This window comes from Dactylosporangium aurantiacum, assembly GCF_000716715.1.
GTDB classification, from domain to species: domain Bacteria; phylum Actinomycetota; class Actinomycetes; order Mycobacteriales; family Micromonosporaceae; genus Dactylosporangium; species Dactylosporangium aurantiacum.
This window is the reverse complement of the sequence record NZ_JNYJ01000017.1, coordinates 1-113067: the sequence shown is the minus strand read 5'-3', so window position 1 is coordinate 113067 and position 113067 is coordinate 1. Positions and strand designations below refer to the sequence as shown.

The following is a 113067-nucleotide window of genomic DNA, read 5'->3' as shown; positions in this document are numbered from 1 at the left end:
GCGATCGGGGTCGCCGGGGTCGCCCTGCTGCTGTGGTGGTGGCTGCAGACGATCGAGACGGCGATGCTCGGCACCGCGTCGTCCGGCGCGGCGAAGAAGGCGAAGGCCGTCGACGGCCGGCCCGTGCGCGCGTTCCTGACCGGCGTCGTCCGGTTCCTGCCGGTGGGGCGGTTCGCCGGCCTCGTCGGCCGCGAGGTCCGCTACTGGTTCCGCGACCCGCGCCGCCGTGCCAGCCTCATCTCGCTGCTCGCCACGTCCGTGGTCATCCCGTTCGCGTTCACGTTCGGCTTCGGCACCGGCTCCGGCGACCAGGACGCCGCCCGGCAGGCCGCCGGGCTCAGCGGCGGCGCCCTCGTCGTGTCGCTGATGTTCGCCGGCGCGTTCGTCGGGCTCGTCCTGGTCAACCAGTTCGGCAACGACGGCACCGCGTACGCGCTGCACATGCTCACCAACGTGCCCGGTCAGGTCGAGCTGGCCGCCCGCGCGGTCGGCGTCGGCATCCTCACGTTCCCGCTGCTGGCCGCCGGCACCGTCGCCGTGTCCGTGCTCAGCGACCACACCGCGCAGCTGCCGGCCGCCCTCGGGGTCGGCCTGTGCGCGTACGGCATCTCCGTCGGCGCCGCCGGGGTCACGTCGGTGCTCGCGCCGTACCCGATGCCGGACTCCTCGAACCCGTTCGCCATGAACACCGGCCAGGGCAGCGCGAAGAGCATGCTGTCGTTCGTCAGCATGATCATCACGTGGGTGCTGACGGCGCCGCTGCTGATCGGGTACCTGCTGCTGCCGGACAGCGCCGGGTGGGCACTGCTGCCGGCGGGCCTGGTGTGGGGGTCCGCCTTCGCCTGGGTCGGCACCCGCGTCGCCGGCAACCTCCTGGAGCGCCGCGCCCCGGAGGTCCTGACCGCGGTCACGCCGAAGCGGGGGTAGGCCACACGTAGGGCTCGTCCGGGTCCGCGTCCGGGAACAGGGGCCCGTAGAAGTCCGGGTCCTTGCGGACCAGCGCGCAGCGGTGGCTGCGGTGCACGTCCTCACGCCCCAGCCACGGCGGCACCGCGACGACCCGGGCCAGCTCCTCCTGCGAGCGGGCCGGCCCGTGCGCCGCGGTCAGCGTCGCCGCGACCGTGTCGGCGTGCCCGAGCGCGGTCCACGCGACGCACATCTCCAGCCCGTAGCGGACCAGCGCCTCCTCGTACCCCCTCCACATCTTCACCGCCGGGTGGTGCCGCCAGCCGTACCCGGGCACGATCAGCCCGCGGAGCACCTGCAGCGCCTCGACCCGCTGCTTGCCCAGCCGGCGCGGGTCCAGCACGAGCGCGCTGGCGGTGAAGTCCGGATACGGCAGGAAGGTTTGCACACTCCGGTCATACCCGACAATGAGCTGGTGAGTATCCACGCCACGGATCCGTTCGCCACCCCGGACGACCAGCGTTCGCCGCTGCGGCGGCTGCGCGGGCGCCTGCCCGCCCCCGTCACGCTGTGGACCGCGGGCGGTGGGGACACCCGCCCCGCCGGGCTCACCGTGTCGTCGATGCTGGTCGCCGACGGCGACCCGGGCCGCGTCGCCGGGCTCGTCGACGACGAGAGCGACCTGTGGACCGCCCTGGAAACGACCGGCCGGTTCGCCGTCGTCCCCCTCGCCGAGGGCGACAACCAGCTCGCCGAGCGGTTCGCCGGCCTGATGCCCGCACCCGGCGGGCTGTTCGCGACCGGCGACTGGGCGCACACCCCCTTCGGGCCCGTCCCCCGCGGCTACCCGTGGGCCGGCTGCCGCCTCGACCGGGCCGCGGCGTTCGGCTGGTCGCTGCTCGTCGAGGCCACCGTCGAGGTCGTCGAGCCGGCCGAGCCGGCGGCGAAGCCCCTGCTGCACCACAGGGGTCGGTACACCTCGATATAAACGCCGGTAAACGGTGTGACCGCTGTCACTCGGCGCACCGAACCTGCCGTTCAGCGCACCGGCCCGCCGGGCCCTTCCGGGGATCTTCACGCCCCGCCCGGCCGCTTCCTACCGTGCGCCGTACCCACACCCCAAACGGCAGGTGGTGATCCCCCATGAGCACCGAGACACCGGTGCCGACCGGCACGGGCGACAACCGTTACGTCTCCGTCGCCAACACCCCGGAGTTCGCCGCGTTGCGCCGCGCCCTGCGACGCTTCGTCTTCCCGGTCTCCGCCGCGTTCCTCGTCTGGTACGCGCTGTACGTCCTGCTCTCCGCATACGCCCGCGACTTCATGAGCACGAAGGTCGTCGGCCACGTCAATATCGCGTTGATCTTCGGGCTGCTGCAGTTCGTGTCGACGTTCCTCATCGCCTGGCTGTACACCCGCTACGCCGACCGCCGCGTCGACCCGCTCGCCGACGAGCTGCGCGCCAAGATCGAGGGGAGCCCCGAATGAACGACGTCACCCTCGCGGTGTCGGCGTCCACCACCCGGACGCTGACGCTCACGCTGTTCGTCGTGCTGGTCGCGGCCACCCTCGCCATCACCATCTGGGCCAGCCGGCAGACCAAGAGCGCCGCCGACTTCTACGCCGGCGGCCGCTCCTTCACCGGCTTCCAGAACGGCATGGCGATCGGCGGCGACTACATGTCGGCGGCGAGCTTCCTCGGCATCGCCGGCATCATCGCCCTCAACGGCTACGACGGCTTCCTGTACTCCATCGGCTTCCTCGTCGCGTGGCTCGTCGCGCTGCTGCTCGTCGCCGAGCTCATGCGCAACTCCGGCCGCTACACGATGGCCGACGTCCTCGCGTTCCGGATGCGGCAGGCGCCGGTGCGCACCGCCGGCTCCATCTCCACGATCATCGTGTCGATCTTCTACCTGCTCGCCCAGATGGTCGGCGCCGGCGCCCTCGTCGCGCTGCTGCTGGGCATCAAGGCCGGCGACACGTTCCTCGGCATGAGCGCGGAAACCGCGAAGATCGTCACCATCGCCCTCATCGGCGTGCTGATGATCGTGTACGTGACGGTCGGCGGCATGAAGGGCACCACCTACGTCCAGATCGTCAAGGCGTTCATGCTCATGCTCGGCGCCCTGCTGCTGACGCTGATGGTGTTCGCCGCGTTCAAGTTCAACCTGTCGTCGCTGCTCGGCGAGGCCGCCGCCAAGTCCGGCCGCACCCCGCCCGAGTCGTTCCTGCAGCCCGGCCTGCGCTACGGCCGCGACATCGCCGGCAACGCCACCGCCACCCTCGCCAGCAAGCTCGACCTGATCTCGCTCGGCCTGGCCCTGGTCCTCGGCACCGCCGGCCTGCCGCACATCCTGATCCGCTTCTACACCGTCCCGAACTCCAAGGCGGCCCGCAAGAGCGTCGTCTGGGCGATCGGCATCATCGGCGTCTTCTACCTGATGACCCTCGCCCTCGGCTTCGGCGCCGCGGCACTCGTCGGACGGCAGGCCATCCTCGCCCAGGACCCGGGCGGCAACACCGCCGCGCCACAGCTCGCCGAGGCACTCGGCAAGCGCTACCTCGGCGGTGACTTCGGCGGCTCACTGCTGCTCGCCGTCATCGCGGCCGTCGCGTTCGCCACCATCCTCGCCGTCGTCGCCGGGCTCACCCTGGCCTCGTCGTCGTCGCTGGCGCACGACCTGTACGCCAACGTCATCAAGCGCGGCCAGACCACCGAACGGCAGGAGGTCGTCGTCGCCCGGTACTCCGCGTTCATCATCGGCGCCGTCGCCATCGTCCTGGGCATCTTCGCCCGCAACCTCAACGTCGCCTTCCTGGTGGCGCTCGCGTTCGCGATCGCGGCGTCGGCGAACCTGCCGGCGATCCTCTTCTCGCTGTTCTGGAAGCGGTTCAACACCCGCGGCGCGACCTGGGGCATCTACGCCGGCCTGCTCTCCGCCGTCGGCATCGTGCTGCTCAGCCCGATCGCGTGGGGCGGCGTCAGCGACGCCCGCACCCCGGCGACCCTCAACGCCGCCCAGGCGAAGACCTGCGGCGTGGACCAGAAGTCCAAGGAGGTCTCCAACGCCACCGCACTGTTCAGCTGCACGACCCCGGCACCGATCCCGCTGGAGAACCCGGGCCTGATCTCGATCCCGATCGGGTTCATCTTCGCCGCCATCGGCGCGATCACCAGCAAGGAACGCGACCAGGACAAGTTCGCCGAGCTGGAGGCCCGCGCCCTCACCGGCGCCGGCGCCCACTGAGAAGTAGTGCGCCGGGGCCGGGGCACCGCCGATCCCCGTCCCCGGCGCACTGCCGCTAGGCTGGTCCCATGGTCGTTGTTGCGCAGCGTTACGGCGAGGGACACCGGATCCTGCTCACCGGTGGTGCCGGATTCGTCGGGTCCCACCTTGCCGACGCCCTGATCGCCCGGGGTGCGCAGGTTGTCGTGATCGACAACTTCGTCACGGGCAGTAAGGACAACGTCGCACACCTCGTCGACCACCCTCGATTCACCCTCGTCGAGGCCGACGTCAGCGAGCCGTTGCCGGCCGTCGAGGCCCTCGCCGCCCGGTTCGACGCGATCATGCACTTCGCGTCCCCGGCCAGCCCCACCGACTTCGCGCTGCTGCCCGTCGAGATCCTCCGCGTCGGCTCCCTCGCCACCCTCCAGCTGCTGGAGCGGGCCGTCGCCGACGGCGCCCGCTTCATCATGGCCTCCACCTCCGAGGCCTACGGCGACCCGCTCGTGCACCCGCAACCCGAGACCTACTGGGGCAACGTCAACCCCATCGGCATCCGCAGCGTCTACGACGAGGCGAAACGCTTCTCCGAAGCGGCCACCATGGGCTACCACCGCGGCCGCGGCGCCGACGTCGGCATCGTGCGGATCTTCAACACCTACGGCGAGCGGATGCGCCCCGACGACGGCCGCGCCATCCCCACCTTCATCTCCCAGGCGCTGCGCGGCGAGCCGATCACCGTGCACGGCTCCGGCACCCAGACCCGGTCCATCTGCCACGTGTCGGACCTCGTCCGCGGCATCCTGCTGCTGCTCGACTCCGGCGAGACCGGCCCGATCAACTGCGGCACCGAGCACGAGATGACCATGCTCGAGCTCGCCGACACGATCGTGCGGCTATCCGACAGCACCTCCACGGTGTCGCTGCTGCCCCGCACCGCCGACGACCCCGAACGCCGCCGCCCCGACCTCGGCAAGGCCCGTGAGCTGCTCGGATACGAGCCGACCGTCGGACCCGAGGAAGGGCTGCGCCGGACCCTGGAGTACTTCCGCTCCCGGTGACTCTCCCGGCTTCGTGCCGCGCCCGACCGGGTTACGTGGCGTAGCGGCGATGGGTTCGTATCGTGGGTTTCATGTCCACCACGCCAGCATCCAACGGCTCTTCGGGTCGCGCTTCGGTGCCCAACGCCCTCCCGCCCAGCGCGGGAGCTCGCGCGCGCGTCTCCGGCGCAGCCACTCCGACCAGCCCGGCGACGCCTGGCGTCTACGGTAAGGCCACCGTCGCCTCCGGTGGTGGCGGTGGCGGCGGCGTCGTGCCGCCCCGCCGGCCCGGCGGCAACGAATACCCCGGCCGCAGGAAGATCCGCCCCCGCTGGGGCCGCATCGCCCTCGTCGCCGGCGCCGCGATCGTCGTGCTGGCCCTGCTGGCCGGCGTCGGCGCCTACAGCTACTACCGGTACGTCGACGCCGGCCTGCAGCGCGACGACCCGTTCGGCGAGATCACCGGAGGCCGGCCCGCGAAGGTCGCCGACGGCGCCCTCAACATGCTCCTGCTCGGCAGCGACTCCCGCGACCCCGACAACAAGGGCAAGGCCGGCGAGTGGCGCACCGACACCATGATCATGCTGCACATCCCGTCCAGCCACGACAAGGCGTACCTCGTCTCCATGCCCCGTGACCTGTACGTGTACATCCCCAAGAGCAAGACGACGCAGTACGGCGACACCAAGGCCAAGCTCAACGCGTCGTTCTCGTGGGGCGGCACCCCGCTGACCGTGCAGACGATCGAGAAGTACACCAACGTGCGCATGGACCACGTGCTGCTCATCGACTTCGGCGGCTTCAAGCAGGTCATCGACGCCCTCGGCGGCATCGACATGAACATCGAGGCCGACATCACCTCCATCCACCCGCCGAAGCGCAAGTTCAAGAAGGGCATGAACCACCTCAACGGTGACGAGGCCCTCGACTACGCCCGGCAGCGGTACCAGTTCCCCGACGGCGACTTCGCCCGGATGCGCCACCAGCAGCAGATGATGAAGGCGATCCTCGACAAGGCCGTCAGCTCCGGCACCGTCAGCAACCCGGCCAAGCTCAACTCGTTCCTCAAGGCGATCACCAAGGCGATGACCGTCGACAAGGACTTCTCGCTCGCCGACATGGCGCTGCAGTTCCGCAACCTGCGCAGCGACGACCTGACCTTCCTGGTCAGCCCCAACGACGGCAGCAAGAAGATCAACGGCGAGGACGTCGTCGTGCCGAACACGACCAAGGCCGAGGCGCTGCACACCGCCATCCGCACCGACAAGATGGCCGACTGGGCCGCGGCGAACGCCCCCAAGCCGGCGGCGAGCGGTTCACCCCAACCGTCGACGAAAACCACGACGAAGAAGTGATCATTCCGGCATCCCGGGCATGTCTCCCCAGCGGTGGGGTTGCATGCCCGGGCTGTCGTATAGATCTCATTGCCGAAGTCGCTGTGCACCGAGTAGAAAACGCCTGATTGGTGGCATCTCTTCGGATCTTGTGCAGTGACGCTGGTCGGCACGATCCCCGCCGCGAACGTAGACTCGGATAAATCCCCGCCGGAGTGTGGGGCGCGCAGTCGGGGGCGACATGCAGCAGGACCAGGACCCGTCGGGGCAGCAGCCGGCGGGGCGCCCTGAACAGGACTCACCGGCACAGGTCGACGCGGCCGCGGCTGCCGAAGTGCCGCCGAACACGGGCGCCGCTGGGTCGGACATTTCGGATTTGTCCGCCGGCTCGTCGGCGGCGCAGCCCGCCTCTGCCGCTGCCTCCGACGCTGCCCCCGATGCCGCAACCGAGGACGGCGCTGCCGGCGGTCCGGCCGCCGGCGGTCCGGCCGCCGGCGGTCCGGCCGCCGGCGGTCCGGCCGCTGCCGACGCCGCTCCGGACAGCGCGGCTGCCGGCGCTGTGGCCGCCGGCGGCACGGCTTCCGATGACGCTGCCTCCGATGACGCCGCCGCGGACGGTACGGCCGCCGATGACGCCGCCGCCGATGACGCCGCCGCGGACGGTACGGCCGCCGATGACGCCGCCGCGGACGGCGTGGCCGCCGACGGCACTGCCGCCGATGACGCGGCCGACGACGGCGCGGCCTCCGGCGGCACCGACGTGGCCGCCCCGGCGAAGCCGCTCACCCGCCGGCAGAAGCGCAAGGCCCGCAAGGCCGCCCTCCCCGGCCGTGACCCCGTCTGGGCGAAGCTGCTCGTCGTCGTCGGCGCCGTCCTCCTCGTCGTCTCCGCCACCGTCGTCACCGGCTCGCAGGTCCTCGCCAGCCGGTACAGCAACAGCGTCCACCAGGAGAACCTCCTCGGCGCCAACGCCCGCGCCGGCAACGACGACAAGAAGGAAGAGCGCCGCAGCAGCGTCAGCGGCCCCCTCAACTTCCTCCTCCTCGGCTCCGACCTGCGCGCCAAGGACCCCGAGGACGGCCAGCGCTCCGACTCGATCATCATCGTGCACATCCCGGTCAGCCTCGACCGGGCGTACCTGCTGTCGATCCCCCGCGACCTGCGGGTCAAGATCCCGGCGTTCGAGCCCACCGGCTTCCGCGGCGTCAACCACGAGAAGATCAACGGCGCGTTCCAGCACGGTGGCGGCGGCGCCGGCGGCGTCCAGCTCCTCGCCGAAACGCTCACCGAACTGCTCGGCATCCACTTCGACGGCGCCGCGATCGTCAACTTCGACGGCTTCAAGGCCGCCGTCGACCTCCTCGGCGGCGTCGACATGTGCATCGACCAGAAGGTCACGTCGATCCACCTCGGCTACGACGCCAACGGCAACTACCTGTCACCCGAGCACGGCGGCCGGCCCGCCGTGTACGAGGTCGGCTGCCACCACCTCGAGTCCTGGCAGGCGCTCGACCTCGTCCGGCAGCGCAAGAGCCTCGCCAACGGCGACTACGACCGGCAGAAGAACCAGCAGAAGTTCATCCGCGCCATCCTCACCAAGGCCCAGCAGCAGAACCTGACCACCAACCCGATCGCGCTCGACAAGCTCATCCGCGCCCTCGGCAGCGCCTTCACCGTCGACACCAACGGCGTCGCCCTCGAGGAGCTCATGTTCGGCCTGCGCAACGTGCGGCCCAGCAGCCTCGTCGGGCTGACCGTGCCGTCCGAGACCCAGGACATCGGCGGCATCTCGTACGTCATCGGACTCGACGAAGCACAGGCCCTGTACACCGCCATGCGCGACGACACGCTCGACGCGTGGGCGGTCGAGAACCCCACCTGGGTCAACCCGATCTGAGCCTCTTATAGGCTGGTGCCCGTGTTCAGGGGATCCGCTGTGCCGACCGTCACGGTCGACGACGTCGCTGCCGACGCCTACATCCTCGACGTCCGCGAGGACGACGAATGGGCCGCCGGCCACGCACCCGACGCCACCCACCTGCCGATGATGCAGATCCCGGCCCGGATCGACGAGATCCCCACCGACCGGGACGTCGTCGTCGTGTGCCGCGTCGGAGGCCGCTCCGCGCAGGTCGTCGCCTACCTGCAACAGCAGGGCCTCGACCGCACCATCAACCTCGACGGCGGCATGTCGGACTGGGCGGCCGCGGGCCGGCCCATGGTGAGCGAGGACGGCGGTGCACCAAGGGTCGCCTGAGCGGCCGTGGGTGTTCGCGCACAGGGGCTCGTCGTACCGGCACGCCGAGCACACCCTCGACGCGTACCTCCTCGCCATCGAGGAAGGCGCCGACGGCCTCGAGTGTGACGTCCGGCTGACCCGCGACGGGCACCTCGTCTGCCTCCACGACTCCCGCATCGACCGCACCAGCGACGGCCGCGGCCGGGTCAGCGTGCAGACCCTCGCCGAGCTCGACCGCTTCGACTTCGGCTCGTGGCGCACCGACCTGCCCGAATCACCCGACGGCCTCATCACCGACCGCAAGCTCGCCGACGACCGGTGGCGCGGCCGGGTCCTCACCCTCGACCGGCTCCTCAGCCTCGCCGTCGACGCCGGCCGCCCCATGCGCCTGCTCATCGAGACCAAACACCCGACCCGCTACGGCGCCGCCGTCGAGACCGCACTGATCACGCTGCTGCGCCGGTACGGGCTGCACCGCCCCGACGCCGACCAGCCCGTCCACGTCACGATGATGTCGTTCTCCGCCACCGCCGTGCGCCGCGTGCGCCAACTCGCACCGGGCCTGCCCACGGTCATGCTCATCGACGTGTGGTCCGTGCCCAGCCGGATCGGCTGGCTCCCACCCGGCAGCAGCATCGGCGGACCCGGCGTCTCGCTCCTGCGCGCCTCCCCGGAGATCGTCGAACGCCTCCACCGGCGCGGCTTCCCCGTGTACGTGTGGACGGTCAACGAACCCGACGAAATCGACCTCGTCGTCAAGCTGAAAGTCAACGGCATCATCTCCGACCGGCCCGCGTTCGTCATCGAACGCCTCCGGGAGCGGGGCCTGCGAGATTGACCATCATCTTGCTACCGCATTGCTACCACGGAATCCACCGGGCCAGGTGAGCCCGACGACGGATTCCCGAGCAGAGAAGTTTCGGCAATAGCCTTTCAAAGCGAAGCGTGGGGAGGCAGACTCGCACCATGGTCGATGCTCGGGATCCGGTCGACGCCACCGCCGTGTTCGGCGGGCTGGCCGAGATCGCCGAGCAGCTCGCGACCGGCGCCGGCGGCCTGCCCGCCCTGCAGCGCACCGTCGACGTCACCGCCCAGGCCACCTCGGCCGCCGGTGCGTCGTTCATCGAATACGGTCACGACAGCGGCCGGGTCGTCGCCGCCACCGGAGCCCTCGACTGGTCCCTCGGCCGGCCCGTCGACCTGATCCACCCCACGCTGCGCGGGCTGCTCCAGTACGGCTCCCGAGTCCGCGAATTCCCGGTCAGCCTCCTCGGCACCGTCGGCGGCGAGCACCTGCGCGGCCGCGGGCTGGCCCGCTTCATCGCCGCCGAGGTCAACGCCGGCAACACGCCCGTCGGCGTCCTCGCCGCCGGCTACCGTGACGCCGAAGGCACCGCCGGCACCGCCGAACGCGCCGCCCTCGCCTTCCTCGCCAACCTCGTCGGGCTGCAGTACACGCTGGGCCGTGGCCTGCCCATCCACACCGACGCCCCGGCCATCGACCCAGTCGACGAACCCTTCGCCCTGCTCGACGCGGACCACGTCGTGCGCACCTGGAACCCGGCCGCGGCGCTGCTCACCGCCCGGTCACCCGACGCCGCGATCGGCGAACCCTGGCCGTTCCCGCTGCCGACCGGCGCCGAAACCGTCGAGCACCAGATGGCGTGCGGCACCTGGATCCAGATCAGAGCCGCCACCAAGCCCGACACCACCGACATCAGCGTGTCGTTCCGCGCCCGCGCCGAACAGCCCGCCGACGGACGGGACCTGTTCATCGCCCTCACCGGTCACGAGCTGCGGACCCCGATCACCGTCATCCGCGGGTACGCCGACACGCTCGTCGAACACTGGGACTCCCTCGACGAGGGCTCCCGGCGCGACGCGATCTACGTCGTCGGCCAGCGCGCCCGCGAGCTCAGCCGGCTGGTCGACCGGCTGCTCAACGCCGTCGGCGACGAGTCCAACCCGGCCGACGCGTCGGCGCTGCTGCCGTTCGACCTGATCGAGACCTTGACCGCCGCCGTCGACGACCTCAGCCCCGAGCAGCGCCGCACCCTGACCGTCGCCCTGCCGCAGAGCCTGCCGAAAGCCCTCGGGGAGCGCGCCACCCTCGCCACCATCCTGGCGGAATTTGTTACGAATGCGGGTAAATACTCCCTGAACTGGGTAGAAGCCGTCCTGACCGCAGGGGCGGACGCGCAGACCGTCTGGTTCAGGGTCGCCGACCGGGGCATCGGCATCCGTCCAGAGCACGTTGAGCGGGCGTTCGAACGCTTCTGGCAACTCGAAACCGGCGACCAGCGCACCCGCGGCGGCGTCGGCCTGGGACTCTATCTCGTGCGTAGGATCGTTGAGCGTCAACATGGATGGGTATCGTTGCGTCCACGCCAAGGAGGCGGGACCGTCGCGGAAGTGCGACTGCCCCGCGCCGACGCAGATACCCATGGGGAGGCTTGAGAGGGTGTCCACAACCGTCGCTGAGCGCGCCTGGTGCGTCGTCGTCCCGCATCACGCCCGTGGCGCGCACCTCGCCCGCCACCGCCTCGCCCACGAGCTCGACGCCCTCGTCACCGAGGACCGCCTCGACGACGCGGTCGCCATCGCCGCCGAACTGGTCGGCAACGCCGTCCGCCACGCCGCCCCCCTCCCGGGCGACGTCATCCGCGTGGCGTGGCGCCTGCTCGACGACGACACCCTGGAGATCAGGGTGACCGACGGCGGCTCCCCGGCCGGCCCCGAGCTGCGCGTGGCCGCCCCCGACGCCATCGACGGCCGCGGCCTGACCATCGTCGCCGCCCTGGCGAAGGGCTGGGGCGTCGAACGCGACGGCCTGGGCCAGTGCGTCTGGGCCAAGCTGTAGGGCTGTACTGCCGCCCCACTGCTTCGCAGCGGGTCCCGGCGGGGGGTTCCCACCCCGCACCCCCCATGCTCGCTGCGCTCGCACTGCCTGCGCTGCGCGCGGCAGCTTGTGGCGCTGGCGCGCGGCATCCCCGTGGTTGCTGCCCCGTTGTGTCCTCCGTGAGCGCCTGGCCGTTTCCGTGGGGGCCGGCTGTCCTTCGTGGGGCGCTCGGCTGTCCTCTGTGGGAGCGCCTGGCCGTTTCCGTGGGGGCGCCCGGCTGTTCTCCGTGGGGGCGGCTCGGCCTGGAGTCGTGCGGACGCGCCGGCACCTAGCCGTGCGGGCGGTTGGCCCCTAGTCCTACGGGTGCACCGGCCCGGAGTCGTGCGGGCGGCTGGCCCCGAATCGCCGGCGTGACGGGGGGCAGGGTCTCTGCGAGATCGGCGTGCCCACGGTCCGTCGACATCTGCTTGCCTACGGTCCGTCGAGGTGGAGCGATCAACCTGCGTGGGTCCGATCGAGAGCCTGAGCACGCAGATCTTGGCTGTCCAACCTCGCGGGCGGCCCGGTCGCCGGCCTGTGGGCCTGCCTCGCTCGCCGTCTTGCGGTTGCGAGCGCGAGCGAGCGGTCAGTGGTCGCCAGGCTGCTGAAGCTGACCCGGGCCGACCGGACCGTACGTACAGCTCGACAACGCGGGTGACTCGTCGCCGTGCTGACCGCCTATGGGCACGATACTCCACCACAGGAAATTGATCTTCGGAGTGGACACCGTCCGTAGTCATGCCGGCGGCCAGTGCCACCATCGTAAGGGGCCGCGCGCAACTGTCCCACGTGGATATTTCCGTATTGCTCCGAAATGGGAGCGCTGGCGGGTGAGAGACGCGCCCAGGGTGGTGGGTGTTTGCCCACGGCGCGGCGGGACCGCCTAGGCTGGGTCGCCGTGAGCAAGCGAGCGAAAACCCCCCGTGGCCGGTCCACCGACGGTGAGAAGCGCCAGAAGATTCGTGACGTCTACGTGGGCCGCCCGTTCGAAGGGCTGGCCGACGAGCCGGAGTGGATCGCGCTGCGTGAGCTGGTGCCGGCGGCCTCGGCGCCGTTGAAGTTGGCGCCTGACCTGGTCGAGCGGTACGGCGACCGGCCGGTCATCCTCGCGACGGTGCTGCCGATGGCGTGGCCGGCGATGACGAAGCCCGACGGCCGGGTCTTCATCGGGCTGCAGCGGCACGTGCAGTCGGGGGACGTGTCGCGGGATCTCGCGGTGGCGTTGCAGTGCGCGCTGGACACGCCGGTGGGCAAGACGGTGAACATCCCCGCGTTGCCGGGGGTGGGGCCGCGGCTGCAGGACGTGATCGTGAACGCGCCGCTGGACATCACGGTGCACACGGGGTTCGAGTTCTGGCTCGAGGACAACGCGACCGACGACCCGAACGTGCGGGCGTCGCTGGAGCGGGCCAACGCGAGCATCTTCCCGACGGTGCGGCTGTCCGCGGCGCCGGCGACGTACTGGTGCCGCGTCACCGACCGGTCCCACGTACGGCTCGTCCTCGGCGACGACGAGGACCGGGCGCTGGACGCGCTGTCGCGGCTGTCGGCGGGTGGCGGGCTGCTGCTCGGTGACAACACCAAGTTCGCCGGCATGTTCCGCGCGCACGGGCTCCTCGCGCCCGTCTGGGACCTGCCGCTCGAGGTGGAGGCGGAGGAGTGGGAGGCACCGGTCGCCGAGTTCTCGAAGCGGTACGCCGAAGCCCTCGCCGTCACCGAACCGCTGACCGCCGCGGAACGCCGCAGCAAGCAGGGCCTCCTCGGCCGCCTCCAGCCGCTGCGCTGACGAAGCCAAGCCGCGAAGCCGAGCCGCGAAGCCGAGCCGCGAAGCCGAGCCGCGAAGCCGAGCCGCGAAGCCGAGCCGCGAAGCCCGAAACGCGAAGCCCAGAAACGCGAGAACTACCCAGCGGCCCGCAGGATCGGGGCGGACATGCACCGTGGTCCGCCCCGGCCCGAGCCCAGCTCCGACCCCGGGATCCGGATCACCTCGATCCCGTTGCGCTCCAGCTGGGCGTTGGTCTCCACGTTGCGCTCGTACGCGACGCACAGCCGGGGCGCGATCGCCAGGGTGTTGTTGCCGTCGTCCCACTGCTCACGCTCCGCGGTCACCGGGTCGAGGCCGGTGTCGATGATCCGCAGCGTGTCGATCCGCATCGCCTTGGCCGCGCCCACGATGAACGGCTCCGGGCCGGAGACGGCCGGCTCGCCCGACGGGCCGGCGGTGACCGTCCACGACTGCAGGCTGCTCGCCACGTTCGGGTACATGACGACCGCGTCCACGTCGACCATCGTGCAGACCGTGTCCAGGTGCATCGTCGCCCGCTGCTGCGCGATCGGCACCACCAGCACCGTGTGTGCCAGCCCTCGCTCGAAGCAGCGCCGGGCGAGCCGCTCCGCGCCGGCCGGCCGGGTCCGCTCGCCCACGCCGACCGCGACCACCCCCGGCGCGAGCAGCAGCACGTCGCCGCCCTCCAGGTGCTCCAGGCCCGGCTCGTACACCAGCGACGTCCCGGCGAACCGGGGATGGTGCCGGTAGATCGCGTGGGTGAGGGTGGTCTCGCGGCGCCGGGCGTGCATCGCCAGGCTCGTCACGGCCACCTGGTCGCCGATCCAGACGGATGAGTCGCGCGTGAACAGCAGGTTGGGCAGCGGGTCGATGACGAAGTCGGACCGGTCCATCAGCGCGTGCACGATGCCGCCGCCGGCGCGCAGCTCGGCGCGGGACAACCCGGCGATGAGCGTGGTGGCCAGCGCCGCCGGGTCGAGCGCGGCGAGGTGGTTCGCCACGTGGCGGCGCAGCGTGTCGCCGAGGCGGACGTCGTCGAGCACCGCCCTGGTCACTTCGTCCCGCGCCGTCGGTACGGCCACCGTCTCGGCCAACAGGTCCGACACGTACACGACCTCGACGCCGTGCCCTCGCAGGGCTTGCGCGAACGTGTCATGCTCTTCCTGAGCACGCCCGACCCACGGGATCCCGTCGAACAGCAGCGAGTCGTTGTTGCGCGGGGTCAGCCGGGCCAGCTCCGCGCCCGGGCGGTGCAGCAGCACCGTGCCGAGCCGGCCGACCTCGCTGTCGACGTGATGATGGCTCACCAACTCAGCCTAACGGCTGACCCGATATCCACCGGTTCGGCGCCATCTGCAAATTCACGAGACATCGTGAATGTGGCATTCATCCCAGTCATTCCAAGTCTTTCACCTGTCGAGTCATGCCGGTAGCCTGTTTGAACACGTACGGTGTTTGAACACACACGCAACCGAGCGGCGACTTGGAGGTGTGCGAGATGACCGAACTGCTGCACCGCGGCGGGACGGATTCGCAGCCCGAAGGGTTTGACGATCGCATCATTGTTGATGCCGGCCGGCCTTCCCCCATTGACTGGATGCGTGAGCGGCGCGCCGAGCGCGGAGCTCGCAGGGAAGAGGCGGGGCACAACCGTCTGTACCGCAGGATGGGCAGCCTCATCGGCCGTCTCGGCGACGAGTGGCACGTCCTGGACCTGCGGGAGCTGACCGGCGCCGAACGCCGCTCGTTCCTCGCCGTCGGCCCCGGTGGGGTGTTCGCGGTGACGGTCAAGGACCACGGGCGCAGCCGCGTCTCGTTCGCCGGCGACATCGTGCAGATCGACGGCAAGCGCCCCAAGTACGTCGAGGAGACCCGCGCCGAGGCCAAGGCCGCCGCCGAGGCGCTGTCGCGCAGCGCCGGGGTGTCGATCCCGGTCATGCCGATCCTCGCGTTCGCCGGCACCGGCAAGATCAGCTTCTACGGGGTGCCGAAGGGCTGCCTGGTCACCGCGTACCACGAGCTGCCCCGCGTCCTGAACGCCCGCGGTCACCGGCTCGCCGGGGAGACCGTCGACAAGGTGTTCTCGCTGGCGCTGCATCCGGCCACGTGGTCGTCGCAGTCCTATGCCGCGTTCGCCGAGAGCTACCGGTGGTACAAGGATGGCGATCGCGTGGGCACTGACAAGCGGAGTGACGCGGAGTAGCCTCTGCGGCGTGGAGCCGCTCGACACGAAGCGCCGGATTGAGCAATCGCTGGGGACCGATCACACGCTTGCGGATGCGATGATGAGTTCGCTGCGCGGACGCGTCCGCAGCACCGGTGCCTGAGGAGGCGCTGTGGCGCATGTCGAGCTGTCCATCTCCGACCCACACCTCGTCCGCTCGCCCGACCCGGCCGAGTCGTCACTCGACCGCTGGGCGGCGACGGTCGCCGACGCGGCTGAGCCGAGCCTGGTGATCGACGACAAGGCGGTCATCGTCGCGGTGTCCGCCTCGTTCGAGGACCTGCTCGGGCTCACCGAGTCCGCCATCGACCGCCCGCTCGTCGACGGTGTCCTGCAGCTGCTCGACTTCGGCGACGGCGGCGCCCTCGACGCGTCCGAGATCAACAAGACGCCGCCGCTGCTCGCCCTGTCCTCGGGGCGGCTCGCCCGCGGCCTGGTCCGGGTGCGCTGCGCGACGGGACCGCGCACGTTCGACGCGATCGCCACCCCGCTGCTGCAGGACGGACAGGTCGTCGGCTCGCTGACCTTCTTCAGCACGGTCTGAGCGCGAGCACGGTCTGAGCGCGAGCACGGTCTGAGCGCGCGCACGGTCTGAGCGCGAGCACGGTCTGAGCGCGCGCCGGAAGGACGGGCACGCTGCCGTCGCCGGCGCCCGGTGACGCGCGCCCCGGCCACACGCCCCGACCACGCTCACGACCGTGCTCCCCGACCGCGCTCCCCGGCCGCGCGCCGTAGCCCGGTCGTGGCCGGCGATCACACCACAGTGCGCCGCGCACGTGGCCTGGCTCACGTGCTACCGACACGCACCGCGTTCGCACCGTACGCTCCTTGTCATGTTGGACCTCCAGGTGCTGCCAGGCGACTACGCGATCTGCCGCCTGCCGGCCGGATCGCCCGTCCCGCCGGGACTCGTCGAGGCGGTGGCGGCCGGCACCGACGTCATCTCGGTGACCTGGACCCCCGACGAGGTGTCGATCCTGTGCCCCGCCGACCGGGCGCCCGCCGGCGCCTCCGTCGAGACGCCGTGGCGCTGCCTGCGCGTCGCCGGGCCCGTCCAGCTCGCCCTCACCGGCATCCTCGCGTCGATCGTCTCCCCGCTCGCCGACGCCAGGGTCAACATCTTCGCGTTCTCCACCTTCGACACCGACTACGTGCTGGTGCCGGCCGTGCGGCTCGGCGAGGCCCTCGCCGCGCTCAACGCCGCCGGCCACCGCGTGACGACGTCCGGGGCCGTCTGAACCCCGCCGCAACCGCCGGACCGGGCAACGGACTGACGTCCTACGATGTGCTCCATGCGCACCGCGGCCGCCGTGCTCGGCATCGTCACCCTTGGATGCCTGCTGTCCGGCTGCACCCGCTCCGGCGACTCCGGACCCCTCCTGCCGCCCGTGTCGGCCCCCGCGGCGAGGTCGGTGAGCCCGACCCCGGTCCGCACCCCCAACGTCCCGCCGGCGCGCACCAGCACCCCCGCCCGCTCGGCGAGCACCGGCGCCAGCCCGAGCCAGCTGCCGTTCTCCGAGGCGTACGTCTCCCAGTGCAACGGCCGCCCGACCGGCGAGCAGGTCGTCGCGGCGGTCCGCCGGGCCCGGCCCAGCCTGCCCGGCGGCAACGGGCTCACCGTGAAGTCGGGGCCGCTGTGTGCCGGCGTGTGGCAGTACACCGTGCTCACGGTCACCGGCAGTGAGCCGCTGCAGGTCATGTCCAAGGGCGCACCGACGGCGCTGACCGTCGTCACGGTCGGCACCGACCCGTGCACGGTCGAGGTGAAGGCGACCGCCCCGCCGGCGCTGCTCAACGCCGCCAGCTGCTGAGCCGCCCGCGGCAGCGTCTAGGCTTGGAAACATGCCTGGTGTACCGCCGACGCGGTTCGTGTACCTGGGGCCGGAAGGCACGTTCTCCGAGCAGGCGCTCAGGACTGTCCCGGCCGCCGACCGCGGGGTGCTGACCCCGGCCCGCAGCGTCCCGGAGGCCCTGGACGCGTTGCGCGCCGGTGAGGCCGACGCCGCGCTCGTCCCGCTGGAGAACTCGATCGGTGGCCAGGTCGGCGTCACCCTCGACGAGCTGGCCAACGGCGAGCCGCTGATCATCACCCGCGAGGTGGTGCTGCCGGTGCAGTTCGTGCTCGCCGCCGCCGACGACCGGTCGCTGGACTCGATCCGGTCCGTCGCCGCGCACCCGCAGGCGTCCGCCCAGTGCCGCAGGTGGCTGCGTGAGCACGTGCCGCAGGCGACCGTCGTCGACGTGCTGTCCAACGCGACCGCCGCGATCGGCGCCGGCACCGGCGAGTTCGACGCCGCGGTCTGCGCCGCCATCGGCGCCACCCGCTACAAGCTGCACGTGCTGGCCAAGGACATCGCCGACAACCCCGACGCGGTGACCCGCTTCGCGCTCGTGTCGCGCCCCGGGCCGCCCCCGCCGCCGACCGGCGACGACCTCACCACGCTCGCGGTGTACATCGCCCACGACCGGGTCGGCGCGCTGCTGGCGGTACTGACGGAGCTGTCGGTCCGCGGGGTCAACCTGACCAGGATCGAGTCCCGGCCGACCGGCGAGCGCCTCGGCCGCTACGTGTTCTTCCTCGACTGCGGCGGCCACGTCGCCGAGGCCCAGATGGGCGAGGCGTTGCAGGGGCTGCGCCGCATCTGCGCCGACGTGCGGTTCCTCGGCTCATACCCGCGGGCGTCGAACGGTGACCCGCCGCCGCGCCGCGCCCCCGGCCTGTCCGACGACGACTTCACCGACGCCGCAAGGTGGCTCGCCCAGCTGCGCACCGGCACCTGAGCCGGCGGGTCGAAGGTCGAAGGATGGGCGGGGGTGGTCCCAGGGCCCATCCTTCGACCTGGGGAATGATGATCAGCCGCCGAGGCTGCCGAGGAGGCCGCCGCTGCTGGACTGGGCCGCCGCCGGCTTGCCCTCGCTGGGCTGGACGATGACGAAACCCTGCCCCTGCAGCACCAGCTGGAAGAGCTCGCCCGAGCCGCCGCGCAGCATCGACTTGAGGCTCTGGTTCTTCTGGATGCTGGTCTGCAGGCTGCTCGACCACCCGACGACCGCGTCGGTGTCGACCAGGACCGGTGCCTGCGGGCTCACCGGGATGATGATCGGCGCGCCCTCGGTCACGATGGCGAGCTTGCCCTGACCGGTGAACACGCTGTTGAACAGGCCGCCGCCGAACATGCCGGCGCCCTTCACCATCTGGATGTCGTACCGCAGCGAGGGGTCGAAGCAGAGGACGTTCTTGCCGTTGATCGACAGGGCGTCGTTCGGCTCGATGTCGAGGATGTGGCAGTCGGACGCGGCGTCGGCGAACCACACCTCGCCCTGTCCGCGCACGGCCATGAGGGACAGGCCCTCACCGGTGACCGCACGCTTGAGGAAGTTGCCGACGCCCTGGCTTTTCACCTCGAACTGGAGGTTGCCGCGGAACGCGACCATGGCGCCCTGGCGGGCCAGGACCTCGCCGTTCACGGCGTACTTGACGCACTTGGAGTGCTGCAGGCTCATGCCTGCCTGAGTTGGGGGCTGGGCCATGTTTTCGGCCTTGAAGATGTCACCGCGCACGCTGCGCAGCGTAACGGGTCCTCCGCGGGCGCGCGGAAGACCCGTTGCCAATCCTGAGAGACCCGTTACAAAAGGGCCGGCCTCAGCTGCCGAGCAGGTTGCCCAGCACGCCGCCGCCCTGCTGCTGCCCCTGACCGCCGGCGAGCCCCTGCGGCGGCTCCTCCGACGGCTGGACCACGACGAAACCCTGCCCGGCGAAGCTCATCGTGAAAGCCTCACCGGTGCTGCGGCCGAGCAGCGTGCCGATGCCGAGCTGGTCGGCGCGGTGGTAGCCGGTCTGCAGGCTCGCCGACCAGCAGATCGCCGCCTGCGGATCGACGTAGGTGGGCGCGTCGACGGTCAGCACCACCGGGGTGCCCTTCGTCGTGATCGCGAGCCGGCCCTGGCCGGTGAACACGCAGTTGAACAGGCCCGCCGACGACATCATGCCGACGCCCTGGACCATCTTGATGTCGTACTGCAGCGACGCGTCGAACGCGAGCACGTTCGCGCCGTTGATCGAGATCGCGTCACCGGGCTCGAGGTCGATGAGGTGCACGTCGGAGGAGCGGTCGGCGAAGAAGACGTCGCCGCGGCCGGAGACCTTCATCAGCGGCACGCCCTCGCCGGTCAGCTTCGACTTGAGCCACTTGCCGACGCCGCCCGAGCCGAGCGCCTGGAACTGCACCTGCCCCTGGTAGGCGACCATCGTGCCGGTCCGGGCCATGATCTCGCCGTTGAGCTCGGCCTTGAGCATCTTGGAGTTCTGCAGCCGCAGTCCGGGCTGCTGCGACTCCTTCTCCATGTTTTCGGCGGCGAACAGCGCACTGCGCATAGGGCGTCCCTTCGATGACGTTCATGACCCGCACCCGCGACGGTAGGTGCCGGTGGCAAGTCTCAGCCCCAGCCCAGCGCGTGCAGGCGCCGGTCGTCGATGCCGAAGTGGTGGGCGATCTCGTGCACGACGGTGATCGCGACCTCCTCGACGACGTCATCCTCATCGTCACAGATCGCGAGGATCGGGTTGCGGTAAATCGAGATCCGGTCGGGCAGCACGCCGGAGTAGTCCCAGCCGCGCTCCGTCAGCGAGAACCCCTCGTACAGGCCCAGAAGATCCGGTTCGTCCGGCGGTGGGTCGTCCACCACCAGGATGACCACATTGTCCATGAGGTCGAGCAACTCCTCCGGGACCTCGTCCAGGGCCTCGCCCACGAGCTCCTCGAAGCGTTCCTTGCTCATCGTCACCGGCATGCCAAAGAGGGTCCCCCACGACGGGGGACCCTCTCAAGTGCGAAGACGGCTCAGACGAGCTTGGCGTCCAGGGTGATCTCGACGGCCGCGAGGGCCTTGGAGATCGGGCAGCCGGCCTTGGCGTCGGCGGCGTGCTTCTCGAACTCGCTCGCGTCGATGCCCGGGACGTCACCGCGGGTGGTCAGGTCGATGCGGGTGATGGCGAAGCCGCCGTCCACCGGGCCGAACTGCACCGCGGCGGACGTCTCCACCGACGTGGGCGTGAACCCGGCCTTGGCCAGGCCGTTGGACAGCGCCATCGAGTAGCAGGCCGCGTGCGCCGCCGCGATCAGCTCCTCCGGGTTGGTCCCCTGGCCGCTCTCGAAGCGGGAGGGGAAGGAATACGAGCCCTGGAAGGTGCCCGAGCCGGTCGAGACGGTGCCGGCGCCGGACTTGAGGTCGCCCTCCCAGCGGGCGGATGAAGTGCGAGTAGGCATGAACCAGACGCTAGCCCATTGCGTGTGTTCCCACCGACGAGCTCGGCAGTCTTGGGAGGGATCAAGTTGATGCAGCGCAAACTGGTGCAGATCGGCGGCTGGCTCGGCGTGTCCGGCCTGCTCACCGGCATTGCCTCCATCTTCGTGCCGTGGGTGCAGCAGCTGGTGGTGACCGGGTCCGGGCGCCGGGCCCAGCAGCGCCTCGACAGCATCACCGTCCTCAATCTCGAAAAGGGACTCTGGTACGTGATCCTGCTGCTCACTCTGGTCGCGATCCTCGGCGCGGCGGCGCTCGGCACCAACCAGGGCCGCAAGCTCGCGGGCCTCGCCGGGCCGATCCTGTCGCTGGTGACCGCGTCGCTCGTAGTGGGCCTCATCACTACCTTCGACGGGCAGCTCACCGGACCCGGCCGGATCGCGGATGTGGGCACGTCAGCGGGTAGCTGGCTGGCCCTGGCGGCCATGCCGCTGCTCGGGTTCGCGTGCGGGCTGCTCGCGATCGGCCGCGCCGGGCGGCATGTTTCCGCGCCGGCCGGTGTTGCCGCTGGACATGACTGATCTCAATGTGGGCGTCCTCGGCACGGGCATGGTCGGGGAGGCGATCGCCACCCGCCTGGTGGAGGTCGGGTACGACGTCGTCATGGGTTCCCGCGACGCGGCCAACCCCAAGGCCGTCGCCTGGGCGGAGCGGACCGGCGGGCGGGCCGGCACGTTCGCCGACGCGGCCGCGCACGGTCCGCTGCTGTTCAACGCCACCCCCGGCGGCGCGTCGCTCGACGTGCTGCGCGCCGCGGGTGACCTGGCCGGCAAGGTCCTCGCCGACATCTCCAACGACCTGACGTCCGCGGCGGTCAAGCCCGTCGCCGCCGGCCTGCAGGCCGCGTTCCCCGAGCTGAAGGTCGTCAAGACGCTCAACACCGTCAACTGCGAGATCATGGTCCGGCCGGACCTGCTGTCCCAGCCGCACACCATGTTCGTCGCCGGCGACGACACCGACGCCAAAGCACTGGTCAAGGGGGTGCTGGCGAAGTTCGGCTGGCCCGAGCGCGACGTGCTGGACCTCGGCGGGATCGACAAGGCGTTCGCGATGGAGCAGTACCTGCCGCTGTGGCTGGCGCTGTGGGGCGTCAAGGGCGATCTGCGGTTCAACCTGAGCGTCGTTTCCTGAGCTACCCTGCCCGGTATGACTGAGCCGGTCGTCACCGGAGCATCGACCACCGACACCTCCCAGACCGCCCTGACCGCCTGGCCCGCCGACGCTCCGCCGCCCGCCGGCACCACGCCGGACGCGGCGGAGCGCGGCGCCGGCCCGGTCGCCGTGGCCGTGCTCGCCGTCGGCTTCTGCCTGGCGGCCGCCGCCCAGTACCTGCCGTGGAGCTCCGTCAACCTGCGCGAGGCCGCGGTGGCCGACCCGGACGTGTCCGCGAGCACCGTGCCGGAGAGCATCGACGTCGACCTGGCCAGCCTGAACAGCGGCCCCTTCGTCGTCTACCTGGGCACCCTGACGCTCGCGCTGGTCGGCATCGGGATCCTCCTTACGACCCGCGGCGCTGTCCGGCGGGGCGCCGCCGCCGGTGCGCTGGCCATGCTCGCCGGCAACGCCCTCGTCCTGGTCGGGTTCAAGCAGATCATCGACCGGCTCGGGTACAGCCCGCTCGCGTCGTACCGGCTGCCACAGGACGCGGTGCACGTCGGCACCGGCTACCCCCTCGCCGCCGCCGCGACCGCACTGCTGGCCGTCGGTGTCGTCATCGCCGTGCGCGGGCTCGGCCGCCCCGGACGGCGTGCACGCCGGGACGACCCGCATGACGGCTCGGAGCCGCTCGAGCTCACCGTCACCCCGCTGCACTGAGCGGGAAACGCCGCCGTCATCAGGACGTCGTACGTTCGGTTGAGATTCACTCGCATGGTGTGACCCTGGCGGATACCAGAGGTACGGTTGCTGCCCCGCTGACGCGGAAGGAGCACCGAATGCGGAGTTTGCCCAAGCTCGTCGCGACCGACCTCGACGGCACGCTCGTACACAGCGACGACACCGTGAGCGACTACACCCGTGCCGTCCTGGAGCGGGTCAAGGCCGCCGGCATCCACATCGTGGGCGCCACCGGCCGCGGCCCCAGGCTGACCGGGCTCATCCGGTCCGACATCCCCGCCGCGGACTTCCTCGTCATGGGCGGGGGCAGCCGGGTCGTGGACGTCCGCGACCCCGAGCACCCGGTCGTCCTGCGCGACGAGCGCCTCGACGGCGCCGCCCTCGCCGAGGTCCTCGCTCGTCTCGAGCAGGAGCTGGGCACCCTGTCCGTGCTGGTCGAGGCCGGTGACCACCACGAGGCGCCGCTGTGGGGCGACGCCGACCCGCACTGGCGCTACCCCGACGTCGTCGAGGCCCGGGTCCGCGCCGAGTGCCTCACCGGCCCCGTCCTCAAGGGCTTCGCCAGGCACCCCACCTGCGACGTCGACGACGTCCTCGCCGTCGCCGAACGGGTCGTCCCGCCGGACCTCGCCACGATCACCCAGGCCGGCCTCGGCTACATCGAGATCTGCCCGCCCGGCGTCGACAAGGCCACCGGCCTGCGGTTCGTCGCGACCGCCCTCGGCATCGACCCCGGTGACGTGCTCGTCTTCGGCGACATGCCCAACGACGTGCCGATGTTCCGGTGGGCCGGGTTCGGCCGGGTCGCCGTCGGCAACGCCCACCCGGCGTTGAAGGCCGTCGCCGACGAGACGACGCTCACCAACGACGAGGACGGGGTCGCGACCTATCTCGAAGCTATGTTGACGTTGTGACGCAGACCCCGCGACTGGTGGCAACGGACCTCGACGGCACCCTCGTCGGCCAGGACCGCACGGTCAGCCGCCGCACCGCCGAGGTGCTGCGCCGCCTCGACGCCGCGGGCGTGCTGATCGTGCTCGTCACCGGCCGTCCGATCCGTTGGCTGCATCCCGTGTACGACCAGCTGCCCGTCGCCCCGATCGCCATCTGCGCGAACGGGGCGGCGACCTATGACCCCGGCACCGACAGCATCGTGCACAGCACCCCCATCGAGCCCGGCACCCTCGCCGAGGTCTGCGAGCGGCTGCGGGCCAAAATCCCCGGCGTCGTCTTCGCCGTCGAGCGCGACGGCGGCCGCCAGATGCGCCACGAGGCCGAGTTCCCCGTCGGGCCGTGGGAGGTCAACCACCATTCCGTCGGCCCCGTCTCCTACGCCGAGCTGCTGACCCGGCCCGCCGCGAAGCTCCTCGTCCGCGCCGGTGTCCAGCAGTCCGACGAGTTCACCGCCCTGGTCGGCGAGTGCCTCGAAGGCCTCGCCGAGGCGACCCACTCCTCCTCCAGCGGCATGGTCGAGGTCTCCGCCGCCGGCGTCACGAAGGCGTCCGCGCTGGCCAGGGTGGCCCGCGAGCAGGCCGTCACCGCCCACGAGGTGATCGCCTTCGGCGACATGCCCAACGACCTGCCCATGCTCGCCTGGGCCGGCCGCGGCATCGCCATGGCCAACGGCCACCCCGCCGTCCTCGCCGCCGCCCACGACATCACCGCCGAAACGAACGACGGCGACGGCGTGGCCGTCTACCTGGAGCAGCTCTACCGCTACTGAACCGCGCCGCCCCCCGACCTCACACCCACGTCCGTGCGCGGCCCGGACGCCGGTGCCGCCCACCCGCGAACCATCGGCGCGGCGCGGGCGGGGCGGAGTCAGCGCGACGCGGGCGGGGCGGGCGGCGCGGGCAGGGACGGAGTCAGCGCGTTGCGGGCGGCGCGGGCGGCGCGGCGCAGGCGGGGCGGGACGGCGCAGGCGGGGCGGGACGGCGCGGGCGGGGGCGGAGTCAGCGCGGCGCGGGCGACGCAGGGCGGGCGGGGCGGCGCGAGCGGGGCGGCGCGGGCAGGGCGGCGCAGGCGGAGACGGAGTCAGCGCGGCGCGGGCGGGACAGCGCGGGTGGGACGGAGTCAGCGCGGCGCGGGTGGGACAGCGCAGGCGGAGACGGAGTCAGCGCGGCGCGGGCGGGACAGCGCGGGTGGGACGGAGTCAGCGCGGCGCGGCCCGAGGCGGGCGCGAGCCGCTGTGGGCCGACCCTCGAAACCATGGCGCCGACCCCGACCCTCATCGGGGCGGTCCGCGACCTGGCCGTGGAGGTGCAGGCCGCACTGCCCTGCGGGCCCGCCCGCGGGACTCCGGCGCGAACCCGGAACCGTCGCAGGACCACCGACAGCGGCGCCAGACGTGAACCCCCGACGCCGGGGCGCCGCGCGGGACCCCGGCGGGCCGCCATCGCAGGCCGACCCCACGGCGACGCCGGGCGGCCACCGGTCATCGACGGCAGCGACCCGGCGTCATCACCCGCCACGACGGCGGGTCGACCCAGGAGCCGGGAAGGTGCGCGGCTCCCGGGTCGACCACTGCTACAGGTACTGACCGGTGCCCGTCGGCGTCGGCTGGGCCGGGTGGCCCGGCATCCCGCCCGGCCCGCCGGTCAGCGCGGGCCGGCCGCGCATCTGCTCGAGCTGGACCCGGGCCGCCATCTGCTGGGCGACGAGGGCCGCCTGGATGCCGTGGAACAGGCCCTCCAGCCACCCGACCAGCTGTGCCTGGGCGATGCGCAGCTCCGCCTCGCTCGGCGTCGAGCCGTCCTCGAACGGCAACGACAGCCGCTCCAGCTCCTCGCGCAGCTCAGTGGCGAGCCCGTCCTCCAGCTCCACGATCGAGCGGCGGTGGATCTCCTTCAACCGGCTGCGGCCGGCCTCGTCGAGCGGGGCGGCGCGAACCTCCTCGAGCAGCTGCTTGATCATGCTGCCGATCCGCATGACCTTGGCGGGTTGCTCGATCAGCTTGCTCGGGTCCTCCGCACCACCCTCCTCATCGGTGGACATGGTGCCCAGCGGACGTCCGTCGGGCCCGACCACCAGCACGGTGCGCGACTCGTCCTGCGCCTCATCTGCCATGGTCTCTAGTCTTGCCTACCCGTCGTTCGTACGACCACCAAGGGCCCCTGTTGCCACGCTTCGTGACGCGCTAACGTCGCCCCGTGACGAGTGATCCCCGCGAGGTGCTGAGCCGGCCCGCCCGACCCGCCGACTTCACCCTGCGGTACGGCGAACACCCTGATCAGTTGGCCGACGTCCGGCTGCCGGCGGTGGCGGGTGCGCCGCTCGTGCTGTTCATCCACGGCGGGTTCTGGCGCAGCGAGTGGGACCGCGCCCACACCGGCCCGCTCGCCGCCGACCTCGCCGCCCGGGGGTACGCCGTGGCGACCGTCGAGTTCCGCCGCACCGGGCAGCCCGGCGGCGGCTGGCCGGGCACGTTCTCCGACGTGGCGTCCGCCGCGGTCGCCGTGCCCGTCCTGCTCGCCAAGGAGATCGCGCACCACGGGCTGCGTCCCGTCGCGGTCGACCGGCCGATCCTCGCCGGGCACTCGGCCGGCGGGCACCTCGCACTGTGGTACGCGGCGGTCGCACCCGACGCGGTCGGCGGGGTCGTCGCCCTGGCCCCGGTCGCCGACCTGACCCGCGCGCACGAGCTCGACCTCGACGACGGCGCCGTCGCGGACCTGCTCGGCGGCCCGCCCGACCGGGTCCCCGAGGCGTACGCGGCGGCGGATCCGATGCGCAACCTCCCGTCGAAGGTCCGCACCGTCATCGTGCACGGCAGCGACGACCCGATCGTGCCCGTCGAGCTGTCCAGGGACTACTGCCGGGCGGCCCGCCGGGCCGGCGACGACACCACGCTGGTCGAGCTGGCGGGTGTGGAACACTTCGGTGTGATTGACCCGATGTCGTCCGCCTGGCCCGCCGTGCTCGCCGCGTTCGGCACGGTGACCAGGGGCGAGGCCGAGACCGCCGATTGACTGTGCGCCGCGATGGCGGTAGAACGCAGCGTGGGTGTCGAGGTCCTCTCGCCGCCGCAGGGTGCTGGGGAGGAAAAGCACGTGTCCCACCTGAACCGCCGCCAGGCGCTCCGACTCTTCGCGGCCGCGGGCGTGGCAGGCGCGGCCGCACCGCTACTCTCCGCATGCAGCAGCGGCTCCGACAGTGACTCCAGCACCGCGCTGCCGTCCGGGCCGCCGGTCAAGATCGGCATGATCGTGCCGTTGACCGGCAGCCGCAAGGATCTCGGCAACGAGATGGACAACGGCTTCCAGCTGTACCTCAAGACGCACGAGAACAAGCTCGGCAACCGCGAGGTCCAGCTGGTCAAGGTCGACGAGGGCGAGACCGCCGAGACCGGCAAGGCCGCCGCCGAGAAACTGATCAAGGAAGACCGCGTCCTGGCGCTCACCGGCGTCGCGTCCGCCGCGGCGATGATGGCGATGAAGGACACGATCGAGAGCGCCGCCGTGCCGCTCGTCGGGTCCAACGCCTCGCCGACCGCGCTGCAGGGCGTCAAGTACATCTGGCGCACCTCGTTCGTCGCCAGCGAGCCCGGCCAGGCCCTGGCCAAGTGGGCCGCGGACAACGCCGGCGGCTCCGTCGCGATCGTCGCCGCCGACTACCCGGGCGAGGACGACGAGGCCAAGGCCTTCCTTGACGCCTTCGTCAACGCCAACGGCAGCGTCAGCGGCGGCGGCATCCGCTTCACGCCGTTCCAGTCGAAGGACTACGGCCAGGTCCTCAACCAGGTGAAGAACTCCGGCGCGACCGCCATGTTCGCCTTCTACGCCGGCACGTCCGCGGTCGACTTCGTCAAGCAGTACAAGGCGGCGAAGTTCCCGGCGAGCTTCAAGCTGTTCGCGCCCGGCAGCCTCACCGAGGGCTACGTGCTCAAGCAGCAGGGCGAGGACGCCAAGGGCATCTACACCGCGATGAACTACTCGCCCGACCTGGACAACGCGGCCAACCGCCGGTTCATCGCCGACTACCAGAAGTCGTTCGGCACGATCCCGTCGACGTACGCGATGGCCTCCTACGACGCGGCCGCCGTGCTCGACAAGGCGATCGGCGACGCGAGCCGCCCCCAGCTGGACTCGTTCTCGCTCAACGCCGCCATCGGCAAGCTCGGCCAGATCGACAGCCCGCGCGGCGGCTGGCAGTTCAGCCAGAACCGGACCCCGCTGCAGCGCTGGTACCTGCGCCAGGTCCGCCTGGACGGCGCGCTGCTGTCCAACGTGCTGACCGCGGAGCTGACGACGCTGGGGTAGCCGGGGCGGGGTCGACAAGGGGCGCCGGCCTGTCGGAGGATGTGGTTCCGCTCCTCGACGTCGGCAGGCAATGTGACCATCCCCGAACCGGCCGCCGCGGCGCCCACCGCCGCCTCTTCGACCGACGCCGCACCTGCCGGCGTCACCACGCCGCCGGACGCCACGGCTGCCGTTGCCCCGGCGCCCACCGTCCCGGCGCCGGTCATTCCCGCGCAGCCCGGCCCTCCCGCGGCTGAGACCGTGCCCGGGGCTTCGCCTGAGCCGACCGCCGCCGCGGCGCAGTCCCCGGCGCCGCAGGTCGCTCCGCCGCAGGCACCCGGCGTCACACCCGTGCAGGCGCCCCCACGGGCGGTGCCGCCCGGCGCGCCGGCACAGTTCGTCCCGCAGCAGCGCATGCCGTTCCCGGGACCTGCACCGCAGGGGCTGCCGCAGCAGTACGCGCCGTCGCAGCAGTACACCCCGCCGCAGCAATACGCGCCGCAGCAGTACGCGCCGCCGCAGCAGTACGTGCCGCCGCAGGGGTATCCGGGGCAGTTCGGGGCGGTGCACGTACATCAGCAGCCGCCGCAGCAGACATTTCCCGGCTATGCCTACGGGTGGCCGCCGCAACTGCCCCCACAACCGCGGCGCAGCTTCCTGTGGCCCGTCCTCACCGCCCTGCTGGTGGTCAGCATGGTCCTCGCCCTCGGCGGCGCGGCGGCGGCCGCCTGGGCGCTGCGCGGCGGGGGCGGCGGCGAGACCGACCTGGTCTCCTCCACCTGGGTCGACATGCGCTCCGGCGTCGGCGGCAAGGCGATCGAGGAGCTGCTGGGGCGGCGCACCCAGGCGGTCAAGAACAAGGATCTCAACGTCTGGATGTCGGACGTCGAGCAGACCGACGCGGCGTTCGTGAAGCGGCAGAAGCAGCTCTTCGACAACCTGGTCAAGCTGCCGTTCTCCGACATCAGCTTCGACCGGACCCGGCTGCCCGCGCGGCAGCTGGCGAAGTTCCTGCCGACGCAGCTGTTCGACCGGTACCACGCGGCGGTGCACGTCGAAGCGGTCACCATCCGGCACCGGGTCGAGGGCGTGGACAGCAAGACCGTCGCGACGCCCTGGATGCCCGTCGTGGCGCTGGTCAACGGCAAGTGGCGCATCGTCGGCGACGCGGCCGGCAAGGACATGCCGCTCGGCGCGAACGGGCAGCCGTGGGACTCGGCCGGGCCCGTGGCGGTGCTGCGCAACGATCGCGTCATCGCCGTGGTCTCCGCCGACGACGCCGAGCGCGGCCGCAGCCTGCTGCAGCTCGCCGACACCAGCATCAGGCAGGTCATCGACGTACGCCCGGCCGGCTGGGACGGCAAGGTGCTCGTCACGGCCGTACAGGACAAGCGGATCTTCGACACGTACTTCGCCGAGTCGCAGGAGCGCGTGGCGCAGGTCGCGGCGATCGCGGTGCCGTACTACAACCAGGTCGGCGACTGGGCGACGTCGCCGGCGTACAGCTCGACCCGGGTCGTGTTCAACCCGACGCAGCTGACGGCGCAGACCGAGGAGCTGGCACACGACCTCACGCACGAGTTCGCGCACGCCGCGATGGGCCCCGTGACGACCGCCAGGACGCCACGGTGGGTGGTGGAGGGGTTCGCGGAGTACGTCGCGTACAAGAAGGAGAAGGTGTCCGCGGCGGGCATCCGCCAGGTGCTCGGCGACCTCGTGGTGTCGACCCTGCCGACCGACGCGGAGTTCTACGCCGAGCCGCGCAACTACATCGCCAGCTGGCTGGCGAACCGAATGATCGCCGAGACGTACGGGCAGGCCAAGCTCATCGCGTTCTACGAGGCGTTCCAGAACGTCGCGGAGGTCGAGTCCGCGGCCCGCGACGTGCTGGGCATCGGCGTGAGCCAGCTCGAGCAGCAGTGGCGGGACTACGTAGCGAAGCAGCGCGGCTGAGGGTCGCCCCCGGGCCGCGCTGCTTCGGTGGTCCGTATCGGTCAGACCGTCGCCGGGGGCAGCCCGCCGTCGCCGTCCACGACCTGCTCCGGCGTGCCGTCCTCATCGATGTCACTCATCGTGATGTCGACCTTGCCGTCGCCGTTGGTGTCGAACTGGAACACGTCGGCCTTGCCGTCGCCGTCCGTGTCGATCGCCCACAGGTCGGGCTTACCGTCGTTGTTCGTGTCGCCGACGAGGAGTTCGATGCGCTGGTCGCCACGCGTCTCGACGATCTCGTTCTCGCTCATGCTGCGGGTCCTCTCACGGTCGGTCGGGGGAAACCTGATCCAACGCGGGCCTTGGCGCCCCCGGCTGGACCTTCGCGGTCGCGGTTCGTTATGCCGTTGGTGCCTTTATGCCCGCGGCGACCAGAGCTTTAATCACCAGCGCCGACTCGTCGAAGCCCACCAGCAGGATCGCGGTCGCCCCGAAACTCTTGATCTGACCCGCGATCGGCGTGAACAGCTTCGTCGCGTCGGCCTTCGGGTCGTAGGTGTCCTTCGCCTCGTACTTGAGGACCAGCATGTTCGGCGGCTTGATGCCGGCGGCGGTGAGGTCGCTGCGGACCCCCTCGGACAGGCCGCTGCCGTACGAGTCGTCCCGGGCGATGATCGCGACCTTGGTGTGCCCGTCCCGCATGATGATGTCGGCGATCGCCTTGGCCTGCAGGAAGTCCGGCGGCGACGTCCGGAAGAACAGCCCCTTGTCGTCGAACTTCGTCAGCTCGTCGGACGTCGCCGACGGCGAGATCATCACCTTGCCGGCCTGCGCGACCCGCGGGATGACGGCCTTGCTCACGCCCGACGCCCCGGCGCCGATGATGACCTGGACGTTCGCGGAGATCAGCCGCTCGACGGTCGCCTTCGCGGTGTCCGGGTTGGTGCCGTCGTCACCCTCCTCGACCAGCACCTGCTGGCCGAGCACCCCGCCCGCCTCGTTGATCTCCTTGACCGCCAGCTTGGCGGCGGCGAACATCGGCGGCCCCTGGAACGCCAGCGCGCCGGTCTTCGGCAGCAGCAGGCCGAACTTCAGCGCCGGACCCTTCCCGCCGCCCTTGTTGCCGCCCGCGGCCGGCGGCGGGGCCGTCTTGTTCTCGGTCTTCTCGTCACCGGCGCCGACGAACTCGGTCTTCGCCTCGTCGATGGTGTTGTTGCGGCCGAAGTTGAGCACGCCGTACATCGCGGAGGACGGCTCACCGGCGTCGGTGAAACCACTGCGGCGCAGCGAGATCCCGCGGTACTTGAAGTCCTTGCCCGACTTGGCGGCGGTCAGGCACGCGGCGATCGTGTCGCACACGTTCTCACCGGTCGTCACGCCGATCAGCTGCTTGGCGATCGACGCGGACTCGACCGACTTGCCGGCCTCCGCGGCCAGCGCGGCCACCACGACGGCGTCATAGGCCTCGCCCGCGTAGTTGAAGTCCGTGAGGCTGGCGTCGATGGACCGGACGCGGCGCTTGAAGTCCTCGCTGAGCGGCGTCAGCGGGGTCGTGCCCTTCATGCCGGCGAGCACCGCCGGTGAGTCCTTGAGCGCCTCACCGAACGAGTTGGCCATGTTGCCATCAGAGCCATAGAAGTGAATGTCACTCTTTGTCTCAGTGTCGCCGTCACTCTGCGCGGTGGAACCGCAGCCGGACGCGGTGAGCAACAGACCAATCGCGGTGATTGCTCCCACGATGGCTTTGGCCGACCGTGCGCGCATGAGTGTTTCTCCTCCCCAAAGGTGCCGTGCGCACCATAGCGCGGTCTGGTCGCGGACTTAAGTGGGGAGGTGGCCGCCGCCCGCGTACCACCCGGTAACGTGGGGCGGCATGGAGGACACTGGCGTCACCGAGCGTGACACCCTGCCCGACGGCATGTCGATGCAGGGTTCCCTGGCTGAGCGTATGGGCATCACGTTGCTGGAGGCCTCCCCCGAGCGGGTCGTCGCCACCATGCCCGTCGCCGGCAACACCCAGCCGTACGGCCTGCTGCACGGCGGCGCCTCGGTCGTCCTCGCCGAGACGCTCGGCTCGATCGGCGCGGCCCTGCACGCCGCCCGCCTCTTCAACGGCATCGCGGTCGGCATCGAGGTCAACGCCACCCACCACAAGGCGGCCCGCGACGGCCTCGTCACCGGCGTCGCCACCCCCCTCCGGCTCGGTGGGATGATCGCCTCGTACGAGATCGCCATCACCGACGAATCGGGCGACCGCGTGTGCACAGCCCGCCTGACCTGCGCACTGCGCCGCACCTCGGCCGGGTCGTAACCGCCGGTCCGGTGCGCACGGCTTGACTGGGCCACATACGGTGTCGGCGTGGATGAGCCGGGAGACGAGACCTACCAGGACGCCGCCATGGTCCTGGAGTCCGCCCTTGCGGGCGACGGAGCGGGCGTGGTCCACACCTTCGACGCGGTCGTCGACCGCCGCGGGATGAGCGCCGCCTACGACGTGGCCTGGCGCCTCGCCGGCGAGATGGTCGGCGAGAACCTCGCCCGCGGCCCGTGGCGCCTCGAGTTCCCCGACATCGACGACGCCAACTACGACAAGCGCTGGGTCGCCCGTTTCGTCAGCGCCTACGTCAACGAGGACATCCCCAGCGGCACCGCACTGTTCACCGTCGCCCTGGTCGACGGCAAGCTCCCCGACTGCCTGATGACCCTCGCCGGCTCCGCCGTGGCTACCCTCCGCCGCCGAGGCGCCGCGTAGCGCAATCTCTGCACTTGCAGAATCGCAGTCGATGCGGCATGGTTGTGCATACGTCGTTACCGAGCGTCGCAGCGCCCGAACCCCTGACCGTGTGTCGACTGAGGGGTCCGCGCGGTCGGGTGAACGGGCGGGCGCTCGCCTAGCCAACTGGCCTTGGCGACCCCGGGCGCCCGCCCCCTTTTTCTCGTTCGCCACGAGGGGGCCTGCCGCCGATGCCGCACACCTGCCAACGACCCTGTCCCACGGACGCTGCTGCCGCACTCGGGTACCGCACCGGCGCTGACCTGACGAGCCGGGGCGCACCGGTGATGCTGCTCCCGGCTAGGCCGGCTGCCGCTCCCGCGGCGGCATCGGCACCCGTCACGGTGGCAGCGCTCATGGCGATGCCGGCAGTGGTGGCACCCGTGGTACTTCCCGCGCTGGCGAAGACGCCGCCGATGCCCACGCCGGCGCCCGCAGTGCTGCCGAGGCCCGCAATGCTGCCGGTGCCTACGGCGGTGCCCGCGCCAACAGTGCTGCCGGTGCCTACGGCGGTGCCCGCGCCAACAGCGGTGTTGGTGCCTACGGCGGTGCCCGCGCCAACAGCGGTGTTGGTGCCTACGGCGGTGCCCGTGCCTATGGCAGTGCGGATGCCCACGGCGGTGCCGGCGTCGGCGGCCTCGGCGCCCGTGGGCTTGGCGTTCATAGCCTTGGCGCCCGCGGGGTCGACGCGCGCGAGATTGGCGCCCGCAAGGTCGACGCCTGCGGGATTGGCGCCTGCGGGGTCGGCGCCTGCGGCGACGCCGGCGCAGACGGCAGCCGCTCGGCCGGCGGAATCCGCGGGTAGAAGGCACGCGGGGGCATCCGTGGCGGCGTCCGCGCCGACGAAAGTGCCGACGCCAACGCCGGTCCCAGTGCCGACGCCAACGCCGGTCCCAGTGCCGACGCCAACGCCGGTCCCAGTGCCGACGCCAACGCCGGTCCCAGTGCCGACGCCGACGCCGACGCCGACGCCAACGCCAACGCCAACGCCAACGCCGACGCAGGTGCCAACGCCGACGCCGACGCCGGTGATCGCAGCGGTGATGGTGCCCCCGGCGGTTGCGGCGTCTACGGCGATTCCGGTGCCCGCGGCAGGGGCAGCGGCACGCTCCGGATGCCTGCGCCATGCCAAGAAGCGGCCAGCCGTGCGCCCGGAGCGCCGACCAGACGTGAGCGACCTCGCTCAGATCCGCTGTCTCGTCTGCCGAGCCACACAACCACACCCGAAGGCGTGCCGTGGTCGTCCGGGCGCCGCGGGCCGGCCGCAGCGGGGGAGCCGCGCCGCATGAGCTCCGTGCACTACTCCCAGGTCGCCGCCGACCGGATCGCGGCCGCCAATCGCGCCGTCGGTATCCACGTCGAGTCGGCCACCAGCGACCGGTGCGCGGCATGCGACCAGCCGGCGCCGTGCGCGTTCCGCCGGGCCGCCGAAGGGACGCTGCGTGCCTACAACCGGCTGCCTCACCGCTTCCCAGGTCTCACCCTCCGTTCCTCAGGCGCCACCTTCCTTCCACCGCTATCGGTCCAGCCGCGTCCGCGACCCGCCGGGCCACCGGCGGTCGACGCTCAACCGGCGGCATTCCCCGGCAAGCCTCAGGCCCTGCCCGTGCCGCGAACCGGCCAGCGCGCGACCCGCGGGCGGTCGGTCGCGGCGGCGTTCGGCTGGTTCACCGCGGGAGGGTGCGGCGAACCGGTCAATGCGCCCCTCAGCCGGCCCGCCCCGGCAGGTCCCCCGGCGCATCTCCAGCCGCCGTGCCCGAGGACCCCGCCGGCGGCCCAGGATCACCACCTAGCGGCTCCGCAGCCCGGCCGTCGCCCTCCACCGCCCCGTCGTCAGTCCCCGCCGCCGATGGCCGCCCAGACCCCGCAGCGTCAGCCGCCGGACCAGGACGGGTCTCACCGAGCAGTTGCAGGCGCTGGCGAATCGCGCCGTCCGTCCGTCCCAGCTCAACGGTCAGGGTCTTGATGGTGGCGCCCTCGCGGAAGCGCCGCACCAGCAGGTCGAGGTCGGCCGGCTCCCACGGCTGACCCGACCGGGGCGCCGTCGCGGGTCGGGGACCCCGTGCGTCATACGACAGCCAGCCGCCCGCGGGCGTCGGGCCCGGTGGTGAACCGCCGCCGCGGAAGCCGGCGAGCGCCGAGGCGAGCAGCTGCCCGACGTCGGCCGCGTCGCCGGTCGGCAGCTCGGCGACGAGCTCGGTGAACACATACCCGGAGTCCCACCCGACGAGCCGCACCCCGACCACGCCGGAGCCGTCGTCGAAGGCGGTCACGTCATAGCTGCGGTGGTCGAGCATCAGGCGGCGCCGCACGTCGGTGCCCCGGGCCGGACGGTGGTCGAAATCCCAGTCGAAGTCGCTCATGCCCGGCACGCTACGACGAGGGTCCGACACTTCCCGGCCTCCGTGACGTCCCCGTCGCGAACCGTGACGACGGTCCCTGGCGAGAAGCGGCAGACCGGTCCGGAAGCTGGATGAGCGCCTACCGCAACATAACGATCTTGACGAACCCGAACCCGAACCCGAACCCGAACCCGAACCCGAACCCGAACCCGAACGGAAGCGCCGCGACCCCACGGTCCAGCCCTCCACCGGCAAGACCTTACGGTTGCCGATATGCATCGGTAACCGTAAGGTCAACGACATGGCTGCCATGCGGGAACCCACGTTCCTCATCCTGACCGCCCTCGCGCCCGGGGCGTTACACGGCTACGGGCTCATGCAGGAGGTCGGCGAGCTGTCCCACGGAGAGGTAGCGCTCGGGGCGGGGACGCTCTACGGGGCGCTCGACCGGCTCGCCGAGCAGGGGCTCATTGCCGTCGACCGGGAGGAGGCCGTGGACGGGCGGCTGCGCCGGTACTACCGGCTGACGGACGACGGCGCCGCCGCACTCGCCGCCGAGGCGGAGCGCCTGCGGCGGCACGCCTCCGCCGCGGTCACGCGGCTACGGCGGCGGGGCTACCCCAGCGCGGCGACCGCATGAGCCACGCGCTGCGCCGCCGGTACGGGCGGCTGATGCTGGCCTATCCGGGCGCCTACCGCCGCGAGTACGGGACCGAGATTGTCACCACGCTCATGGATGCCGCCGGGCCCGGGAAGGAGCGGCCGACCGCCGGGGAGGTCCGGGACCTGCTGCTGGGCGGGCTGCGGCAGCGGTTCCGGCTGCCGGTCGGGCGGCTCATGATGCTCGCCGCGGTGTTGACCGCGCTCACCGCCGGGGCGCTCGGCGCCGCCGCCGGGTCGGCGGTCGGCTGGGTCACGCGGCCGGCGCCGCCCGCCGACGCGGCCGTCGTCGAGATCGCCGGGCTGCCAGCGGGCAGGCCCACCCGGATCGACGTGTCGCGGCAGCCGGAGGCATACGGACTGCGGTACCAGATCATGACCGGACTGGTGGCGGCGAACGTCCCGTGGTCGGCCGAGCAGAGCGCGGCCCGGCTCGAGGCGGCGGGCTGGCGGGTCCACCCGGCGGTAACCGGGACGACTGAGGTCACCTACCTGGACGCGAGAGGCGACACGACCCGCACCGCTGGGACGACGGATCTGTTCGCGGAGCGTGCCGGGATCCTGATCGACGTCTCCGTCGTGGCGTCGCGGGACGGCGGCGACGAGCTCACGCTGCTCGTCGTGCCCGCCGAGCCCGCACCGGTCCTGCCGCTGACACTGCTCGGCGCGGCGCTCGGCCTGGTCGGCGGCTGGCTGCTCGTGGCCCGGCTCGGGTACCGGCTGCGCCGGATTCCGCCTTGGCAGCGGGCCGCGATCGGCAACCTGGCGGGCGTGGCCTGGCTGCTGCTCGCGCTACCGTCGATCGGCGTCTACTACCTCGCCTGGCGAGCCGTCTCCGGGCTGGCGCACAGCACCGTGCAGCCGAGCCCGGCCGCGTACAACGGCTACGTCTACGATCTCGACCTGAGCCCATTTGCCGCCGCTGGGCTGCCCCTCGCAGCGGTCGTCGTCGTGCTGGCACTCGGGGCCCGCCCGCGCCGGGCGGTGCCGGATCAGCCTGACGTGGCGAGGTAGCGCAGACCCCGCCGTTAGGACGGCGCGGAGGTTCGGGTCCAGGTCTCGGCTCAACTCGGCTGGCGCCGCGCTCGTCTGCCGCGCCCTGCCGCCCGGGGTCCCGTGTGAATCTGCCGTCACGCTCAGCGGCGCATCAGGTCCCGGGTGTCGATCTCAATGGCGAACGGCACATCGGACGAGAGGACCTCGCCGTGCTTGGCGACCGCGTGTTCGACGTAGTGGCCGCCGTCGAGCCGCAGCAGTCGGAGTGTGACCTGGACTTCCTCGTCGCGTTCGGCCAGGAGGTACCAACCGATCCGGGCAGCGGCGTAGAGATGCATCTTCACCAGCCGGTCGGCGGCGGCGTTTTTGGGGGAGACCACCTCGCCGACCAGGGTCACGTCTGACGCCTCGAACGTGGTCGGCTCGTCGGTGTCGGTGACCGCCAGATCCGGAATCACGATCCGGTCGGTCTGAAGTCGCAGGTTCACCGCCTCGAACGTCCATAGGTCAACCGCCGACGCCCCGGGCTCCAGCGCGTTGGCCAAACGCCGGGAGAGGTGCTGGTGGCGCGGGGTGGGCGCCGGGCTCATCAACAAGCTCCCATCGATCAGTTCGAAGCGATTTGTCGTCTCACCGAGCGCGAAGTAGTCATCTTCGGTCCACGGCCCGTGGTGCTGGTCGAGTGCGGCGATGCTCACGCTGGTTTCACCTCCCGGTAGCTGCCCCGCCAGTGTCCCACGCGTGGTACGTCGGCCGGCGGCCTGATCGCGTGGGTTCACGATCAGTCAAGGGTCAGGGCATGACCGTCCGCTGCCTGGCGACCTGCCACTGCCACATAACGATCTTCGGACAGGCGGTGAGATACAAAGACCCCGACCTGCATTTCCGCTGGTCGGGGTCTGTAAAGCCCGGCGAAGAGCTTTGTGGGCAGGGGCGGGGTCGAACCGCAGACCTTCCGCTTTTCAGGTGTCGGCGGCTCTGCATGGAAGACTCGAACGCCAAGCCAACGCGTGTCGCGCTATCTCCAGCAACCCGGACATGTTCGCCGCCGTTGCTACACGACTCTGCGATCAGGCAATGGCGGTGATGTCTCCGTCGTCGAAGTAGATGGCCTGGTGGAGGCGACCACCCAGAGCAACGGCGTAGCGGGCGAGAACCTCTTGACCCGAGACCTTGCCTTGCTCGATCTGGGAGACCCGGCCTTTGGTGACTCCCATGCGGTCGGCGACCTGCTGCTGAGTGAGGCCACGACCGCGGCGCGCTTCGGCGAGGCGGTGACCGGTGACCTCGGCCAGCAACTCCTGCTTTCCGGCCGCGACAGCTTCCTCGCCGCCCGCCTGCTCCACGAGTTCGCCTCGGATGTCGCTCCAGCGCACGTAGCTGCTCATTGCTGGCCCCCCTCTTCCTGTGCCCGTTCTTTCAAGTAGATCTCGTAACGCTGCTCCGCCAGCGGTATCGCCTCTCGATACCAGCCTTCCCATTGCGCTGCCTTGTCGCCGGCGACGAGCAGGATGCTGGATCGCCAAGGATCGAAGACGAAGAGGATTCGCATGGTGCCCGGTCGTAGCTCTTTGAGGTTCGCCAGCGACGAGTGGGTGATGGTGTCGACGAGGGGCCGACCGAGGCCCGGTCCACTTTCGGCGAGTGCGTCGATCGCCTGGACAACCCGCGCTTTGGCTGCCGGTTCCAGAGAGAAGATCCAGGTGCGGACCTCGTTGACGACGTAGATACCCCACTCCGATGTGGCCACGGAGAAAGTATAGCGAAAACTATACCGACTAGCGCCCTGGCGACCCGTGGCGGTTACCACCTCAACTGCTTGAATCGTCAGGTGGTGGGAGATGGGCAGCCAGCAAGGCGGCCGCCTGCTCGGGGCTTGTCGTCTCCCCGAGCAGCGTGGCATAGCCCGACGCATAGACCTGATAGGTCTCGAGTCCACAGACGAGAAACGGCAGTTGGTCGCTGTCCGGACCCCAGGAGGGCCGTCGGAGAGGAACTTCAGCGTGCCATGTGTCGGAAACGGGTAGAGCGCACGCAGCCGCGGCTGGGCAGATGCCGCCCGAACGATCAACTCATCGCCTTGCCTGGTGCCTGGCGTCCGTTCGAGCAGATACCGTCACGCGGTCTCGATGTCAGGCGCCTCAGTCACCAGCCGATCCTGCTGCGTGTGGACGTCGGCAGCAAGCGCCTGCCGACCGTCCGCCGTCAAGATAGCCGCTGTTGCTACATTTTGATCTTTGTGGTCGACCCGACAAACAAAGACCCCGACCGGCGTTTCCGCTGGTCGGGGTCTGTAAAGCCCGGCGAAGAGCTTTGTGGGCAGGGGCGGGGTCGAACCGCCGACCTTCCGCTTTTCAGGCGGACGCTCGTACCGACTGAGCTACCTGCCCAAGATGGGCCTTGCGGTCCTGACGGGACTTGAACCCGCGACCTCCGCCTTGACAGGGCGGCGAGCACTCCAACTGCTCCACAGGACCTTGCTCAAACTGCTCCGGGCGAACCCGGTCGTGCCCCCAACGGGATTCGAACCCGTGCTACCGCCTTGAAAGGGCGGCGTCCTGGGCCGCTAGACGATGAGGGCGGCCCCGCAATCATCGCATACTCTACGACTTGTGCGGTGTTGCTCCCATCCGGCCCCGCCGGAGGCTTTCAGAGCATACGTGACCCCTTCCGCGATCGCCAAATGGGTATCCGTCGTGGTCTGACGGGGCCCTCAGTTGGGCAGTGCGATCAGGGTGTACTTCTGCTTGAGCTCGGGCAGGAGGGTCTTGTAGGCGGCGAGGGTGGCGCTGCGGTCGCCGCCGCCGTCGTGGGACAGGATGACGCCGCCGGGCCTGGTGTTGTTCCGGACGGTGGCGATGATGTGCTGGGTCATCTGGTCGCCCTTCCACTTCTGGGTGTTCCAGTCCGACGGGTCGACGGTCCAGCCCAGGGAGATCATGCCCAGCTCGCGGGCGACCTGCACGGCGGTGGGGGTGAAGTTGCCGCCGGGGTGGCGGAAGTACTTGATCTGCGCGTCGGGGACGGCCTTGCGGATCTCGTCGTTGGTGCGCTGGAGGTCGGCGCGGATGGTGTCGGCGGACTTCTTGCCGAGCTTCTCGTCGTGCTTCCAGGTGTGGTTGCACAGGGTGTGACCGTCCTTGACGATCTCCTGCACGTACTGGGGGAACTCCTGCACGGCGACGCCGACCACGCAGAACGTGGCCTTGATGTTCTGCTGGCGCAGCATGGCGAGCAGCTTCGGGGTGTCGGCGCTCGGGCCGTCGTCGAAGGTGAGAGCGACCTGCGCGCCGCCGGTCTGCCGCATGATGCCGTCGGACGAGGCTGAGGCGGGCGCCGAGGCCGACGGCGACGCGGCGGCGGAGGCCGACGCGGACGGGGCGGCCGATGCGGAGGCGCTGGGCTTGCCGGCCTGCGCGGTGGAGTCGCTGATCGGGTGGGCCTGGGCGCCGCCGCCCTGGCCGCCGTCGGCGAGGCCGGACTGTGCCGCAGCCCCGTGCCACGACGCCGTGGGCGCTTCACTGACGCCGCAGCCGGCGAGGGCCAGTGCGGCGGCGCTGATCAGCGCTCCTAGGGCGAGTCGGGTGCGGGTCATCGTGGGCTCCGGTGATCGAAGGGGTGCGGCGTGCGAAGGCACACGCTAATCACCAGACGCCCCGGTAACCCTCCGGCGTTCAGCCCATGGCACGAAGCCGGGAGTACCTCGACAAGGGACTTTTACGCAGAAGGAGGCAGCATTTCTCTCAGGCGAGGGCCGCGGTCAGCATGACCAGCGCCTCGGTCAGGTTCGCGGGCGTCGACACCCCGGGGGGCAGACCGGCGACGTCCCAGCCCGGTCCGGCGGCGGCGACGACCAGCGGCCGGCGCGGCATCGTGAGGATCGGCTCCAGCTGCCCCGGGTCGCCGGTGGTCCGCAGCTGCGACCACACGAGCACCGCGAGGGGGCCGGTCCGGCGCACGGCGCCGGCCAGCGCCGACGGCGGCACCCGGGCGCCGAGCATGCGGGTCGGGACCCCGGAGGCGGCCAGCGCCGCGCCCACCGCCTCCAGGGGCAGGCTGTGCTGCTCCTCGTCGGCGCAGGCGAGCAGGATCTGGGCGGGCAGGGTCGGCTCCGGACGGGGCACCGCGCCGAAGACGGCTGAGACGCAGCCGGACAGCAGGTGCTCGACCTCCACGAGGCCGCCGGTGGCCGCGTGCCGCTGGCCGATGGCGCTCAGCACCGGTCGCAGCACGTTGTCCCAGGCGACGACGACGCCGAGGTCGTGCACGGCGGCGGCGACCCGCTGCCGGACGGCGGGCGCGTCGAGGCGCACCGCGGCCCGGTGCAGCCCGCGCGCCGCCGCGACCAGGTCCGGGCTGGACGAGGAGAACGGCGCCGGCGCGGGCGCGACCGCGGAGGAGGCGGGACCGAAGAGTCCCGGCACGCGGGCGTCCTGCAGCGCCCAGCGGGCGGCCTCACTCGGCGCGACACCCTCGACGATCAGCCGCTGCATCACCTCGAGGCGTTCGATGTCCTGTTCGGTGTACCGGCGGTGGTGCCCCGGCTCGTGCAGCGACGGGCCCATCCCGTAGCGCTGGTGCCAGGTCCGCAGGGTGGTGACGGCGACGCCGAGCCGCCGGGCCACCGCGCCCGCCGAGTACGCCGCCGCGGCCGTCATGCCGAGGAGCCCTGCCAGGCCGCGACGACCCCGGCCAGCCAGGGCGCGTACCGGTCCGGCGTCTGCGACAGCCGCGCCGCGAGACCGTCGGCGGCGACCCACTCGACCGCGGCCACCTCGGCCGGGTCAACCGCGAAAGCGCCGGTGAACGACCCGACCAGCACGTGGTCGTACTCGAACTCGACCCGCCCGGTGGCCGGGTCGGCGGCCTGGTAGACGTACACGCCGACCTCCCGCAACGGCACGGTCGTCACACCGAGCTCCTCGGCCAGCCTGCGGCGCGCCGCGTCCGTGACCGTCTCGCCCGGGGCGGGGTGCCCGCAGCAGGCGTTGGCCCAGCGCAGGGCGAACCTGGTCTTCACCGCCGCGCGCTGCTGCAGCAGCACCCGGCCGTCGTCGTCGACGAGCATGACGGAGAAGGCGCGGTGCAGCTGCCCGGGCGCGCGGTGCGCCTCGTCGACGGTGGCCGCGCCCACCGCGCCGCCGACCGTGTCGACCAGCTCCACCAGCTGCTGTTCCCGAGAACTCAGCCCATGGTTCGCGGCTCCTCCGCTGCCCTCCGGACCACTCACGACGTCACTCCCGTAATACGCTGCGCTGCCAACCGGCCAGAGATGAGGACCATCGGCACGCCGACACCCGGCTGGGTGCCCGACCCGACGAAGACCACATTGGACAGTGTGGGGTGGAGGTTGCCCGGCCGGAAGGGCCCGGTCTGGCGCAGCGTGTGCGCGGCGGCGAACGGCGTGCCCGCGGCCATGCCCTGATCGGCCCAGTCGGCCGGGGTGATGAACCGCGAGACCTCGATCGCGTCGCCGAAGCCGATGTACCCCCGCTGCTCCAGCGTCTCGATGAGCTCGCTGCGGTACGTGCCGCTCAGCGAGCCGCGCCAGTCCAGCAGCGGGGCGGTGAGGTTCGGCGTCGGCGCGAGCACGTAGTAGGTCTGGCGGCCCTCGGGCGCCAGCGACGGGTCCGTGTGCGTGGGGTTGGTGACCAGCACGGACGGGTCGCTCATCAGCCGCCCCTGGTTGATGACCTCGTCGAAGGTCTCCCGCCAGGCCCGCCCGAAGTGGATGTTGTGGTGGGCGATCGCCTGGTACGACTGCCGCGACCCGACGTGCAGCACCACGCACGACGGCGAGTACCGCAGCCGCCCCAGCAACGGGTTGCGCCACCGCGCCGGGGGCAGCAGGTCCCGGTAGGCCACCGGCAGGTCCGGGTTGAGCACGACGGTGTCGGCGGCGAACCGGCGGCCGTCGGCGCACACCACGCCGGTGGCCCGGCCGTTGGCGACGGAGACCGACTCGACCGTGGTGTCGTAGTGGATGGTCACCCCGTGCTTGGTCGCCACGTCGGCCAGGGCGCGCGACACGGCGTGGATGCCGCCCTTGGGGAAGTAGACCCCGGCGACGGAGTCGAGGTACGCGATCACCGCGTAGAGGGCGAGCGCCTGGTGCGGGGCGACACCCGCGTACATCGCCTGGAAGGAGAAGATCCGCCGGGTGCGCGGGTCCTTGAAGTAGCTGTCCACCTTCGCCTGCAGCCGGCCGAAGCCGCCGCGGCGGACCAGCCGCCACAGGTTGGCGGTCACGAGGTCCTGTGGGCGGTCGAGGTTGCGGTCGATGAAGTCGTCGCGCTCCAGCCGCCACAGCTCCCGCGCGTCCTCGACGAAGCGCAGGTAGCCGTCGGCCTCGCGGGCGCCGCAGACCCTGGCGACCTCGCCCGCCATCCGGGCGGTGTCGGCGATGACGTCCAGCGTCGAGCCGTCGGGGAAGTGCGCCCGGTACGCCGGATCGAGCCGGGTCATCGGCAGCCACCCGGCGAGATCCTCCCCGACGGTGCCGAGAAGGTCCTCCAGCAGCGACGGCATGGTCAGCACGGTCGGGCCCGTGTCGAACTCGTAGCCGGACATGGAGAGTTTCCCGGCCCGGCCACCGGGGTAGTCCTCCCGCTCGAGCACGGTGACCTCCCGCCCCGCGGCGGCGAGCCGGATCGCGGCCGACAGACCGCCGAGACCTGCGCCGACGACGACCACCCGATCGGTCGGTCCTTTCACTACCCGCATTCGGCAAGCGTAGCGTAGGCTCCGGGTTGCGTCGATTGCTGCGTCGGTTTGCGTCGAACTTGGAGGTCCACCATGGAGCCAGCGCCCCTGACCGCCGCCTACGAGCGGTGCCGCGCGCTGCACCGTCACCACGGGCGGACCTACTACCTGGCGACGAGGCTGCTGCCCGCCTGGAAGCGCCGGCACGTGCACGCGCTGTACGGGTTCACCCGCTACGCGGACGAGATCGTCGACCGCTCCGGCGCGGTCACCCCGCAGGAGCGGGCGAGCGAGCTCGAGGCGTGGGGCCGGCAGTTCGTGCGCGGCCTGGAGGGTGCGCCGACCGGCGACCCCCTGCTGCCGGCGGTCCTGCACACCATCCAGGTCTTCGACATCGACCTGGAGGACTTCCGCAAGTTCCTCGACAGCATGGCGATGGACCTCACCGTCACCGACTACGAGACCTACGACGACCTGCTCGGCTACATGGAGGGCTCGGCGGCGGTGATCGGCACGATGATGCTGCCGATCCTCGAGTCGACCGACCGCGCCGCCGCCCGCGAGCCCGCCCGGCAGCTGGGCCTGGCGTTCCAGCTCACCAACTTCATCCGCGACGTCGCCGAGGACCTGGAGCGGGGCCGGATCTACCTGCCGGCCGAGGACCTGCGCCGGTTCGGGGTCACCCGCGAGGACCTGCGGCTGGCCGCGCGCGAGCGGCGCAGCAGCGAGAAGATCAAGAGCCTCATCGTGTACGAGGTGCAGCGCGCCCGCGCCCACTACATCGCCGCGGCGAGGGGGATCCCGATGCTCGCGCCGAGCTCGCAGGCGTGCATGCGGGCGGCGTTCCGGCTGTACGGCGGCATCCTCGACGAGGTCGAGGCGCAGGATCACGACGTGTTCGTCCGGCGCGCCACCGTGCCGAAGGCCCGCCGGATCGCCGTCGCGCTGCGCTGCCTGATGACCCGCCCCGGCGCGCCGGTGCCGATCCCGGGCACGCCCGCCGACGGGTTCGACGAGGTGGCCGCCCTCGCCGGCATCGTGCCGCCGGCCGTGCCGCTGCCCCGCGAGCCCGCCGTCGAGGTGCACGTGCCGGCGGTGCTCGACCTGCGCGGCAGCGCGGCGTGAAGGTCGCCGTCGTCCTGTTCACCCGCGACCTGCGGGTGCACGACAACCCGGCCCTGGCCGCCGCGGCCCGCGCCGCGGAGCGGGTCGTGCCGCTGTTCGTGCACGATCCCGCGATCCGCGCCGGCGAGCAGCGGCGGCGCTTCCTCGACGGGTGCCTCGCCGACCTGAAGGCGTCGCTGCGCCGGCTCGGCGCCGACCTCGCCGAGCTGCGCGGCGACCCGGTGACCGAGGCGGTCCGGGTGGCCAGGGCGGTCGGCGCCGAGGGCATCGGCGTCGCCGCGGACGTCAGCGGCTACGCCCGCCACCGCGAGCACCGCCTGCGCGAGGCGTGCGAGGCCGAACGCGTCGCGCTCAAGACGTTCCCCGGCGTGACCGTGGTGCCGCCCGGCGCGGTGCGCCCCGCCGGCGGCGACCACTACCGGGTCTTCACCCCGTACTGGCGCGCCTGGCAGGCCCGGCAACACCGGGAGGTCGAGGGTGCGCCGCGCGCCCTGCGCCTGCCCGACGGGCTGCCCGCGTCGTGGTTGCGGGACCGTCCGGCCGTCGAGGACGGCGCCGGCGGCGAGTCCGCGGGGCGCCGCCGGCTGGCCGCCTGGCTGCCGCAGCTGTCCGCGTACGAGGACAACCACGACGCGATGGCGGCCGACCGGACCTCCCGGCTGAGCCCCTACCTGCACTTCGGCTGCGTGTCGCCGGGCGAGGTGGCCGCACGCGCGGCCGGGCGGCCGGGCGCCGAGCCGTTCGTGCGGCAGCTGTGCTGGCGCGACTTCTACCAGCAGGTCCTGTACGCGTTCCCCGACCTGCGGCACAAGGCGTACCGGGCCACGGCGCAGGAGGCCTGGCGCGACGAGTCCGACGCGCTGCAGGCGTGGCGGGAAGGGCACACCGGCGTGCCCGTCGTCGACGCCGGCATGCGGCAGCTGCTCGCCGAGGGCTGGATGCACAACCGGGCCCGCCTGATCACCGCCTCCTACCTGACCAAGCACCTCGGGGTGGACTGGCGCGCCGGCGGCGACCACTTCTTCGACCTGCTGCTGGACGCCGACGTCGGCAACAACTACGGCAACTGGCAGTGGGTCGCCGGCACCGGCAACGACACCAAGCCCTACCGCCGCTTCAACCCCGTCCGGCAGGGACACCGCTTCGACCCGCGGGGCGACTACGTGCGCCGTTACGTGCCCGAGCTGGCCGCCGTGGAGGGCAAGGCCGTGCACGAGCCGTGGACCCTGCCGGAGGCGCGGCGCAAGCAGCTGGACTACCCGGCCCCGCTGGTGCTGCCCTAGGTCGTCAGGCGGTGGTCAGGGCGACCCGGAACGCCGTGGTCAGCGCCTCGTCCAGGTGCTCCAGCAGGTCCTGCGGGTTGGCGTAGACCGCCGCGGCGCCGTGGTCGAGCAGCTCCGCCGCGGACACGCCGCCGCAGGTCAGGCCGATGCACGGGATCGACAGCGCGCCGGCGGCCTTGACGTCCCAGACGGAGTCGCCGACGAACACGACCTCCCCGGCGTCCAGGCGGGACCGGCGCAGCGCCACCTCCACGATGTCCGGCGCGGGCTTGCTCTCCCCGGCGTCGTCGGCACTGGTCACCGTGTCGATGACCGGGTCGGCGTCCAGGCAGTGCAGCAGCGCCTCCAGCTCCGGCTTCGACGCCGACGTGGCGAGCACGTTGCGCAGCCCCCGCTCGGCGCACGTCCGCAGCAGCCGCCGCGCCCCGGGCAGCCGGCGCAACGCCGTCCAGCTGGTCGCGTACAGGCTGGCGTGCGCCGCCCGCAGCGCGTCGTCGTCACCGGGGTCGTGGTCCTCGCCCAGCAGATGGTCCAGGATCTTGTCCGAGCCCATGCCGATCGCCCGGTGGATGCGCGCGCACTCGACGTCGTGCCCGTACTGGCGAAACGCCTGCCACCAGGCCGTCGTATGCAGGTAGACACTGTCGATGAGGGTCCCGTCGACATCAAAGAGCACACCGGTCACTGGTTTGGTCATGCGTCCGTTGTACCCACCCGCGGGGGGTTTCACTGGAAATATGACCGAGTCACAGGCACGGGTACTGGAGCCGTTCCCCGGCTTCGACGTCGACGACCTCGGCGACTTCGCGGTGGAGCACCGCAGCGTCACCCTGGCCGACCAGCTGGCCGGCGGCCCGGAGCACGCCGCCGAGCCGGAGAGTCCGAAGGGGCTGGCCGGCATGGACGATTGAGTCCGGCGATGGATGGGCATGCCTCACCGTATGGTCCGTGATGCCCTCGGCGACGTCGTCCGCTTCGTGCCGTCACTGCTGCTGTTCCTGGTCATCCTGCTGGCCGGCTGGGGCCTGGCGGTGCTGCTGCGCGCCGGGGTGCGCAAGCTGCTGGCCACGGTCGGCTTCGACCGGCTGGCCGAGCGCGGCGGCGTCGGCCGGGCGCTGGCCCGCACGAACTTCGACGCCGGCGACCTGATCGCCAAGCTGGTCTACTACGCGGTCCTGCTCTTCACGCTGCAGATCGCGTTCGGCGTGTGGGGCCCCAACCCGGTCTCCGAGCTCATCGACACCGTCGTGTCCTGGCTGCCGAGGGCGGCCGTCGCCGTGATCATCGTGGTTGTCGCCGCGGCCCTGGCCGGCGGCCTGCGCGACCTGGTGACCGAGGCGCTCGGCGGCCTGCCGTACGGCCGGCTCCTGGCCAACCTGGGCTACTGGTTCATCCTCGGGCTGGGCGTCATCGCGGCGCTGAACCAGATCGGCATCGCCACGACGGTGACCACCCCGGTGCTCATCGCGGTGCTCGCCACGGTCGCCGGCATCCTCGTCGTCGGGGTCGGCGGCGGCCTGGTCCGCCCGATGCAGCAGCGCTGGGAGACCTGGCTGACCCGGGTCGAGCAGGAGGCGCCCGCGGTGTCCGAGCGGGTCCGCCAGGCCGCGCAGACCCGCCGCGAGGAGGCCGAGGCGCGCCGCGCGGCGGAGGCCGAGGCCGCCCGCCAGGCCGAGGAGGCCCGCCAGGCCGAGGCCGCCCGGCAGGCCGAGGAGGCGCGCCAGGCGGAACGGGTCCGCCAGGAGGAGGCGTCCCGGCGGGCCATGGCGAGCCTGGTGGCCGAGCGCTCCGCCCCCGCCGACGCACCGACCATGATCGTCCCGACCGTCCCGCCGGCCGTGCCCCCGGCGCCGGGCGCACAGCAGAGCGGCCAGCTCCAGGTCCCGAGCCAGCGCCCGGTGACCCCGCCGGTGACCGACTCCGACCAGACCGTGGCGATCAACCCCCCGCGCGACGACACCTGACCGCGCCGCCCACAGCACCCCGATAGCCGACCCGCCCCGACAGGGGCGGGTTTGTCGTTTCGTGCGCAACCATCACAAAGCGCCTCCGCCGGTTATTTGCCCGCAGGCCGGATCAGTTGGACATTGCAATTCGTTGATATGCCGCAATGGCCGCCACGGCAAACCCTCGACATTGCCCTACAACCCCTGTTCGGCGCTTTTCTGCGGAGTGATTGCCCCTGTTCCGCGGTCTCGAAAACTGGCATGTTGTGACGGCGTATATCGAACATTCGAGATATGCGGCGACGGCGTGCGCGCAGACCGAGGGTGGCCGCGCCGGCGCAGCTACGCGGGGGAAGTTGTCACAACCCTTCGGACACCAGCCCGTCCATGAGAGGGGGCATGATGAGCCGACGGAGATGGGTGCACGCCGCAGTGGCGTCAGCACTCGTTCCGCCACTGCTCGTGATCGTCTCGGCAAGCCCGAGTCAGGCAGCACCGGTGCCGGGCACATTGACATCGGTGCAGGGTGCTTCGCTGGTCAAGCAGGTCGCGACCGCCAAGTCACCCACGAGTCGCATGGCAAAGACCGACCCATCCCTGCTCAACCGCTCCGACAGCACCCGGCTGGCGATTGCGGTCAAGCTCGACTACGACTCGACCGCGACGTACTCCGGCGGTATCGCCGGATATGAGGCGACGAGTCCGTCAGTCACCGGTAAGGCGCTTTCCGGAAGCACCGCGGAGCAGCGCTACGAAAGCCGTATCGCCGCAATTGAGGACAAATTCCTCGCGGATCTCAAGAAGCTGGTCCCGGACGCCAAAGTCGGCCAGAAGCTGCGCACGGTCTACGGTGGCATCGCCATGTCGGTGCCGGCCAACAAGATCGGCTCGATCCTGACGATCGACAACGTCGTGGCGGTCCAGTCCGACGCGGCGCGCGCGCCGCAGACCGACTCCAGCACCAGCTTCATCGGTGCGGACCAGGTCTACCCGTCGCTCGGCGGTAAGCCGAACGCCGGTAAGGGCGTCATCTTCGGCTCGCTCGACAGTGGGGTGTGGCCGGAGCACCCGTCGTTCGCGGACAACGGCAACCTCGGTGCCCCGCCCGCGAAGGCGGACGGCACCCCGCGGGCCTGCGACTTCGGCGACAACCCGCTCACCCCGGCGGCCGACCCGTTCGTCTGCCAGAACAAGCTCATCGGTGGCAAGGGCTTCCTGGACACCTACAACGCGCTGCAGCCGATGGAGATGTTCGGGTACACCGCCCGCGACTCCGACGGTCACGGCACCCACACCGCGTCGACCGCCGCCGGCAACCCGGTCGCCTCGGCGAACGTCCTCGGCGTCGAGCGGGGGCCGATCAACGGCGTCGCGCCCGGTGCCTGGGTCTCGGTGTACAAGGTCTGTGGCGCGACCGGCTGCTACAGCACCGACTCGGCCGCCGCGGTCGCCCAGGCGATCAAGGACGGCGTCAAGGTCATCAACTTCTCGATCTCGGGTGGCGCGAGCCCGTACACCGACATCGTGGAGCTGGCGTTCTTCGACGCGTACAAGGCCGGCGTCTTCGTGGCCGCCTCCGCCGGTAACGCCGGTCCGGGCGCGTCCACGGCCGACCACCTGTCCGGCTGGGTCACCACCGTCGCCGCGTCGACGCAGAAGCGCTCCTTCGAGTCGACCCTGACCGTCGCGTCCAGCGACGGCGCCCAGACGGTGCTCAAGGGCGTGTCGATCACCCAGGGCCTCACCCCGGCGAAGCCGGTCGTGCTGGCCTCGGCGCCGCCGTACAGCAACCCGACGTGTGAGGCCCCGGCCCCGCCCGGGATCTTCACCGGCAAGATCGTGGCGTGCCAGCGCAGCCCGGGCCGCATCATGAAGGGCTTCAACGTCAAGCAGGGCGGCGCGGCCGGCATGATCCTGTACAACAACCCGGCGGCTGACGCGCTGAGCGACAACCACTGGCTGCCGACGGTGCACCTGGCCGACGGCACGGCGTTCCTGAACTTCGTCGCGGCCCACCCGGGCATCACGGCGTCGTTCACCCAGGGTGAGAAGGTCATCGGCACCGGCGACGTGATGACGAGCTTCTCGTCGCGCGGCCCCGGCGGCCAGTTCATCAAGCCCGACATCACCGCACCCGGTGCGCAGATCCTCGCCGGCCAGACGCCGGTCCTGGACGACGCGGCCGGTGGCCCGCCCGGCCAGTACTTCATGGCCATCGCCGGCACCTCGATGTCGTCGCCGCACATCGCCGGCTCCGCCATCCTGGAGAAGGCGGCCCACCCGGACTTCACCCCGGGTCAGATCAAGTCCTCGCTGATGACCACCGCGACGACCAACGTGAAGAAGGAGAACGGGACGACTCCGGCCGACCCGTTCGATCTCGGCGCCGGTCGCGTCCAGGTCAACCTCGCCGCGAACCCCGGTCTCACCTTCGACGAGACGGCCGACCGGATGTTCTCGCTGGGCAACGACCCGGTCAACGCGGTGCAGATCAACCTGCCGTCGGTGAACGCCCCGGTCATGCCGGGCAAGCTCACCGCGGTCCGCACGGCGAAGAACGTCTCGGGCAAGACGCAGACCTACCGCGTCGAGACCACGTCGCCGGCCGGCTCGTCCATCACGGTCTCGCCGGCCATCTTCACCGTGCCGGCGGGCAAGACCGTGACCATCAACATCACCATCAAGTCCAACGCCCCCAAGGCGCAGTACTTCGGTGAGGTCCGGTTGAAGCCGCTCAGCTCGAGCGTGCCGGCGCTGCACCTGCCGGTCGCGTTCGTGCCGCAGCAGGGCGACATCAAGGTGACCCAGGCCTGCAGCCCGGCGTCGCTGACGCTGCTGCAGAACAGCACCTGCACGGTCACCGCCACCAACGGCACCTTCAACGACACCACGGCGGACTTCGCCACCACGACCACGCTCAACCTGCCGATCGTCGGCGCGAGCGGGGCCACGGTGGTCAACCCGTTCAAGGCGGAGAAGAAGGGCGCGCCGCTGGCCGGCGCGGTGCCGGGCACGCCGTCGATCGCCCCGGGCACCATCGCCGGGTACATCCCGCTCGACCTGTTCGGGGGCACGCTGGTGACCCCGATCGGCGACGAGAACCTGACGACGTTCAACGTGCCGCCGTTCAAGTTCAACGGTGTCGAGTACAGCTCGCTCACCGTCGACTCGAACGGGTACCTGTACCCGGGCAGCGACGACAGCAACGAGAACAACATCTGCTGCGACATCTCGCCGATCCCGAACCCCGCGAAGCCGAACAACGTCCTCGCGCCGTTCTGGACCGACCTCGACGGCACGGGCGCGACCGGCCTGCTGGTCAACGTGCTCACCGACGGCGTCGGCCTCTGGACGGTCGTGGAGTGGCGGGTGAACGACTTCGGCACCACCAACACCCGCCGGTTCCAGGTCTGGCTGGGCTCGGGTGGCCCGCAGGACATCGCGTTCTCGTACGACTTCGCGACCGTCGCGAGCCTGCCGGCCGGGCAGGACCTCGTGGTCGGCGCCGAGAACGAGTCGGGCACCGGTGGTCAGGGCCTGCCCCTGAACACGCTGCCGACCACGGACCTCTACGTCACCAGCACCGACCCGGTGCCGGGCGCGTCGACGTCCTACACCGTCACGGTGAAGGGTCTGCTGCCCGGTTCGGGCAGGGTCACCACGTCCGTGGTCACCCCGGCCGTGCCCGGCACGACCGTGGTCACCACCGACATCGGTGTGACGCTGAAGCTCAACCGCATCGGCACGTAAGCACCGTCATGCGTCGAAGCCGGCGGCCGGTCCCGACCCACGGGGCCGGCCGCCGGTCGTTGACGAATGTTGCACTGTGTGTGCAGGATCAGGGCATGCGGACGTTTGCGAGTGCGGGTGAGCTGCTGGCGGCAGTCGGTGAGGTCCTGGGCCACAGCGAGTGGCGGGAGATCACCCAGGAGCAGATCAACCTGTTCGCCGAGGCCACCGGCGACCACCAGTGGATCCACGTCGACGTGGAGAAGGCGGCCGCCGGGCCGTTCGGCACGACCATCGCGCACGGCTTCATGAGCCTGTCGCTGCTGCCGGTCCTGGTCTCCGGCGTGTACCGGGTGCAGGGCTCCCGGATGGGCATCAACTACGGGCTGGACAAGGTGCGGTTCCCCGCGCCGCTGCCCGTCGGGTCGAAGGTCCGCGCCACGGTGCAGCTGCTGTCCGCCGACGACCTCGGTGAGGGCTGGCTGCAGCTGAAGAACAAGGTGACCGTCGAGCGCGAGGGCCAGGAGAAGCCGGTCTGCGTCGCGGAGTCGCTGACCCGGCTTCTCCTGTGATCCTCAGGCGGGCAGCGCCACCAGGTCGGCCAACGCCGCGCGATGGGCGGAGGCCGACCCGAGGCTCGCGGCGTTGGAGCGGGCGCGCTTGAGGTACAGGTGCGCCGGGTGCTCCCAGGTGAAGCCGATCCCGCCGTGCAGCTGCACGCACTCCTCGGCGGCCTTGACCGCCACCGGGGAGCAGAAGGCCTGGGCCACCGCCGCCGCGACCGGCAGGTCCGGGTCCCCGGTGGCGAGGCAGTCCGCCGCGTAGCGGGCGACCGCGCGGGCCTCGGTGACGCTCACCCACAGGTCGGCGAGCCGGTGCTTGATCGCCTGGTACGAGCCGACCTGCCGGGCGAACTGCCGCCGGGTCTTCACGTACTCCACCGTCGTGGTCAGGCACCATTCGGCCACGCCGAGCTGCTCGGAGGCGAGCAGCGCCGCACCGGCCGTCAGCGCCCGGTCCACCGCGGCGGTCGCGTCGGCGCTGACCAGGCGGCCGGTCGCGCCCCGCAGCGTCACGTCGGTGAGGGGGCGGGTCAGGTCGAAGCTGACGACCGGCACCCGCTCGGCGTCGGCCGCCTCCACCGCGTGCAGGCCGGCGGCCGTCGGCACCAGCAGCACGTCGGCGACCCCGGCGTCCACCACGCTGGTCACCGTGCCGTCCAGCCGGTCGCCGTCCGCGGTGACGGTCCAGCCGCCCGCCGCGCGCGCGGACAGCGGCACCGCCAGGGTCGCGGTCCGGCTGCCGGCGGCGACCGCGTCCAGCACCGGGTCCCCGCTGCCGAGCAGCGCGGCCACGGCGAGCACCGAGTTGCCCAGGAACGGCACCGGCGCCACCGAGCGGCCCAGCTCCTCCAGGACCACCGCGGTCTCCCGCCAGGACGCGCCCGCCCCGCCGTCCGCCTCGGCCACCGGCAGCCCGGCTACCCCGAGGTCCACGGCGAGGGCCCGCCACAGTTTCAGGTCGACGGGCTCCGGCGACTCGACGCGGGCCAGCACCGCCTCGAACCCGGCACGCGCCGCCAGCAGGGAGCGCACGCTCGCCCGCAGCTCCTCCTCGACCTCGCTGTACAAAAGGTCGGTCATTTCGGCAGGTCCTTCCAGGCGACGTCCTTGTCGAGCCGGTGCTCCGGCGGCAGCCCCAGGACCCGTTCGGCGACGATGTTGCGCAGGATCTCCGACGTGCCGCCCTCGATCGAGTTGCCCTTGGCGCGCAGGTACCGGTAGCCGGCCGTCCGGCCGGCGAAGTCCACGACGGTCGGGCGGCGCATCGTCCACTCGTCGTGGCGCAGCCCCTCCTCGCCGAGCAGGTCCAGCTCCAGGCCGGAGATCTCCTGGTTGAGCCGGGCGAAGAGCAGCTTCGCCGCCGAGCCCTCCGGCCCGGGCTGGCCGGCCGCCAGCTGCTGGCGCAGCCGCGTCCCGGTGAGCCTGGCCGCCTCCGCCTCGACCCACAGGCGCAGCAGCGCGTCGTGCAGCGCCGGCGTGCGCAGCTCGGGGCGCTCCCGCCACAGGTCGGCGACGACCCCGATGACACCGCCCTCGCGGGGCGACGCGCCGCCGCCGATCGCGACCCGCTCGTTCATCAGCGTGGTCTGCGCGACCGCCCAGCCCTCGCCGACCGCGCCGAGCCGGTCGGTGTCGGGGACCCGCACACCGGTCAGGAACACCTCGTTGAACTCGGCCTCACCGGTGGCCTGCCGCAGCGGGCGCACCTCCACCCCGGGCGCGGTCATGTCCAGCACGAAGTAGGTGATGCCCTGGTGCTTCGGCACGGCCGGGTCGGTGCGGGCGATGAGGATCGCCCAGCGCGCCTCGTGCGCCATCGACGTCCACACCTTCTGGCCGTCGACGACCCAGCCGTCACCGTCCCGCACCGCGCGGGTGGCCAGCCCGGCCAGGTCGGAGCCGGCGCCGGGCTCGCTGAACAGCTGGCACCACACCTCCTCGCCGGTCCACAGCGGGCGCAGCCAGCGCCGGCGCTGCTCGTCGGTGCCGTGCCGCAGGATCGTCGGTGCCGCCATGCCGAGCCCGATGCCGATGCGGCGCGGGTTGTTGTCCGGCGCGCCCGCCGCGGCGAACGCCTCCTCGACGCCGGCCTGCTCCTCCCGGGGCAGGCCGAGCCCGCCGAGCCCTTCGGGGAACTGCACCCAGGCGAGCCCGGCGTCGAACCGGGCCCGGAGGAAGTCCAGCGGTTCGAGCGCGTTCGGGTCGTGTGCGGCGAGGAACTCCTTCGCCAGGTCCGCCGGCCTCAATTGAGCGGACCCCCGGCGACGTAGACCACCTGTCCGGAGACGAAGCCCGCCCCCTCGCTCACCAGGAACGAGATGGTGTGCGCGACGTCGGCGGGCTCCCCGACCCTGCGGACCGGGATCCGCTCGGCGGCCGCCGTCCGGAACGCCTCGAAGTCGACCTTCATCCGCGCCGCGGTCGCCGCGGTCATGTCGGTGGCGATGAAGCCGGGCGCCACCGCGTTGACGGTCACGCCGAAGGGCCCCAGCTCGATCGCGAGCGTCTTGGTGAAGCCCTGCAGGCCCGCCTTCGCCGCGGAGTAGTTGGCCTGGCCCCGGTTGCCGAGCGCCGAGGACGACGAGAGGTTGACGATCCGGCCGTATCTCGCCGCCGTCATGTGTACCTGTGCCGCCCGGCTCATCAGGAACGCGCCCCGCAGGTGCACGCCCATGACCGTGTCCCAGTCGTCGTCGCTCATCTTGAACAGGAGGTTGTCGCGCAGCACGCCGGCGTTGTTGACCAGCACCACCGGCGGCCCCAGCTCCTCGGCGACCCGGGCCACGGCGGCGGTCACCGCGCCGGAGTCGGCCACGTCCGCCCCGACCGCGAGGGCCGTGCCGCCGGCGCCGCGGATCTGCTCGACGGTGTCCTTGCAGGCGCCCTCGTCGAGGTCGAGCACCGCGACGGCGTGCCCGTCGGCGGCCAGTCGGACGGCGGTCGCGGCGCCGATGCCGCGGGCCGCGCCGGTCACGATCGCCACGCGGGCCTGTGTGTCTGTCATGCCTTCGATCCTCGCCCGTGAGACACGGTCCTGAAAAGGCACTGTGAGTGCAAATTGTTCACAGGGTTGTCCGATTGGCGGAATTTCTCCGAAGTTCCCGGTCGGGAACCGTTCAGGTGCGGCACGGTTGCGCCGATGGTCTCAGCGTCACACGGAAGCGACAGCACCACGGAGGCACGGATGAACGGCAACGCGATCTCGAAGGCCATCACGCTGACCGGCTTCGCCGCACTGGCGGGCCTGGGCACCATGATCGGCTCACCCGCCGCGCACGCCTCCGCCGCCGGAGCCGCCGGAGCCGCCGATGGCAGGACCGTCGCCTACGTGCGCGCCGGCGTCATCTACAGCAGCGACGGCGTCACCGAGACCCGGCTCACCGAGGACGAGGTCAACGCCCGCCCGCGGTTCAACCCGGCCGGCACGAAGCTCGCGTACCTGCACAACGGCACCGTCTGGGTGATGGACGCCGACGGCGGCGACAAGCACCAGGTCAGCGACCGCACCGCGGGTGGGCCGTCCTGGTCGCCCGACGGGCAGTGGATCGCGTACGCGGCGCTGTCGTGCACCGGCGGCCCGGGCGTCTTCCGGGTCCGCGCCGACGGCCTCGGCGCCGCCTCCGAGCCGCTCTTCCCCGCCTCCTGTCGCGACCAGGCCCTGCCCGAGGTCGGCTACGTCATGGAGCAGCCGGAGGAGAAGGCCGCCGCCGGGCCGAAGCTGGTCGACCGGCTGCGCACCGACGACGCCGTCGCCTGGTCGCCCGACGGCACGAAGATCGCCTTCCGCGGCGGCGAGTGCGAGTCGATCGCCGACAACTGCCTGAGCGTCGGCAACGTCGGCACCGGCACCGAGCGCGCCATCGACTACTACGGCGGCGGCGGCTCCGGTACCAGTGGCTTCGGCGTCGTGCCGGCCTGGCGCGCCGACGGGCAGAAGGTCACCTGGACCACGTACACCGAGGACGGCACGGCCGTGCGGGTCACCGAGGCCGACGCCGACGGTGGCAACCGCCACCAGATCGGCACCGCCGGCGACCGCGAGATGGTCTACGCCGGCACCGGCACCGGCGTGCTGACCGCCGCCCACCAGGGCCACTCCTGGATCACCGCGGTCGACCTGGCCACCGGTGCCCGGACCCCGCTGCGCCAGGGCTCGCAGCCGACCGTCGGCGCTTGATGGGCAGACCCACCGCGACCCTGCTCAGCGCCCTGGTGCTGGCGCTGAGCGCCTGTGACTCCGGTTCGACACCCGTCGAGCCGGAGTCTTCGCGTACCGGCGCCCCGGACGTCATGCTGACGGTCGCCGACCTGCCCGACGGGTATGTCACCAGCCCGCCGCAGGCCGAGCCGGAGGTCAGCGCCGCGGGCTCGGTGAGCGTCGAGGGCTGCGGCGCGCTGCTCGACCGGTTCCGCGACGGCGGCGGCGGGGTCCGGTTCGAGGCCGGCGCGGCGGGACCGTTCCTCGCCGAGGAGCTCGCCGAGGCTCCGGGCGCGGTGGGTGTACTGCGGACGCTCGCCGGACAGTGCGCCACCTTCACCGACACCGACGGCGCCGGCGACACGACCACCGTCACCGTGGCCGACGGCGGCCTGCCCGGGCTCGGCGACGAGTCCGCCGCGTTCCGGATGACCGCTTCGGGCGGTGCCGGCGACGACGCCTACACGCTCGGCGGCTACCTGCTCGCGGTCCGCGTCGGCGGCACCACCTGCACGATCGTGCACTTCGGCCAGCCCGGCGTCGACGCTGCGGAGACCGAGGCGATCGCCAGGACAGCGGTACGCAAGCTGCAACGGCGACAATGAGGCATGCGGCTGGGCACGTTCAACCTGATGCACGGACGGTCTCTCGCCGACGGCCTGGTCGACGCCGGCCGGGTGCACGCCGCGATCGCCGGGCTCGGCGCCGACGTGCTGGGCCTGCAGGAGGTCGACCGCGGCCAGGTCCGCAGCGGCCACGCCGACCTCGCCGGGATCGCGGCCGACGCGATGGGCGGGGCCGAGTTCCTGTTCGTGCCGGCGGTGGTCGGCACGCCCGGCGAGTGGTTCCGGGTGGCGACCGACGCCGACCAGCACGGCGGCGATCCGCACTACGGCGTGGCGCTGGTGAGCCGGTATCCGGTCGTCGAATGGCGGGTCACCAGGCTGCCGGCCGCCCCGCTGCGCTCGCCGATCCTGGCCGGGCAGCGGCTCATGCTGCTCGACGACGAGCCGCGGGTGTTGATCGCCGCGGTGCTCGAGACCCCCGTCGGGCGTGTGACGGTCGCCACCACCCACCTGTCGTTCGTGCCCGGCTGGAACGTGCGGCAGCTGCAGCTGGTCCGCCGGGCGCTGCGCGGCATGCCGGCGCCCCGCGTGCTGCTCGCCGACCTCAACCTGCCCGGCCGGCTGCCCCGCCTCTTCTCCGGCTGGCACCGGCTCGCGGGCCTGCCGACGTACCCGTCACCGGCGCCACGTGTGCAGTTCGACCACGTGCTCGCCGACCGGCACGGCCTCGAGCGGCTGCCGCGGGTCCTGCAGGTGGCGACCCCGGCGGTGTCCTTCTCCGATCACCGCCCACTGATCGTCACCCTACGTGATCGACCGGGCACGCTGAAGATCGATTAGGGCAGATTTAAGCGCGGGTGGAATGCCTGCTTGCGGCGGTTTGTCCCAGCACGATTGCGAGCCGTGTTCGTTTAACTACGATTCTTCGGTGCCTTGTAGATTGGGCGTTCGTTTGTTGGGATGCGTACCGTCAGTGATTTTCAACCGAAGGTACAAGGCCGCGAAGGCCGCCGGTCCGGAGGATTAGAGCCGTGAAAGGTCGCCACCGCTCAGCGGGGTCGTCAGGCGCAGCGCTCAAGATGGGCGCCGCCGCCGTCGCCGTGCTCGTTGTCCTCGCCGGCAGCTGGTATGCGTTCCGCAAGTACTCGCAGGTGTCATGTGGCGCCTCGACCAAGCTCACGATCAGCGCGCCCACCGACATCGCCCCCGCGCTCAAGCAGCAGGTGGCCGACTGGACCGAGCAGGCGAAGGCCGACGACAGCTGCGTCGATGTCGAGGTGATCGAGGCCGCCCCGGCCGACGTGGCCGCCGCCGTGGCCGCCGCCTCGAAGAAGTCGCTGACCGGTGTCGGCCAGGCCAACGGCAAGACCCGGGTGCCCGACGTGTGGGTGCCGGACTCGTCGCTGTGGCTGCAGCGGCTGCGCGCCGCCAACCCGCAGAGCGTGCCGGCCACCGCCACGTCGATCGCCCGCAGCCCCATCGTCGTCGCCGTCCCCGAGCCGATCGCGACGAACTCGTTCGGCTGGCCCGCGACGAAGATCAAGTACACGGACCTCATCGCGAAGGTGTCCGGCGACCAGAAGGTCAAGCTCGGCATCGTCGAGCCCAGCCGCGACTCGACCGGCCTCGCCGGCCTGATGACGCTCGCCGCCGCGGCCACCGCCTCCGGCGGCGGCAACACCACCCAGGCCACCCAGATCGCCACCGCCGCGCTGCGCGCCCTCGCCGCCGGCCGGTCGGCGGTCAAGGACGACCTGATGCAGAAGTTCCCGCGCGGCTCCGACCCGCAGGCCCTCAGCAGCGGCCTCACCGTGGCGCCGCTGTCGGAGCAGTCGGTCATCCAGTACAACGCCCAGCAGCCGCCGGTGCGCATCGCCGCCATCTACGCCGAGCCCGCCCCGGTCGCCCTCGACTACCCGTTCGTGGTGCTGAACAAGGACCGCGCCGCCGTGGCCGAGCAGCTGCTCAAGTCGCTCAACGGCGAGAGCTTCCGCGACCGGCTCGGCGCGATCGGCCTGCGCGGCTCCGACGGCGCGGCCGGCAAGGGCTTCCAGACCCCGACCAGCGCGCCGCCGGCCCTCACCGCCAGCCAGGTGCCCGAGGCCGCGGCCATCGAAGGCCTGCTGACCAAGTGGCAGGCGATCACCCTGCCGGCCCGCATGCTCGCCGTCATCGACGTCTCCGGCTCCATGCTGACGAAGGTCCCGACCGCCGGCGGCCTCGACCGCATGACGGTGACCCTCGAAGCGGCCCGGCGCGGCATGCAGCTCTTCGACGACTCCTGGGCGCTCGGCGTGTGGACGTTCTCCACCCAGCTCGACGGCGCCAAGGACTACAAGCAGCTGGTGCCGATCGGCCCGCTGGTCAGCCAGCGCAACCAGTGCCTGCAGGCGCTGCAGTCGATCCGCCCGAAGCAGAACGGCGACACCGCCCTCTACGACACCATCCTCGCCGGTTACAAGGCCGTGCAGAGCGGCTGGGACAACGGCCGGATCAACTCGCTCATCGTCATGACCGACGGTGAGAACGACGACCCCGCCGGCGGCCTCTCTCTGGAGCAGCTCATCGCCGAGCTCAAGGCCACCGCCGACCCGGCCAAGCCGATCCAGGTCATCCTCATCGGCATCGGCGACAAGGTCGGCGAAGGCGCCATGCGCCAGATCACCGACGCCGTCGGCGGCGGCACGTTCGTCGCCCCCGACCCGGCGAAGATCGGCGACATCTTCCTGCAGGCGATCTCGCTGCGCGGCCAGGCCGTCCAGCCGAAGTAGCCGCCCCCGGCACCCACCGCCCGGCACCCCGTCACAGGGTGCCGGGCGGGCTACCAGTCGGACTTGCGCGCCCGCGCCTCGTACAGCAGCACTGACGCGGACACCGAGACGTTCAGCGAGTCGCCAGAGCCGAGCATCGGCACCGCGACCCGCTGGAAGCCGTGGCCGTACCACTCCTTGCCGATGCCGTAGCGCTCGCTGCCGACGACCAGCGCGGTGCGCCCCGAGTAGTCCGCCCGGCGGTAGTTGACCGCCTCGTCGGTGTCGGCGAGCAGGACCGTGAACCGGTGCCGCCGCAGCCACCCGACCGCGTCGGCGGTCTGCTCGAACTCGACCGTCGGCACCGTCAGGATCGTGCCCTGGCTGGCCCGGATCACCTTCGGATGGGTCAGCCGGGTCTTGCGGTTGGTCAGCACCAGGCAGTCCGCGCCGCACGCGTCCAGCGACCGGATCAGCGTGCCCAGGTTGCCGGGGATCTCCAGGCCGTCGGCGACCAGCACCAGCGCCGTCCGGCCGAAGCGCAGGTCGTCGACGCCCCACCGGGGCAGCGCGGCCAGCGACAGCAGGCCGTCCGGCTTGTCCCGCTCGGAGATCTTCTCCAGGGTCCGCAGCGAGATCCGGAACGACCGGTCGGCCCGCGCGGCGATCTCCTCCGCCCGCCGGTGCGCCTCATCGGCGTAGATCGCCTCAGGGCACCAGAAGAACGTGTCGATGGGGGCGCCGGCCTCCAGGAGCATGTTGTGCGCCCAGAGGCCCTCGGCCACGAACAGCTTGTACCGGTTCGGCGCGGTGTTGTTCTGGATGTGCTGCACCTGCCGCACGGCGGGGTGCTGGACCCCGATGGCCTGGAGTTCCATCACACCGTGACGGTAACCGACAGCTCCCCGGCGTCCGTGACGGCCCACTCGCGCACGTTGCCGGCCGCGGTGAGGTCGGCCCGCACCAGCTCCAGCACCGCGGCGGGCCCGGCGACCTCCAGCAGCGCCACCTCGGCCCGCATCGACTGCCGCGCCGCCGACTTCGCCTTGCGCACCGCCGCGAGCACCGCCGTCGCCGTCGTCAGCGGCGACACGTCGGTCCCGTCCGGCAGGTCCGGCAGGTCACCGGCGGCGGGCCACGGTGCGCGGTGCACCGACCCCTCCTGCCACCACGACCAGACCTCCTCCGTCACGTACGGCAGGAACGGCGCGAACAACCGCAGCAGCGTCGACAGCGCCGTGCTCAGCGCGGCCCGCGCCGAGTCGCCGCCGGGCACCTCACCGTAGGCGCGCGCCTTCACCAGCTCGACGTAGTCGTCGCAGAACGACCAGAAGAACTGCTCGACCCGCTCCAGGGCGCGGGCGTAGTCGTACGCCTCGAAGGCCGCCGTCGCGTCGGTCACCACCGCCGACAGCGTCGCCAGCAGCGCCCGGTCCACGGGCTCGGTCACCGTGCCGGACTCCGGCAGTGACTGCGGTGATGGGAAGCCGAGCACGAACCGGCTCGCGTTGAGCAGCTTCGTCGCCAGCCGCCGGCCCACCTTCATCTGGTTCAGGTCCAGCGCCGTGTCCACGCCCGGACGGGCGCTCGTCGCCCAGTACCGCAGCGCGTCCGCGCCGAACCGCTCCAGCAGCGCCTCCGGCGAGTCCGGCGCGTTGTCCTTCGACTTGCCGATCTTCTTGCGGTCCGGGTCGACGATCCAACCGGCGATCGACGCGTGCTTCCACGGCAGCACCCCGTGCTCCACGTGCGCGCGCAGCACCGTGGAGAACAGCCAGGTCCGGATGATCTCGTGCGCCTGTGGGCGCAGGTCCATCGGGAACACCCGGCCGAACAGGTCCGGGTCGTCGAGCCAGCCACCGATGATCTGCGGCGTCAGCGACGACGTCGCCCACGTGTCCATCACGTCCGGGTCGCCGATGAACCCGCCCGGCCGGCCCCGGTCCGCCTCCTCGAACCCCGGCGGCGTGTCGCTGCTGGGATCCATCGGCAGGGCCGACGGCACGATCGGCTCGTCGTAGATCGGGTGCGCCTCGGCGTCCAGCCGGTACCACAGCGGGATCGGCACCCCGAAGAACCGCTGCCGGCTGATCACCCAGTCGCCGGTCAGGCCCTCCACCCAGTGCTCGTACCGGCTGCGCATGTGCGCCGGCGTCCACCGCAGCTCCCGCCCGCGGGCCAGCAGCGCCGCCCGCAGCTGCGGGGAGCGCCCGCCGTTGCGGATGTACCACTGCCGGGTGCCGACGATCTCGAGCGGCTTCTCGCCCTTCTCGTAGAACTTCACCGCGTGCGTGATCGGCCGCGGCTCGCCCTCCAGCGCGCCCTCGGCCCGCAACGCGGCGACCACCTTCTCCCGCGCCTGGTGCACGGTGAGCCCGGCCACCAGCGCGTACAGGTCCTCCTCCACGCCCGGCGGCGGCTGCAGCCCCAGCCGGCCGTTGCGCTGGATCACGGTCCGGGTCGGCAGGTCCAGCTCCCGCCACCACGTCACGTCCGTCAGGTCGCCGAACGTGCACACCATCACCAGACCGCTGCCCTTCTCCGGGTCGGCGAGGGGGTGCGCGAGCAGCGGCACCTCCACCCGGAACAGCGGCGTGCGCACCGTCGTGCCGAAGTGCGGCCGGTAGCGCTCGTCGTCGGGGTGCGCGACCAGCGCCACGCACGCCGGCAGCAGCTCCGGCCGGGTCGTCTCCACCGCGAACTCGCCGAACCGCACCCGGTGGTACGCGCCCGGCCGCTCCCGGTCCTCCAGCTCCGCCTGCGCCACCGCCGTGCCGAACGTCACGTCCCACAGCGTCGGGCCGTCCACCGCGTACGCGTCGCCGCGGGCCAGGCTGTTGAGGAAGCCGCGCTGCGCCGCCGCCCGGGCCCGGTCGCCGATCGTCGTGTACAGCAGCGACCAGTCCACCGACAGCCCGAGGTTGCGCCACAGCCGCTCGTACGCCTGCTCGTCGACCTCCGTCTGCCGCTTGCACAGGTCGATGAAGTTGCGCCGGCTGATCTTCTGCGGCGGGCCGCCCGCGGTCTTGGTGATCACCAGGTCCGGGTCGTAGGGCAGCGTCGGGTCGCACTGCACCCCGTAGGTCAGCTGCACCCGCCGCTCCGTCGGCAGCCCGTTGTCGTCCCAGCCCATCGGATAGAACACTTCCCGGCCCCGCATCCGCTGGTAGCGGGCGATCGCGTCGGTCTGCGTGTAGGAGAACACGTGCCCGATGTGCAGCGCCCCGCTCACCGTCGGCGGCGGCGTGTCGATCGAGAACACGTCCTGCCGCGACCTGGACCGGTCGAACCGGTACGTCCCCTCGGCGTCCCATACCTTGACCCAGCGCGCCTCGAGGCCATCGAGGGTCGGCTTGGCAGGGATACGCGTCGAATCGGACATGTGCCCCATGCTAGAGCGGTGACTCCCGCGACACCGCTCAATAACCGCATCGCCGCCGCCCTCGTCTTCCTGACCAGCGGCGCCGTGCTCGTCCTGGAGATCGTCGGGCTGCGGCTCGTCGGCCCGTACGTCGGCGTGACCCTGTCCAGCAGCACCGCCATCATCGGCGTCGCCCTCGCCGCCATCGCCTACGGCGCCTGGACCGGCGGCTGGCTCGCCGACCGCAGCACCGACCAGCGCCGCCTGCTGTCCCCGCTGCTGCTCCTCGGCGCCGTCGCCACCGCCGCCACGCTGCCCATCATCCGGGTCGCCGGCGAGTGGCTGCGTGGCACCGACACCACCAGCGTCCTGCTGCTGGCCACCATGACCCTCTTCGTGCCCGCCGCGCTGCTGTCCGCGGTCACCCCGCTCGTCGTCAAGCTGCAGCTCGCCGACCTCGCCCACACCGGCCGGGTCGTCGGCCGGCTGTCCAGCGTCGGCACCCTCGGCGCCATCACCGCCACGTTCGCGACCGGGTTCGTCCTCGTCGCCACCGTCCCCACCAGCGTCATCCTGTACGCCCTGGCCGGCGTCCTCGCCGTCGCCGGGTTCGGGTTCGGCGGGTACTGGCGCCGCCGCGGCAACCTGTCCGCCGCCCTCGCGTTCACCGCCATCGGCGTGCCCATCGGCATCGTCGCCCCCAACCCCTGCGCCGTGGAGACCGCCTACACCTGCGCCGCCGTCACCGCCGACGGCACCGGCCGCACCCTGCTGCTCAACGGCGCCCAGCACTCCTACGTCGACCTGGCCGACCCGGAGCACCTCGAGTACTCCTACACCCAGTGGATCGGCGGCTACCTGGACCACCTGCCGCCCGGGCCGCTGGCCGCCCTGCACCTCGGCGGCGGCGGGTTCACCCTGCCGCGGTACGTCGCCGCGACCCGCCCCGGCAGCGACAACCTCGTCCTGGAGCTCGACCCGGCGCTGGTCGCCCTCGACCGCCGGCTGCTCGGCCTGCGCACCGGCCCGCTGCTGCGCGTCGAGACCGGCGACGCCCGCGCCAACCTGCGCCGCCAGCCGTCCGCCAGCCGGGACGTCGTCATCGGCGACGCGTTCGGCCACCTCGCCGTCCCGTGGCACCTGACGACCCGCGAGCTCGTCACCGACGTCCGCCGCGTCCTGCGCCCGGGCGGCGTCTACGCGCTCAACGTCATCGACGGCCCGGCCCGCCGGTTCGTCCGGGCGGAGGTCGCCACCATCGCCGAGGTCTTCCCGCACGTGATGCTGGTCGCGCCGGCGGCCGCGCTGCGCGGCGAGACGGGCAGCAACTTCGTGGTGTTCGCCTCGACGGCGCCGTTGCCGCCCTGGGCGGGCGCGGTGACCGGCGACGCCCCGCAGACGCTGTCCGGCCCGGCGCTGCGGTCCTTCCACACCGGGGCGAAGGTGCTGACGGACGACCACGCACCGGTGGACCAGCTGCTGACCTGGGACTGAAAGGGCTCCGTCAGCGGGGGGCGAAGGGCTTCGCCGGCCGGCCGGTCAGGCGCTCGACGTCGCCGCTCACCGCCGCCAGCTCGCCGGCCGCGATCGCCTCGTACGAGCTGACCCACCCGGCCACCTCGAACGCGGGCGCGCCGTAGTGCGCCCGCGACGCGTACGCCTCCTCGACGGTCTCCGGCTCGTACCGGATCCCGAGCCGGGCCGCGACCTCGTGCAGGGTCAGCGCCTCGGGCCCGGTCAGGTCGTAGGTCCGCCCGTCGTGGCCGTCGCCGGTGAGCGCCGCGACCGCGCACGCCGCGACGTCGTCGTAGCTGACCGCGGCCACCCGCCCGTCACCCGCCGGCCCGCGGATCACCCCGTCGGGCCCGGCCAGCATGGGCAGCATCTCCTGGTACAGGTTGTCGCGCAGGAACGTCCAGGCGAGCCCGGTGCCGCGGATGTACTGCTCGGTGTGCCAGTGGTCCCGGCCGAACGTGAACGTGCACTGCGGCGCCGCCCCGGCGAACGACAGGTACACGACGCGCCGCACCCCGGCCCCGACCGCGGCGTCGACCGCGCTGCGGTGCTCGGCCAGCCGGTCCGCCGACTCCCGCCCCGAGACCAGCAGCAGCGTGTCGACGCCGTCGAGCGCCTGCCGCAGCCGTGGGGTGTCGCGGTACTCCGCGTCCTTGCGGGTCAGCCGCCGCGCCTCCGGCAGCGCCGCCGCCACCCTGCCACCGACCTGGCCGGCCGCCCCGGTCACCGCGATCATGCCTCCAGTATGCGGCCGCCGCCGTCAGAGCGTCTTCAGGTGCCGGGCCGCCTCGGGCAGCGGCTCGCCGACGGTCTGGTGCACCGAGCGCCACAGGCTCGCCACCACGTCGGGACGCTCGCCGCGGGCGGTGAGCAGGGCGGTCAGCCAGTCGCTCGCCTCGCGGAGCAGCCGCGGGTCGTCGGTGAGCAGTGCCGCGGACAGCGCGTGCAGCGCGTGGTCGACCGCGTCGTCGGCGAGGCTGGACCCGTCCGGCGGGCCGCCGGACGGGTCGGCGGGGGCGTCGAGCCAGCGGCGGCGGGCCGAGGCGCGGAACTCGGCGAAGCGGATCGTCATCTCGGCGTGCTCGTCGGCGCCGGCGTGCCGGGCGCGGTCGGTGGCCCAGCGCAGCTCGCTCGCCCAGGCCTGCGCGCCGGCGGCGGCGACGAGCTCGGCGAGCACGGCCGAGGCGGTGCGGGCGTCCCTGGCCCAGCCGGAGGCGCCCAGGGCGCGGGCGCGGGTGTCGTCGGAGCCGAAGGCGCCGCCGCCGACCAGGACCGGCAGCCCGGCCTCCCGGGCGGCGTCGATGAGGCGGCGGGCCGCCGGCAGCGACGCCGCGACAGAGCAGCTGATCGCGACCGCGTCGGCGTCGACGTCGTCGAGGAAGCGGGCGAACTGCCGGGGTGACGTCGAGGCGCCCAGGAAGGTGGTGCGCCAGCCGGCGGCCTGCAGGCAGTACCCGACGAGGCGGGCCGGCAGGCCGTGCCACTCCCGCTCGGCGCAGGCCAGGATGACGTGGCCGAGCGGGGCCTCGGGCGGGGGGATCCGGGCGCCGACGGCCATGGCCACGGACTCGCTGATCGCGGTGGCGGCGTGCTCATGGGCGACGGTCCACGCGCCCTCCGCCCAGCGCCGGCCGACCTGCTCCTGCGCCGGCGCCACGACGTCGAGGAGGACGTCGACCGGGTCGGCGCCGCCGTCGATCAGGCCGAGCGCGTGGCGCACCGCCCCGGCGCCGTCGCGCCGCTCCAGCAGGGCGAAGTACGGCCGGAAGTCCAGCGCACCGGTCATGCCGTCACCTCCGCTGCGCTCCGGCGCCGGCCTGACCTGGAGACTGCGCCCATGATGACCGGCTCCTCGCTACGCTGCGGGCCGGTCATGGAGCCGCCCGCAGGGCCAGCACCGCCAGGTCGTCGCGCTGGGTGCCGCCGGACTCCTCCAGCACGGCGATCTCGATCGCCTCGACGAGGGCGTCGACGCCGGCCTGCGCATACCGGGACAGCAGGCCGGTGAGGCGCCGGGTGCCGTCCCGGACGCTGTGGCCGGCCTCGGTGACGCCGTCGGTGTAGAGCACCAGCGTGTCGCCGGGCGCGAGCAGGACCTGGGCCTTGGCGTATTCGACGGCGGCGACCAGCCCAGCCGCGAGGCCGCGCACGGCGACGGGCTCGACCTCGCCGGAGGCGCGCACGACCAGCGGCGGCGGGTGGCCGGCCGAGGCGACGGTGACGTGCAGGCCACCGCCGGCCTGGCGGCGGACCCGGCCGTAGACGGCGGTGACGTAGCGGCCCTGGGTGGTGCCGTCGAGCATGGTGTTGAGCGCGCGCAGCACCGCGGACGGGTCGCGGTCCACGGCGGAGGCGCCGCGCACGGTGTGCCGGGCCTGGCCGGTGACGACGGCCGCCTCGACGCCCTTGCCGGAGACGTCGCCGAGGACGAACGACCAGTCGGCCGAGTCGCCCCACGCGTCGTAGAAGTCGCCGCCGATCTCGCCGTCGCCGGAGGCCGGCCGGTAGCGGGCGGCGAGCGCGGCGCCCTCGAGCTTCGGCAGCTCCGGCGGGCGGAGGCTGGCCTGCAGCACGGTCGCGACGCCGGCCCGCTCCGCGTAGCGCCGGGCCGCGTCGAGGGCCAGGGCGATGCGCACCGCCAGCTCCTCGGCGAGGGAGATGTCCTCGGCGACGAACCCGTACCCGGTGCGGCGGGCGAGCGTGAGGGTGCCGAACGTGGTGCCGCGCGCGGTCAGCGGCAGGCCGAGCACGTCGGCCGGGCGCAGCGCGGCGACCTGCTCGCGCATCCCCTCGTCGGGCACGAGCGCGACGAGCCCGTCGGGGTGCAGCGGGTCCTGGTCCAGCGCGACGTGCAGCAGCTCCGGGCGGCCCGTGGCGAGCAGCCGCGCCTGGCCGTTGACACCGTCGGCGGCGGGGTGCCGCCGGGTCGCCGAGGAGGGGCCGGGCGTGCCGGCCACCAGGCTGATATACGTCGCGCCGTCCGGTCCGAGCTGCATGATCTGCGCCCAGTCGGCGAGGTGCGGCACGCACGCGGCCAGCGAGCGGCGCACGGTGTGCGTCAGGTTGAGCGAGCCGGACACCTGCCGGCTGGCATCGGCGAGGAACTGGGCGCGCCGCTGCGCGACGGCGAGCATCGCGGCGTCGTCGAGCGAGGCCGGGGCACGCCCCACGAAGTCGAGACCACCGCTCATGCCGCCACCATCGTTCGAGTCTGCGTCGCGCACGCGGCATGGTCAAACGCTGTGAGCGTTTGAAGTCCGCCGGATGGGTACCACACACTGTTGACCAGCGGGCAGCAGCCGATCCGCAGCTCGGTTCGCGAAAGGACATGGCGCAACGTGGTCAACGACGAGACGGTATGGGAGCTGACGGTGCACCGCGACGGCCGGTCGGCGCGCCTCGCGACGGTGGGCGATCTTGATCTCGACTCGGCTCCGAAGCTGCTCACCGAGGTGGCCGGCCAGCTTGAGGCCGGCGTGCGGGAGCTGGTCATCGACCTGGCCGGGCTGGTCTTCATCGACTCCAGCGGGCTCGGCACCCTGGTCGGCTGCTGGCGCCGCGCGCAGCAGGCAGGTGCCACACTGATCGTCGCCAACCCCGGCCCCGACGTGTCGATGACCCTTGAGATCACCGGCCTGGACCAGATCCTGCCGATCCGTCACGAGAAGCAGACCGCCTAGCGGGCCGGGGCCAGCCGGCTAGCGCGACGCCAGCTCGGCCCAGACCACCTTGCCGGTCGGCAGCGGGCGGACGCCCCAGGAGCGGGCCAGGCGCGACACGATGAACATGCCCCGGCCCGAGGTGCTCGTCTCGTTGTCGATCTCGGCGATCCGTGGCAGCTCCGGGCTGCCGTCGCCGACCTCGATGACCACGGCGCCGTCGCGGCGCAGCAGGCGCAGCGCCGCCGGGGGCATGCCGTGGCGCAGCGCGTTGGCGACGAGCTCGTGGCCGACCATCACCGCGGACCGCGTCAGGTGCGTGAGCCCCCAGACCGTCAGCGCCCGCGCGATGACTTTGCGTGCCTGCCGCGCCTCGCCGGGTGGCACCTCGACGGTGACCTCTGCGGTCTCTGGCCCGGTCGTGAACACGTAGCTCATGGTGCCCGATTCATGCCGCCGTTGAACAGTGACGGCACCGTCAGAGTCGGGGATGAGTCAGGTTTGCGGCCCGCTCCCGATGGGCACACCGGAAGCCAGTCGAACGCGATCCAGCTACAGGGGGCCCAGGATGCTCGTCCAGCCAGAGATGACGGTTGCCGGTGGTGCGCAGCGCTCCGCGGATCTGCGTTCCGCGCTGGACGCCCGCCTCCAGGAGCTCGCCGTCGAGTACAACGAGGCGGTCGCCGAGATGACCATGGCCGGTGTGGTCGACGCCGGCGACGACGTCGCCGACCTGGGCACCAAGGCCTTCAGCCGGGACCAGGAGCTCGCGGTCGCGCTGTCGATCCGCTCCCGGATGGACCAGGTCGAGCGGGCGATGGAGCGGCTCGCGGAGGGCACCTACGGCCGGTGCGAGCGCTGCGCCGAGGACATCCCGGTCGCCCGGCTGACCGCGTTCCCGTCGGCCACCCTGTGCGTGCAGTGCAAGAGCCTCAGCGAGCGCCGCTAGTCGTCGCGCCACCTGGTCCCCCGTGCGGGCTCAGCGCGCCCCGCTGGCGCTGAGCCGCTCGACGACGCCGAGCGCCCGGTGCGCCGCGCTGGCCAGGTGCGGCAGGTAGTCCGCGGCGGCCGGGTTGTCCCCGAGGTCCTCCGACAGGAACGCCACGTAGTTGAGGATCGCACCCAGCGCGTTGGAAAGGTCGTGAGCGCCGTCGGCGATCTCGGCCCGGAGCAGGGCGAGTTCGTCGGCCGGTTCCGTCTCGCCCATCCGTCCCCCTGGCTAGAGTGAGTCCCGTCCAACTGTTACGGGGCGTAGTCGGATGATAACTCTAGTCACAGCACTGCTCGTGGTCGCGGTGTTCCTGCGCACGCTCGGGGGGTTTCTCGCCACCCGCGATCCTGTGCAGGGGCACATCACGCTGATCTTCCTGCCGCTGGTGGCGGTCTGCGCCAACGGCGTGGTGCGCGAGCTCACCGGGCAGCCCGTCCCGGCGGCCGTGAACGCCACCGTGACCGGGCTGCTCATGCTGCAGCCGTACCTGGCGCTGCGGCTGACCGCCCAGCTGCGGCACGTGCCGACCTGGCTGGACCGCACGCTGCTCGCCGCGCTCGCGGTGAGCGCCGTTGCCGTCGCGGCCGCGCCCCGCCCGCTCGGCCTCGGACACCTGCTGCTGGCCGCCGGCACGTTCGCCGTGACCCAGGCGATCGCCGGCAGCTACCTGCTGCTCGGCGCGCAGCGGCGCTCCGGCTCGGCCCGGGCCAGGCTGCGCCTGGCCGCGGTCGCCACCTACCTGCTGGTGACGATGATGCTGATGCTGTTCGCCGGCGCCGTGCTGTACCCGGGCGCGACGAGCTGGCTCAGCCCGGCCGCCCGGGCCGTCGCGCTGCTCGCCGCGGTCGGCTACCTCATCGCGTTCATACCGCCCGCCTGGCTGCGCCGGATGATGTCGGCGACGGTCTGGTACGAGGCGACCGAGGACCTGCAACGGCTGCCCGCCGCCGCCGGCGTCGACCAGGTGTGGCGCCGGTACGTCCAGGTGGTCCACGAGACGACCGGCACGGACGCGGTGGTGCTGGTCCGGGTCACGCCCGGCGGCCGCCTCGAGCAGGTTGCGGCGGTGTGCCGGTCCGGCGCGAGCCTGCCGCACGAGCCCATGCCGGCACTCACCGGCGAGGACCTCGACCTGCTGCTCGCCGCCCGCCGGCCGGTCGCCGCCGGCTCGGCCCGCCGGCCGGCGCCGCCACTCGCGGAGTACTACGCGCAGGCCACCGGCGCCCGGCTGGTCACCGCGCTGGCGCTGGCGCTGCCCGCGGACGAGCGCGGCGCCGTGCTGCTGCTGGACCGTTACCGGGCCCTGTTCACCGCCGACGACCTGCGCCTCACCGCCGTGCTCGGCGGCCAGGCGAAGGCGCTCGCCGAGCGCAGCACCACGCTGGCCGAGCAGCGCCACCTGACCGAGCAGCTGGCCGCGTCCGTGGACGCGCTCACCCACGCCAGCCAGGCCAAGAGCGACTTCCTCGCCGGGATGAGCCACGAGCTGCGGACCCCGCTGAACGCGATCATCGGGTTCAGCGACCTGATGCGCGCCGAGCAGCCCGAGGGCGACCGGCGCACCGTGCCCGCCGACTGGGTCGACCACATCCACAACAGCGGCCGGCACCTGCTGGGGCTGATCAACGACATCCTCGACCTGGCCAAGGTCGAGGCGGGGCGGCTGGAGCTCAACCCGGAGCCGCTCGGCCTCGACGCCGCCGTCACCGAGGTGATCACCGGTCTGCGCCCGCTGACCGAGCGCAAGCGCCTGGAGGTGCTGATCGACGTGCCGCGGCTCGCGGTCCGCGCGGACCCCCTGCGCTTCCGGCAGATCCTGGACAACCTGCTGTCCAACGCGATCAAGTTCACCCCCGAGGGCGGCCGGATCACGCTCAGCGCGGTCCAGGAGACCGGCGAGGTGGCGCTGACCGTCGCCGACAGCGGCGTCGGCATCGCCGCGGAGAACCACGCCCGGGTGTTCGAGGAGTTCCAGCAGGTCGGCAACGCCGCCCAGCGGCAGGCCGGCACCGGGCTGGGGCTCGCACTGACCCGCCGACTGGTCGAGGCGCACGGCGGCTCGATCGTCCTGCGGTCCGCGCTCGGCGAGGGCAGCCGGTTCACGGTCCGGCTCCCGGACGCGACCACCGAGCTGCCCGCCGCCGTGCCCGCCGAACCGCCCCTCGCCGAACCGGCCGGGGTCGCCCGCGGCCGGGTGCTGATCATCGACGACGACGCCCGCGCCGCCGAGCTGCTCATGACGTACCTCGCCGCGGCCGGCTACCGGGTGCGGGTGGCGCCCGGCGGCGAGGAGGGCCTGGCCGCGGCGCGGACGTGGCAGCCCGACGCGATCCTGCTCGACGTCGTCATGCCGGGCCTCGACGGCTGGGACGTGATCCGGGAGCTGAAGCAGGAGGAGGCGCTGCGCGGCATCCCGGTCTTCTTCGCCACGATCATCGACGACCGCAAGGCCGGCATGTCGCTGGGCGCGACCGACTTCTTCGTCAAGCCCGTCGACCACGACGTGCTGCTCGCCCAGCTGGCCCGGCACGTGGTGCCGTCCGGCGGCGCCGACAGGGCCGCGGTGCTGGTCGTCGACCGTGACGACCAGACCCGCCACGTGGTCGAGCGGCACCTGCGCGACGGCGGCATCGACGTCGTCACCTGCGACGACGGGCCGGAAGGGCTGCGACTGTCCCGCGACCGGCGCTTCGACCTGATCATCTGCGACCTGCGGATGGCCGACGTCGACGGATTCGCGCTGCTGGCCGGGCTGGAGGACGACCCGGCGACCCGGGGGATCCCGGTGCTGGCGCTGACCGAGCCGGACCTGTCCGACGACGACCGGGTCCGCCTGACCGGCAAGGTCATCGGCACCGTGCCCCGCAGCGCCGCGGCCGCCGACGGCGTCCGCGAGTGGGTCGACCTGGCCGCGGTGGCCAGCACACTGTCCGAGGCCCGCATGGAAGGCATCCGTATGGAAGGCACCGCGCTGGAGGCCGAACGGCGGAAAGGGGCCCGGCAGGCATGAGCAGAGTGCTGCTGGTCGAGGACGAGGAACTGAACCGGGTGCTGGTCAGGGCGATCCTGGCCCGCGCCACCGACGACGTGATCCGCGGCGTCGAGCTGCTGGAGGCGGGCAGCCTGGAGCGGGCACGCGACACCCTGGCGCACACCGACGTCGACGTGGTCCTGCTGGACGTCAACCTGCCCGACGGCAACGGGCTGAGCCTCGCCGCGGACCTCAGCACCCGGCCGGACCGGCCACAGGTCATCGCCCTGACCGCCAGTGTGCTGCCGCACGAGCGGGCCGCGGCGATGAGCGCGGGCTGCGACGCGTTCCTCGACAAGCCGTACGGGGCGCAGGACCTATTGAAGGTCCTCGCTTCGCATCTCCCCTCTTAGGGGCGTTTGAGCGTCACCTACGCGGGGGTAGGTGGGTGGACGCTCACTCGTCGTCAAAGGGGAGGAACGGGTGCGGACTCTTGCCGAAGGTCTACGCCTACAGATGGACGCGCTGGACTACGTCCTCCTGTCGCTCTACTTCATCACCGTCCTGGGCGTGGGCCTCGCCGCGCGCCGCTCCATCAAGAACAGCGCCGACTTCTTCCTCTCCGGCCGCTCCCTGCCGGCCTGGGTGACGGGCCTCGCCTTCATCTCCGCCAACCTCGGCGCGCTGGAGATCCTGGGCATGGCCGCCAACGGCGCCAAGTACGGCATGATGACCGTCCATTACTACTGGATCGGCGCCGTGCCGGCCATGGTGTTCCTCGGCATCGTGATGATGCCCTTCTACTACGGCTCCAAGGTCCGCAGCGTCCCCGAGTACATGCGGCGCCGCTTCAACCGGCCGGCGCACCTGCTCAACGCGCTGTCCTTCGCGCTCGCCCAGGTCCTGATCGCCGGGGTCAACCTGTACGCCCTCGCGCTGATCATGCAGGCACTGCTCGGCTGGCCGCTGTGGACCGCGATCGTGGTCGGCGCGGCGATCGTCCTGGCGTACATCACCCTCGGCGGTCTCTCCAGCGCGATCTACAACGAGGTCCTGCAGTTCTTCGTGATCATCGCCGGCCTGCTGCCGGTCGCGATCATCGGCCTGGTGAAGCTCGGCGGCATCGACGGGCTGTTCGACGCGGTCCGCGAGACGAAGCTCGGCGAGGCCGGCCTGCACACCTGGGCCGACACGGGCGGCAGCGACAACCCGCTCGGCGCCTCGTGGTTCGGCATCGTGTTCGGCCTCGGGTTCGTGCTGTCGTTCGGGTACTGGACGACGAACTTCGCCGAGGTCCAGCGCGGACTGTCGGCGCGCAACATGAGCGCCGCCCGCCGCACGCCGATCATCGCCGCCTACCCGAAGCTGGTCATCCCGTTCGTGACCGTGATCCCGGGCCTGGTCGCGCTGGTGACGGTCAAGGGGCTCGGCGCCGACCAGGGCGACCTGCAGTACAACAACGCGATCCCGCTGCTCATGCGCGAGTTCCTGCCCAACGGGGTGCTCGGCATCGCGGTGACCGGCCTGCTCGCGTCGTTCATGGCGGGCATGGCGGCGAACGTCTCCGGGTTCAACACGGTGTTCACGTACGACATCTGGCAGGAGTACGTGAAACGCGACAAGCCGGATGGCTACTACCTGCGCATCGGCCGGTGGATCACGGTCGTCGGCGTCGTCATCGGCATCGGCACCGCGTTCATCGCCTCCGGCTACAGCAACATCATGGACTACATCCAGGCATTGTTCTCGCTGTTCAACGCCCCGTTGTTCGCGACGTTCATCATCGGCATGTTCTGGCGGCGGATGACCGCCTGGGCCGGCTTCTGGGGGCTGCTCACCGGCACGCTCGCCGCGTTCATCGTCTACGCGGGCTACAAGTGGTGGGGCTGGTTCACCTTCGGGTCCGACCTCGACGAGTCGTTCTGGGGCGCCGGCATCGCGTTCGTGACGGTCGCCGTCGTCGCCGTCGCCGTCACGCTGTTCACCACCCGGAAGACCGACGACGAGCTCAGCGGTCTCGTCTACGGCATCGGCAGCCACGACCTGACCGCCGGCGCGCTCGCCGGCGACCGGGCCTGGTACCGCTCGCCCGTCCTGCTCGGCGCCGGGGCACTGGTCCTGGCCATCGCGTTCTACCTGCCGTTCCTGTAGTGGAGAAGGTGCCTGCAGATGTCTGACCAGACGAGAGCGGAGACCGTCAGGGCGGCCCGCCTGTTCGACGTGCGCCGGGTCATCGGTGGCCTGTTCACCGTGTACGGCGTGATCGTCACCATCCTCGGCGTGTTCGACTCCCAGGAGGAGATCGACAAGGCGGCCGGGGTCCGCATCAACCTGTGGATCGGGCTCGGCATGCTCGCGCTCGGCCTGCTGTTCCTGCTGTGGCAGTGGTGGCGCCCCGCCGAGGCGCCGCCGCCGAGCGACATCCCACCGGCCGACGAGATTCAGCAGTAACGGCCGCTACCGGGTTCCGGCGCGGCGGTGCACACTGCGCGACATGGAGATCGTGCTCGCGGACCTCGCGCCGGACCCGGAACCGTCGTCGTCGTCGGCGGTCGTCGTCGCCGTGATCGGTGGCATCGTCGTGGTCACCGCCCTCATCCTGCTCGTCGTCTGGCTCATGCGCCGGTCGCGGTCCTAGCCGCGGCCTCAGCGCACCAGCCCGATGAACACCGACGCGGCATTCGCCCCCAGACTCGTCACCAGCAGCACGGCGGGATCGCGGCGGCAGGCGAGCCAGAGCATCGCCGCCTCCGCCAGCACGACCACCGCCTCCGCGGTCCAGAGGGCCGCGGGCGACGGTCGCGGCGCCAGCGCCCACCACAGCACCGGGTGCGTCAGCAGGTTCACGACCACACCCAGCGGCACCGCCCGCCGCCAGGTCGCCAGCCGCAGCGCGGTCAGCGCCAGCACGTACAGCGGCACCTCCACGGCGAGGGTCAGCAGCAGCGCCGGGATCACCCCATGAAGGTAACGCTGCCGTTCCTGGCCGCCGCCGCGGCCGCGCTCGCCGTCGCTCTCGGCGCGCCCCTGGCCACGACCGTGCTGGGCCTCATCGCCTTCGGGGTCCTGCACAACGTGCTGGAGCTGCGCTACGTCACCGGCCGCTTCGCCCCGGTGCTCGACGGCCGGTTCCTCGCCGTGCTGTTCGGGCTGATCAGCGCCATCGTGCTGTGCCGGATCGCGGCGATGTTCGTCGGGCAGCCGGCCCGCGACGCCGAGATCCTGGTCGGCTATGCCGTCCTGGCCGCCGGCTGCGCGCACGCGCTGCGTGGGTGGCCGCTGGCCGGCGCCGGCGCGATCCTCGCGGTGGCGGCGGCGGTGTCGCTGGCCTGGCCCGGGTACCACTTCGTGGTCCTCGCCCACCTGCACAACGTGGTGCCGCTGTGCTTTCTCTGGGAGTGGGCCGCCACGCTGCCGGCGGCGACCCGCCGGTGGTTCCGGGCCACCCAGGTCGGCTGGGTGCTGGTGGTGCCCGCCGCCGTCCTTGCCGGGGCCTTCGACGTGTCCGCCGTCTCCCCGTCGACGGTGGCCGCGTTCGCCGGCGAGCCCGCGAGGATCGTGGCGCTCAGCGCGCCGCCCGGGTCGGATCCGGCCGTCGGTGCCCGGTTCCTGGTGGTGTTCGCGTTCCTGCAGACCATGCACTACTTCGTCTGGGTCTGGTTCCTGCCCCGGTACGCCCCGGACGCGGCCCGCGCGTTCGAACGCCGGGTGCCGTGGCTGCGCGGCCCCCGGGCCTGGGCGCTCGGCGCCGGCCTCGGACTGGCCCTCGCGGTGCTGTTCGCCGTCGACTACGCCTCCGGCCGGGCGTTGTACAGCGCATTCGCCTCATACCACGCGTACCTGGAGTTTCCGGTGCTGCTGGCGCTGGTCCTCGGCACGGGTGCAGCGCGTTCACAGCTGGTTTTCAGGGAAACCGCATCCGACGGCCAGCATCCGGCGGCAGTCTCAACGGTGACAGGGGATCGCTGAGCGAACTGGAGCGAATCATGACGCGGCTGCTGGTGGTCGACGACGAGCCGGACATCGTCGAGCTGCTCTCCGCGAGCCTGAAGTACCACGGCTACGACGTCGCCAGCGCCACCAGCGGCCGCCAGGCGATGGAGGAGGCCCGCCGCTTCCGGCCGGACATGATCCTGCTCGACGTCATGATGCCCGAGCTGGACGGCTTCGAGGTGCTGCGCAAGCTGCGCGGCGAGGGCGCCCGCGTGCCGGTGCTGTTCCTCACCGCCCGCGACGCGACCGAGGACAAGATCAAGGGCCTCACGCTCGGCGGCGACGACTACGTCACCAAGCCGTTCAGCCTCTCGGAGATCCTCGCCCGCATCCAGGCGGTGCTGCGCCGGGTCGCCGGCCCCGCCGGCGGCGCCGCGGCCCCGTCGTCGCGGCTGACCTTCGCCGACATCGAGCTCGACGAGGACACCCACGAGGTGTTCAAGGCGGGCCGGGAGGTGCAGCTGTCCCCGACGGAGTTCAAGCTGCTGCGGTACTTCATGACCAACCCGGGCCGGGTCCTGTCCAAGGCCCAGATCCTCGACCACGTGTGGCAGTACGACTTCGGCGGCGACGCCGGCGTCGTCGAGTCCTACGTGTCCTACCTGCGCAAGAAGATCGACACCGCCGAGCCGCGCCTGCTGCAGACGCTGCGCGGGGTCGGCTACTCGCTGCGGCTGCCCCGGACATGAGCGCCTGGCCCCTGCGGGTCAAGCTGGTCGCCCTGATGCTCGTGCTGCTGACCGCGGCCCTCGTGGTCACCGGCGGCGTCAGTCTCTACAGCACCCGCTCCTTCGCCAACCAGCGCGTCGAGGACCAGCTGCGCAACAGCATCCACGGCAAGCGTGACGTCTGCCAGACGCGGCAGGGACAGGACCCGTACGGCCCGGCCCAGCGCAGCGCCTACTGGGTGGCGTGCGCGCTGAACGCGGACGACCCGCTCGTGCAGCGGACGTTCCTGCCCAGCGCCGGCGACGACAGCCAGGGCGCGCCCGACCTGCCGGCCACCACCGTCGCCGGTCTGGTCCAGGGCGCCGAGCTCACCCCCGGCAACGACTATCTGCTGACCGTCCCGGCGAAGGGCGGCGTGGGCCACGACTGGCGCATCATCGTGTCGCAGCAGCCCAACCCGATCACCGGCCGCCAGTGGGTGGTGGTCGGCCTGAGCCTGGACGAGGTCGACGAGACCGTCAGCCGGCAGCTCTGGGTGACCGTCGGGGTCGGCGCCGGGGTGCTGGTGCTGCTCGCGGTCGTCGCGTACCTGCTGGTCCGGTCCAGCCTGCGGCCGCTCGTCGAGGTCGAGCAGACCGCGGAGGCGATCGCGGCCGGGGACCTGACCCGGCGCGTACCGGAGGCGGACCCGCGCACCGAGGTCGGCGGCCTGTCCACCGCCCTGAACACGATGCTGGGGCAGATCGAGACGGCGTTCGAGGAACGCCGGGCCTCCGAGGAGGCGGCGCTCGCGTCGGAGGAGCGGATGCGGCGGTTCGTCGCCGACGCCAGCCACGAGCTGCGCACCCCGCTGACGTCGATCCGCGGCTTCGCCGAGCTGCAGCGGCAGTCCGGGCGCGCCGACGAGAACGTCGGGCGGATCGAGCACCACGCCACCCGGATGGGGCTGCTCGTCGACGACCTGCTGCTGCTCGCCCGGATGGACCAGCAGCGGCCGCTGGAGAAGAAGCCGGTCGACCTGCTGGCGCTGGCCACCGACGCGCTCATCGACGCCCGGGTCACCGCGCACGAGCACAAGTTGCGGCTGCGCACCCAGGGCGGCGACGACGACGACGTCGAGCCGGCCATCGTCCAGGGCGACGAGACCCGGCTCCGCCAGGTGCTGCAGAACCTGATCACCAACGCGCTCACGCACACCCCGGCCGGCACCGAGATCACCGTCTTCGTCGGCACCGAGGGCCGCGACGCGGTGCTCGAGGTCGCCGACAACGGGCCGGGCATGACCGCGGAGGACGCCGAGCGGGTCTTCGAACGCTTCTACCGCACCGACCCGAGCCGGACCCGCGCGCTCGGCGGATCCGGCCTGGGCCTGTCGATCGTCAGCGCCCTGGTCACGGCGCACGGCGGCAAGGTGACCCTGCGCACCGCGCCGGGGGAGGGTGCCGCGTTCCGCGTCACCCTCCCGCTGAGCGACTAGCGGTCCGCCTACGGGTGCGTCCAGGTCTGGGCACCGGTGCCGTTGCAGTCGTAGATCTGCAACTGGATGCCGTTGGTGGTGTTCGATCCGGGGATGTCCAGGCACTTGTTCGCCTGGGGGTTGCGGATCGCGTTGTTCGCGCCGATCACCCACTGCTGGGCGCCGGTGCCGTTGCACGTGTACAGCTGCACCAGCGTGCCGTTGACCGTCCCGCTGGACTTCACGTCGAGGCACTTGCCGGCCAGGCCGGTGATCGTGCCGTTGGCGTTGACCGTCCACTGCTGCGCGCCGGTGCCGTTGCAGTCGTAGATCTGCACCTTGGTGCCGTCGGCGGTCTGGCTCGCGTTGATGTCGGCGCACTTGCCCAGCGCCGTCAGCGGGCCGGTCCGCGCGCCGGGGGTACCGATGCCGGGGCCGGTGAACGTGTAGCTGTCCAGGTCCAGGATCGCCCCGCTGCCGCCGGTGAACACGATGTACAGGTCGTGCGTGCCGTCGTCGGGTTTCGTCACCGGGCCGCTGACCTCGGTGTAGGTGTCCCACCCGCCGGTGTTCGGCACGGTGAGACGGGCGACCTCGGTGCCGGTCGGCGAGTCGTAGCGGAAGGAGACCGTGCCGCCGCCACCGCCGGAGGAGACCCGGGCCTTGACGCCGGTGATGTTCTTCAGCGAGACCGCGTGGTGCCGGACGCTCTCGCCGGACTGGATGTCGCCCAGCCGCTTGCCGCCGTCGGCGGTGGCCGCCGTGATCACCTGCGGGCCGGCCAGCGACACGAAGTGCTCGGCCTGCCAGTACTTCGGCCACAGGGTGATCTCGTGCGTCCCGGTCAGCGGCGCCGAGCCGGCCGCGCCGTTGTCGGTGTAGGTGGCGCGCACGACGAAGAACAGCACCGAGTCGGGGCCGGCGTGCACCGGCCCGGTGTTGAAGGTGGCCGAGCAGCCGGTGCCGGCGCCCTCGTCGTGGGCGTGCTCCTGGTGGCCGAGGGCGACCGCGATCACGATCTTCGAGCAGTCGATCGGGCCGTCCTGCGGGTCGGTCGCCGACGCGGTGACGGTGAAGCTGTCGTTCCAGTCGAACATGCCGCCGGCCGGCACCCCGGACAGCGTGACGGTCGGGCGGTTGTTGCCGACGGTGATCGGCACCAGCGTCGTGCCGGTGTGCCCGGCCGGGTCGCGCACGGTGAGCCGGGCCTGCTTGGCCCCGTTCGTCGTGTACGTGTACGACGGGTTCGCCGCCGTCGAGTCGGTTGTGCCGTTGTTGTCGAAGTCCCAGGCGTAGGTGATGGTGTCGCCGTCGGGGTCGATCGAGCCGGCGCTGGAGAAGGTGACCGCGAGCGGCGCGAGGCCGTTGTCCCGGTTGACGGTGGCCTTCGCGACCGGCGACCGCCCGCCCTGCACGTAATTGATCTTGTACAGGCCGGCGTCGGCGGCGCCGGAGAAGTAGCCGCTGCCGTACTCGAGCATGTACATCGAGCCGTCGGGGCCGAACTGCCAGTCGATCGGGTGCACGAACGGCGCACCCGCGTTGACCGGCTCGATCTGGCCCGCGACCGGGTTGCCGGTGGCCGGGTTGCCGTTGTCGAAGTTGACCGCCTTGACCCAGTTGCGGCAGTACTCGGAGATGATCCACTTGTTGTCGTAGTACTGCGGCCACTTCACCGCCGAGTTGAGGTTCGGGTCGTAGTGGTAGACCTCGGTGTGGTTCGGCGACCCGCAGCCGCCGGGGCTGTCCAGCTGCGGCCACTGCACGCTGCCGCCGTGCTGCTCCCAGACCAGCGCCGGCTTGGTCGGCGGCAGCTGCTGCAGGCCCGTGTTGCGGGGCGAGTCGTTGACCGGCCCGGTGCTGCCCCCGCAGGGGAACCAGCCGCGGGGCGCGTTGGCCGCGAAGTCCCAGTCGTTGTAGGCCACGTTCGGCCCGCCGCAGTACGGCCAGCCGTAGTTGCCCGGCCCGGTCGCCCGGTTGAACTCGTCGAACGCCGCCGGTCCCCGGTTGGCGATCGTGGCGCCCGCGTCGGGGCCGACCTCGCCCCAGTACAGGGTGTTGTTCGCCTTCGTGTCGACCCAGATCCGGTACGGGTTGCGGGTGCCCATCACGTAGATCTCGCCGCGGGTCTGCGCGGTCTGCGCGAACAGGTTCCCGGCCGGGATCGTGTAGGTGCCGTTGCTCTCCGGGTGGATCCGGTTGATCTTCCCGCGCAGGTCGTTGGTGTTGCCCGAGGTGCGCTGCGCGTCGTACTGCGGATCCCGGCTGGTCCGCTCGTCGATCGGCGCCATGCCGGCGGAGTCGCCGCCGGAGTTGGTGTTGTCGCCGACCGCGAAGTACAGGTTGTTGTTGCTGTCCCAGGTCATCGAACCGGCCGAGTGGCAGCACAGGTTCCGCTCGGTGGGCCACTCGATGATCATGTCCTCGCTGGCGGGGTCGAGGATGTTCGTGGCGGGGTTGAACGTGAACCGGGAGATCCGGTTGACCAGGGGCGTCACCTTGGGGGAGTAGAAGATGAAGACCCAGCGGTTGGTGGCGAACTGCGGATGCAGCGTGATGCCGATCAGGCCGTCCTCGAAGCGCGCGTCGAGCTGCAGCGTCAGCGCCACCGTCGTGGACTGCGTCGCGGGGTTGTACAGGCGGACCTGACCCCCGCCGGCGGTGGTGCCGCGGTTGATGTACATGACCTTGCCGTCGGGCAGGACGGCCAGCTCGATCGGCTCGCCCATGGTGAGCCCGCCGTCGAGCTTCACCTTCTCGAAGTCGCTGGCGGGCGGGGGTGCCGCGGCGGCGGGGGTGGGGTCGCCGGCCTCGATGGTCGCGAAGGTCGCGACGCTCATGAAGCTCGACACGATCAGGGCCAGGGCCGATGTGCCGACGGTCCATCGTCGGCGGTGGGGTGGTTGCACCAGACCTCCTGTGAGCGGGCTGCGTGATGGCCTCCCGCCGACTGGAGGACATCGATGTGCGCCAGACAGTAGCGCCTTTCGTCCGCAAGCAACAGACTTTCTTCAATATAGACAAAAGTGCGTTCACCCGTGCCGGGGGTACGTGCGGCGGCAGCGCGGCGGGTCGGGTAAGCAGTGGACGTGTCCGAGGAGCGGGTCGACCTGTGGGACGTGACGCTGCGCGTCCGCCGCGAGGGCGCCGGCCCGCCGGTGCTGCTCCTGCACGGGCACGCCGGCACCCTGGACGCCTGGGACGACCTCGCCGCGCTCCTCGCCGCCGAGCACACCGTCGTGCGCCCCGACCTGCGCGGCTACGGCGGCTCGGGGCGCGACACCGGCGGGCCGTGGCCCGCGCTCGTGCACGAGATGGTCCTGGACAACCTGGCCCTGATGCACTCGCTGGGCCACGACACGTTCGCCGTGGTCGGCCGCGACCTCGGCGGCCACGTCGCCGCGCGGCTGGCGCTGGAGCACCCGACGAAGGTCACCCGCCTGGTCGTCGTCGACGCCGTGCCGCTGCCGCCGCCCACCTGCCCGACCCTGGTCCTGTGGTCCGGCGGCGCCCCGTTCACCGCGGCCCTGCGCGACTTCCTGGACGATCAGGCCCGGTAGACGCTGACGGGGTGCCGCCCGGGCGCGCCGTCGCTACCGCGCCCGTGGTCGCCGGCAGGGACGTCCCGGGCAGCGGCGGCCGGACGTCGTCGGCCCGTAGCCGCACCAGCGCCGCGCCGCCGGTCAGCGCCACGACCACGGCCGCCGCGGCAGCGCCGGGGTCCGGGCCCGGTAGAAGGCCGCGAAGTCGTGCTCGGCGGACTCCGTCGCCGCTGTAACGCACTCCCCGCCCGATCGGGTTACCCGGATCCGCGAACAGCCGGGTGCCCGGGATCCGCGGGGGATCCCGGGCACGCGACCCTGTGGGAGCTAGGCCTTCGAGATGGCGTCACCGTCGACCTTGATGGCGACGGCCTTGAGCGCCTTGCTGGCCGGACCGTTCGCCACCGAACCGTCCGCGACCTTGAACTTGCTGCCGTGGCAGGGGCAGTTGATGGTGCCGCCGGAGACGTCTCCCACGACGCAGCCGGCGTGCGTGCACACGGCGGTGAAGCACTTGAACTGGCCGGCGGTCGGCTGGGTCACCACGATCTTCTGGTCCTCGAAGATCTTGCCCCCGCCGACGGGGATGTCGGAGGTCTTCGCGAAGCCGCCGCCACCGCCGGCCGGCGCGCCGCCGGCGCCGGTCGCACCCGTGGCGCCGGTCGCGCCGCCGCCGGTGTCACCGCCCGCCGGGGCGGGAGCGGCGGTGTCGGTGCCGGTGTCGCCGTAGGCCGCGCAGCCCGCGAGGGCCGCGGCGAGACCGGCCGCGCCGGCGCCGGTCAGCAGGGTCCGTCGAGTCGTGTTGCTCATGGTGCTTCGATGCCCTTTCAGATCTTGACGCCGAATGTGGTGAAGAACCACAGCGCGGAGGTGACGAACAGGCCGGACAGCGCGGTGAAGACGAGGCCGCCGAACAGCGGCAGCGCCCAGTTCGGCACGCCCTTCTTCGCCAGCAGCAGCATCTTCGCGGCGAAGACGCCGTAGAAGAAGCAGCCGAACAGCGAGTGCATGAGCGTGCGGGTGTCGAAGTCGGCGAAGCCCAGCGCGTACAGGCAGTGCAGGGCGACCGGGATCGACGCGATGAACGCCAGCCGGCCCGACCAGCGGTGCACCCCGCCGAGCCACGACGCGTTGCGCAGCGGGATCTTGCCGTACATGACGAGCGCGGTGAACAGCTGCACGACGGCGAGCGTGAAGGCCAGGGTGGCCAGCCACACCTTGACCGTCTGCGGGCTGGAGAAGCCGGCGACGTTCACCGCCAGGTTGGTCGGCTCGTGCAGCTTGCCGTAGACGCCGAGGGCGCCGGCGACGAAGCAGGCGACCAGCACCGGCGCGATGAGCGTCGCGGCCGTCTTCGGGCTGGTGGGCTGGATGACCGGAGCGGCCTGGGTCTCTTCCGGGGACATGGTGACGGCTCTCCTCTCAGTAACCGGAGCTGGCGTTGGGGTTGCCCGCCTCGATCGGGACCTTGGTCCCGTCGACCGTGGCGGTCCTGCTGTTCACGTCGAACGGCGGCGCCTCGCTGGTCTCGCCGTTCTTCGTCTGGACGCCGACCTGCCGGCCGTCGGGAAGCACGACCCAGCTGGCGTCGAGCTTGTCGCGCAGCGAGGCGGCCGAGCGGTACAGGCCCGAGGGCGCCGCGGCGACCTTGACGGTGAAGCCCCACGACTTCGTGCCGGCCGTGACGGTGCCCTTGACCTGGCCGCCGCCGTAGGTGCCCTTCAGGCTGCCCTTGGCGCCGGTGAGGTCGATCTGCCCGTTGGCCATGGTGCCGTTGAGCCACGCCTCGGCCTTCTTGCCGTCGCAGACGTAGGCGATCGCCTTGCCGTTGTTCACGACGATGGCCAGCGACGCCGCGCCGCCGTCGACCGCGCCGGCGTAGGTGACCGTGCCCTGCTGGGCGGCGTTGCCGCTGCCGTCGCCGGCCGGCGCGCTGGACGCCGGGGCGGTGCTCGGCGGGGGATCCGCCGCCGGTTGCGTGCTCGCCGCGGCCGGCGCGGCGGTGCTCGCCGCCTGGTTCGCCGCGGCTCGGTTCTTCGCGACGTCGTTGCTGAGGTCGACGTTGAGCGTGTACAGGACGCCGGCGACAACAAGTCCGGCGCCGAGCGTGACGAGCGGTGCCTTGAACTTCATCGGTAACTCCCACAGTTGATCGCACCCGTCAGGTGCTTCGTGAATATGAGACCGAGGTTGGCGTACGGTGTCTGCGTCCAAAGACGCACAACGCAACTGCTGCAATGTCGCCAAAGTGACCAGCTTTCGAGAATGGTGCGTTCGATGCCTCGTGTCCTCGTGTGGGCGACCCACCTCGCATTGCCCCTGGCCGGGCTGTGGCTGCTGCTGACCAGGCCCGGGGCGGACCTGATCTGGCAGCATCACGACACCCATTTCTGGCTGGTGCTCACCGTCGCCGCGGTCAACATCGCGATCGGTGCGGCGATGAGCGTCGCCGCGCACCGGCGGCAGGACGGGCGGCTGTTTCTCGTCTCGCTGGTGTTCCTTTCCGGCGCCGGATTCCTGTTCGCGCACGCGCTCGCCACGCCGAAGGTCCTCATCGCGCACCCCAACGCCGGATTCGACATGGCGATGGCGGTCGGTCTGATCATCGGGGCGGTGCTCGCGCTGCTGTCGTCGCTGCGGCTGCCGGCCGGCATCACCCGCTGGCAGGTCGCCCTGCGGCCGGTGCTGGCGCTGGTGCTGTTCGCCTGGATCGTGGTGTCGGTGCTGGACCTGCCGCCGCTGGACCGGCAGACCCAGGTCCGTGACGTCGAGGGGCCGATGGTCGTCGCCTCCTACGCCGCGGTCGCGCTGTACCTGGTCGCCGCGGTGCGCTTCTACCTGCTGTACCGGCGCGCGCCCGGCGCGGTGCTGATCTCCGTGGTGACCGCGTTCGCGCTGCTCGCCGAGGCGATGCTGGCGGTGACCCTGGCGGACAAGTGGCGGCTGTCGTGGTGGGAGTGGCACCTGATCCTCACCGCGGCGTTCCTGTTCGTCGGCTACTCCGCGTACGTGCAGTACCGCCGCGAGGGCAGCGCGGCCGGCCTCTTCGACGGCATCGCGGTCGCCGAGACCACCCGCCGGATCCGCGCGCAGTACGAGGAGGCCCTGGAGGAGCTGGTCACCGCGCTGCAGGAGTCGGAGGCGGGCGGCCGCCCGCAGCGGCTGGCGGCGCGGATGGCGGAGCGCTTCGGCCTGACCGAGAAGCAGGCGGAGGTCCTGGACCGGGCCGCCGCCGCGCTGCTCGCCGAACGGGACCTGTCCGGCCGGCTCGGTGCCCTGGTCACCGTCGGCGAGCAGGCCCGCGTCGGCGCCGGCGAGCAGGAGTTCCTGCGCTCGGCGGTGGCCGCGGTGCGGCCGTCGTTCGGCGACGTCGAGGTCGGCCTGGTCTCCGCCGGGGTGCCCGCCGTGACCGGCGCGGACGTGCTGCCGCTGACGGTGAAGGGCAAGGTCGCCGGCGGGGTGCGGATCCCCGCCACCGGCCGGCCCGAGCTGCGCGCGACCCTGGCCAACCAGCTGTCGATCGGCCTGGAGAACGCCCGGCTGTACGGCGAGCTGTCCACGCTCTTCCGCCAGTACATGTCGCCGGACGTCGCGGCGGCCCTGCTCGCCGACCCTGACCAGGCCGCGCTCGGCGGCCAGCTGGTCGACGTGACCGCCCTCTTCGCCGACCTGCGCGGCTTCACCACGTTCTCCGAGGCCGTCGAGCCGGGCGAGATCGTCGAGATGCTCAACCGGTACCACGGCGTCGCGGTGCCCTGCATCCTCGACAACGGCGGCACGATCGTGCAGTTCGTCGGCGACGCGCTGCTGGCGCTGTTCAACGCCCCCGCCCGGCAGGACGACCACGAGACGCGGGCGGTGCGCGCCGCGCTGCAGATGCAGGACGCCGTGCGCGGGATCGCCGCCGGGCACCCCACCTGGCCGAAGTTCCGGGTCGGCGCGAACACCGGCCCGGCGCTAGTCGGCAACATCGGCAGCGAGCTGCTGCGCGGCTTCAACGCGATGGGCGACGCCGTCAACGTCGCGGCCCGGCTGCAGACGGTCGCCGAGCCCGGTCAGGTCGTCGTCGGCGGGGCGACCTTCGACGCGCTGCGCGGCGCGGTCGCGACCCCGCTCGGCGAGCTGGAAGTGAAAGGACGCCGACAGACAGTCCGGGCATATGTGGTGGAGACTCTGAACCCGTGACCGAGTTCTTCGACCGGCTGAACGCCGACGAGCAGGCCGCGCTCTCCTCGGCCGGGCACCGCCGGCAGTGGAAGCGCGGCGCGGTCATCTACCGCGAGGCGAGCCCGTCGGAGTCGGTGATCGTGCTGCGGACCGGGCGGGTGAAGGTCTCCTCCGACACCGCGTCCGGCACCGAGGTGGTCCTCGCCGTGCGCGGGCCCGGCGCGCTGCTCGGGGAGTTCTCCGCCGTCGACGGCGGCCCGATGTCGGCGACCGTGACCGCGCTGGAGCCGGTGACCGCGCTCGCGGTGCCGACGCCGGAGTTCGAGCGGTACCTGCTGAGCCACGCCCGCGTGTCGATGCTGCTGATGCGGGAGCTGATCGGCCGGCTGCGCGACGCGGACCGCAAGCGGATCGAGTTCGGCGCCTACGACACCACCGGCCGGGTCGCGGCCCGCCTCGTGGAGCTCGCCGAGCGCTTCGGCGAGCGGACCGCCGACGGGCTGCGCATCAGCCTGCCGCTGTCGCAGGACGAGCTCGCCGGCTGGACCGGGTCGTCCCGGGAGGCGGTCACGAAGGCGTTGCGCACGCTGCGTGAGGAGGGCTGGATCCAGACCGGCCGCCTGCACGTGATCGTCCACGACCTCGCCGCATTGAGAGACCGCGCTCAATAGAGCGGGTTCACCCTTGCTTTGACCCTTGCGCCAATGCACATACCCCATAGTTGATCTTTACAGGTCCCGGTGACCCCCTAGTCTCTCGCGACAGGTGCATCGAGGCATCGACATCATGCCTGGGTGCTTTCGCCCCACCAGGGAGGTACCTGTGCGTAAGTTGACCGTGGGACTTCTGAGTCTCACGCTTGCGTCGGGTATGGGGGTGTTCGCCGGTGGTGGCGCCGCGTATGCGGTGCCGGCGTCCGGGGAACCGTCCGTAGCCGACGCCGCGTCACCCTCCGACGAGCTGCCTAACCCGTTGGAGGACAAGCGGCGCGAATCCCGTGAGGTCGCGATCTCGCAGATCCTGAGCGGCCAGGCGACGCCGGAGAAGCGTGGGACCAGCACGGTCGTCAAGATCGGCAAGAAGGGCCAGACGGGCAAGGGTGGCGACACCAAGACCAAGACGGCCCGCGTCGACCAGTACGTCGAGCTGAGCCGGGAGAAGACCGACAAGATCTTCGTCGTCCTCGCCGAGTTCGGCAACGAGCGGCACCCGAGCTACCCGGACCAGGACACGAGCGCCGCCACCCCGGGGCCCACGGTGTTCGACGGGCCGCTGCACAACGCGATCCCGGCCCCCGACCGGTCGGTCGACAACTCGACCGTCTGGCAGCCGGACTTCAGCCAGCAGTACTTCTACAACAAGTACTTCGCCACCGGCAGCGGTGCGGAGTCGCTGAAGACGTACTACGAGAAGCAGTCCTCGGGCCGCTACAGCGTCGAGGGTCTCGTCACCGACTGGGTGAAGGTCCCGTACAACGAGGCCCGGTACGGCCGCAGCAACGGCTACCCGTGCGGCAGCAACGTCTGCAGCAACACCTGGTACCTCATCCGGGACGCCGTCGACGCGTGGGTCGCCGGCCAGAAGGCCCAGGGCAAGACCGACGCCGACATCGCTGCCACGCTCGCGTCCTACGACCAGTGGGACCGCTTCGACTACGACGGCGACGGCGACTTCAACGAGCCCGATGGCTACATCGACCACTTCCAGATCGTCCACTCCGGTGGCGACCAGGCCGATGGCGACCCGTACCAGGGCGAGGACGCGATCTGGAGCCACCGCTGGGCGGCGTTCCAGAACTTCACCAGCGGCCCGTCGTTCAACCAGATGGGCGGCACGCAGATCGGCAACACCGGTCTGTGGATCCGTGACTACACGATTCAGCCCGAGAACGGCGGCCTGAGCGTGTTCGCGCACGAGTACGGCCACGACCTCGGCCTGCCGGACCACTACGACACCTCGGGCGCGAGCGGCAACGCCGAGAACCCGGTCAACTGGTGGACCATCATGGCGCAGAGCCGGGTCAGCAAGCCGGGCGACAACAACATCGCCGACCGCGCCGCCGACCTCGGCGCGTGGGACAAGCTGCAGCTCGGCTGGCTCGACTACGAGATCGTCGTGGCCGGGCAGAACAAGACGCTCGACCTCGGCCCGCACGAGTACAACAGCGCCAAGGCCCAGGCCGTCGTCGTGGTCCTGCCGAAGAAGCAGATCGTGACGCAGCTGCCGGCCCCGCCGGAGGGCACCAAGTCCTGGTGGAGCGGCTCCGGCGACAACCTCAACAACTCGCTGACCCGCACCGTCGCCGTCCCGGCCGGCACGACGACGCTGAGCTTCAAGGCGGCGTGGGACATCGAGGACTGCGGCCCCGACGCGTGCGACTACGCGTACGTCGAGGTGGACGACGGCACCGGGTTCAAGTCGATCCCGGGCACGATCACCAACGCGGCCGAGGGCAACGGCATCGACGGCACCAGCAACGGCTTCGTGCCGGCGTCGTTCGACCTGTCCGCCTACGCGGGCAAGACGGTCGGCCTGCGGTTCCACTACTTCACCGACGGTGCCGCCGGCGGCCAGGGCTTCTTCGCCGACGACATCAAGGTGACCAACGGCGCGACCACGGTCTTCGCCGACGGTGCCGAGGCCGGGGCCAACGGCTGGACCGCGGTCGGTTTCACCGCCGTGGGCAGCACGCTGACCACCGCGTACGACAACTTCTACATCGCGTCGAACCGTACGTACACGTCCTGGGACCAGTACCTCAAGACGGGCCCGTACAACTTCGGCTTCGCCGACAAGCCCGACCTCGTCGAGCACTTCCCGTACGAGGCCGGTCTCCTGGTGACCTACTGGGACACGTCGTTCTCGGACAACAACACCAGCCAGCACCACGGCGGTGGCCTGATCCTGCCCGTCGACGCGCACCCGGACCTGGTCTACAAGCTGGACGGCACCCCGTGGCGTCCGCGCATCCAGGGCTACGACGCGACGTTCGGCCTGACCAAGGCCAGCTCGTTCACGCTGCACTACGGCCCGAACAGCACCCCGAGCTACATCCGGGGCCAGGCCGGCAACGCCACGTTCGACGACAGCAGGAACTACTACCGTGAGGACCCCGCCACCAGCACGTACTACGGTGTCAAGGTCCCCAACAACGGTGTCAAGATCCGGGTTGTCTCGACGGACGGCACCAGCATGAAGATCCGCATCACCGGCTGAACCGCTAGCCGCTGATTCGTCACCGCGCGGAACCGCGCACGGCCGGAGGAGGTCCAAGTGCCATGAACCGAGCACTGGGCCTCCTCCTCGCCGTCACCGCCCTTTCCGTCTCCGGCTGCGCCGCCGGCTCCACCGACCGGGCCGCCGCGCCGCCACCCTCGGTCTCCGCCGCACCCTCCGGCACCCCCGCACCGTCCGCCTCGGGCTCCAAGGCCGTGCCCAACCCGGGCGACTCGGTGATCACGCTGCCGTCCGGGGTGCCGAAGACCACCGCGCCCCACGAGCCGACCGACGACTTCACCGTGCTCACCACGACCGGCCAGGTCCGCGTCGACGGTGCCTGCGTCGCGCTGGTCACCGACACCATCGTGTGGGTGCTGGTCGGCCCGGCCGCCGCCGGGCTGCGCGCCGGCCAGCGGGTCAAGGTCACCGGCCTGCCCGACCCGGGCTTCGAGTCGCCGTGCACCGGCAGCCCGTTGAAGGTCAACACGGTCACCCCGGCCTAGTGACCCGCCCCGCCGCGCCGCGGCGAACCGTTGAAGAATGAGCGGATCTGTATCTCAGCCCATGCCTCCGGCGGCGCTGCACGCCGGGCAGCGGGCGCCCGACTTCGAGTTGCCCTCCGCACCCGACCACCGGCTCGGCACGGCGCAGCTGCGCGGCCGCCCGGCGGTGCTCGCCTTCTACCCGGCCGACTGGAGCCCGGTCTGCGGCGACCAGATGGCGCTCTACCAGGCGGTCATGCCGGAGTTCGAGCGCTACAACGCCGGCGTCGTGGGCATCTCCGTGGACAACGTCTGGTCGCACCGGGCGTTCGCCGAGGACCGGGGGATCACGTTCCCGCTGCTGGCGGACTTCGAGCCCAAGGGCGAGGTCGCCCGCCGGTACGGCGTCTACGACGAGCGCGGCGGGGTCTGCCAGCGGGCCCTGTTCGTGCTGGACGGCGACGGCGTGGTCGCCTGGAGCCAGGTGGCGCCGGCCGGGGTCAACCCGGGCGCCGACGGGATCCTCAACGCGCTCGACGGCCTCGACAGCGAACGGCGGCCGGTGCTGTGACCACGACTCCGTTCCAGGTGACCGTCGCCCGCCTGGTGGTGCCGGTCGGGTCCGAGGACCACACGCTGTCCGACGGGCCGGTGTCGCTGGTGGAGTACGGCGACTACCAGTGCCCGTACTGCGGCATGGCCCACACGATCGTGCAGGACCTGCTGCGGCTGCGGCACGAGACGGTGCGCTACACGTACCGGCACTTCCCGCTCACCAACGTGCACCCCTACGCCGACCTCGCCGCGGAGGTCGCCGAGGCGGCCGCCGCCAGGGGGAAGTTCTGGCCGGTGCACGACTGGCTCTTCGAGCACCAGCGCAGCATCAACCCGCGCCAGCTGATGGTCGGGGTCGAGCGCCTCGGCCTGCCGTCGGAGGAGATCGCCGACGAGGTCGGCGGGCACGTCCACCTCGACCGGGTGCGCCGCGACTTCGTCGGCGGGGTCCGCAGCGGGGTCAACGGCACGCCGACGTTCTTCATCAACGGGGTCCGGCACGACGGAGGCTACGCCCTGGAGGAGCTCCTCGAGGCCGTCGACGAGGCGGCCGAGTCGATCGTCTGACCTTTTCGGAACGCGAGGCCGGCTCTCATTACGCGCCGTATGGGAGCCGGCCTTTCCGCGCGTGCGCCGGCCGTCACGCAGTGCGACATCGATGGCTGACTTCTGTACCGCAATCATCTGCGGAGAAAGCTCAACAATGCCTCTTCCGTACGTATCCGAATGTTACCCAGGGTACGAATGAACGACGTTTGGACCCGAATTACGACTCTTCACGCTGGGTAGCCTTGGCCGGCTGAGCCGGGCGTCAATATCACTTTCCGGTTGGCCGATCATTGAAATCCTCATTACGAAAGTTGCGGAGCACTGTCCCGCAGTGCATGCTTTCGCGTTGGGCCCGTGAGATCTTTCGGTTCCAATCTGAGCTGAAGACGGAAGTGTGGTGACGGTGCGCCAGGCTGGGGTACGTGGCGCCTTCACCCTGCCCTCTTCGAGGAGTGCGGGCGGATGCTGCTTGCAGATGACTTCTTCCTGATCGCGCACGACGACCGGGACGGCCGGTCCCGCCTGTCGCAGCGGGCCGTCGAGCTCGGCCTCGCCGGGGCCATGCTCGGCGAGCTCGTGCTGGAGCAGCGGATCGTCTGCGAGGGCGACCGGCTCCGGGTGATCAGCCGGGAGCCTCCCTCGGACCCCCTGGCGCACACCAACCTCGCCACCATGATCGCTGAGACGCAGCACCGCGAGATCCGCACGTGGCTGCTCTTCCTCGGCCAGACCGCCGTCGACGCGGTCGGCCAACGGCTCGCCCGGGTCGGGCTGGTCGAGCAGACCCAGGTACGGCGGCTGCTGCGCACCACCACCCGTTGGGTGTCCACCGACATCAACCTCCCGGCCGGGCGGGTGGTGCGGCTGCGCCGCCTGCTCACCGGGCACGAGCCCATGCGGGTCGCCGACACCACGCTCGCCGGTCTGGCAGACGCGACCGGCCTGTCCGGCCATGTCCTGTGGGACACCGACCAGACCAGCATCAAACGACTGCAACAGGCGGTCAGCGCCCTGCCCCCGCCGCTGCGCGACCTGATCCGTCAGGTCGAGTCGGCGGTGGGTGACTCGGTGCTGTCGCAGCGCGGCTAGCGGACTTTCTTCCCCCTTCCCCCCTCAACCCCCTGGAGGACCGATGTCCGCAACGTCGCCGATGCGACCGAGCGTGGTATCACAGGCACTGGCCCGGGACCGTCTCGGCGTGCCGTCCGTCATCATGTTCGCCCTCACGGCGGCCGCCCCCCTCATGGTGGTCGGCGCCCTCGTCTCCTCGGCGTGGGGGTGGGTCGGTGTCACCGGCTTCCCGCTCGCCTTCGTCATCATCGCCGTGGTCCTGGCGCTGTTCAGCTTCGGCTACGTCGCCATGTCCCGGCACATCACCAACGCCGGCGCGTTCTACAGCTACATCTCCCAGGGCCTCGGCCGCCCGCTCGGCGTCGGCGGCGCGCTGGTCGCCCTGCTGGCCTACAACCTGCTGCAGATCGGCCTGTACGGCGCGTTCGGCTTCTTCGCCTCGCTGATCCTCGCGGACAAGGCCGACCTGGACGTCAAGTGGTGGATCCTCGCGCTCGGGCTGTGGCTGGTCATCGCGATCCTCGGCCTGCTGCGCGTCGACGTCAACAGCAAGGTCCTCATGGTCCTGCTCGGCGCCGAGCTGGTCGCCGTGACGATCTTCGACTTCATCTTCCTGAGCAACCCGGCCGAGGGCGGCGTCAGCCTTGAGCCCTGGACCTGGGGCTCGCTGAAGGACGCGGCCGGGCCGGCGTTCGCCGTGTGCGTCACCGCCTTCGTCGGCTTCGAGGCCGCCCCGGTGTTCGCCGAGGAGGCGCGCAGCAAGAACCGGACGGTCGCCCTCGCCACGTTCCTCGGCCTCGCCGTCATGGTCGTCTCCTACGCCGTCACCAGCTGGGCCGCCGCGGTCAGCGTCGGCGCGGACGCCCTCGTGCCGCTGGCCCAGCAGCCGGACATCGCCGCCGCCGGCGGCCCGTTCTTCCCGACCCTCGCCGAGAAGGGCGGCGCGTGGGCCGCCGACCTCGGCCTCATCCTGCTGACCACCAGCATCGCGGCCGCGGCCCTGAGCTACCACAACACGACCGCGCGCTACGCCTTCGCGCTCGGCCGCGAGCGGGTCCTCCCGGCGTTCTTCGGCCGCACCCGGGCACGCTCCGGCGCCCCCGCGTCCGGCTCCCTCTTCCAGACCGCGATCGCGCTCGTCGTGCTCGTGCTCTTCGCGGTCCAGGGCTGGGACCCGATGCTCAACCTGTTCTTCTGGCTCGGCACCTCCGGCGGCGTCGGCGTGCTGTTCCTGGTCTTCGCGACCTCGCTGTCGGTCATCGGGTACTTCCTGAAGGACACCCGCGGCGAAGGCGCCTGGGCCCGGGTCATCGCCCCGGTCCTGTCCTCGCTGGCCCTGGCCTACATCATCTGGCTCGTCGTGGACAACTTCGGCGGCCTGCTCGGCTTCGCCCCCGGCACCGAGAACGCCGCGGTCTGGGCCTTCCCGGCCGCCTACGGCGTGGTCGCCGTCATCGGCATCGTCTGGGCCCTCATCCTGCGCGGCACCAGCCGCCAGGACTACGACTCGATCGGTCTCGGCGCCCGCGCCACGACCCGCGTCGAGGCGCCGGACTACGCGCAGCTGTAACGCACGGCACGACGACGAAGGGCCGGGGCGCAGCCGCCCCGGCCTTTCCGCTGTCGAGAGGGCGGGTTCCAATGCCGCCGGACTTCGACGGGAGGCATGGGTGCGCCGCCCAACCCGGCCGCCGCCAATGCTGCTGTAGGCCCGGCGCCGTTTCGACTGAGGTGGCGCTAATGGGGCCTCGTTGGTCCGCCGTATGAGACCCCTTGCTGGGGCGCGCCGTCGCAACCGGCTCACGCCGATATCAGACCCACGATCAAGGTGCCAGGCACGAGCCAAGGCCGGACACTGCCCTCTTCATCGCCGGCGAGGCGGCACCGCCAGGCTGGAGTTAGCGGGTGCTGCCGGCCGGGGTCGGAAAGCCGCCGGCGCGGCCGGTAGGTCGGGGACGGGTGCTGGATCGCCGCAGCATGCGCGCTGCCGGGATGTTCGGCCACGACTCGGCAGGATCAGGACGACCGCGCCTGACATGGTCGTGCTGCCGCCCGGGCCCGGCGCCGGCCTTGAGGTCGCTGAACGGTGCCATCCGCCGTGAACGCCACTGCAGGCGGCCACGCTGGCCTCGGGCGTTGGGCAACAAAGGACTGCGGCTACAGCATCTCAGAGCTGTGGAGTAGGGGCCGCCGTCCGGGGCGCTCAGTCATCGTCGGGCGGCGGCCGCGGCGTCGGATATGCGGCGGGTGCTGCCTAGTCGGGGTCGGAAAGACGCGGACGGTCTGGTCGAGGACGCGGTGCCGGATTGTCGTGGCGGCCGCGTAGCCGGGGATGTTCGGCCGCGACCCGCCAGGATCACCACGACGGGCTGATCCTGCTGCCGGCTGGGCCAGGCGCCGGCCCCGTGGTCGCCGGCCTTGCTACTTGCGGTGAACCGCCGTTGTCGGCCACCACGACGGCCCTACAGCATCTCGGTGTCGCGAAGCAGGCGCCACAGGCCGGCGCCGTCCGGGGCGCCCAGCCAGCGTTGGGCGGCGGCGTCCGCCGGGAGGCGGCGGGGGCTGCCGGCCGGGGTCGGGAAGGCGCCGGCGAGCACCGCCTGGGTCGGCGACAGGTGACGGATCGCCACGGCGGCCACGTTGTCGGGATGCTCGGCCGCGAACTCGGCGTAGATCTCCGGGTCGTGCTGGCCGTCGTCGCCGACGAGCAGCCAGCGGATGTCGGGGAACTCCCGGGCCAGCCGGGCCAGCGAGGCACGCTTGTGGGCCTGGCCGCTGCGGAAGAACCGGTCCGGCTGCGGGCCCCAGTCGGTCAGCAGGAGCGGGCCCGCCGGGTACAGGTGCCGCGACAGGAACCGGGTCAGGGTGGCGGCGACGTTCCAGGCGCCGGTCGACAGGTAGAAGACGGGGGCGCCGGGGTTGGCGTTGACCAGGCGCTCGTACAGCACGGCCATGCCGGGGACGGAGGCGCGGGCGTGCTCGTCGAGCACGAAGGTGTTCCAGGCGGCCAGCAGCGGGCGGGGCAGCGTGGTGACCATGACCGTGTCGTCGACGTCGGAGACGACGCCGAAGCGCACGGACGGGTCGACGATGCGCACCGGCGCTTCGACGGGCGCGCTGTCCTCGCACTCGAGGGTGACAGAGGCCCAGCCGGGGGCCAGGTCGGCCTCGATGACGGTGTCGATGAAGCCGCCCCGGTCGCAGCGCACCTCGCAGGTGCGTTCGCCGGCGGTGATGCGGACCGGCGCGTTCGCCACGGAGACGGCGGTGAACGAGCGCCAGCCGCGCAGCTTCTTGGGGCGCTTGCCGGGCTTCGGGTCGATGCGGGTGAGCAGCACCCGGCCCAGGACGCGGACCCAGCCCGGGGCGCCGTAGCCGGTGTACGGGGTGACGGCCACCTTCCACCCGCGCAGCCGGAGGCGCCGCTCCAGCACGTCGTGGAAGGCGTCCTCGATGCGGGCGGCCCGGTGCAGCCGCACCGGACCTGAAGGGGTCAACGACACGGGCCAACCCTGTCACAGCCCCTACGCCGCCGCACCATCACACGGAGGGTGACGGTTACCGGACGGTGGCATGAAACCGTGAGCCCGAACACATCGGACGCTTCTAGCGTGAATGTCATCAGGAACACACACCAAGGGGTGCGAGATGGCAACCACGACATTCGAGGCGGTGCGGGCAGAGGCGCTGTTCGTTTCACACCTGCAGTGCTCGCAGTCGCCGCGGGGCGACGAGGTCCGCGCGGCGGTGGCGGCGACGCTGCGGCGCTTCGGCATCAAGGGCTGCGCGGCCCAGGTCGCCGGCGAGTTCGGTGACCACCCGGAGACGGCGGTGGCGCGGATGGCGTGGGCCCTCGCGCTGGTCCGCTCGACCTACCCGGTCCGGCGCGCCGCGCCGCGGTCGGTCCGGCTGCTCGCGCGCAGCGCTTGAAACCGGCGGCACATGGGTACCGCCGCACCATGCAGGAACTCCACGTCTCACTCGATGACGCCCAGCTCAGCCCGGCCGCCCAGAAGCTGCAGGAGCCTCTCGAAGCCCAGCTGAGCTCGGCGTTGCAGCGCGCCGCCGAGCAGGTCGAACAGGACTACCACGGCGAGTCCGCCGCCGAGGTGAGCGCCCGGTTGCTGGAGATCGCCAGGTCGAGCCTCCACCCGGACATCGCCGCCGCCTTCCGGCCGCACCCCGACGAGCTGGCCCGGGCCGCCCGCGCGGTCATCGAGGCGGCTCGAACCGAACGTGGATGATTTTCACGGAATGCCCCGATCGTGCAACCGAACCGCTCCACACTGAGGTCCTACCGCCGCAGAACCTGGAGGAAGCCGTGGAGCAGCACAAACTCACGATCGACATGAACGAGGCCACGATCGAGCAGCTGCGCGACCACCACTTCGCGCTCTTCGGCCTCCACGCGGTCGCCACGTCGGCGAGCGGCGCCCCGACCATCTGGCTCTCCGTGCACTACCTCGAACGCCATCTCGAGGTCGCGTGGCAGGAGACGTACTCGATGTTCACGACGCGCCGGCAGAGCATGGCACCGAGCACGAAGGTGGTGCCGACGCACAACTACCCGGCACCGCTGGGCAGCGTGCTGACGGTGGCCGGCAACGACGGCGCCGGCATCGTCACGCCGGGCGGGCCGGCCGGCCACATGGAGATCGACAACACCGGGCGGGTCGAGTTGGGCGCGGGCCTGTGCGTCCATGACACCCACGGCATGTACCAGCCGGTCGGGGTCTTCGACCTGATCGACGTCGACCTGTTCCAGCCGGTGCCGAAGGTCGCGTTCTTCTTCTCGCCGATCCCGCACATGGCCGGCGAGGTCGCGACGCGGGCGCTCGGGCCCGGCATCCTGCTGGACTACTCGAAGTCGCGGGACCGCAGCTTCAGCGTCGAGTACGACCTGCACGACGGCTGGTCGGTGGAGAACCGCCCGTACGCCCAGCCGATCGCCGCCAACGAGCCGCTCAACCAGCTGCTGCTGGTGCGCTCGTCGGCGCTGCAGGCCCTCGCCATGCAGCGCCAGCGCACCACGGCCGCCGCCTCGTCGCCCATCAAACGCTGATCAGGCGCCGCACTCAGCTGACCGAGCGCCGCACTCAGCTGATCAGGCCCCGCACTCAGACGTTGAGCACCCAGTCGACGCGGTGCGCCTCCGTCGGGTCGGGCGTCTCCCAGCGCCCGACCATCCGGCGCACGACCCCGTCCGGCACCGGGCGCGGGCGGGCCCGGTTGCGCCGCCGCACCACCTCCGGCGGCGCCTCGACGCTGACGAGCTCCACCCGCCCGCCGTAGTCGGCGACCAGCCCGATGCAGCGGGCGCGCAGCTGGCGGGTCAGGTTCGTGGCGTTCCAGACGAACGGCGTGCCGGCCCGCAGCAGCGTCTTGGCCTGGTCGGTCGCGGCGGCGATCACCGGGCCCTGGTCGTCGGTGGGTCTGACGCCCAGCCGGTCGCGCCAGTCGTCGAGGCCGACCACGGCCACGCCGGGGCGGTTGACGGCGATCCAGTGGTCCTTGCCGGCGCCGGGCAGCCCCGACATGACGGTCACGGTGACCGTGGTGTCGTCGTAGGCGGCGTAGTCCGCGGTCCGCGTGGGGTTGCGGAAGTAGGTGAACCGGGCGTGCTCCGACGGGAACCGCCGGGGCCGGTCCAGGCAGCCGTCGTCCTCGGCGTACTGCAGGAAGAGCGCGACGTTGTCGAGCAGCTCACCGGCGTCCGCGCACACCCGGCCCAGGATGTCGGCGGTGGCGAGCAGCCCGAGGTCGTCGTTGCGGGCCAGCAGGCTCACCCGGTGCACGATGCGGTCGAGGTCGCCGCGGGGCCGCTCCAGCGCCCAGAACGGCACCTGGTGGTGGCGGATCAGCGCGGCCACGTGCTCCCGCCACGCGATCGGGACGCCGGCCTCCCACAGCACCTGCCGGGCGATAAGGTCGCCGCGGCGCGAATGCCCGTGCGCGGTGATCCGGCCGTCGTCCTCGACAGCGGTGCAGAACGGCTTCGCGGCGTCGTGCAGCAGCACCGCGGCGAACAGCCGGACCCGCTCCTCGGCGGGGCGCTCCCGCCAGGCGGGCAGCGCGGCCAGGGCCTCGCACGCCAGCCGCGTGTGGGTGGCGACGTCACCCTCGGCGTGGTGGACGGCGTCCTGCGGCACGCCGTCGAGCCGGCGGATCCAGTCGAACTCCGTGTGGATGTCCGGCCACGGCACCGTCCACGCCGGCCCGGCCGGGCACAGCCGCTCGAACGCGTTCACGCCCGCACCCGGTTGGCCACGATCGGGCGGTCCTGCCAGTGGCTGCCGGAGTCCAGGATCGCGGTGTGGAAGCTGGGCCGCACCCACTTGTAGCGGCCGAGCACCGCGCCGTCCGCCTCGAGCTTCAGGTACAGCCCCTCCATGTCCTCGGACATGTCGGTCTCCTTGACGACCTGGTCAGGGTCGGCGCCACCGGCGAGGGCGGCGTCCCGCAGCGCGTCGCGCCAGCCCGGGGTGCGGCACGTCGACGGCCCGACGAGCGCCGTCAGCTCGGCGAGCCTGCCGAAGCGGCCGGTGTCCAGCACGGGCACGGAGCTGACCGGCAGCCCGTCCAGCAGCTCGCGGCGCCGTTCGGTGGCCAGGAACCGCTCCGTGACCCGGTCGAAGACGTCGAACTCGCAGAAGTGGTGGGGCAGTGCGTCGTAGAAGACGGTGTGTTTCGCGTACAGCCACTCGCCGTACATGACGTAGCGGTCGGTGAGCACCGGCTGCAGCTGGTACCGCACGGTCGCGGCCCACGCCTTCAGCGGCCCGAACTGCTTCTCGCGCGGCCCGCCGGTGAGGTAGTGGCCGCGCGACTGCAGCAGCAGCCCGCCGCCGGCGTCGAAGCTGATCGCGCAGTTGGCGCCGTCGAGCTTCTCCTCCACGACCAGGGTCTGCCCGGCCAGCTGCGCGAACGGGACCTGGGCCAGGTCGTGGTCGCCCGGCTGCAGGCGGGAGCCCTGCAGATGGGGGGTTCTCGGGTACTTGCGCAGCACCTGACCGTTGTAACGGACCCCGTCCACCGTGGACAGCGGTTTTTGCTCGGGTGGAGGAAAGGGTGCTACGCCTTCCGCGCGTCAGGTTCGCCCTCAACGATCAGCATGACATTGTTTTGCCCGAATCGGTTGCCCGAATACACCCATTTGGGCAAATTTGGGAGGATTTGTGAACCGGAAGACCGTGAAGGGGCTCGTCCTCTTCACCGCGGCGGCGACGGCCCTGGCCGTTGCCCCGGCCGGCGGCGCCTCGGCGGCGCCCGCAGCGGACTCGGCAGGGGCCGCGAAGATCACCTGGGGCCAGTGTGCGAGCCCTGGCCTGCAGCGCCGCGGCGCCGAGTGTGGCCTGCTCGACGTCCCACTCGACTACAGCAAGCCGAACGGCAAGAAGATCCAGATCGCCGTCTCGCGGATCAAGGCCAAGGTCGCCGCGAAGGACTACCAGGGCATCATGCTGGTCAACCCGGGCGGCCCCGGCGGCTCCGGCCTGACCCTGTCGGTGCTGGGCGAGTACGTCCCGAACGGCGCCGGCGAGGCCTACGACTGGATCGGCTTCGACCCGCGCGGCGTCGGCTCCAGCGTCCCGGCGCTGTCGTGCGACAACGACTACTTCAACGGTCCGCGTCCCGAGTACATCCCGTGGAACCAGAGCATCGAGAAGACCTGGCTCAACCGGTCGAAGAACTACGCCAAGGCGTGCGGCGAGGCCGGCGGCGCGCTGCTGGACCACATGACCACGGTCGACTCCGTCAACGACATGGAGTCGATCCGCAAGTCGCTCGGCGCCAGCCAGATCAACTTCTACGGCTTCTCCTACGGCACGTACCTCGGCCAGGTGTACGGCACGCTGCACCCACAGCGGGTGCGCCGCATGGTGCTGGACGGCAACGTCGACGTGCGCAAGGTCTGGTACCAGGCCAACCTCGACCAGGACGTGAACTTCGAGCGCAACGAGCGCATCTGGTTCGACTGGCTGGCCAAGTACGACTCGGTCTACCACCTGGGCAAGACCGGCACCGAGGTGCAGCTGCGCTGGTACGCCGAGCAGAACAAGCTGCGCAGCAAGCCGGCCGGCGGCGTGGTCGGCCCGGACGAGTTCACCGACATCTTCCTGTACGCCGGCTACTACCAGTCGACGTGGCTGGAGCTGGCCGAGGCGTTCGCCGGCTGGGCCAACGACCGCGACACCGACATCATCGTCGCGGCGTACGAGAACTACGTCGCCCCCGGCGACGACAACGGCTTCGCGGTCTACAACGCGGTGCAGTGCACCGACACCCAGTGGCCGCAGAGCTGGAACACCTGGGAGCGGGACAACTGGCGCACGTTCCTCAAGGCGCCGTTCATGACCTGGGACAACGCCTGGTACAACGCGCCGTGCCTCTTCTGGCCCGGCAAGGTGTCCAAGCCGGTCAAGGTCGACGGTTCGAAGGTCAAGAGCGTGCTGTTCGTCGGCACGACGCTGGACGCGGCCACGCCGTTCGAGGGCAGCCTCGAGGCGCGGCGCCGCTTCCCGAACGGCTCGCTCCTCGCCGAGGTCGGCCAGACCACGCACGCCAACTCGCTCAACGGCAACGAGTGCGTGGACAACACGATCGCGGAGTACCTCGCGACCGGCAAGCTGCCGCAGCGCAAGGCCGGCGACAAGGCCGACGCCACGTGTGAGGCGCTCCCGCAGCCCGACCCGACCGCGACGTCGCTGCAGGCGAAGTCGCTGCGGGCGGACAGCCTGACGCGCGAGCCGCTGTACCCCGTGCACCACTAGCTCCGGCAACACGAAGCGGGGCCTCCGATCCGGAGGCCCCGCTTTTGTCGTGCCGCCTACTGCTGGACGATGAACTCGACCCGGCGGTTGATCGCCTTCGCCGCGGCGCTGGTGTCGGGGACCTTCGGGCGGGACTCGCCGAAGCCCTTGGACGTCATCCGCTCCGCCGCGATGCCGAGCGAGACCAGCGTGTCGAGGACCGTCCTGGCCCGGGCCTCGCTCAGCGTCTGGTTCCGCGCCTCGGTGCCGGTGCTGTCGGTGTGCCCCTCGATGCTGATCCGGATGCTCGGGTTGGCCTTGAGGATCGACGCGACGTTCGCCACGACCGCCTGGCCCTGCGGGGTCAGCGTCGCGCTGTCGTTCTCGAACTCGACCGTCGGCAGCGCCACCAGCTGGGTCTGCACCTGCTCGGCCTTCGCCTCGCCGACCGCCAGCTCGTTGCGCACGATGCCGGTCACGTCCCGGGCGGCGAGCTCCGCTTGGTCCTTGACGTCCTGCGACACCACCGTGCCGGTCAGGGTGACGGTGCCGCCCTGCAGGTCCACGACGCCGGCCTTGGTGTCCTTGCCGAGCGCGGTGAGCACCGGCGCGAGCGCGGCCAGCTTCACCCCGTCGCTGGTGCGCTTGTCGTCGACGGTGAGCTCGTCCAGGACGTTCTCCGCGCCGAACGCCGCCTTCGCCGCGTCGCCGAGCGCGGACTTCGCCGCCGCGTCGGACACCGTGCCGGTCAGCGTGACCTTGCCCGCGTCCACGAGCAGCTTCACCGCCACCGGGGCCGGCGGCACCTCGACCTTCGGCGGCGCGATGACCGTCACGACCCGGACGCCCTCGACGGCCCGGGACACGTCCTCGGCCTTCTGCCGCTCGTCGGCGGACTCGACGCGGACCGTGCCGTCCCGCCCGGTGAACGACACGTCCGCGTCGATCCCGGCGTCGCTCAGCGCGACCTTCGTGTGGTCGGTCAGGACGCTCTCGATGTGGTGCCGGAACGGCACCTCCATGCCGGTCGCGAGCGCCGCCATCCCGACCACGCCGACCACGATCGGCACGAACGGGTTGACCCGGCGCAGCTCGTGCCGCACGGCCGTGGTCGTCGTCGAGCCGGCCATCAGGCGGCGGACCCGGCGTCGCCGCCCGCGACGGGCTTCGCGGTGGGCTCACGACCGGCGATCAGCCAGTCGGTCAGCTCCTTGAACGCCTCCTCCTCGCCGTCGGCGAGCAGCCGGGCCTGCCGGGCCCACGTGACGATGCTCGGCGCGAACCGCAGGTGGGCCGCCTCGATCGCGTTCCGCAGCGTGTCCACGTCGGATTCGGCGAGCTTGGCGTACGTGCGGATCCCGGCGGCGATGAGCGCGGCCGACATCTTCGGGCCGATGCCTTCGATGCGCTGCAGGTTGTCCGGCGGGCCGTCGTCGACCACAGCGGCCGCGGCCACCGGCTCGACCTCGGCCACCGGCTCCGGCTCGACCACCGGCTCGGGCTCGACCACCGGCTCGACCTCGGCGACGGGCTCGGGCACGACGACCGGCTCCGGCTCGACCTCGGGCTCCGGCTCGACCTCGGCGACAGGCTCCGGCTCGACCTCGGGCTCCGGCTCGACCTCGGGCTCCGGCTCGACCTCGGCGACAGGCTCCGGCTCGGGCACGACGACGGGCTCGGGCTGTGGGGCGGGCTCGGTGGCGACGGCGACCTCGGCGGGCGCCGCGGCCTCGGGTGCCGGCGGGACGGGCTTCGGGGTGGGTTCGCGGCCGGCGATCAGCCAGTCGGTCAGCTCCTTGAAGCCGGCCTCGTCGCCGTCTGCGAGCAGCCGCGCCTGCCGGCCCCACGAGCCGATGCTCGGTGCGAAGCGCAGGTTCGCCGCGGCGAGGGCGTCCTCCAACGTGGACCGCTCGGCGTCGGCGAGCGCGGCGTACGTGGTGATGCCCGCCGCCTTCAGCGCTGCCGCGATCTTCGGGCCGATGCCCTCGATCCTGGTGAGGTCGTCCTCGGCCTTGGGCGCGTCCTCGACGACGGCCGCCGCCGCGAACGCCGACTCGACGTCGGCGACCAGTTCCTCGGACGGCTCGATGTCCACAGTGGCCGGTGCGGGCACCGTGGGCGACTCGGCAACCGGCTCGGGCTCGGCGACCGGCTCGGGCTCGGGCTCGGCGACCGGCTCGGGCTCCGCGACAGCCTCCGCGACCGGCTCGGGCTCGGCGACCGGGTCGGCGACCGGCTCGGCGATCGGCTCGGCGACCGGCTCGGCGACCGGCTCGGGCTCGGCGACCGGCTCCGCGACCGGCTCGGGCTCGGGTTCCGCGACGGCGACCGCGACCGGCGCCGGGTCTTCGACGACCGGGTCGGTGGCGGCGGGCTCGGCCGGCAACGGCTCGGCCGGGGCCGCGGCGACCAGCGGCTGCGCCGTGGAGGGTGTGGTGGTGGTTTCCTGGGTACGGATCCGGCGCACCTGACGGCCCCACCAGAGGTAACCGACGAGCAGGCCGAGCAGGAACGCGATGATGATGAAGAGCAGTGACTGGTTGATGAACCAGGTCACGACGGGCCTCCGGGGGAAAGTGACCGACGCGTGAAGGGGGAAGTTTGCGCGCAGCCTTCCATACCTCGATGCTCGGCAACAGAGCCGGAAAGACGGCACGACCTGCCGGTTCTGTCTGTTCGCCCACAGCGGTCCCGGAGCGCCCCGCCGCCCCGTCACGCATTTGCGCAGATGAGAGGGCATGTGACGGGCCGTGACATCCGGTACGGGGAAAAATCCGTGCAACCGTTGGTGTGGTGCCGATGGAAAGCTTGGTGCTGAAGCTCACGACATGGCGGGTGAACTGGAGGTCGACGGAGCATGGGCAAGACGACACGGGTCCTGACGCTGGCGGCGGTCGCGGCTGCGGCGGGTGGGGTGGCGTGGGCGCTGCGTGACCTTCCGGCACAGCTGGGTGCCCAGGCCGCCGGTGCGCGGGCCGAGCGGATGCGACGCTCCCCGCAGTACGGCGACGGGAAGTTCGTCAACCCGGTACCACGCGAGGTGCTGCCCGACGGCGCGATGGCCGGGGCGCTGCGCGAGCTGATCTTCGGTCAGCAGCCGCGGCGGCCGAAAGGGGTGATTCCGGTGGTGAAGCCGGCGTTCCCCGCGAAGCAGGACGGCGACCTGCACGTCACGTGGCTGGGGCACTCCACGGCGCTCGCCGAGGTGGAGGGCGTGCGGGTGCTGTTCGACCCGGTGTGGAGCGAGCGGTGCTCGCCGACGTCGTTCATCGGGCCGAAGCGGCTGCACCCGATGCCGCTGGGCATCGAGGAGCTGCCCAGGATCGACGCGATCGTGATCTCGCACGACCACTACGACCACCTGGACCTCGCCTCGATCAGGGCCCTCACCCGCTCGCAGCAGGCGCCGTTCCTGGTGCCGCTCGGCGTCGGGGCGCACCTGGAGCGGTGGGGCGTGCCGCTGGACCGGATCATCGAGCTGGACTGGGACGAGTCGTTCCAGGTCCGGCAGGTCACGCTGACCGCCACGGCGGCGCGGCACTTCTCCGGCCGCCGGTTCAGCCGCGACGGCACGCTGTGGGCGTCGTGGGCGGTCAAGGGCGAGCGGCGCAGCCTGTTCTACACGGGCGACTCCGGTTACTGGGGCGGCTACAAGGAGATCGGCGAGCAGCACGGCCCGTTCGACGTGTCGCTGATCCAGGTCGGCGCGTACGGCGACGCCTGGCCCGACATCCACATGAAGCCCGAGGACGGGGCGAGCGCGCACCTCGACGTGCGGGCCGGCGTGCTGATCCCGCTGCACTGGTGCACGTTCAACCTGGCGGTGCACGCGTGGTCGGAGCCGGTCGAGCGGCTGCTCGACGAGGCCGCCGCCCGGGACATCACCCTCGCGGTCCCCCGCCCAGGTGACCGACTCAACATCGACGCGTTGCCGGCAGTTGAACCGTGGTGGCGCGCCATTGCGTAAGGATTAAACGAGCAGGTCAGGGCACGTGTCAGGGCACACATGCCAGGACCCGACAAAACGCTGGCGGCCGGGCTCCCTCCCGACGTACTGTATCGATACAGAAGGAACTGGATCGATACAGAGAAGGGAGGAGCTGACCCATGAAGGCCACGTTGCAGACGATCGCCGACGAGCTCGGCGTGTCGCGCAGCACGGTGTCCAACGCCTACAGCCGGCCGGATCAGCTCTCCCCGGAGCTGCGGGCCAGGATCCTCTCGGCGGCGCAGCGGCTGGGCTACGCGGGCCCCAACCCGACGGCTCGCTCGCTGCGCAGCGGCAAGGTCAACGCGATCGGCGTACTGCTGACCGACAACCTGTCGATGGCGTTCACCGATCCCTACGCGGTGGCCTACCTGCGCGGGCTGGCGGAGGCGGCCTCGGCGCGGGAGACCTCGCTGCTGCTGCTCAACCTGCCCAAGGACGAGGCGGCCGGCCGGCGCGTCATCAGCAACGCCGCCGTCGACGCCTTCTGCCTCTACTGCGTCCCGGACTGGCACTCGGCGCTGGAGCTCGTCCGCTCCCGCGGCGTGCCGGTCGTGATCGGTGAGGATCCGCAGGCGTTCGGGCCGGAGGCGAGCTACGTCGGCATCGACGAGCGCGCGGCGGCCCGCCGGCTGGGCGAGCACATCGTCAACCTCGGCCACCGCGACATCGCGGTGGTGGCGCACTGGATCGTCGACGACGGCGTGACCACCCAGGTCCACGCCGACCCCGACGACCTGCGCTACTACGTGACCGGCGAGCGCGTCCGCGGCTTCCGCGACGCGGCCCTGGCCGCGGGTGTGCCGTGGGAGCGGGTCGTGCTGATCAACGCGGCGGGCAACCAGCGCGAGGAGGGCGCCCAGGCCGCCGCCCACGCGCTCGACCGGCTCGACCGGGCGACCGCGATCCTGTGCACCTCCGACGTCCTGGCCCTCGGCGTGCTCGACGCGCTGCGGGTCCGGGGCCTGCAAGCCGGCCGCGACGTGTCGGTCACCGGCTTCGACGACATCCCGGAGGCGGAAGCCGCCGGCCTCACCACGATCCGCCAGCCCAGCGTCGAGCGCGGGCGGCTCGCGGGCGAGCTGCTGCTCGACCCGCCCGAAGACCCGGCGCTGCGTCGCCTGACGCTGCCCGTATCCCTGGTGGTCAGGTCGACCACCGGACCCAACACTGCCAAGGAGAAGTCATGACCCCGATCGCCCTGATCATGTCGCTGGAAGCCGTCCGCCTGGAGGCCAACTCGGCCATGCCGAACGCCCCGGTCGTCGACGACTACCGCCGCGACTCGGCCACCATGGCCAAGATGCGCAACTTCACCGCCCGCACGCTGCGCCGCGCGGCCGACCGAGTCGAGCCCACGCCGGCCCTCACCTACGGGTAATGCGGTGACCGACCAGTAGGAAGAGCGCCGGGGCGACCTCCGCCCCGGCGCTTTTCGCTGCCCAAGCGCCAGAGTCAGGCGTAACCAACGCATCACCGCCGCTGGACGAGTGCTCGCCTGTAAACACACAGGACATGTTGCGAGAGGCTGAAGCTGCAGCGGAGCGCCGGAATACACCGCCAGCGTGGTACACGGTTTGCACGGGCGGGAGTCCTCGCACGTGGAGCCGACGACACCACGTCGAGCACCGCACAGGCGGTTCTCTAGGCGGCTTAGTTCCGGTTACCACCCGCCAGTGCCCCTGAATGTGACGCTTCGTGATCTCACTGGCAGCTACGAGCGACTCTGGAAGGCTGCTGACCTTGTCGCCGACCAAACTTCCCACCTTTTGAGGTTCTACTCCGTAGAGTGCGGCCTAAAGGCCAGCTTGCTTCGACGAAGCAACCTTCGGACGACTGGTCAGCTTCCCGCCGAGGCACTGCACCACGACCTACGTCGACTGGCGCAAGATCTTCGGCTTAGTCTTGCGTCATATCAACTGCTAGAGCGCCGCGCCCGCCGGTCGGCAGCGGTGGTCGGCCTAGGATGGCGCGATGGACCGGATGCGGGGGTGCACCCGGCGGCGGTCGACGTCAGCAGGTACTTGAAGACTCCGCCAGCCCGGACCTCGGTGTAGCTGCCGTGCTGGCGGATGCGGTCTGCGAGGTCGTTGAGCGTGCGGCTGGACAGCGGGATCGTGGCTGGGTACGACAGCACAGCGAGGCTCCCGGTCGGGGCATCGGATCTTGGTCGACTGCTGTCTTACCTGGAGCCTCGCCCTCATCGATCTCCGGGCCTGGCACACCCGCCCCGAGCTGCAAATTCAGCTTGAAAATGGCTCAATGTATCTTGTCCGGCAAGCGCCGATGCGCTTGTCCGGAAATCGTCGTCTAGCCCGCACGTATCACTCGACGCTGTCCGATCACATTGCCGTCGAGGGCAGTGGTCGAGGTGGCACCTCGGTTGCAGATACTGTACATGGCTATAGTATCCATGTACAGTATTTGGCATGAGTGGTCCTACGCCCGGGTTCCTGGTCTGGCGGCTGTCGATGAAGTGGCGGGTCGCCGTCGACCGGGCGCTCGCGCCGCTCGGGCTCACCCACGCGCAGTATTCGCTGCTGGCCAGCCTCCTCGGCCTCGACCGGCCCAGCCAGCGGCGGCTCGCCGACCACACCGGGCTCGAGCCGCTCTACGTGTCCAAGCTCGCCCGGACCCTGGAGGTCGCCGGGCTGCTCGACCGGCTGCCCGACCCCGCGGACACGCGTGCCGTGCAGCTCGTGCTGACGGCGCGGGGGCGGGAGGTCACCGGGCAGGCCGTCGGCATCGTGCGGGAGCTGATGGAGCAGCTGCTCGCGCCGCTGGACGAGGGGCGGCGGGCGGCGTTCGTGGCGGACCTGCACGCCCTGCTCGACATCTCACAACCCTGAAGGAGCGCACCATGAGCACCGCACCGACGACCCTCAACGGCCGGATCATCGGCCAGGCCGAGCGCAGCACGCGGGCCGTGCTCGATCGGCTGCTGGCCCGGACCGGCACCCCGTTCGAGCAGTGGGTCGCGCTGAATCTCACCGGCACCGAATCCCTCACCCGCGACACGCTGGTGGCGAAGATGGCGGCCGGGCTGCGGACCGACCCCCGGGCCGTCGCGTCGGTCGTCGACGAGGCGGTGCAGGCCGGCCTGCTGGCCGGGGACATCGCGCTGACCGCGCAGGGGCGCCGGCGGTTCGAGGAGATCAGCGCCGGCATCCAGGCGCTCACCGCCCGGCTGTACGGTGGCCTCACCGACGAGGAGCTGACCACCGCGGGGCGCGTGCTGCTGCTGCTCACCGACCGCGCGAACGCAGAGCTGGCCGCGGCCTAGGAGCGCACCGCCGCCGCGCGCGGCGCGCCCACCTTGGCGATGATCTCGGCCAGGACCCGCTCGGAGTCCTCGTGCGGGACCTGGCAGGTGCCGGCCGCGAGATGCCCGCCGCCGCCGTACTCGAGCATCACCGAGCCGATGTCGGTCGGCGAGGTGCGGTCCAGGATCGACCTGCCCACGGCGAAGACGGTGTTGAGCTTCTGCTTGCCCCAGATGACGTGCACGGAGACCCGGGCCTCGGGGAACATGGCGTACACCATGAAGCGGTTGCCGGCGTAGATCACCTCTTCGTCGCGCAGGTCGACGACCACCACGTCGCCCTCGACGTGGCTGACCCGGCGCAGCTGGTCGACGAACAGCTCCTGCTGCTCGCGGAACAGCTCGGCCCGCTCGGCCACGTCCGGCAGCGCGAGGATCTCCTCGACGTCCTGATGGTCGATGCAGGCGTCGATGAGCTGCATCATCAGCTGGTAGTTGGAGATCCGGAACTGGCGGAAGCGGCCCAGCCCGGTGCGGCTGTCCATCAGGAAGTTCAGCAGCGTCCAGCCGACCGGCTGCAGGATGTCGGCGATGTCGTACTGGGCGGAGTCGGCCTTGTCGACCGCCTCCATCAGCTCGTCGGACACGGCCGGGAAGCGCTCGGCGCCGCCGAAGTGGTCGTAGATGACGCGGGCCGCCGACGGGGCCTCCGCGTCGATGACGTGGTTGCCGCGGTCGCCGGTGTTGCGCAGGGTCTCCGAGTGGTGGTGGTCGAAGACGAGGTGGGCGCCCGGTGCGTACGGCAGGTTCGTCAGGATGTCGCCGGGCCCGATCTCGACGGTGCCGTCCTGGACGTCCTTGGGGTGCACGAACGTGATGTCGCCGATGAGGTCCAGGTGACGCAGCAGGACGGCGCACACCAGGCCGTCGAAGTCACTGCGCGTCACGAGTCGGTACTTCACTTCGGATCCCCTCATCCTGCGGCGGCCGGTCGACGGTTGCCCTATCGGCCGGCCGGCCGCGGATGTGAGGTTCTTAGAGGATCGACAGGTGTACGTGGTTCGTATGGTCGCTGGACGGGTCCCCGCCGACGCCGCTGTAGTGGTGCCAGCCGACCGCGGGTGTCCACACCTGCTTGAACCAGATGACGTACATGACGCCCAGCCGGTCCGCGTTCTTGACGAAGTAGGTCGCCAGGTTGGCCCCGTAGACCTTGTCCTCGCCGGCGGCGACCCCGCCGAAGCCGGCCTTCGCCTGCACCGAGAAGTCGCACGCGCGGCCCTTCGGGTGCTCGTACGGCCCGCTCGGGCGGTAGCAGGAGACGAACCGCTTGAACCCGGCCGCCTGCGCCTGCTGCATCGCGTGCAGGGTGCGCTGGGTGATGCAGCCCGTGGTGGTGGGGTCGTTCACCTTGCAGGACTCCGCGGACCAGCCGCCGCTCGCGTTGCGCGGCGAGGGCTGGGCGAGGGGCAGGTTGGCGGAGACGAAGCCGTTGCTCGGGCCGCCGGCCTGGGCCAGCCCCTTCTCGGCTTCCTTCTTCTTCGCGGCCATCACCGCGACCTGCTCCTGCTGGAGCTTGACCTCGGCCTCCAGGGCCTCCTTCTGCGCCTTCTGGTCCTTCTTGAGCTGGTTGAGCTCGCGCAGCAGGTTGTCGTTGTGGTGGGCGATCTCGTCGATCGAGCCGGCCCGCTCGGCGAACCCGGTCGGGCTGCCCGAGTCCATCAGCGCCACGAACGTGGTCAGCGGCCCCGTCCGGTACGCGGCGACCGCGATCGCCGACACCTGCTCGGTGATCCGGGCGACGTCGGCCTCGGTCTTGGCCAGCTTGGCGGTCAGGTCGGCCTGGCTCTTGACCGAGGCGTCGTACTTGTCCTTCGCCTCGATCCACGCCCGGGTGCTCTGGTCGAGGACCTGCGCGAGGGTCGCGTTGGACCCCTCGTCGCCGGTGTCGTCTCCCGGCTCGGCGGCGGCCGGCGTGGCGGCGGCCATCCCGAGGAGGACGGCGGCCGTCATCAGGACGGCGAGCATCCGCCGACCGGGATGTCGTGAAGACATCTGGCTCGTTGTTCCTTCCGTCGGCCGCCGACCGGGTTAGCTGACGGGTTCGGGACGGAACGATCCCTACCGCGGTCGCCCGCGGATTCACCCCAGTTGCGGTTGGGTCCCCGATTCGCCGGTGTCGAGCCGGCGATTAGGCGGCAGTCGCGTCCGGCACCGCGGGGGCGGTGCCCTGTCGGACGAGACCGACGGCCAGCCTACCCAGGGCGATCAGCCCGCGCAGCGCACGGTTTGTGCGGCGCTGTGACCCACCTCTCGAAACGGTGGCATCCCAGCAGGTCGCCTAAGTCTAGCGAAAGAAAGGGCTGTGATGGAACTCACGAAATGTTTTTGACATAGGCGACAACACTGCGCCTGACCTGGTTGTTCTGCGCAACTCACCGATCGCGCACCGTCACCGCCGGGCCGTGCCTGACCTGCTCGGACATCCCGCGCAACGACGCGAAGAATTGTGTTCGAAAGCGACATCCTGGTTATCCGAGACATCTGCCGCGCTTGGTATTCCGGGGCGTTCGGTGCGACTTCGCGCCCGCCGGATGGGTTACCCGGCCAAGGTGATGTCGGTGACGAGGCGGGCGCAAAGTCGCCGGCACGCCCGCCGGCCTGCCGGATCATCGAGAGCGTCGCCCGCGGCAGCAGCTTAGGGAAACCGTAAAGATTGTTCATTATTCGATGTTGTTCGCTGCGCCGGCCGGATCCGCCTGGTCGGATGGGCGCACCGCAGTCGATGTGAACGGAAGTGATCTGGTGTCCAGAGTGCGCCTGTTGGCGATGCTCGCCGCGACCGCCGTCGCCGGTGGGGTCGTCGCCGTGTTCAACATGCTGCCCGCGTCGGCGGCCAGCTGCGCGGCCGCGTGGCAGTCGTCGGCGGTCTACACCGGCGGCGCCACCGTGTCGTACAACGGCCGCAACTTCCTCGCCAAGTGGTGGACGCAGAACGAGGCGCCGCCCGGGACCACCGGGGTCTGGCAGGACCAGGGCGCGTGCGGCGGGAGCACCCCGCAGCCGCCGACCCAGACCGGGTCCGCCGGCGGGTGCAGCTTCCCGGCGTGGGTGCAGGGGCGCAACTACGTCACCGGCGACATCGTCAAGTTCACCGACGGCAAGTACTACATCGCCGAGCACGACAACCCGGGGTACAGCCCGACGGTCAGCACCTGGTACTGGGACCCGTACACCTGCAACGGCGGGGGCGGGACCACCACGCCACCGCCGCCGCCCTCGAACGGGGCGTTCGTGGTCAGCGAGGCGCAGTTCAACCAGATGTTCCCGAACCGGAACCCGTTCTACACGTACAACGGCCTGGTCGCGGCGCTGAACGCCTACCCGGCGTTCGCGAAGACCGGCAGCGACGCCACCCGCAAGCAGGAGGCGGCCGCGTTCCTCGCGAACGTGAACCACGAGACCGGCGGCCTGGTGTACATCGTCGAGCAGAACACCGCGAACTACCCGCACTACTGTGACCTGAGCCAGCCCTACGGCTGCCCCGCCGGCCAGGCCGCCTACTACGGCCGCGGGCCCATCCAGCTCAGCTGGAACTTCAACTACAAGGCCGCCGGCGACGCGCTCGGCATCGACCTGCTGCACAACCCGAACCTGGTGCAGACCGACCCGGCGGTCGCGATGAAGACCGCGCTCTGGTACTGGAACACGCAGAGCGGCCCGGGCACCATGACCCCGCACAACGCCATGGTCAACGGCGCCGGCTTCGGCGAGACGATCCGCAGCATCAACGGCAGCCTCGAGTGCGGCGGCCGCAACCCCGCCCAGGTGCAGAGCCGGGTGGCCGCATACCAGCGCTTCGTCGGCATCCTCGGCGTGGGCGTCGGCCCCGGCTCGCTGAGCTGCTGAAACCCGCACAGACCAGGAGGGCGCCCCGGGGAGTGGGGCGCCCTCCTCGCGCTTGACCTCTGCCATGGGCCGTCGTCCCGCGTCTCCCGAACTACGAGACGAGCCGTCGTCGGCGCCGTCACGTACGTCAAGCTAATGCATTGATGACAATCAAACAGAACCTTCGCCGACTCGTTGTCGTGGCCGCGCTCGCCGCCATCGGCGCCATCCCCGTCCCCGCGGCGGCGCAGGCCGCCGATCCGATGCCCCCGTGCGCCGGGCCAGTCCAGATCACGTCGCTGACCTTCAACCCGGCGAAGATCCAGCCGGGCCAGGGCTCGACCCTCACCATGACCGCGCAGAACTGCACGGCCCAGGAGCAGCAGGCCTCGTTCTTCACCTACGCACGCTTCTACCGCGGCGCCGACACCGGCAGCATCCCGCCCGGGTGCCCGGTCATCGACCCGCTGCCGCCGCGCACGGTCACCATCGCCCCCGGCGCCACCTTCACTGCGACGCAGGGATACTCCACGTTCGCGAGCTGCACCGCCGACCGCCTCGACGGCACCGTGTCGCTCACCGTCGGGTCGGTGGCCACACACGCCACCGCGACGCTGCTCATCGCGCCCGCGCCGACGTGCGCGGTCGCCTACCGCACCACCAGCAGCTGGGCCGGCGGGTTCGTCGCCCAGGTCACCATCTCCGCGATCGGCACCACACCGATCCAGGGCTGGGGGCTCGCCTTCGCCTTCGGCGGCGACCAGCACATCACGAACGCGTGGAACGCCACCACAGCGCAGAGCGGGGCGGCCGTGACGGCGCGCAACCTGGAGTACAACACCAACATCGCCCCGGGCGGCAGCACCACCCTCGGCTTCATGGGCACCTGGCAGAACAGCGACGCGCCGCCAACCGCGTTCACGGTGAACGGCGCGCCCTGCCAGACCCGCTAGGCGAGGGCCGCTCGACGTAGACGGTGCCCGTCACCAGCAGAAACGCAAGCAGCGTGGTCCAGTCGCCGGTCAGCACGGACCAGTCGATGAGGTACCGCGTCACGTACAGCCCCACGTACACGACCCCGAGGGCCATGCCGAACCCGTTAAGGCTCTCGGGTCACGTGGTGAGGTCGGCGGAGGGGCACCGCCTGGCGCGACGGACGGGCCGTGGCGCAGTCACGCCGACGCGCTGCGACACGTCCGGGTGGCTATGGGGTTGAGGGGGTGTGGGTGGAGCGCAGCTCCCCCACTGGGGAGCACGGCGGAGCCGTGCGCGGATAACTGGTGGGCCGCCAGGGACTCGAACCCTGAACCTACGGAGTCGCGGCAGTACGGTTCAGTGAAGCCGGATTCGTTGCTACACAACGGTTTCAGCTTTGCTGAGGTCCGGCTCGGTACGGTCGGTTG

At 71.6% G+C, this 113067-nt stretch carries 109 protein-coding genes, 3 tRNA genes, 2 pseudogenes and 1 riboswitch (1 of these 115 only partly in view); of the genes and pseudogenes, 70 read left to right on the top strand and 44 right to left on the bottom strand.

Annotation, left to right across the window (positions count from 1 at the left end):
* Positions 1–927 carry the 3' portion of an ABC transporter permease gene (locus OP18_RS20690; RefSeq protein WP_156089657.1) on the top strand. It extends 888 nt beyond the left edge of the window, so the window shows 927 of its 1815 coding nt (coding positions 889–1815); its start codon lies beyond the left edge, outside the window; it ends in the stop codon at positions 925–927.
* On the opposite strand, the gene OP18_RS20685 is transcribed toward OP18_RS20690, so the two are convergent.
* Positions 908–1354, bottom strand: coding sequence for an MSMEG_6728 family protein (locus OP18_RS20685; RefSeq protein WP_033360604.1), 447 nt, complete (start codon positions 1352–1354; stop codon positions 908–910). The two genes, OP18_RS20690 and OP18_RS20685, sit on opposite strands and share 20 nt — an antisense overlap.
* Here OP18_RS20685 and OP18_RS20680 point away from each other — a divergent pair.
* The 11 genes from OP18_RS20680 to OP18_RS20630 all read left to right on the top strand — a co-directional run bounded on the left by OP18_RS20680 (position 1334) and on the right by OP18_RS20630 (position 13410).
* Positions 1334–1894 carry a flavin reductase family protein gene (locus OP18_RS20680; RefSeq protein ID WP_313900987.1) on the top strand — a complete coding sequence of 187 codons (561 nt, stop codon included), beginning with the start codon at positions 1334–1336 and terminating at the stop codon, positions 1892–1894. The two genes, OP18_RS20685 and OP18_RS20680, sit on opposite strands and share 21 nt — an antisense overlap.
* Before the next feature lie 155 nt (positions 1895–2049).
* Positions 2050–2394: a DUF485 domain-containing protein gene (locus OP18_RS20675; RefSeq protein WP_033360602.1), complete on the top strand. Its 345-nt coding sequence runs from the start codon at positions 2050–2052 to the stop codon at positions 2392–2394.
* Positions 2391–4154, top strand: a complete 1764-nt coding sequence (locus OP18_RS20670) for a solute symporter family protein (protein WP_033360601.1) — start codon at positions 2391–2393, stop codon at positions 4152–4154. The genes OP18_RS20675 and OP18_RS20670 overlap by 4 nt, the downstream gene beginning before the upstream one ends.
* Before the next feature lie 68 nt (positions 4155–4222).
* Positions 4223–5194, top strand: coding sequence for an NAD-dependent epimerase/dehydratase family protein (locus OP18_RS20665; RefSeq protein WP_033360600.1), 972 nt, complete (start codon positions 4223–4225; stop codon positions 5192–5194).
* 71 nt (positions 5195–5265) lie between these two features.
* Complete coding sequence (locus OP18_RS20660) at positions 5266–6528, top strand: LCP family protein (RefSeq protein WP_052387039.1); 1263 nt, start codon at positions 5266–5268, stop codon at positions 6526–6528.
* 538 nt (positions 6529–7066) lie between these two features.
* The gene (locus tag OP18_RS55275; RefSeq protein WP_052387038.1) at positions 7067–8404 is read left to right on the top strand and encodes an LCP family protein; all 1338 of its coding nucleotides are present in this window, start codon (positions 7067–7069) and stop codon (positions 8402–8404) included.
* A 39-nt stretch (positions 8405–8443) separates the two neighbouring features.
* The gene (locus OP18_RS20650; protein WP_245635471.1) at positions 8444–8764 is read left to right on the top strand and encodes a rhodanese-like domain-containing protein; all 321 of its coding nucleotides are present in this window, start codon (positions 8444–8446) and stop codon (positions 8762–8764) included.
* A gap of 10 nt (positions 8765–8774) precedes the next feature.
* Positions 8775–9584, top strand: a complete 810-nt coding sequence (locus OP18_RS20645) for a glycerophosphodiester phosphodiesterase (RefSeq protein WP_245635470.1) — start codon at positions 8775–8777, stop codon at positions 9582–9584.
* Positions 9585–9712: 128 nt separating this feature from the next.
* A complete protein-coding gene (locus tag OP18_RS60700; protein ID WP_033360598.1) occupies positions 9713–11203 on the top strand; it encodes a sensor histidine kinase in 1491 nt (496 codons plus the stop codon).
* Positions 11204–11207: 4 nt separating this feature from the next.
* On the top strand, positions 11208–11606 hold the full coding sequence (locus tag OP18_RS20635; RefSeq protein WP_052387037.1) for an ATP-binding protein: 399 nt from the start codon (positions 11208–11210) through the stop codon (positions 11604–11606).
* Between the two features lie 916 nt (positions 11607–12522).
* Positions 12523–13410, top strand: coding sequence for a DUF5926 family protein (locus OP18_RS20630; RefSeq protein ID WP_033360597.1), 888 nt, complete (start codon positions 12523–12525; stop codon positions 13408–13410).
* A gap of 113 nt (positions 13411–13523) precedes the next feature.
* On the opposite strand, the gene OP18_RS20625 is transcribed toward OP18_RS20630, so the two are convergent.
* Entirely contained in the window at positions 13524–14717 is a 1194-nt protein-coding gene (locus tag OP18_RS20625; RefSeq protein ID WP_033360596.1) for an arginine deiminase, read from the bottom strand.
* A 191-nt stretch (positions 14718–14908) separates the two neighbouring features.
* On the opposite strand from OP18_RS20625, the gene OP18_RS20620 reads away from it, so the two are divergent.
* The 5 genes from OP18_RS20620 to pheA all read left to right on the top strand — a co-directional run bounded on the left by OP18_RS20620 (position 14909) and on the right by pheA (position 18415).
* Positions 14909–15613 (top strand): hypothetical protein, encoded by a 705-nt coding sequence (locus OP18_RS20620; protein WP_245635469.1) that lies wholly within the window; start codon positions 14909–14911, stop codon positions 15611–15613.
* 133 nt (positions 15614–15746) lie between these two features.
* A complete protein-coding gene (locus OP18_RS20615; protein WP_033360594.1) occupies positions 15747–16178 on the top strand; it encodes a hypothetical protein in 432 nt (143 codons plus the stop codon).
* Positions 16179–16467: 289 nt separating this feature from the next.
* The gene (locus tag OP18_RS20610) at positions 16468–16872 is read left to right on the top strand and encodes an ACT domain-containing protein (RefSeq protein WP_033360593.1); all 405 of its coding nucleotides are present in this window, start codon (positions 16468–16470) and stop codon (positions 16870–16872) included.
* Between the two features lie 54 nt (positions 16873–16926).
* Positions 16927–17445 carry a hypothetical protein gene (locus tag OP18_RS20605; RefSeq protein WP_052387034.1) on the top strand — a complete coding sequence of 173 codons (519 nt, stop codon included), beginning with the start codon at positions 16927–16929 and terminating at the stop codon, positions 17443–17445.
* Positions 17446–17476: 31 nt separating this feature from the next.
* A complete protein-coding gene (gene pheA / locus OP18_RS20600; RefSeq protein WP_033360592.1) occupies positions 17477–18415 on the top strand; it encodes a prephenate dehydratase in 939 nt (312 codons plus the stop codon).
* A gap of 72 nt (positions 18416–18487) precedes the next feature.
* Here pheA and OP18_RS20595 read toward each other — a convergent pair whose 3' ends face one another.
* The 4 genes from OP18_RS20595 to OP18_RS20580 form a co-directional block, all read right to left on the bottom strand.
* Positions 18488–19195: an AIM24 family protein gene (locus OP18_RS20595; protein WP_081970936.1), complete on the bottom strand. Its 708-nt coding sequence runs from the start codon at positions 19193–19195 to the stop codon at positions 18488–18490.
* Positions 19196–19277: 82 nt separating this feature from the next.
* The gene (locus OP18_RS20590; protein ID WP_033360591.1) at positions 19278–20009 is read right to left on the bottom strand and encodes an AIM24 family protein; all 732 of its coding nucleotides are present in this window, start codon (positions 20007–20009) and stop codon (positions 19278–19280) included.
* A gap of 62 nt (positions 20010–20071) precedes the next feature.
* The gene (locus tag OP18_RS20585; protein WP_211273615.1) at positions 20072–20419 is read right to left on the bottom strand and encodes a metallopeptidase family protein; all 348 of its coding nucleotides are present in this window, start codon (positions 20417–20419) and stop codon (positions 20072–20074) included.
* Between the two features lie 56 nt (positions 20420–20475).
* Positions 20476–20901 (bottom strand): OsmC family protein, encoded by a 426-nt coding sequence (locus OP18_RS20580; protein ID WP_033360589.1) that lies wholly within the window; start codon positions 20899–20901, stop codon positions 20476–20478.
* A 69-nt stretch (positions 20902–20970) separates the two neighbouring features.
* On the opposite strand from OP18_RS20580, the gene OP18_RS20575 reads away from it, so the two are divergent.
* The 5 genes from OP18_RS20575 to OP18_RS20555 all read left to right on the top strand — a co-directional run bounded on the left by OP18_RS20575 (position 20971) and on the right by OP18_RS20555 (position 24497).
* Positions 20971–21459 (top strand): hypothetical protein, encoded by a 489-nt coding sequence (locus OP18_RS20575; protein ID WP_033360588.1) that lies wholly within the window; start codon positions 20971–20973, stop codon positions 21457–21459.
* Positions 21452–22069, top strand: coding sequence for an NADPH-dependent F420 reductase (locus tag OP18_RS20570; protein ID WP_033360587.1), 618 nt, complete (start codon positions 21452–21454; stop codon positions 22067–22069). The genes OP18_RS20575 and OP18_RS20570 overlap by 8 nt, the downstream gene beginning before the upstream one ends.
* Before the next feature lie 15 nt (positions 22070–22084).
* Positions 22085–22753, top strand: coding sequence for a hypothetical protein (locus OP18_RS20565; RefSeq protein WP_033360586.1), 669 nt, complete (start codon positions 22085–22087; stop codon positions 22751–22753).
* Positions 22754–22872: 119 nt separating this feature from the next.
* Positions 22873–23688, top strand: coding sequence for an HAD family hydrolase (locus OP18_RS20560; protein WP_033360585.1), 816 nt, complete (start codon positions 22873–22875; stop codon positions 23686–23688).
* Complete coding sequence (locus OP18_RS20555; protein WP_033360584.1) at positions 23685–24497, top strand: HAD family hydrolase; 813 nt, start codon at positions 23685–23687, stop codon at positions 24495–24497. Before OP18_RS20560 ends, OP18_RS20555 begins: the two co-directional genes overlap by 4 nt.
* 803 nt (positions 24498–25300) lie before the next feature.
* On the opposite strand, the gene OP18_RS20550 is transcribed toward OP18_RS20555, so the two are convergent.
* On the bottom strand, positions 25301–25840 hold the full coding sequence (locus OP18_RS20550) for a bacterial proteasome activator family protein (protein ID WP_033360583.1): 540 nt from the start codon (positions 25838–25840) through the stop codon (positions 25301–25303).
* Between the two features lie 83 nt (positions 25841–25923).
* Between OP18_RS20550 and OP18_RS20545 the strand changes: the two genes are divergently transcribed.
* The 3 genes from OP18_RS20545 to OP18_RS20535 all read left to right on the top strand — a co-directional run bounded on the left by OP18_RS20545 (position 25924) and on the right by OP18_RS20535 (position 29964).
* Positions 25924–26742 carry an alpha/beta hydrolase family protein gene (locus tag OP18_RS20545; RefSeq protein ID WP_033360582.1) on the top strand — a complete coding sequence of 273 codons (819 nt, stop codon included), beginning with the start codon at positions 25924–25926 and terminating at the stop codon, positions 26740–26742.
* Positions 26743–26823: 81 nt separating this feature from the next.
* Positions 26824–28032, top strand: coding sequence for an ABC transporter substrate-binding protein (locus OP18_RS20540; RefSeq protein WP_033360581.1), 1209 nt, complete (start codon positions 26824–26826; stop codon positions 28030–28032).
* 330 nt (positions 28033–28362) lie between these two features.
* Positions 28363–29964: a peptidase MA family metallohydrolase gene (locus tag OP18_RS20535; RefSeq protein ID WP_156089656.1), complete on the top strand. Its 1602-nt coding sequence runs from the start codon at positions 28363–28365 to the stop codon at positions 29962–29964.
* Positions 29965–30005: 41 nt separating this feature from the next.
* On the opposite strand, the gene OP18_RS20530 is transcribed toward OP18_RS20535, so the two are convergent.
* On the bottom strand, positions 30006–30254 hold the full coding sequence (locus OP18_RS20530) for a hypothetical protein (protein WP_033360579.1): 249 nt from the start codon (positions 30252–30254) through the stop codon (positions 30006–30008).
* An 88-nt stretch (positions 30255–30342) separates the two neighbouring features.
* The gene (locus tag OP18_RS20525; RefSeq protein WP_033360578.1) at positions 30343–31707 is read right to left on the bottom strand and encodes an ABC transporter substrate-binding protein; all 1365 of its coding nucleotides are present in this window, start codon (positions 31705–31707) and stop codon (positions 30343–30345) included.
* A gap of 109 nt (positions 31708–31816) precedes the next feature.
* On the opposite strand from OP18_RS20525, the gene OP18_RS20520 reads away from it, so the two are divergent.
* A complete protein-coding gene (locus OP18_RS20520; RefSeq protein ID WP_245635467.1) occupies positions 31817–32254 on the top strand; it encodes a PaaI family thioesterase in 438 nt (145 codons plus the stop codon).
* Positions 32255–32302: 48 nt separating this feature from the next.
* Positions 32303–32695 (top strand): hypothetical protein, encoded by a 393-nt coding sequence (locus OP18_RS20515; protein WP_033360577.1) that lies wholly within the window; start codon positions 32303–32305, stop codon positions 32693–32695.
* Between the two features lie 1727 nt (positions 32696–34422).
* On the opposite strand, the gene OP18_RS52780 is transcribed toward OP18_RS20515, so the two are convergent.
* A complete protein-coding gene (locus OP18_RS52780; RefSeq protein ID WP_052387033.1) occupies positions 34423–35079 on the bottom strand; it encodes a hypothetical protein in 657 nt (218 codons plus the stop codon).
* A gap of 289 nt (positions 35080–35368) precedes the next feature.
* Between OP18_RS52780 and OP18_RS20505 the strand changes: the two genes are divergently transcribed.
* Both OP18_RS20505 and OP18_RS20500 read left to right on the top strand, forming a co-directional pair.
* On the top strand, positions 35369–35698 hold the full coding sequence (locus tag OP18_RS20505; RefSeq protein ID WP_211273613.1) for a PadR family transcriptional regulator: 330 nt from the start codon (positions 35369–35371) through the stop codon (positions 35696–35698).
* Positions 35695–36732: a hypothetical protein gene (locus OP18_RS20500; protein ID WP_033360575.1), complete on the top strand. Its 1038-nt coding sequence runs from the start codon at positions 35695–35697 to the stop codon at positions 36730–36732. Before OP18_RS20505 ends, OP18_RS20500 begins: the two co-directional genes overlap by 4 nt.
* Before the next feature lie 122 nt (positions 36733–36854).
* Here the strand turns inward: OP18_RS20500 and OP18_RS20495 are convergent, their stop codons facing one another.
* The 11 genes and pseudogenes from OP18_RS20495 to crtI all read right to left on the bottom strand — a co-directional run bounded on the left by OP18_RS20495 (position 36855) and on the right by crtI (position 43437).
* Positions 36855–37412, bottom strand: a complete 558-nt coding sequence (locus OP18_RS20495) for a Uma2 family endonuclease (RefSeq protein ID WP_081970934.1) — start codon at positions 37410–37412, stop codon at positions 36855–36857.
* A gap of 372 nt (positions 37413–37784) precedes the next feature.
* Positions 37785–38102 carry a helix-turn-helix domain-containing protein gene (locus OP18_RS20490; RefSeq protein WP_033360574.1) on the bottom strand — a complete coding sequence of 106 codons (318 nt, stop codon included), beginning with the start codon at positions 38100–38102 and terminating at the stop codon, positions 37785–37787.
* Positions 38099–38464 (bottom strand): type II toxin-antitoxin system RelE/ParE family toxin, encoded by a 366-nt coding sequence (locus OP18_RS20485; RefSeq protein ID WP_033360641.1) that lies wholly within the window; start codon positions 38462–38464, stop codon positions 38099–38101. Before OP18_RS20485 ends, OP18_RS20490 begins: the two co-directional genes overlap by 4 nt.
* Positions 38465–38710: 246 nt before the next feature.
* Positions 38711–38824 (bottom strand): annotated as a pseudogene (locus OP18_RS62575) (DUF6193 family natural product biosynthesis protein); the annotation flags it as partial.
* Between the two features lie 206 nt (positions 38825–39030).
* Positions 39031–39104, bottom strand: a tRNA-Phe gene (locus OP18_RS20480).
* 13 nt (positions 39105–39117) lie between these two features.
* Positions 39118–39191: transfer RNA gene (locus OP18_RS20475), tRNA-Asp, on the bottom strand.
* A 31-nt stretch (positions 39192–39222) separates the two neighbouring features.
* Positions 39223–39295 (bottom strand) — tRNA-Glu (locus OP18_RS20470).
* A gap of 132 nt (positions 39296–39427) precedes the next feature.
* Entirely contained in the window at positions 39428–40309 is an 882-nt protein-coding gene (locus OP18_RS20465; protein WP_052387032.1) for a polysaccharide deacetylase family protein, read from the bottom strand.
* 148 nt (positions 40310–40457) lie between these two features.
* A complete protein-coding gene (locus tag OP18_RS20460; protein WP_033360573.1) occupies positions 40458–41372 on the bottom strand; it encodes a MerR family transcriptional regulator in 915 nt (304 codons plus the stop codon).
* Positions 41369–41902 carry an isopentenyl-diphosphate Delta-isomerase gene (gene idi, locus OP18_RS20455; protein WP_033360639.1) on the bottom strand — a complete coding sequence of 178 codons (534 nt, stop codon included), beginning with the start codon at positions 41900–41902 and terminating at the stop codon, positions 41369–41371. Before idi ends, OP18_RS20460 begins: the two co-directional genes overlap by 4 nt.
* A 38-nt stretch (positions 41903–41940) precedes the next feature.
* Positions 41941–43437, bottom strand: coding sequence for a phytoene desaturase family protein (gene crtI, locus OP18_RS20450; protein WP_033360572.1), 1497 nt, complete (start codon positions 43435–43437; stop codon positions 41941–41943).
* Positions 43438–43509: 72 nt separating this feature from the next.
* Between crtI and OP18_RS20445 the strand changes: the two are divergent.
* A pseudogene (locus OP18_RS20445) lies at positions 43510–44409 on the top strand (phytoene/squalene synthase family protein); the annotation flags it as partial.
* A gap of 128 nt (positions 44410–44537) precedes the next feature.
* Positions 44538–45824: a cryptochrome/photolyase family protein gene (locus tag OP18_RS20440; RefSeq protein WP_033360571.1), complete on the top strand. Its 1287-nt coding sequence runs from the start codon at positions 44538–44540 to the stop codon at positions 45822–45824.
* Positions 45825–45828: 4 nt separating this feature from the next.
* On the opposite strand, the gene OP18_RS20435 is transcribed toward OP18_RS20440, so the two are convergent.
* A complete protein-coding gene (locus tag OP18_RS20435) occupies positions 45829–46521 on the bottom strand; it encodes an HAD family hydrolase (RefSeq protein WP_033360570.1) in 693 nt (230 codons plus the stop codon).
* A 40-nt stretch (positions 46522–46561) separates the two neighbouring features.
* Here OP18_RS20435 and OP18_RS57345 point away from each other — a divergent pair, with 40 nt between their 5' ends.
* From OP18_RS57345 to OP18_RS20420, 4 genes are all read left to right on the top strand, one after another.
* Positions 46562–46735, top strand: coding sequence for a hypothetical protein (locus tag OP18_RS57345; protein WP_156089655.1), 174 nt, complete (start codon positions 46562–46564; stop codon positions 46733–46735).
* A gap of 30 nt (positions 46736–46765) precedes the next feature.
* Positions 46766–47788, top strand: coding sequence for a mechanosensitive ion channel family protein (locus OP18_RS20430; protein ID WP_063745550.1), 1023 nt, complete (start codon positions 46766–46768; stop codon positions 47786–47788).
* Positions 47789–48346: 558 nt separating this feature from the next.
* The gene (locus OP18_RS20425) at positions 48347–51520 is read left to right on the top strand and encodes a S8 family serine peptidase (protein WP_162189813.1); all 3174 of its coding nucleotides are present in this window, start codon (positions 48347–48349) and stop codon (positions 51518–51520) included.
* A 95-nt stretch (positions 51521–51615) separates the two neighbouring features.
* Positions 51616–52071, top strand: a complete 456-nt coding sequence (locus OP18_RS20420) for a MaoC family dehydratase (protein ID WP_033360569.1) — start codon at positions 51616–51618, stop codon at positions 52069–52071.
* Between the two features lie 3 nt (positions 52072–52074).
* On the opposite strand, the gene OP18_RS20415 is transcribed toward OP18_RS20420, so the two are convergent.
* From OP18_RS20415 to fabG, 3 genes are read right to left on the bottom strand one after another with little or no spacing between them, the layout of a single operon-like run.
* The gene (locus tag OP18_RS20415; RefSeq protein WP_033360568.1) at positions 52075–53142 is read right to left on the bottom strand and encodes an acyl-CoA dehydrogenase family protein; all 1068 of its coding nucleotides are present in this window, start codon (positions 53140–53142) and stop codon (positions 52075–52077) included.
* Positions 53139–54308, bottom strand: coding sequence for an acyl-CoA dehydrogenase family protein (locus OP18_RS20410; protein WP_033360567.1), 1170 nt, complete (start codon positions 54306–54308; stop codon positions 53139–53141). The genes OP18_RS20415 and OP18_RS20410 overlap by 4 nt, the downstream gene beginning before the upstream one ends.
* Positions 54305–55066: a 3-oxoacyl-ACP reductase FabG gene (gene fabG, locus OP18_RS20405; protein WP_033360566.1), complete on the bottom strand. Its 762-nt coding sequence runs from the start codon at positions 55064–55066 to the stop codon at positions 54305–54307. Before fabG ends, OP18_RS20410 begins: the two co-directional genes overlap by 4 nt.
* 180 nt (positions 55067–55246) lie before the next feature.
* On the opposite strand from fabG, the gene OP18_RS20400 reads away from it, so the two are divergent.
* The 4 genes from OP18_RS20400 (at position 55247) to OP18_RS20385 (ending at position 59597) form a co-directional block, all read left to right on the top strand.
* Complete coding sequence (locus OP18_RS20400) at positions 55247–56239, top strand: TolB family protein (protein WP_052387031.1); 993 nt, start codon at positions 55247–55249, stop codon at positions 56237–56239.
* A complete protein-coding gene (locus OP18_RS20395) occupies positions 56239–56865 on the top strand; it encodes a hypothetical protein (protein WP_033360565.1) in 627 nt (208 codons plus the stop codon). Before OP18_RS20400 ends, OP18_RS20395 begins: the two co-directional genes overlap by 1 nt.
* Positions 56866–56868: 3 nt before the next feature.
* Entirely contained in the window at positions 56869–57666 is a 798-nt protein-coding gene (locus OP18_RS20390; RefSeq protein WP_033360564.1) for an endonuclease/exonuclease/phosphatase family protein, read from the top strand.
* A 239-nt stretch (positions 57667–57905) separates the two neighbouring features.
* A complete protein-coding gene (locus tag OP18_RS20385; RefSeq protein ID WP_033360563.1) occupies positions 57906–59597 on the top strand; it encodes a substrate-binding domain-containing protein in 1692 nt (563 codons plus the stop codon).
* Positions 59598–59647: 50 nt separating this feature from the next.
* Here the strand turns inward: OP18_RS20385 and OP18_RS20380 are convergent, their stop codons facing one another.
* On the bottom strand, positions 59648–60454 hold the full coding sequence (locus OP18_RS20380) for a TrmH family RNA methyltransferase (protein WP_033360562.1): 807 nt from the start codon (positions 60452–60454) through the stop codon (positions 59648–59650).
* The gene (gene valS / locus OP18_RS20375) at positions 60454–62958 is read right to left on the bottom strand and encodes a valine--tRNA ligase (protein WP_033360634.1); all 2505 of its coding nucleotides are present in this window, start codon (positions 62956–62958) and stop codon (positions 60454–60456) included. Before valS ends, OP18_RS20380 begins: the two co-directional genes overlap by 1 nt.
* An 18-nt stretch (positions 62959–62976) precedes the next feature.
* Between valS and OP18_RS20370 the strand changes: the two genes are divergently transcribed.
* Positions 62977–64431, top strand: coding sequence for a fused MFS/spermidine synthase (locus tag OP18_RS20370; RefSeq protein WP_245635466.1), 1455 nt, complete (start codon positions 62977–62979; stop codon positions 64429–64431).
* A 10-nt stretch (positions 64432–64441) separates the two neighbouring features.
* Here the strand turns inward: OP18_RS20370 and OP18_RS20365 are convergent, their stop codons facing one another.
* From OP18_RS20365 to OP18_RS51310, 3 genes are all read right to left on the bottom strand, one after another.
* Positions 64442–65188 (bottom strand): NAD(P)H-binding protein, encoded by a 747-nt coding sequence (locus OP18_RS20365; RefSeq protein ID WP_033360561.1) that lies wholly within the window; start codon positions 65186–65188, stop codon positions 64442–64444.
* Between the two features lie 24 nt (positions 65189–65212).
* Positions 65213–66238 carry a cobalamin B12-binding domain-containing protein gene (locus OP18_RS20360; RefSeq protein ID WP_052387029.1) on the bottom strand — a complete coding sequence of 342 codons (1026 nt, stop codon included), beginning with the start codon at positions 66236–66238 and terminating at the stop codon, positions 65213–65215.
* 85 nt (positions 66239–66323) lie between these two features.
* Positions 66324–67643 (bottom strand): PP2C family protein-serine/threonine phosphatase, encoded by a 1320-nt coding sequence (locus OP18_RS51310; protein ID WP_052387028.1) that lies wholly within the window; start codon positions 67641–67643, stop codon positions 66324–66326.
* A gap of 90 nt (positions 67644–67733) precedes the next feature.
* On the opposite strand from OP18_RS51310, the gene OP18_RS20350 reads away from it, so the two are divergent.
* A complete protein-coding gene (locus tag OP18_RS20350) occupies positions 67734–68132 on the top strand; it encodes an STAS domain-containing protein (protein ID WP_162189812.1) in 399 nt (132 codons plus the stop codon).
* An 18-nt stretch (positions 68133–68150) separates the two neighbouring features.
* Here OP18_RS20350 and OP18_RS20345 read toward each other — a convergent pair whose 3' ends face one another.
* Positions 68151–68549, bottom strand: coding sequence for an ATP-binding protein (locus tag OP18_RS20345; protein ID WP_033360560.1), 399 nt, complete (start codon positions 68547–68549; stop codon positions 68151–68153).
* 130 nt (positions 68550–68679) lie between these two features.
* On the opposite strand from OP18_RS20345, the gene OP18_RS20340 reads away from it, so the two are divergent.
* Entirely contained in the window at positions 68680–69060 is a 381-nt protein-coding gene (locus OP18_RS20340; RefSeq protein ID WP_245635465.1) for a TraR/DksA family transcriptional regulator, read from the top strand.
* A 30-nt stretch (positions 69061–69090) separates the two neighbouring features.
* Here the strand turns inward: OP18_RS20340 and OP18_RS20335 are convergent, their stop codons facing one another.
* Complete coding sequence (locus OP18_RS20335) at positions 69091–69318, bottom strand: hypothetical protein (RefSeq protein ID WP_033360558.1); 228 nt, start codon at positions 69316–69318, stop codon at positions 69091–69093.
* Positions 69319–69370: 52 nt separating this feature from the next.
* Here OP18_RS20335 and OP18_RS52775 point away from each other — a divergent pair, with 52 nt between their 5' ends.
* The 5 genes from OP18_RS52775 to OP18_RS57340 all read left to right on the top strand — a co-directional run bounded on the left by OP18_RS52775 (position 69371) and on the right by OP18_RS57340 (position 74711).
* Positions 69371–72112 (top strand): hybrid sensor histidine kinase/response regulator, encoded by a 2742-nt coding sequence (locus OP18_RS52775; protein WP_156089652.1) that lies wholly within the window; start codon positions 69371–69373, stop codon positions 72110–72112.
* Entirely contained in the window at positions 72109–72486 is a 378-nt protein-coding gene (locus tag OP18_RS20325) for a response regulator (RefSeq protein ID WP_033360557.1), read from the top strand. The genes OP18_RS52775 and OP18_RS20325 overlap by 4 nt, the downstream gene beginning before the upstream one ends.
* Before the next feature lie 103 nt (positions 72487–72589).
* A complete protein-coding gene (locus tag OP18_RS20320) occupies positions 72590–74224 on the top strand; it encodes a sodium:solute symporter family protein (protein ID WP_033360556.1) in 1635 nt (544 codons plus the stop codon).
* 18 nt (positions 74225–74242) lie between these two features.
* Positions 74243–74524 carry a hypothetical protein gene (locus OP18_RS20315; RefSeq protein WP_052387025.1) on the top strand — a complete coding sequence of 94 codons (282 nt, stop codon included), beginning with the start codon at positions 74243–74245 and terminating at the stop codon, positions 74522–74524.
* A gap of 43 nt (positions 74525–74567) precedes the next feature.
* Complete coding sequence (locus tag OP18_RS57340; protein ID WP_156089651.1) at positions 74568–74711, top strand: hypothetical protein; 144 nt, start codon at positions 74568–74570, stop codon at positions 74709–74711.
* Positions 74712–74719: 8 nt separating this feature from the next.
* Here the strand turns inward: OP18_RS57340 and OP18_RS20310 are convergent, their stop codons facing one another.
* A complete protein-coding gene (locus OP18_RS20310; RefSeq protein ID WP_033360554.1) occupies positions 74720–75031 on the bottom strand; it encodes a hypothetical protein in 312 nt (103 codons plus the stop codon).
* Between the two features lie 3 nt (positions 75032–75034).
* Between OP18_RS20310 and OP18_RS20305 the strand changes: the two genes are divergently transcribed.
* The 3 genes from OP18_RS20305 to OP18_RS20295 are packed head-to-tail and all read left to right on the top strand — an operon-like array spanning position 75035 to position 78212.
* Positions 75035–76042, top strand: a complete 1008-nt coding sequence (locus OP18_RS20305; protein WP_063745549.1) for a hypothetical protein — start codon at positions 75035–75037, stop codon at positions 76040–76042.
* Between the two features lie 17 nt (positions 76043–76059).
* Positions 76060–76755 (top strand): response regulator transcription factor, encoded by a 696-nt coding sequence (locus OP18_RS20300; protein WP_033360553.1) that lies wholly within the window; start codon positions 76060–76062, stop codon positions 76753–76755.
* Positions 76752–78212, top strand: a complete 1461-nt coding sequence (locus tag OP18_RS20295) for a sensor histidine kinase (protein WP_033360552.1) — start codon at positions 76752–76754, stop codon at positions 78210–78212. Before OP18_RS20300 ends, OP18_RS20295 begins: the two co-directional genes overlap by 4 nt.
* A gap of 8 nt (positions 78213–78220) precedes the next feature.
* Here the strand turns inward: OP18_RS20295 and OP18_RS20290 are convergent, their stop codons facing one another.
* Complete coding sequence (locus tag OP18_RS20290; protein ID WP_156089650.1) at positions 78221–81100, bottom strand: carbohydrate-binding protein; 2880 nt, start codon at positions 81098–81100, stop codon at positions 78221–78223.
* Between the two features lie 180 nt (positions 81101–81280).
* Between OP18_RS20290 and OP18_RS20285 the strand changes: the two genes are divergently transcribed.
* Positions 81281–81751, top strand: coding sequence for an alpha/beta fold hydrolase (locus OP18_RS20285; protein ID WP_162189811.1), 471 nt, complete (start codon positions 81281–81283; stop codon positions 81749–81751).
* Between the two features lie 309 nt (positions 81752–82060).
* Here OP18_RS20285 and OP18_RS20280 read toward each other — a convergent pair whose 3' ends face one another.
* Genes OP18_RS20280 through OP18_RS20270 form a run of 3 tightly spaced genes read right to left on the bottom strand, consistent with a single transcriptional unit; the run spans position 82061 to position 83866 of the window.
* Positions 82061–82543 carry a Rieske (2Fe-2S) protein gene (locus OP18_RS20280; protein ID WP_033360551.1) on the bottom strand — a complete coding sequence of 161 codons (483 nt, stop codon included), beginning with the start codon at positions 82541–82543 and terminating at the stop codon, positions 82061–82063.
* Between the two features lie 17 nt (positions 82544–82560).
* A complete protein-coding gene (locus tag OP18_RS20275; protein WP_033360550.1) occupies positions 82561–83139 on the bottom strand; it encodes a DUF6529 family protein in 579 nt (192 codons plus the stop codon).
* Positions 83140–83155: 16 nt separating this feature from the next.
* The gene (locus OP18_RS20270; protein WP_033360549.1) at positions 83156–83866 is read right to left on the bottom strand and encodes a hypothetical protein; all 711 of its coding nucleotides are present in this window, start codon (positions 83864–83866) and stop codon (positions 83156–83158) included.
* Between the two features lie 144 nt (positions 83867–84010).
* Between OP18_RS20270 and OP18_RS62340 the strand changes: the two genes are divergently transcribed.
* The 8 genes from OP18_RS62340 to OP18_RS20230 all read left to right on the top strand — a co-directional run bounded on the left by OP18_RS62340 (position 84011) and on the right by OP18_RS20230 (position 93346).
* Positions 84011–85918 (top strand): adenylate/guanylate cyclase domain-containing protein, encoded by a 1908-nt coding sequence (locus tag OP18_RS62340; RefSeq protein WP_313900939.1) that lies wholly within the window; start codon positions 84011–84013, stop codon positions 85916–85918.
* A complete protein-coding gene (locus OP18_RS20260; RefSeq protein WP_033360548.1) occupies positions 85915–86571 on the top strand; it encodes a Crp/Fnr family transcriptional regulator in 657 nt (218 codons plus the stop codon). The genes OP18_RS62340 and OP18_RS20260 overlap by 4 nt, the downstream gene beginning before the upstream one ends.
* Positions 86572–86770: 199 nt before the next feature.
* Entirely contained in the window at positions 86771–89116 is a 2346-nt protein-coding gene (locus tag OP18_RS20255; protein ID WP_245635464.1) for an immune inhibitor A domain-containing protein, read from the top strand.
* Positions 89117–89178: 62 nt separating this feature from the next.
* Positions 89179–89622 (top strand): hypothetical protein, encoded by a 444-nt coding sequence (locus tag OP18_RS20250; RefSeq protein WP_033360546.1) that lies wholly within the window; start codon positions 89179–89181, stop codon positions 89620–89622.
* Positions 89623–89683: 61 nt separating this feature from the next.
* Positions 89684–90172 (top strand): redoxin domain-containing protein, encoded by a 489-nt coding sequence (locus tag OP18_RS20245; protein WP_211273608.1) that lies wholly within the window; start codon positions 89684–89686, stop codon positions 90170–90172.
* Entirely contained in the window at positions 90169–90723 is a 555-nt protein-coding gene (locus OP18_RS20240) for a DsbA family protein (protein WP_033360544.1), read from the top strand. Before OP18_RS20245 ends, OP18_RS20240 begins: the two co-directional genes overlap by 4 nt.
* Before the next feature lie 444 nt (positions 90724–91167).
* Entirely contained in the window at positions 91168–91794 is a 627-nt protein-coding gene (locus OP18_RS20235) for a GOLPH3/VPS74 family protein (protein ID WP_033360543.1), read from the top strand.
* Between the two features lie 43 nt (positions 91795–91837).
* Positions 91838–93346, top strand: a complete 1509-nt coding sequence (locus tag OP18_RS20230; protein ID WP_033360542.1) for an APC family permease — start codon at positions 91838–91840, stop codon at positions 93344–93346.
* 892 nt (positions 93347–94238) lie between these two features.
* Here the strand turns inward: OP18_RS20230 and OP18_RS20225 are convergent.
* Positions 94239–95279: an App1 family protein phosphatidate phosphatase gene (locus OP18_RS20225; RefSeq protein WP_156089649.1), complete on the bottom strand. Its 1041-nt coding sequence runs from the start codon at positions 95277–95279 to the stop codon at positions 94239–94241.
* 145 nt (positions 95280–95424) lie between these two features.
* Here OP18_RS20225 and OP18_RS20220 point away from each other — a divergent pair, with 145 nt between their 5' ends.
* The 3 genes from OP18_RS20220 (at position 95425) to OP18_RS20210 (ending at position 96838) form a co-directional block, all read left to right on the top strand.
* Positions 95425–95706 carry a hypothetical protein gene (locus OP18_RS20220; protein WP_052387021.1) on the top strand — a complete coding sequence of 94 codons (282 nt, stop codon included), beginning with the start codon at positions 95425–95427 and terminating at the stop codon, positions 95704–95706.
* 29 nt (positions 95707–95735) lie between these two features.
* Complete coding sequence (locus OP18_RS20215) at positions 95736–96020, top strand: hypothetical protein (protein ID WP_033360541.1); 285 nt, start codon at positions 95736–95738, stop codon at positions 96018–96020.
* A gap of 77 nt (positions 96021–96097) precedes the next feature.
* Complete coding sequence (locus OP18_RS20210; RefSeq protein WP_033360540.1) at positions 96098–96838, top strand: hypothetical protein; 741 nt, start codon at positions 96098–96100, stop codon at positions 96836–96838.
* Between the two features lie 55 nt (positions 96839–96893).
* Here OP18_RS20210 and OP18_RS20205 read toward each other — a convergent pair whose 3' ends face one another.
* Together OP18_RS20205 and OP18_RS20200 are read right to left on the bottom strand one after the other, a co-directional pair.
* On the bottom strand, positions 96894–98024 hold the full coding sequence (locus OP18_RS20205; protein WP_033360539.1) for an AAA family ATPase: 1131 nt from the start codon (positions 98022–98024) through the stop codon (positions 96894–96896).
* Positions 98021–98809, bottom strand: a complete 789-nt coding sequence (locus OP18_RS20200) for an RNA ligase family protein (protein WP_245635462.1) — start codon at positions 98807–98809, stop codon at positions 98021–98023. The genes OP18_RS20205 and OP18_RS20200 overlap by 4 nt, the downstream gene beginning before the upstream one ends.
* Positions 98810–98951: 142 nt before the next feature.
* Here OP18_RS20200 and OP18_RS20195 point away from each other — a divergent pair, with 142 nt between their 5' ends.
* Complete coding sequence (locus OP18_RS20195; protein WP_245635461.1) at positions 98952–100547, top strand: alpha/beta hydrolase; 1596 nt, start codon at positions 98952–98954, stop codon at positions 100545–100547.
* Between the two features lie 56 nt (positions 100548–100603).
* Here OP18_RS20195 and OP18_RS20190 read toward each other — a convergent pair whose 3' ends face one another.
* Positions 100604–101656, bottom strand: coding sequence for an OmpA family protein (locus OP18_RS20190; protein WP_033360538.1), 1053 nt, complete (start codon positions 101654–101656; stop codon positions 100604–100606).
* The gene (locus OP18_RS59695; protein ID WP_052387020.1) at positions 101656–103083 is read right to left on the bottom strand and encodes a helix-hairpin-helix domain-containing protein; all 1428 of its coding nucleotides are present in this window, start codon (positions 103081–103083) and stop codon (positions 101656–101658) included. The genes OP18_RS20190 and OP18_RS59695 overlap by 1 nt, the downstream gene beginning before the upstream one ends.
* A gap of 300 nt (positions 103084–103383) precedes the next feature.
* On the opposite strand from OP18_RS59695, the gene OP18_RS20175 reads away from it, so the two are divergent.
* The 5 genes from OP18_RS20175 (at position 103384) to OP18_RS20155 (ending at position 107797) form a co-directional block, all read left to right on the top strand.
* Positions 103384–104493, top strand: coding sequence for an MBL fold metallo-hydrolase (locus OP18_RS20175; protein WP_033360537.1), 1110 nt, complete (start codon positions 103384–103386; stop codon positions 104491–104493).
* Positions 104494–104633: 140 nt separating this feature from the next.
* Positions 104634–105704 (top strand): LacI family DNA-binding transcriptional regulator, encoded by a 1071-nt coding sequence (locus OP18_RS20170; protein ID WP_033360536.1) that lies wholly within the window; start codon positions 104634–104636, stop codon positions 105702–105704.
* Positions 105701–105895, top strand: coding sequence for a hypothetical protein (locus tag OP18_RS20165; protein WP_033360535.1), 195 nt, complete (start codon positions 105701–105703; stop codon positions 105893–105895). Before OP18_RS20170 ends, OP18_RS20165 begins: the two co-directional genes overlap by 4 nt.
* 1048 nt (positions 105896–106943) lie before the next feature.
* On the top strand, positions 106944–107363 hold the full coding sequence (locus OP18_RS20160; protein WP_033360534.1) for a MarR family winged helix-turn-helix transcriptional regulator: 420 nt from the start codon (positions 106944–106946) through the stop codon (positions 107361–107363).
* Between the two features lie 11 nt (positions 107364–107374).
* The gene (locus OP18_RS20155; RefSeq protein WP_033360533.1) at positions 107375–107797 is read left to right on the top strand and encodes a hypothetical protein; all 423 of its coding nucleotides are present in this window, start codon (positions 107375–107377) and stop codon (positions 107795–107797) included.
* Here the strand turns inward: OP18_RS20155 and OP18_RS20150 are convergent.
* Both OP18_RS20150 and OP18_RS20145 read right to left on the bottom strand, forming a co-directional pair.
* A complete protein-coding gene (locus tag OP18_RS20150; RefSeq protein ID WP_245635460.1) occupies positions 107794–108723 on the bottom strand; it encodes a DHH family phosphoesterase in 930 nt (309 codons plus the stop codon). The genes OP18_RS20155 and OP18_RS20150 overlap by 4 nt on opposite strands.
* Before the next feature lie 88 nt (positions 108724–108811).
* On the bottom strand, positions 108812–109831 hold the full coding sequence (locus OP18_RS20145) for a coiled-coil domain-containing protein (protein ID WP_033360531.1): 1020 nt from the start codon (positions 109829–109831) through the stop codon (positions 108812–108814).
* Between the two features lie 9 nt (positions 109832–109840).
* A riboswitch (cyclic di-AMP (ydaO/yuaA leader) is annotated at positions 109841–109984 on the bottom strand.
* Positions 109985–110581: 597 nt separating this feature from the next.
* Between OP18_RS20145 and OP18_RS20140 the strand changes: the two genes are divergently transcribed.
* On the top strand, positions 110582–111685 hold the full coding sequence (locus OP18_RS20140) for a glycoside hydrolase family 19 protein (RefSeq protein ID WP_052387018.1): 1104 nt from the start codon (positions 110582–110584) through the stop codon (positions 111683–111685).
* A 143-nt stretch (positions 111686–111828) separates the two neighbouring features.
* Entirely contained in the window at positions 111829–112617 is a 789-nt protein-coding gene (locus OP18_RS52760; RefSeq protein WP_081970929.1) for a cellulose-binding domain-containing protein, read from the top strand.
* Positions 112618–113067: the final 450 nt, after the last annotated feature.

What these genes read in the sequence shown, in the direction of transcription:
- OP18_RS20220 (WP_052387021.1), top strand. Translation starts at nt 95,425, where the DNA reads ATGGCAACCACGACATTCGAGGCGGTGCGGGCAGAGGCGCTGTTCGTT.
- OP18_RS20560 (WP_033360585.1), top strand. Translation starts at nt 22,873, where the DNA reads ATGCGGAGTTTGCCCAAGCTCGTCGCGACCGACCTCGACGGCACGCTC.
- OP18_RS20300 (WP_033360553.1), top strand. Translation starts at nt 76,060, where the DNA reads ATGACGCGGCTGCTGGTGGTCGACGACGAGCCGGACATCGTCGAGCTG.
- OP18_RS20340 (WP_245635465.1), top strand. Translation starts at nt 68,680, where the DNA reads ATGCTCGTCCAGCCAGAGATGACGGTTGCCGGTGGTGCGCAGCGCTCC.
- OP18_RS20435 (WP_033360570.1), bottom strand. Translation starts at nt 46,521, where the DNA reads ATGACCAAACCAGTGACCGGTGTGCTCTTTGATGTCGACGGGACCCTC.
- OP18_RS20500 (WP_033360575.1), top strand. Translation starts at nt 35,695, where the DNA reads ATGAGCCACGCGCTGCGCCGCCGGTACGGGCGGCTGATGCTGGCCTAT.
- OP18_RS20305 (WP_063745549.1), top strand. Translation starts at nt 75,035, where the DNA reads ATGAAGGTAACGCTGCCGTTCCTGGCCGCCGCCGCGGCCGCGCTCGCC.
- OP18_RS20525 (WP_033360578.1), bottom strand. Translation starts at nt 31,707, where the DNA reads ATGCGCGCACGGTCGGCCAAAGCCATCGTGGGAGCAATCACCGCGATT.
- OP18_RS20345 (WP_033360560.1), bottom strand. Translation starts at nt 68,549, where the DNA reads ATGAGCTACGTGTTCACGACCGGGCCAGAGACCGCAGAGGTCACCGTC.
- OP18_RS20660 (WP_052387039.1), top strand. Translation starts at nt 5,266, where the DNA reads ATGTCCACCACGCCAGCATCCAACGGCTCTTCGGGTCGCGCTTCGGTG.
- OP18_RS20490 (WP_033360574.1), bottom strand. Translation starts at nt 38,102, where the DNA reads ATGAGCAGCTACGTGCGCTGGAGCGACATCCGAGGCGAACTCGTGGAG.
- OP18_RS20395 (WP_033360565.1), top strand. Translation starts at nt 56,239, where the DNA reads ATGGGCAGACCCACCGCGACCCTGCTCAGCGCCCTGGTGCTGGCGCTG.
- OP18_RS20675 (WP_033360602.1), top strand. Translation starts at nt 2,050, where the DNA reads ATGAGCACCGAGACACCGGTGCCGACCGGCACGGGCGACAACCGTTAC.
- OP18_RS20380 (WP_033360562.1), bottom strand. Translation starts at nt 60,454, where the DNA reads ATGGAACTCCAGGCCATCGGGGTCCAGCACCCCGCCGTGCGGCAGGTG.
- OP18_RS20430 (WP_063745550.1), top strand. Translation starts at nt 46,766, where the DNA reads ATGGTCCGTGATGCCCTCGGCGACGTCGTCCGCTTCGTGCCGTCACTG.
- OP18_RS20295 (WP_033360552.1), top strand. Translation starts at nt 76,752, where the DNA reads ATGAGCGCCTGGCCCCTGCGGGTCAAGCTGGTCGCCCTGATGCTCGTG.
- OP18_RS20400 (WP_052387031.1), top strand. Translation starts at nt 55,247, where the DNA reads ATGAACGGCAACGCGATCTCGAAGGCCATCACGCTGACCGGCTTCGCC.
- OP18_RS57340 (WP_156089651.1), top strand. Translation starts at nt 74,568, where the DNA reads ATGGAGATCGTGCTCGCGGACCTCGCGCCGGACCCGGAACCGTCGTCG.
- OP18_RS20415 (WP_033360568.1), bottom strand. Translation starts at nt 53,142, where the DNA reads ATGACCGACCTTTTGTACAGCGAGGTCGAGGAGGAGCTGCGGGCGAGC.
- OP18_RS20280 (WP_033360551.1), bottom strand. Translation starts at nt 82,543, where the DNA reads ATGAGCAACACGACTCGACGGACCCTGCTGACCGGCGCCGGCGCGGCC.
- OP18_RS20270 (WP_033360549.1), bottom strand. Translation starts at nt 83,866, where the DNA reads ATGAAGTTCAAGGCACCGCTCGTCACGCTCGGCGCCGGACTTGTTGTC.
- OP18_RS20335 (WP_033360558.1), bottom strand. Translation starts at nt 69,318, where the DNA reads ATGGGCGAGACGGAACCGGCCGACGAACTCGCCCTGCTCCGGGCCGAG.
- OP18_RS20665 (WP_033360600.1), top strand. Translation starts at nt 4,223, where the DNA reads ATGGTCGTTGTTGCGCAGCGTTACGGCGAGGGACACCGGATCCTGCTC.
- OP18_RS20325 (WP_033360557.1), top strand. Translation starts at nt 72,109, where the DNA reads ATGAGCAGAGTGCTGCTGGTCGAGGACGAGGAACTGAACCGGGTGCTG.
- OP18_RS20275 (WP_033360550.1), bottom strand. Translation starts at nt 83,139, where the DNA reads ATGTCCCCGGAAGAGACCCAGGCCGCTCCGGTCATCCAGCCCACCAGC.
- OP18_RS20390 (WP_033360564.1), top strand. Translation starts at nt 56,869, where the DNA reads ATGCGGCTGGGCACGTTCAACCTGATGCACGGACGGTCTCTCGCCGAC.
- OP18_RS20320 (WP_033360556.1), top strand. Translation starts at nt 72,590, where the DNA reads ATGGACGCGCTGGACTACGTCCTCCTGTCGCTCTACTTCATCACCGTC.
- OP18_RS20315 (WP_052387025.1), top strand. Translation starts at nt 74,243, where the DNA reads ATGTCTGACCAGACGAGAGCGGAGACCGTCAGGGCGGCCCGCCTGTTC.
- OP18_RS20670 (WP_033360601.1), top strand. Translation starts at nt 2,391, where the DNA reads ATGAACGACGTCACCCTCGCGGTGTCGGCGTCCACCACCCGGACGCTG.
- OP18_RS20250 (WP_033360546.1), top strand. Translation starts at nt 89,179, where the DNA reads ATGAACCGAGCACTGGGCCTCCTCCTCGCCGTCACCGCCCTTTCCGTC.
- OP18_RS20190 (WP_033360538.1), bottom strand. Translation starts at nt 101,656, where the DNA reads ATGGCCGGCTCGACGACGACCACGGCCGTGCGGCACGAGCTGCGCCGG.
- OP18_RS20425 (WP_162189813.1), top strand. Translation starts at nt 48,347, where the DNA reads ATGGCAAAGACCGACCCATCCCTGCTCAACCGCTCCGACAGCACCCGG.
- OP18_RS20520 (WP_245635467.1), top strand. Translation starts at nt 31,817, where the DNA reads ATGGAGGACACTGGCGTCACCGAGCGTGACACCCTGCCCGACGGCATG.
- valS (WP_033360634.1), bottom strand. Translation starts at nt 62,958, where the DNA reads ATGTCCGATTCGACGCGTATCCCTGCCAAGCCGACCCTCGATGGCCTC.
- OP18_RS20170 (WP_033360536.1), top strand. Translation starts at nt 104,634, where the DNA reads ATGAAGGCCACGTTGCAGACGATCGCCGACGAGCTCGGCGTGTCGCGC.
- OP18_RS20420 (WP_033360569.1), top strand. Translation starts at nt 51,616, where the DNA reads ATGCGGACGTTTGCGAGTGCGGGTGAGCTGCTGGCGGCAGTCGGTGAG.
- OP18_RS52775 (WP_156089652.1), top strand. Translation starts at nt 69,371, where the DNA reads ATGATAACTCTAGTCACAGCACTGCTCGTGGTCGCGGTGTTCCTGCGC.
- OP18_RS20570 (WP_033360587.1), top strand. Translation starts at nt 21,452, where the DNA reads ATGACTGATCTCAATGTGGGCGTCCTCGGCACGGGCATGGTCGGGGAG.
- OP18_RS57345 (WP_156089655.1), top strand. Translation starts at nt 46,562, where the DNA reads ATGACCGAGTCACAGGCACGGGTACTGGAGCCGTTCCCCGGCTTCGAC.
- OP18_RS20505 (WP_211273613.1), top strand. Translation starts at nt 35,369, where the DNA reads ATGCGGGAACCCACGTTCCTCATCCTGACCGCCCTCGCGCCCGGGGCG.
- OP18_RS20155 (WP_033360533.1), top strand. Translation starts at nt 107,375, where the DNA reads ATGAGCACCGCACCGACGACCCTCAACGGCCGGATCATCGGCCAGGCC.
- OP18_RS20145 (WP_033360531.1), bottom strand. Translation starts at nt 109,831, where the DNA reads ATGTCTTCACGACATCCCGGTCGGCGGATGCTCGCCGTCCTGATGACG.
- OP18_RS20385 (WP_033360563.1), top strand. Translation starts at nt 57,906, where the DNA reads ATGGGCGCCGCCGCCGTCGCCGTGCTCGTTGTCCTCGCCGGCAGCTGG.
- OP18_RS20230 (WP_033360542.1), top strand. Translation starts at nt 91,838, where the DNA reads ATGTCCGCAACGTCGCCGATGCGACCGAGCGTGGTATCACAGGCACTG.
- OP18_RS60700 (WP_033360598.1), top strand. Translation starts at nt 9,713, where the DNA reads ATGGTCGATGCTCGGGATCCGGTCGACGCCACCGCCGTGTTCGGCGGG.
- OP18_RS20605 (WP_052387034.1), top strand. Translation starts at nt 16,927, where the DNA reads ATGCGCACCGCGGCCGCCGTGCTCGGCATCGTCACCCTTGGATGCCTG.
- OP18_RS20255 (WP_245635464.1), top strand. Translation starts at nt 86,771, where the DNA reads ATGGGGGTGTTCGCCGGTGGTGGCGCCGCGTATGCGGTGCCGGCGTCC.
- OP18_RS20575 (WP_033360588.1), top strand. Translation starts at nt 20,971, where the DNA reads ATGCAGCGCAAACTGGTGCAGATCGGCGGCTGGCTCGGCGTGTCCGGC.
- fabG (WP_033360566.1), bottom strand. Translation starts at nt 55,066, where the DNA reads ATGACAGACACACAGGCCCGCGTGGCGATCGTGACCGGCGCGGCCCGC.
- crtI (WP_033360572.1), bottom strand. Translation starts at nt 43,437, where the DNA reads ATGCGGGTAGTGAAAGGACCGACCGATCGGGTGGTCGTCGTCGGCGCA.
- OP18_RS20245 (WP_211273608.1), top strand. Translation starts at nt 89,684, where the DNA reads ATGCCTCCGGCGGCGCTGCACGCCGGGCAGCGGGCGCCCGACTTCGAG.
- OP18_RS20620 (WP_245635469.1), top strand. Translation starts at nt 14,909, where the DNA reads ATGACCGAACTGCTGCACCGCGGCGGGACGGATTCGCAGCCCGAAGGG.
- OP18_RS51310 (WP_052387028.1), bottom strand. Translation starts at nt 67,643, where the DNA reads ATGAGCGGTGGTCTCGACTTCGTGGGGCGTGCCCCGGCCTCGCTCGAC.
- OP18_RS20365 (WP_033360561.1), bottom strand. Translation starts at nt 65,188, where the DNA reads ATGATCGCGGTGACCGGGGCGGCCGGCCAGGTCGGTGGCAGGGTGGCG.
- OP18_RS20530 (WP_033360579.1), bottom strand. Translation starts at nt 30,254, where the DNA reads ATGAGCGAGAACGAGATCGTCGAGACGCGTGGCGACCAGCGCATCGAA.
- OP18_RS20465 (WP_052387032.1), bottom strand. Translation starts at nt 40,309, where the DNA reads ATGACCCGCACCCGACTCGCCCTAGGAGCGCTGATCAGCGCCGCCGCA.
- OP18_RS20235 (WP_033360543.1), top strand. Translation starts at nt 91,168, where the DNA reads ATGCTGCTTGCAGATGACTTCTTCCTGATCGCGCACGACGACCGGGAC.
- OP18_RS20460 (WP_033360573.1), bottom strand. Translation starts at nt 41,372, where the DNA reads ATGACGGCCGCGGCGGCGTACTCGGCGGGCGCGGTGGCCCGGCGGCTC.
- OP18_RS52760 (WP_081970929.1), top strand. Translation starts at nt 111,829, where the DNA reads ATGACAATCAAACAGAACCTTCGCCGACTCGTTGTCGTGGCCGCGCTC.
- OP18_RS20360 (WP_052387029.1), bottom strand. Translation starts at nt 66,238, where the DNA reads ATGACCGGTGCGCTGGACTTCCGGCCGTACTTCGCCCTGCTGGAGCGG.
- OP18_RS20160 (WP_033360534.1), top strand. Translation starts at nt 106,944, where the DNA reads ATGAGTGGTCCTACGCCCGGGTTCCTGGTCTGGCGGCTGTCGATGAAG.
- OP18_RS20580 (WP_033360589.1), bottom strand. Translation starts at nt 20,901, where the DNA reads ATGCCTACTCGCACTTCATCCGCCCGCTGGGAGGGCGACCTCAAGTCC.
- OP18_RS20610 (WP_033360593.1), top strand. Translation starts at nt 16,468, where the DNA reads ATGTTGGACCTCCAGGTGCTGCCAGGCGACTACGCGATCTGCCGCCTG.
- OP18_RS62340 (WP_313900939.1), top strand. Translation starts at nt 84,011, where the DNA reads ATGCCTCGTGTCCTCGTGTGGGCGACCCACCTCGCATTGCCCCTGGCC.
- OP18_RS20215 (WP_033360541.1), top strand. Translation starts at nt 95,736, where the DNA reads ATGCAGGAACTCCACGTCTCACTCGATGACGCCCAGCTCAGCCCGGCC.
- OP18_RS52780 (WP_052387033.1), bottom strand. Translation starts at nt 35,079, where the DNA reads ATGAGCGACTTCGACTGGGATTTCGACCACCGTCCGGCCCGGGGCACC.
- OP18_RS20550 (WP_033360583.1), bottom strand. Translation starts at nt 25,840, where the DNA reads ATGGCAGATGAGGCGCAGGACGAGTCGCGCACCGTGCTGGTGGTCGGG.
- pheA (WP_033360592.1), top strand. Translation starts at nt 17,477, where the DNA reads ATGCCTGGTGTACCGCCGACGCGGTTCGTGTACCTGGGGCCGGAAGGC.
- OP18_RS20175 (WP_033360537.1), top strand. Translation starts at nt 103,384, where the DNA reads ATGGGCAAGACGACACGGGTCCTGACGCTGGCGGCGGTCGCGGCTGCG.
- OP18_RS20165 (WP_033360535.1), top strand. Translation starts at nt 105,701, where the DNA reads ATGACCCCGATCGCCCTGATCATGTCGCTGGAAGCCGTCCGCCTGGAG.
- OP18_RS20565 (WP_033360586.1), top strand. Translation starts at nt 22,085, where the DNA reads ATGACTGAGCCGGTCGTCACCGGAGCATCGACCACCGACACCTCCCAG.
- OP18_RS20590 (WP_033360591.1), bottom strand. Translation starts at nt 20,009, where the DNA reads ATGCGCAGTGCGCTGTTCGCCGCCGAAAACATGGAGAAGGAGTCGCAG.